Annotated in this window: 105 protein-coding genes, 1 tRNA gene and 2 pseudogenes (2 of these 108 cut by a window edge); 36 read left to right on the top strand and 72 right to left on the bottom strand. The window is 64.1% G+C overall.

The features are described from left to right. Nucleotides 1-1,174 carry the 5' portion of a glutamine-hydrolyzing GMP synthase gene (gene guaA, locus IVB40_RS20970; RefSeq protein WP_275992663.1) on the bottom strand. Its footprint begins 497 nt before the window's first position, so 1,174 of the gene's 1,671 nt are visible here — the first part of the coding sequence; the start codon lies at nt 1,172-1,174; its stop codon lies beyond the left edge, outside the window. Nucleotides 1,175-1,250: 76 nt separating this feature from the next. Here guaA and IVB40_RS20975 point away from each other — a divergent pair, with 76 nt between their 5' ends. The 3 genes from IVB40_RS20975 to IVB40_RS20985 all read left to right on the top strand — a co-directional run bounded on the left by IVB40_RS20975 (nt 1,251) and on the right by IVB40_RS20985 (nt 2,578). Then, on the top strand, nt 1,251-1,622 hold the full coding sequence (locus tag IVB40_RS20975; protein WP_247360520.1) for a nuclear transport factor 2 family protein: 372 nt from the start codon (nt 1,251-1,253) through the stop codon (nt 1,620-1,622). A 155-nt stretch (nt 1,623-1,777) separates the two neighbouring features. Further along, nucleotides 1,778-2,110 (top strand): DHCW motif cupin fold protein, encoded by a 333-nt coding sequence (locus IVB40_RS20980; RefSeq protein ID WP_027569587.1) that lies wholly within the window; start codon nt 1,778-1,780, stop codon nt 2,108-2,110. 258 nt (nt 2,111-2,368) lie between these two features. Continuing rightward, nucleotides 2,369-2,578: a cold-shock protein gene (locus IVB40_RS20985; protein WP_007592195.1), complete on the top strand. Its 210-nt coding sequence runs from the start codon at nt 2,369-2,371 to the stop codon at nt 2,576-2,578. A 125-nt stretch (nt 2,579-2,703) separates the two neighbouring features. Here IVB40_RS20985 and IVB40_RS20990 read toward each other — a convergent pair whose 3' ends face one another. Beyond that, nucleotides 2,704-4,002 (bottom strand): RsmB/NOP family class I SAM-dependent RNA methyltransferase, encoded by a 1,299-nt coding sequence (locus IVB40_RS20990; RefSeq protein ID WP_247816165.1) that lies wholly within the window; start codon nt 4,000-4,002, stop codon nt 2,704-2,706. A 34-nt stretch (nt 4,003-4,036) separates the two neighbouring features. Beyond that, entirely contained in the window at nt 4,037-4,459 is a 423-nt protein-coding gene (locus IVB40_RS20995; protein WP_027569585.1) for an MAPEG family protein, read from the bottom strand. Nucleotides 4,460-4,627: 168 nt separating this feature from the next. Between IVB40_RS20995 and IVB40_RS21000 the strand changes: the two genes are divergently transcribed. After that, nucleotides 4,628-5,287: an acriflavin resistance protein gene (locus tag IVB40_RS21000; RefSeq protein ID WP_247816166.1), complete on the top strand. Its 660-nt coding sequence runs from the start codon at nt 4,628-4,630 to the stop codon at nt 5,285-5,287. A gap of 54 nt (nt 5,288-5,341) precedes the next feature. Here the strand turns inward: IVB40_RS21000 and IVB40_RS21005 are convergent, their stop codons facing one another. The 3 genes from IVB40_RS21005 to guaB form a co-directional block, all read right to left on the bottom strand. After that, the gene (locus IVB40_RS21005; RefSeq protein ID WP_247360691.1) at nt 5,342-5,638 is read right to left on the bottom strand and encodes a hypothetical protein; all 297 of its coding nucleotides are present in this window, start codon (nt 5,636-5,638) and stop codon (nt 5,342-5,344) included. 151 nt (nt 5,639-5,789) lie between these two features. Next, nucleotides 5,790-6,812: an NADP-dependent oxidoreductase gene (locus tag IVB40_RS21010; protein ID WP_247360517.1), complete on the bottom strand. Its 1,023-nt coding sequence runs from the start codon at nt 6,810-6,812 to the stop codon at nt 5,790-5,792. A gap of 313 nt (nt 6,813-7,125) precedes the next feature. Continuing rightward, nucleotides 7,126-8,616 (bottom strand): IMP dehydrogenase, encoded by a 1,491-nt coding sequence (guaB, locus tag IVB40_RS21015; RefSeq protein ID WP_247816167.1) that lies wholly within the window; start codon nt 8,614-8,616, stop codon nt 7,126-7,128. A 392-nt stretch (nt 8,617-9,008) separates the two neighbouring features. Here guaB and IVB40_RS21020 point away from each other — a divergent pair, with 392 nt between their 5' ends. After that, nucleotides 9,009-10,499: an MFS transporter gene (locus tag IVB40_RS21020; protein ID WP_247816168.1), complete on the top strand. Its 1,491-nt coding sequence runs from the start codon at nt 9,009-9,011 to the stop codon at nt 10,497-10,499. A 107-nt stretch (nt 10,500-10,606) separates the two neighbouring features. On the opposite strand, the gene IVB40_RS21025 is transcribed toward IVB40_RS21020, so the two are convergent. Together IVB40_RS21025 and IVB40_RS21030 are read right to left on the bottom strand one after the other, a co-directional pair. Beyond that, a complete protein-coding gene (locus IVB40_RS21025; protein WP_247816169.1) occupies nt 10,607-11,293 on the bottom strand; it encodes an RlmE family RNA methyltransferase in 687 nt (228 codons plus the stop codon). Nucleotide 11,294: 1 nt separating this feature from the next. Beyond that, nucleotides 11,295-12,362 carry a Ppx/GppA phosphatase family protein gene (locus IVB40_RS21030; protein ID WP_247816170.1) on the bottom strand — a complete coding sequence of 356 codons (1,068 nt, stop codon included), beginning with the start codon at nt 12,360-12,362 and terminating at the stop codon, nt 11,295-11,297. A 211-nt stretch (nt 12,363-12,573) separates the two neighbouring features. On the opposite strand from IVB40_RS21030, the gene IVB40_RS21035 reads away from it, so the two are divergent. Next, on the top strand, nt 12,574-14,946 hold the full coding sequence (locus tag IVB40_RS21035) for a xanthine dehydrogenase family protein molybdopterin-binding subunit (RefSeq protein WP_247816171.1): 2,373 nt from the start codon (nt 12,574-12,576) through the stop codon (nt 14,944-14,946). Nucleotides 14,947-15,071: 125 nt separating this feature from the next. Here the strand turns inward: IVB40_RS21035 and IVB40_RS21040 are convergent, their stop codons facing one another. Beyond that, nucleotides 15,072-15,872, bottom strand: coding sequence for a hypothetical protein (locus IVB40_RS21040; RefSeq protein ID WP_247816172.1), 801 nt, complete (start codon nt 15,870-15,872; stop codon nt 15,072-15,074). Nucleotides 15,873-16,013: 141 nt separating this feature from the next. On the opposite strand from IVB40_RS21040, the gene IVB40_RS21045 reads away from it, so the two are divergent. The 3 genes from IVB40_RS21045 to IVB40_RS21055 all read left to right on the top strand — a co-directional run bounded on the left by IVB40_RS21045 (nt 16,014) and on the right by IVB40_RS21055 (nt 19,468). Further along, a complete protein-coding gene (locus tag IVB40_RS21045; RefSeq protein WP_247816173.1) occupies nt 16,014-16,511 on the top strand; it encodes a YaiI/YqxD family protein in 498 nt (165 codons plus the stop codon). 8 nt (nt 16,512-16,519) lie between these two features. Next, nucleotides 16,520-18,325, top strand: coding sequence for an ATP-binding cassette domain-containing protein (locus IVB40_RS21050; protein ID WP_027517420.1), 1,806 nt, complete (start codon nt 16,520-16,522; stop codon nt 18,323-18,325). Nucleotides 18,326-18,388: 63 nt separating this feature from the next. Next, entirely contained in the window at nt 18,389-19,468 is a 1,080-nt protein-coding gene (locus IVB40_RS21055; RefSeq protein ID WP_247816174.1) for a D-TA family PLP-dependent enzyme, read from the top strand. On the opposite strand, the gene IVB40_RS21060 is transcribed toward IVB40_RS21055, so the two are convergent. Further along, entirely contained in the window at nt 19,469-20,371 is a 903-nt protein-coding gene (locus tag IVB40_RS21060; RefSeq protein WP_247816175.1) for a LysR family transcriptional regulator, read from the bottom strand. Nucleotides 20,372-20,462: 91 nt separating this feature from the next. On the opposite strand from IVB40_RS21060, the gene IVB40_RS21065 reads away from it, so the two are divergent. Beyond that, nucleotides 20,463-21,680 carry an MFS transporter gene (locus IVB40_RS21065; protein ID WP_247816176.1) on the top strand — a complete coding sequence of 406 codons (1,218 nt, stop codon included), beginning with the start codon at nt 20,463-20,465 and terminating at the stop codon, nt 21,678-21,680. Nucleotides 21,681-21,689: 9 nt separating this feature from the next. On the opposite strand, the gene IVB40_RS21070 is transcribed toward IVB40_RS21065, so the two are convergent. The 8 genes and pseudogenes from IVB40_RS21070 to IVB40_RS21105 form a co-directional block, all read right to left on the bottom strand. Continuing rightward, nucleotides 21,690-22,916, bottom strand: a complete 1,227-nt coding sequence (locus IVB40_RS21070; protein ID WP_256468227.1) for a TIGR03862 family flavoprotein — start codon at nt 22,914-22,916, stop codon at nt 21,690-21,692. Further along, on the bottom strand, nt 22,913-23,830 hold the full coding sequence (locus tag IVB40_RS21075) for an SDR family NAD(P)-dependent oxidoreductase (protein ID WP_247816178.1): 918 nt from the start codon (nt 23,828-23,830) through the stop codon (nt 22,913-22,915). Before IVB40_RS21075 ends, IVB40_RS21070 begins: the two co-directional genes overlap by 4 nt. 282 nt (nt 23,831-24,112) lie before the next feature. Continuing rightward, nucleotides 24,113-24,592: a MaoC family dehydratase gene (locus tag IVB40_RS21080; RefSeq protein ID WP_247816179.1), complete on the bottom strand. Its 480-nt coding sequence runs from the start codon at nt 24,590-24,592 to the stop codon at nt 24,113-24,115. Further along, nucleotides 24,593-26,311 carry an AMP-binding protein gene (locus tag IVB40_RS21085; protein WP_247286536.1) on the bottom strand — a complete coding sequence of 573 codons (1,719 nt, stop codon included), beginning with the start codon at nt 26,309-26,311 and terminating at the stop codon, nt 24,593-24,595. Beyond that, a pseudogene (gene mmsB, locus IVB40_RS21090) lies at nt 26,311-27,210 on the bottom strand (3-hydroxyisobutyrate dehydrogenase); the annotation flags it as partial. The pseudogene mmsB and the gene IVB40_RS21085, both read right to left, overlap by 1 nt. Before the next feature lie 21 nt (nt 27,211-27,231). Further along, complete coding sequence (locus IVB40_RS21095; protein ID WP_247816180.1) at nt 27,232-28,299, bottom strand: enoyl-CoA hydratase/isomerase family protein; 1,068 nt, start codon at nt 28,297-28,299, stop codon at nt 27,232-27,234. Continuing rightward, nucleotides 28,296-29,441 carry an isobutyryl-CoA dehydrogenase gene (locus tag IVB40_RS21100; protein WP_247816181.1) on the bottom strand — a complete coding sequence of 382 codons (1,146 nt, stop codon included), beginning with the start codon at nt 29,439-29,441 and terminating at the stop codon, nt 28,296-28,298. Before IVB40_RS21100 ends, IVB40_RS21095 begins: the two co-directional genes overlap by 4 nt. A 119-nt stretch (nt 29,442-29,560) precedes the next feature. Next, nucleotides 29,561-31,057: a CoA-acylating methylmalonate-semialdehyde dehydrogenase gene (locus IVB40_RS21105; RefSeq protein ID WP_247816182.1), complete on the bottom strand. Its 1,497-nt coding sequence runs from the start codon at nt 31,055-31,057 to the stop codon at nt 29,561-29,563. A 101-nt stretch (nt 31,058-31,158) separates the two neighbouring features. Between IVB40_RS21105 and IVB40_RS21110 the strand changes: the two genes are divergently transcribed. Further along, nucleotides 31,159-32,067: a LysR family transcriptional regulator gene (locus tag IVB40_RS21110; protein ID WP_247816183.1), complete on the top strand. Its 909-nt coding sequence runs from the start codon at nt 31,159-31,161 to the stop codon at nt 32,065-32,067. A gap of 112 nt (nt 32,068-32,179) precedes the next feature. Here IVB40_RS21110 and IVB40_RS21115 read toward each other — a convergent pair whose 3' ends face one another. Further along, nucleotides 32,180-32,800 carry a TetR/AcrR family transcriptional regulator gene (locus IVB40_RS21115; RefSeq protein WP_247816184.1) on the bottom strand — a complete coding sequence of 207 codons (621 nt, stop codon included), beginning with the start codon at nt 32,798-32,800 and terminating at the stop codon, nt 32,180-32,182. 59 nt (nt 32,801-32,859) lie between these two features. Continuing rightward, on the bottom strand, nt 32,860-33,399 hold the full coding sequence (locus IVB40_RS21120) for a PaaI family thioesterase (protein WP_027569562.1): 540 nt from the start codon (nt 33,397-33,399) through the stop codon (nt 32,860-32,862). Nucleotides 33,400-33,546: 147 nt separating this feature from the next. On the opposite strand from IVB40_RS21120, the gene IVB40_RS21125 reads away from it, so the two are divergent. From IVB40_RS21125 to IVB40_RS21135, 3 genes are all read left to right on the top strand, one after another. Then, nucleotides 33,547-34,317 (top strand): enoyl-CoA hydratase, encoded by a 771-nt coding sequence (locus tag IVB40_RS21125; protein WP_247360497.1) that lies wholly within the window; start codon nt 33,547-33,549, stop codon nt 34,315-34,317. Between the two features lie 142 nt (nt 34,318-34,459). Continuing rightward, complete coding sequence (locus IVB40_RS21130; protein ID WP_247816185.1) at nt 34,460-35,656, top strand: acetyl-CoA C-acyltransferase; 1,197 nt, start codon at nt 34,460-34,462, stop codon at nt 35,654-35,656. Nucleotides 35,657-35,767: 111 nt separating this feature from the next. Further along, nucleotides 35,768-37,063 (top strand): MFS transporter, encoded by a 1,296-nt coding sequence (locus IVB40_RS21135; protein ID WP_027569559.1) that lies wholly within the window; start codon nt 35,768-35,770, stop codon nt 37,061-37,063. Here IVB40_RS21135 and IVB40_RS21140 read toward each other — a convergent pair. The 7 genes from IVB40_RS21140 to IVB40_RS21170 form a co-directional block, all read right to left on the bottom strand. Then, a complete protein-coding gene (locus IVB40_RS21140; RefSeq protein ID WP_247360495.1) occupies nt 37,060-37,257 on the bottom strand; it encodes a hypothetical protein in 198 nt (65 codons plus the stop codon). The genes IVB40_RS21135 and IVB40_RS21140 overlap by 4 nt on opposite strands. Nucleotides 37,258-37,283: 26 nt before the next feature. Beyond that, nucleotides 37,284-37,847, bottom strand: a complete 564-nt coding sequence (locus IVB40_RS21145) for a hypothetical protein (RefSeq protein WP_247816186.1) — start codon at nt 37,845-37,847, stop codon at nt 37,284-37,286. A gap of 282 nt (nt 37,848-38,129) precedes the next feature. Beyond that, nucleotides 38,130-39,839 carry a response regulator gene (locus IVB40_RS21150; RefSeq protein WP_247286552.1) on the bottom strand — a complete coding sequence of 570 codons (1,710 nt, stop codon included), beginning with the start codon at nt 39,837-39,839 and terminating at the stop codon, nt 38,130-38,132. Beyond that, nucleotides 39,836-41,350: an ATPase domain-containing protein gene (locus IVB40_RS21155; RefSeq protein WP_247360494.1), complete on the bottom strand. Its 1,515-nt coding sequence runs from the start codon at nt 41,348-41,350 to the stop codon at nt 39,836-39,838. The genes IVB40_RS21150 and IVB40_RS21155 overlap by 4 nt, the downstream gene beginning before the upstream one ends. Before the next feature lie 244 nt (nt 41,351-41,594). Beyond that, nucleotides 41,595-43,292: a GMC oxidoreductase gene (locus IVB40_RS21160; RefSeq protein ID WP_247816187.1), complete on the bottom strand. Its 1,698-nt coding sequence runs from the start codon at nt 43,290-43,292 to the stop codon at nt 41,595-41,597. Nucleotides 43,293-43,712: 420 nt separating this feature from the next. Next, nucleotides 43,713-45,272 carry a carboxyl transferase domain-containing protein gene (locus tag IVB40_RS21165; RefSeq protein WP_247433903.1) on the bottom strand — a complete coding sequence of 520 codons (1,560 nt, stop codon included), beginning with the start codon at nt 45,270-45,272 and terminating at the stop codon, nt 43,713-43,715. Then, entirely contained in the window at nt 45,202-46,176 is a 975-nt protein-coding gene (locus IVB40_RS21170; RefSeq protein ID WP_247286556.1) for a helix-turn-helix domain-containing protein, read from the bottom strand. The genes IVB40_RS21165 and IVB40_RS21170 overlap by 71 nt, the downstream gene beginning before the upstream one ends. 94 nt (nt 46,177-46,270) lie before the next feature. Here IVB40_RS21170 and IVB40_RS21175 point away from each other — a divergent pair, with 94 nt between their 5' ends. The 4 genes from IVB40_RS21175 (at nt 46,271) to glsA (ending at nt 51,792) form a co-directional block, all read left to right on the top strand. Continuing rightward, nucleotides 46,271-46,492 (top strand): acetyl-CoA carboxylase biotin carboxyl carrier protein subunit, encoded by a 222-nt coding sequence (locus IVB40_RS21175; RefSeq protein WP_247816188.1) that lies wholly within the window; start codon nt 46,271-46,273, stop codon nt 46,490-46,492. Nucleotides 46,493-46,644: 152 nt separating this feature from the next. Beyond that, nucleotides 46,645-47,811, top strand: a complete 1,167-nt coding sequence (locus IVB40_RS21180) for a TAXI family TRAP transporter solute-binding subunit (protein ID WP_247816189.1) — start codon at nt 46,645-46,647, stop codon at nt 47,809-47,811. Between the two features lie 35 nt (nt 47,812-47,846). After that, complete coding sequence (locus IVB40_RS21185) at nt 47,847-49,922, top strand: TRAP transporter permease (RefSeq protein WP_247816190.1); 2,076 nt, start codon at nt 47,847-47,849, stop codon at nt 49,920-49,922. Nucleotides 49,923-49,944: 22 nt separating this feature from the next. Beyond that, nucleotides 49,945-51,792 carry a glutaminase A gene (gene glsA, locus IVB40_RS21190; RefSeq protein ID WP_247816191.1) on the top strand — a complete coding sequence of 616 codons (1,848 nt, stop codon included), beginning with the start codon at nt 49,945-49,947 and terminating at the stop codon, nt 51,790-51,792. Between the two features lie 5 nt (nt 51,793-51,797). Here the strand turns inward: glsA and IVB40_RS21195 are convergent, their stop codons facing one another. After that, nucleotides 51,798-52,100, bottom strand: a complete 303-nt coding sequence (locus IVB40_RS21195; RefSeq protein WP_026233761.1) for a nucleoside triphosphate pyrophosphohydrolase family protein — start codon at nt 52,098-52,100, stop codon at nt 51,798-51,800. A 26-nt stretch (nt 52,101-52,126) separates the two neighbouring features. Beyond that, nucleotides 52,127-52,654: a carboxymuconolactone decarboxylase family protein gene (locus tag IVB40_RS21200; protein WP_247286564.1), complete on the bottom strand. Its 528-nt coding sequence runs from the start codon at nt 52,652-52,654 to the stop codon at nt 52,127-52,129. Between IVB40_RS21200 and IVB40_RS21205 the strand changes: the two genes are divergently transcribed. Further along, nucleotides 52,653-52,823 carry a hypothetical protein gene (locus tag IVB40_RS21205; protein ID WP_247286566.1) on the top strand — a complete coding sequence of 57 codons (171 nt, stop codon included), beginning with the start codon at nt 52,653-52,655 and terminating at the stop codon, nt 52,821-52,823. The genes IVB40_RS21200 and IVB40_RS21205 overlap by 2 nt on opposite strands. Nucleotides 52,824-53,203: 380 nt before the next feature. Here IVB40_RS21205 and IVB40_RS21210 read toward each other — a convergent pair whose 3' ends face one another. From IVB40_RS21210 to ugpC, 12 genes and pseudogenes are all read right to left on the bottom strand, one after another. Further along, complete coding sequence (locus IVB40_RS21210; RefSeq protein WP_247286567.1) at nt 53,204-53,563, bottom strand: OB-fold domain-containing protein; 360 nt, start codon at nt 53,561-53,563, stop codon at nt 53,204-53,206. Beyond that, complete coding sequence (locus tag IVB40_RS21215; RefSeq protein ID WP_247816192.1) at nt 53,560-54,696, bottom strand: thiolase family protein; 1,137 nt, start codon at nt 54,694-54,696, stop codon at nt 53,560-53,562. The genes IVB40_RS21210 and IVB40_RS21215 overlap by 4 nt, the downstream gene beginning before the upstream one ends. Next, nucleotides 54,693-55,914: pseudogene (locus IVB40_RS21220) on the bottom strand (CoA transferase). Before IVB40_RS21220 ends, IVB40_RS21215 begins: the two are co-directional and overlap by 4 nt. A gap of 121 nt (nt 55,915-56,035) precedes the next feature. Next, complete coding sequence (locus IVB40_RS21225) at nt 56,036-56,242, bottom strand: hypothetical protein (RefSeq protein ID WP_027517389.1); 207 nt, start codon at nt 56,240-56,242, stop codon at nt 56,036-56,038. 128 nt (nt 56,243-56,370) lie between these two features. Beyond that, on the bottom strand, nt 56,371-57,540 hold the full coding sequence (locus IVB40_RS21230) for an acetyl-CoA acetyltransferase (RefSeq protein ID WP_027569542.1): 1,170 nt from the start codon (nt 57,538-57,540) through the stop codon (nt 56,371-56,373). A 59-nt stretch (nt 57,541-57,599) separates the two neighbouring features. Continuing rightward, nucleotides 57,600-58,250, bottom strand: a complete 651-nt coding sequence (eda, locus tag IVB40_RS21235; RefSeq protein ID WP_027569541.1) for a bifunctional 4-hydroxy-2-oxoglutarate aldolase/2-dehydro-3-deoxy-phosphogluconate aldolase — start codon at nt 58,248-58,250, stop codon at nt 57,600-57,602. Between the two features lie 13 nt (nt 58,251-58,263). Continuing rightward, nucleotides 58,264-59,244 (bottom strand): sugar kinase, encoded by a 981-nt coding sequence (locus tag IVB40_RS21240; RefSeq protein WP_027569540.1) that lies wholly within the window; start codon nt 59,242-59,244, stop codon nt 58,264-58,266. 23 nt (nt 59,245-59,267) lie between these two features. Beyond that, a complete protein-coding gene (gene denD, locus IVB40_RS21245) occupies nt 59,268-60,254 on the bottom strand; it encodes a D-erythronate dehydrogenase (protein WP_247433875.1) in 987 nt (328 codons plus the stop codon). 76 nt (nt 60,255-60,330) lie between these two features. Then, a complete protein-coding gene (locus IVB40_RS21250; RefSeq protein ID WP_027569538.1) occupies nt 60,331-61,206 on the bottom strand; it encodes a carbohydrate ABC transporter permease in 876 nt (291 codons plus the stop codon). A gap of 2 nt (nt 61,207-61,208) precedes the next feature. Continuing rightward, nucleotides 61,209-62,156: a sugar ABC transporter permease gene (locus tag IVB40_RS21255; protein WP_247360480.1), complete on the bottom strand. Its 948-nt coding sequence runs from the start codon at nt 62,154-62,156 to the stop codon at nt 61,209-61,211. A 66-nt stretch (nt 62,157-62,222) separates the two neighbouring features. Further along, nucleotides 62,223-63,536 (bottom strand): ABC transporter substrate-binding protein, encoded by a 1,314-nt coding sequence (locus tag IVB40_RS21260; protein ID WP_027517383.1) that lies wholly within the window; start codon nt 63,534-63,536, stop codon nt 62,223-62,225. Nucleotides 63,537-63,614: 78 nt separating this feature from the next. Next, a complete protein-coding gene (gene ugpC / locus IVB40_RS21265) occupies nt 63,615-64,676 on the bottom strand; it encodes a sn-glycerol-3-phosphate ABC transporter ATP-binding protein UgpC (RefSeq protein ID WP_007592328.1) in 1,062 nt (353 codons plus the stop codon). Nucleotides 64,677-64,878: 202 nt separating this feature from the next. On the opposite strand from ugpC, the gene IVB40_RS21270 reads away from it, so the two are divergent. From IVB40_RS21270 to IVB40_RS21300, 7 genes are all read left to right on the top strand, one after another. Further along, nucleotides 64,879-65,979 (top strand): LacI family DNA-binding transcriptional regulator, encoded by a 1,101-nt coding sequence (locus IVB40_RS21270; RefSeq protein ID WP_247816193.1) that lies wholly within the window; start codon nt 64,879-64,881, stop codon nt 65,977-65,979. A gap of 122 nt (nt 65,980-66,101) precedes the next feature. Further along, complete coding sequence (locus tag IVB40_RS21275; RefSeq protein ID WP_247816194.1) at nt 66,102-67,931, top strand: IlvD/Edd family dehydratase; 1,830 nt, start codon at nt 66,102-66,104, stop codon at nt 67,929-67,931. 135 nt (nt 67,932-68,066) lie between these two features. Continuing rightward, nucleotides 68,067-68,798 carry an SDR family oxidoreductase gene (locus IVB40_RS21280; protein ID WP_027569534.1) on the top strand — a complete coding sequence of 244 codons (732 nt, stop codon included), beginning with the start codon at nt 68,067-68,069 and terminating at the stop codon, nt 68,796-68,798. A 27-nt stretch (nt 68,799-68,825) separates the two neighbouring features. Next, nucleotides 68,826-69,572, top strand: coding sequence for an SDR family NAD(P)-dependent oxidoreductase (locus IVB40_RS21285; protein ID WP_247286576.1), 747 nt, complete (start codon nt 68,826-68,828; stop codon nt 69,570-69,572). 7 nt (nt 69,573-69,579) lie between these two features. Further along, nucleotides 69,580-69,972, top strand: a complete 393-nt coding sequence (locus IVB40_RS21290) for a GFA family protein (protein WP_027569532.1) — start codon at nt 69,580-69,582, stop codon at nt 69,970-69,972. Between the two features lie 149 nt (nt 69,973-70,121). Beyond that, the gene (locus IVB40_RS21295; RefSeq protein ID WP_247819571.1) at nt 70,122-70,802 is read left to right on the top strand and encodes a site-2 protease family protein; all 681 of its coding nucleotides are present in this window, start codon (nt 70,122-70,124) and stop codon (nt 70,800-70,802) included. Between the two features lie 65 nt (nt 70,803-70,867). Continuing rightward, nucleotides 70,868-71,290: a hypothetical protein gene (locus IVB40_RS21300; RefSeq protein ID WP_027569530.1), complete on the top strand. Its 423-nt coding sequence runs from the start codon at nt 70,868-70,870 to the stop codon at nt 71,288-71,290. Here IVB40_RS21300 and IVB40_RS21305 read toward each other — a convergent pair. The 6 genes from IVB40_RS21305 to IVB40_RS21330 form a co-directional block, all read right to left on the bottom strand. Beyond that, on the bottom strand, nt 71,278-72,093 hold the full coding sequence (locus IVB40_RS21305) for a TonB family protein (RefSeq protein ID WP_247816195.1): 816 nt from the start codon (nt 72,091-72,093) through the stop codon (nt 71,278-71,280). The genes IVB40_RS21300 and IVB40_RS21305 overlap by 13 nt on opposite strands. A gap of 9 nt (nt 72,094-72,102) precedes the next feature. Then, nucleotides 72,103-72,558 carry a TonB system transport protein ExbD gene (gene exbD, locus IVB40_RS21310; RefSeq protein WP_018459254.1) on the bottom strand — a complete coding sequence of 152 codons (456 nt, stop codon included), beginning with the start codon at nt 72,556-72,558 and terminating at the stop codon, nt 72,103-72,105. Nucleotides 72,559-72,561: 3 nt separating this feature from the next. Continuing rightward, complete coding sequence (exbB, locus tag IVB40_RS21315) at nt 72,562-73,482, bottom strand: tonB-system energizer ExbB (protein WP_027569528.1); 921 nt, start codon at nt 73,480-73,482, stop codon at nt 72,562-72,564. After that, nucleotides 73,479-74,168, bottom strand: a complete 690-nt coding sequence (locus IVB40_RS21320; protein ID WP_247461478.1) for a Fe2+-dependent dioxygenase — start codon at nt 74,166-74,168, stop codon at nt 73,479-73,481. Before IVB40_RS21320 ends, exbB begins: the two co-directional genes overlap by 4 nt. A 2-nt stretch (nt 74,169-74,170) precedes the next feature. Further along, the gene (locus IVB40_RS21325) at nt 74,171-76,567 is read right to left on the bottom strand and encodes a TonB-dependent receptor (RefSeq protein WP_247819572.1); all 2,397 of its coding nucleotides are present in this window, start codon (nt 76,565-76,567) and stop codon (nt 74,171-74,173) included. Between the two features lie 216 nt (nt 76,568-76,783). Beyond that, nucleotides 76,784-77,023 carry a hypothetical protein gene (locus IVB40_RS21330; RefSeq protein ID WP_247286580.1) on the bottom strand — a complete coding sequence of 80 codons (240 nt, stop codon included), beginning with the start codon at nt 77,021-77,023 and terminating at the stop codon, nt 76,784-76,786. Between the two features lie 364 nt (nt 77,024-77,387). Between IVB40_RS21330 and IVB40_RS21335 the strand changes: the two genes are divergently transcribed. From IVB40_RS21335 to IVB40_RS21345, 3 genes are all read left to right on the top strand, one after another. Next, entirely contained in the window at nt 77,388-78,560 is a 1,173-nt protein-coding gene (locus IVB40_RS21335) for an efflux RND transporter periplasmic adaptor subunit (protein ID WP_027569524.1), read from the top strand. Next, nucleotides 78,557-81,703: a multidrug efflux RND transporter permease subunit gene (locus IVB40_RS21340; RefSeq protein ID WP_027569523.1), complete on the top strand. Its 3,147-nt coding sequence runs from the start codon at nt 78,557-78,559 to the stop codon at nt 81,701-81,703. The genes IVB40_RS21335 and IVB40_RS21340 overlap by 4 nt, the downstream gene beginning before the upstream one ends. 66 nt (nt 81,704-81,769) lie before the next feature. Beyond that, on the top strand, nt 81,770-82,342 hold the full coding sequence (locus IVB40_RS21345) for an invasion associated locus B family protein (RefSeq protein WP_247816196.1): 573 nt from the start codon (nt 81,770-81,772) through the stop codon (nt 82,340-82,342). Here the strand turns inward: IVB40_RS21345 and IVB40_RS21350 are convergent. Both IVB40_RS21350 and IVB40_RS21355 read right to left on the bottom strand, forming a co-directional pair. Then, nucleotides 82,335-82,679 (bottom strand): hypothetical protein, encoded by a 345-nt coding sequence (locus tag IVB40_RS21350; RefSeq protein WP_247816197.1) that lies wholly within the window; start codon nt 82,677-82,679, stop codon nt 82,335-82,337. The two genes, IVB40_RS21345 and IVB40_RS21350, sit on opposite strands and share 8 nt — an antisense overlap. A 157-nt stretch (nt 82,680-82,836) precedes the next feature. Then, nucleotides 82,837-83,199: a DUF1428 family protein gene (locus IVB40_RS21355; RefSeq protein ID WP_247816198.1), complete on the bottom strand. Its 363-nt coding sequence runs from the start codon at nt 83,197-83,199 to the stop codon at nt 82,837-82,839. 203 nt (nt 83,200-83,402) lie between these two features. Here IVB40_RS21355 and IVB40_RS21360 point away from each other — a divergent pair, with 203 nt between their 5' ends. Both IVB40_RS21360 and IVB40_RS21365 read left to right on the top strand, forming a co-directional pair. After that, a complete protein-coding gene (locus tag IVB40_RS21360) occupies nt 83,403-85,265 on the top strand; it encodes a caspase family protein (protein ID WP_247816199.1) in 1,863 nt (620 codons plus the stop codon). 35 nt (nt 85,266-85,300) lie between these two features. Further along, nucleotides 85,301-86,200 (top strand): caspase family protein, encoded by a 900-nt coding sequence (locus tag IVB40_RS21365; protein ID WP_247816200.1) that lies wholly within the window; start codon nt 85,301-85,303, stop codon nt 86,198-86,200. A 42-nt stretch (nt 86,201-86,242) separates the two neighbouring features. Here the strand turns inward: IVB40_RS21365 and IVB40_RS21370 are convergent. From IVB40_RS21370 to IVB40_RS21400, 7 genes are all read right to left on the bottom strand, one after another. Next, nucleotides 86,243-86,316: transfer RNA gene (locus IVB40_RS21370), tRNA-Gln, on the bottom strand. 170 nt (nt 86,317-86,486) lie between these two features. Continuing rightward, a complete protein-coding gene (locus IVB40_RS21375; protein ID WP_247816201.1) occupies nt 86,487-87,458 on the bottom strand; it encodes a tripartite tricarboxylate transporter substrate binding protein in 972 nt (323 codons plus the stop codon). 59 nt (nt 87,459-87,517) lie between these two features. Further along, nucleotides 87,518-88,648 carry an iron-containing alcohol dehydrogenase gene (locus IVB40_RS21380; RefSeq protein WP_247816202.1) on the bottom strand — a complete coding sequence of 377 codons (1,131 nt, stop codon included), beginning with the start codon at nt 88,646-88,648 and terminating at the stop codon, nt 87,518-87,520. A 14-nt stretch (nt 88,649-88,662) separates the two neighbouring features. Next, nucleotides 88,663-89,700 carry a 4-hydroxythreonine-4-phosphate dehydrogenase PdxA gene (gene pdxA, locus IVB40_RS21385; protein WP_247816203.1) on the bottom strand — a complete coding sequence of 346 codons (1,038 nt, stop codon included), beginning with the start codon at nt 89,698-89,700 and terminating at the stop codon, nt 88,663-88,665. After that, the gene (locus tag IVB40_RS21390) at nt 89,697-90,803 is read right to left on the bottom strand and encodes a four-carbon acid sugar kinase family protein (RefSeq protein WP_247816204.1); all 1,107 of its coding nucleotides are present in this window, start codon (nt 90,801-90,803) and stop codon (nt 89,697-89,699) included. The genes pdxA and IVB40_RS21390 overlap by 4 nt, the downstream gene beginning before the upstream one ends. Further along, a complete protein-coding gene (locus IVB40_RS21395; protein WP_247816205.1) occupies nt 90,800-92,245 on the bottom strand; it encodes an FAD-binding oxidoreductase in 1,446 nt (481 codons plus the stop codon). Before IVB40_RS21395 ends, IVB40_RS21390 begins: the two co-directional genes overlap by 4 nt. 24 nt (nt 92,246-92,269) lie before the next feature. Then, nucleotides 92,270-93,184 carry a dihydrodipicolinate synthase family protein gene (locus IVB40_RS21400; protein ID WP_247816206.1) on the bottom strand — a complete coding sequence of 305 codons (915 nt, stop codon included), beginning with the start codon at nt 93,182-93,184 and terminating at the stop codon, nt 92,270-92,272. A 120-nt stretch (nt 93,185-93,304) separates the two neighbouring features. Here IVB40_RS21400 and IVB40_RS21405 point away from each other — a divergent pair, with 120 nt between their 5' ends. Then, nucleotides 93,305-94,138: an IclR family transcriptional regulator C-terminal domain-containing protein gene (locus IVB40_RS21405; RefSeq protein ID WP_247816207.1), complete on the top strand. Its 834-nt coding sequence runs from the start codon at nt 93,305-93,307 to the stop codon at nt 94,136-94,138. 9 nt (nt 94,139-94,147) lie between these two features. On the opposite strand, the gene rnz is transcribed toward IVB40_RS21405, so the two are convergent. Next, nucleotides 94,148-95,050, bottom strand: coding sequence for a ribonuclease Z (rnz, locus tag IVB40_RS21410; RefSeq protein WP_247286592.1), 903 nt, complete (start codon nt 95,048-95,050; stop codon nt 94,148-94,150). Here rnz and IVB40_RS21415 point away from each other — a divergent pair. Beyond that, nucleotides 95,049-95,372 (top strand): hypothetical protein, encoded by a 324-nt coding sequence (locus tag IVB40_RS21415; protein WP_247816208.1) that lies wholly within the window; start codon nt 95,049-95,051, stop codon nt 95,370-95,372. The two genes, rnz and IVB40_RS21415, sit on opposite strands and share 2 nt — an antisense overlap. A 62-nt stretch (nt 95,373-95,434) precedes the next feature. Then, the gene (locus tag IVB40_RS21420) at nt 95,435-96,943 is read left to right on the top strand and encodes an amidase (protein WP_247816209.1); all 1,509 of its coding nucleotides are present in this window, start codon (nt 95,435-95,437) and stop codon (nt 96,941-96,943) included. 22 nt (nt 96,944-96,965) lie between these two features. Here IVB40_RS21420 and IVB40_RS21425 read toward each other — a convergent pair whose 3' ends face one another. After that, nucleotides 96,966-97,571, bottom strand: coding sequence for a TetR/AcrR family transcriptional regulator (locus tag IVB40_RS21425; protein WP_247360452.1), 606 nt, complete (start codon nt 97,569-97,571; stop codon nt 96,966-96,968). 201 nt (nt 97,572-97,772) lie between these two features. On the opposite strand from IVB40_RS21425, the gene IVB40_RS21430 reads away from it, so the two are divergent. Continuing rightward, complete coding sequence (locus tag IVB40_RS21430; RefSeq protein ID WP_247816210.1) at nt 97,773-99,014, top strand: efflux RND transporter periplasmic adaptor subunit; 1,242 nt, start codon at nt 97,773-97,775, stop codon at nt 99,012-99,014. 144 nt (nt 99,015-99,158) lie between these two features. After that, a complete protein-coding gene (locus IVB40_RS21435) occupies nt 99,159-102,347 on the top strand; it encodes a multidrug efflux RND transporter permease subunit (protein WP_247408197.1) in 3,189 nt (1,062 codons plus the stop codon). Here the strand turns inward: IVB40_RS21435 and IVB40_RS21440 are convergent. The 14 genes from IVB40_RS21440 to IVB40_RS21505 all read right to left on the bottom strand — a co-directional run. Beyond that, on the bottom strand, nt 102,344-103,072 hold the full coding sequence (locus IVB40_RS21440) for a sulfite exporter TauE/SafE family protein (RefSeq protein ID WP_247461456.1): 729 nt from the start codon (nt 103,070-103,072) through the stop codon (nt 102,344-102,346). The two genes, IVB40_RS21435 and IVB40_RS21440, sit on opposite strands and share 4 nt — an antisense overlap. A gap of 14 nt (nt 103,073-103,086) precedes the next feature. Continuing rightward, nucleotides 103,087-103,266: a hypothetical protein gene (locus IVB40_RS21445; protein ID WP_247461454.1), complete on the bottom strand. Its 180-nt coding sequence runs from the start codon at nt 103,264-103,266 to the stop codon at nt 103,087-103,089. Next, a complete protein-coding gene (locus tag IVB40_RS21450) occupies nt 103,259-103,516 on the bottom strand; it encodes a hypothetical protein (RefSeq protein WP_247816211.1) in 258 nt (85 codons plus the stop codon). The genes IVB40_RS21445 and IVB40_RS21450 overlap by 8 nt, the downstream gene beginning before the upstream one ends. A 230-nt stretch (nt 103,517-103,746) precedes the next feature. Continuing rightward, on the bottom strand, nt 103,747-104,865 hold the full coding sequence (locus tag IVB40_RS21455; protein ID WP_247816212.1) for a helix-turn-helix transcriptional regulator: 1,119 nt from the start codon (nt 104,863-104,865) through the stop codon (nt 103,747-103,749). Nucleotides 104,866-104,977: 112 nt separating this feature from the next. Further along, complete coding sequence (locus IVB40_RS21460) at nt 104,978-106,096, bottom strand: LuxR family transcriptional regulator (RefSeq protein ID WP_247816213.1); 1,119 nt, start codon at nt 106,094-106,096, stop codon at nt 104,978-104,980. A 170-nt stretch (nt 106,097-106,266) separates the two neighbouring features. Next, nucleotides 106,267-106,515 (bottom strand): hypothetical protein, encoded by a 249-nt coding sequence (locus IVB40_RS21465; RefSeq protein WP_027569497.1) that lies wholly within the window; start codon nt 106,513-106,515, stop codon nt 106,267-106,269. Between the two features lie 82 nt (nt 106,516-106,597). After that, nucleotides 106,598-107,569, bottom strand: coding sequence for an AraC family transcriptional regulator (locus tag IVB40_RS21470; protein ID WP_247286604.1), 972 nt, complete (start codon nt 107,567-107,569; stop codon nt 106,598-106,600). Nucleotides 107,570-107,798: 229 nt separating this feature from the next. Further along, complete coding sequence (locus IVB40_RS21475; RefSeq protein WP_247816214.1) at nt 107,799-108,956, bottom strand: LuxR C-terminal-related transcriptional regulator; 1,158 nt, start codon at nt 108,954-108,956, stop codon at nt 107,799-107,801. A 320-nt stretch (nt 108,957-109,276) separates the two neighbouring features. Then, nucleotides 109,277-109,789, bottom strand: coding sequence for a hypothetical protein (locus IVB40_RS21480; protein WP_247816215.1), 513 nt, complete (start codon nt 109,787-109,789; stop codon nt 109,277-109,279). A gap of 92 nt (nt 109,790-109,881) precedes the next feature. Then, on the bottom strand, nt 109,882-110,328 hold the full coding sequence (locus tag IVB40_RS21485; protein ID WP_247286609.1) for a MaoC family dehydratase: 447 nt from the start codon (nt 110,326-110,328) through the stop codon (nt 109,882-109,884). A gap of 403 nt (nt 110,329-110,731) precedes the next feature. After that, the gene (locus tag IVB40_RS21490) at nt 110,732-111,154 is read right to left on the bottom strand and encodes a hypothetical protein (protein ID WP_247286611.1); all 423 of its coding nucleotides are present in this window, start codon (nt 111,152-111,154) and stop codon (nt 110,732-110,734) included. A 12-nt stretch (nt 111,155-111,166) separates the two neighbouring features. After that, nucleotides 111,167-111,388 carry a hypothetical protein gene (locus IVB40_RS21495; RefSeq protein WP_007592399.1) on the bottom strand — a complete coding sequence of 74 codons (222 nt, stop codon included), beginning with the start codon at nt 111,386-111,388 and terminating at the stop codon, nt 111,167-111,169. A 197-nt stretch (nt 111,389-111,585) separates the two neighbouring features. Continuing rightward, nucleotides 111,586-112,404 carry a lytic murein transglycosylase gene (locus IVB40_RS21500; protein ID WP_247360439.1) on the bottom strand — a complete coding sequence of 273 codons (819 nt, stop codon included), beginning with the start codon at nt 112,402-112,404 and terminating at the stop codon, nt 111,586-111,588. Nucleotides 112,405-112,443: 39 nt separating this feature from the next. Beyond that, on the bottom strand, nt 112,444-113,848 hold the 3' portion of the coding sequence (locus tag IVB40_RS21505) for an NAD(P)/FAD-dependent oxidoreductase (RefSeq protein WP_247816216.1). Its footprint extends 449 nt past the window's final position; only the last 1,405 of its 1,854 coding nucleotides appear in the window; its start codon lies off the right edge, out of view; its stop codon occupies nt 112,444-112,446.

Below are 113,848 nucleotides of genomic sequence, written 5' to 3' on the forward strand. Positions count from 1 at the left end.
CATTGTGGTGCGACTTGATCGTCACCGAGGGGCCGCCGGTGAAGGAGACACTCTCGATCACGTCGGGATAGAGCGTGCCTTGGGCGAGGAAGTCGGCGCCGCCGATCTTCTTGGCCTCCGCCTCGAACACCTCGATGAAGAGGCGACCGATGGTCTTGCGCTTGGTCTCGGGATCAGTGACGCCTTCGAGCTCACCGAGAAATTGCTTCGAGGCATCCACGTGCACGAGCGGGATGTTGTAGTGGTGCCGGAACAGGTCGACCACGGTCTTGGCTTCATCGAGACGCAGCATGCCGTGATCGACGAACACGCAGGTGAGCTGCTCGCCGATCGCTTCGTGGATCAGCACGGCCGCGACCGCGGAATCGACTCCGCCGGAGAGGCCGCAGAGCACCCTGCCCTTGCCGACCTGGGCGCGAATTTTGGCGATCTCCTCCTCGCGGAAGGCGCGCATGGTCCAGTCGCCGGACAGGCCTGCGATCTTGCGAACGAAGTTGCGGATCAGTTTGGCGCCGTCGGGCGTGTGCACCACTTCGGGGTGGAACATCAGGCCGTAATATTTGCGCGTCTCGTCCTGGATGATCGCGAACGGCGCGTTCGGCGACGTGCCGGCCACCGAGAAGCCCGGCGGCATTTTTGTAATGCGGTCGCCATGGCTCATCCAGACCTGGTTCTTGCCGCCTGGCGACCAGACGTCCTCGAACAGCTTGCTCGGCGCCTTCACCTCGACATCGGCGCGGCCGAATTCGCGGTGATGGCCGCCCTCGACGGTGCCGCCGAGCTGCTCCGCCATGGCCATCTGGCCGTAGCAGATGCCCATCACCGGCACGCCGGAATCGAAGATCGCTTGCGGCGCGCGGGGCGAGCCCGCTTCATGCACCGACTCAGGCCCGCCGGAGAGAATCACCGCCTTCGGCTTCATCTCGTTGAAGGCTTGTTCGGCCTTGTTGAACGGGACGATCTCGCAATAGACGCCGTCCTCGCGCACGCGACGCGCAATGAGCTGCGTCACCTGGCTACCGAAGTCGACGATGAGAATCTTGTCATGCGCCGAGGCCACGGAGGGCGTCGACGCGGAGCGGTCGGTCTGTGCTGCTGTCATGGCAAGCAAATACGCGACGGGGACTTTTCCCGCAACCGCGCGCGCCGCGGGCCCACATTCTTCTTTGGGCATGGACAAATCAATATAGGTAAGCATTATTGACCTAATATGGCCCATCACTCACCAAGGGCCGAACAGGGAGAACTTCATGCCATACCATCATCAGCCGTCGAATCTCGCCGCACTCGGCCGCACCTGGGTCGAGGCCTGGAACGCGCGCGACCTCGAACGCGTGCTCACGCTCTATGACGAGGACGTCGTGATGACGTCGGACCGCATCCCAGCGATGGGGTTCGATGAAAGCGGCACCGTGCGCGGCAAGGATGCGTTGCGCGCCTATTGGGGCAAGGCGCTCGCGCTGTTGCCGAACCTGCATTTCTCGCTGATCGAATTGTTCGTCAGCCCTGATAGCGTGGTGGTGTTCTACGAGAACGAGCGGGGAAAGCGGATCTGCGAATATCTGCGGGTGAATGCGGCCGGAAAGATCGTGCAGGGATCGGCGAATCATCCGGTGCACTAGCCTGTCCCCGTCATTGCGAGCGGAGCGAAGCAATCCAGAATCTATCCGCGGAGATAGTCTGGATTGCTTCGTCGCAAGGGCTCCTCGCAATGACGGAGACTGTGGCGAGCACATACGCTAACAACACCGGCGCCGGCTCTGACACAGGATTCCAGATGAAGCTCCCCACCTCCCCCTTCACCGTCACCGACTGGAGCAAGGTCGAGCCGACCATCCATCCCGGCGAGACCGGGCAGGCGCAGTGGCGCACGCTCGACATCGGCGATCTCCGGGTGCGGATGGTCGAATATACGCCGGGCTATCTCGCCGACCATTGGTGCGACCGCGGCCACGTGCTGTACGTGCTGCAGGGCGAGCTCGACAGCGAGCTGCGCGACGGCCGCAAGTTCAAGCTCACGGCGGGGATGAGCTACCAGGTCTCGGATTTCGGCGACGCAGCGCACCGGTCCTCGACCGCGACGGGGGCGACGCTGTTTATCGTCGATTGAGCGCCCCGGGAGGGTTAATTTGCACCGCAAAATAGCAAAATTCGGGGACATCCCGAGCGGCGGGTGGTGCCTTGAAGTGGCCCCAAAATCTCGCTATATTGTGATCATCGATACTTGGCCGAACGACTGGGCCGCTTCGCTTCGTTGCTGACGGGCGCGCACGCTTCAGATGATTTCTCCAACATCGACTGATCAGGATTATGGGCGCAATAGTGCGTACCGGTCCGCGTGTTAACTTCTTAAGCAAAGGAAATTCCCATGGCTATGGGCACCGTGAAGTGGTTCAACAATCAAAAGGGTTTTGGTTTCATTCAGCCGGATGACGGCGACAAGGACGTGTTCGTGCACATCAGCGCCGTCGAGCGCGCTGGCCTCTCGACCCTCAACGAAGGTCAGAAGGTCTCGTTCGACATCGTCGCCGATCGTCGCAGCGGCAAGTCCTCGGCTGACAATCTCCGCGTCGGCTAACGCCAGCGCACCGTTCTGACCACGGACGTACCGGCAGAACGTAGAGCTAGAAAACCCCGCGACCGGGTTCCGGTTCGCGGGGTTTTTGTTTTGGGGCCCGCCGCACCGGCGGTGACGGGGGTGGGTTATGCCTTCTTCAGCACCGAGACGAAGAACCCGTCCGTGCCCGTCCGCCGCGGCGTCATCAGCCAGCCTTCCGGCGATTGCAGCGCGGCTTGCGCAAACTCCTCCGCCTTGTCCCAGAGCACGCTCGCGGTCTGCTCGGGCGGCACCACCGCGAACTCGGGATGGCGGGCGGTGAACGCCCTCACCTGCTCGCCGTTCTCCTCGGAAAGCACCGAGCAGGTGATGTAGGCGATGCGGCCACCGGCCTTGAGCAGCGGCACCGCGCGCTCGAGCACCTCGGTCTGGTCCCGCAGGCGAATCTCCAGCGCGCCCGGGCGCATGCGCCATTTGGCATCGGGGTTGCGGCGCCAGGTTCCGGTTCCGGTGCAGGGCGCGTCGATCACGACGAGGTCGGCGGTGGCGCTGATCTCGGCCAGCGGATCGACCTCGCCCTTGGGAGTGCGCACATCGGCATTGTGGACGCCGGCGCGCGACAGGCGTTCGTGGATAGGCGCAAGCTGCCGCTTGTCGCTGTCGGTCGCGATCAGCCGGCCCTTGCCCTGCATCATCGCGGCGAGCGCCAGCGTCTTCCCGCCGGCCCCCGCACAGAGATCGATCACCTGCTCGCCGGGTTTTGCCGCGGTCAAGGCAGACGCAAGCTGCGACCCCTCATCCTGCACTTCAATGGCGCCCTTGATGAAATCCTCTTCGGCCTGGATGCCGGGGTTGCGCGCATCGGCCGAGAGCTCGATGCGCAGGCCGGTTGCGGACCACTGCGTCGGTTTCGCATGAAGATGAGCAAGCGCCCCCAGCGCCTTGTCGCGATTGGATTTTAGCGTGTTGACGCGCAGGTCGAGCGGCGCCCGGCTCGCCATCGCGGCCGCCTCCGCGACGCGCTCGTCGCCGAACGCCTTTGCCAAATACGGATCCAGCCATTCCGGATAGTCGCCGGCGATCGCGGCCGGGGCACCTTCAAGGGACCGCGAGGCGAGCGCGGCCTGCTCGGCCTCGGTCAACGGCGCGGGGGCAAAGCGGCTGCCGTCGAACAGCGCGGCCATGGTGGCCGTATCCATGTTGCGCTCGAGGCGAAGCATGCCGATCAGCCGCGCACGCGCGGTATCCGAATCCATCAGGTAGGCGCTCGAGGCATAGCGGCGCAGCACGTCCCAGACGAGACCGGCAATGGCGGCGCGGTCGCCGGAGCCGGCGAAGCGGTGCGCGGTGCCCCACTCCTTCAGCGCCTTGGCCGCGGGCACGCGGTCTTTCTCGATGGTGTCGATCAGTTCGATGGCTGCGGACAGCCGGGCAGCGGGAGTCATTTGAATCTTTCAGATCAAATCCGACGGCTAACCGTCAGATCAACAAGAGCATCTTCAGTGCGAAGTAGATCCACATCGCGAGCAGCACGAGCACGCCGGCGAGCCAGATCGTGGAGCGGCGTCCGAGATTGTTGGAGGAGACGAAGATTCCGGCATGGACGAAGCGCGTCACCACGAACACCCAGGACATCAGCACGATGAAGAGATCGGCATGGCGCAACGGGAGCGCCAGCGCGATCAGGACATAGAACAGCACCGGCAGTTCGAACTGGTTGCGGTAGCAATTGGCGAATTGTGTGGCCCCCTTCGGCCAGTTGGGCTCGCCCAGCGCAATGTCACGACTCTTGGTCTCGCCGGAGACGAGCGCGCGCCGGCGTCCCATCGCCATGGCGATCAGGAGCGCGAAGGTGAGACCGACCTGCACGAAGACCGGCAGCAAAACCATTTGAACGGACATCGGAATTCCCGGGGTTGTCCCATCCGGCGGAAGCCACAGCTAGCTTCCATTAGCCGTCACCGCTGGCCCTGACAATCAACGAGTTGAACCGGCGTTCCCGATGAGGCGACCAACTGTCGACAGTTAAAGCGATTTCGCCCCTTGGGGCGCGCAAGGCGAGAGACCGCCATGAACACCCTCTTCAGCCAGATCGGCAGCCTGACCGGCGCTTTGACCGAGTCCGCCGATGGCCAGTTCGGCATCCTGATGTCGGCGCTGGCAGGCATCTCGACGGCGCTTGCGGTGGCGCTGGCGATGACGGTCTACTTCCGAATGAGCTATCGGACCTGGCGCGATGTCCTCAGGCACGGCCTCGCTGCGCTCGCCGCCCTCGCTCTGTTCGCCTTTGCCGCCTACGACATGCGCCATGCCGCGCTGGCCTATCTCGGCCTCAATCCGTCAAAACCCGCGGTCGAGTTCGAGATCCGCATGCCCAGGGAGACCTTGGCGGCGGCGTCCGACACCCAGATCGAGCTGCATACCGACCGAAACCAGACGCTGGCACTGGTCGAGGGCGTGCGGGAGCTCGGTGATGGCCGCTCCGTCCTGCGTGGCGCGGTGGCGCTCAACCACCGCACCGCGGACCGCGTGCTGGTCGTGAACCTGTCCGGCAAGGGCACCTTCGAATTCCGCCTCCGCCTGCCGGCCGAGCCGCATCGCTCCGAGCAGTCGGGCGCCCAATTCGGCCCTCAGTTCGGCCCTTGGCACCTCGCCGACCGCATCGCCTCGCCACTGGCGAGCCCGGTCGCGCCGCAGGACGCCTACATGATCCGCTATCGCGTGCTTTAACTTTGTTCGATCGCCGCAAGATGGGCGGCGAGGATTAGCGCTGCCCGTCGCTGCTCAAGCGACGCTTTTGAGATCCTGCTGGATCGCGGCAAGCAAGGACTGCAGCGCGTCGCTGTTCACTGGCTTAGCCCCGGTGTTGGCAGGCGCAGCATTGGCAGGCCGCGTGGCTTTGACCGGACGCTTGGGGAACGGCGGCATAGGCGTGGGTATCGCGGATTGCGCCAACGCGCCGGCGTCCTCGGTGTGAACGAACTTGCCATGGATGACGTCGTCGCGACGGCCCATGACAAACATCGTCGCCCAATAACCGGCGGCCACAAGAATTACGCAGAAAACAACAAGCTCTAACATCATCGCACCTGAAATATGCGCAATGATTCAATGCCTTCGCGGGCCCGTCAATGAACCAACGGTCACACCTGCGGCTTTTACGGGCGGGTGTGGCCGATCGGTCACTCTTTGTTAACCATACCCGGCCCCTGAGCGGGCCGAGAGCGGCCGGTCAAGCCGTGTCCGGCCCAACCCGCACCAGCTGCTTGCCGAAATTGGCCCCCTTGAGAAGCCCCATGAAGGCTTCGGGCGCGCTCTCCAGGCCCTCGGTGACGAACTCCTTGTACTTGACCTTACCCTCGCGGACCCAGCCGGACATGTCGCGCAGGAAGTCGCCATGGCGGGAGGCGAAGTCGGAGACGATGAAGCCGCGGAAGGTCAAGCGCTTGGTCAGCGTCGCGCGCATCATGCTGGCGGCCCATTTCGGCGGCTTCGCTTCAGTGTCGTTGTAATGGGCGATGAGGCCGCAGACCGGCACGCGCGCAAACGCATTGAGCAGCGGGAACACCGCCTCGAACACGGCGCCGCCGACATTCTCGAAATAGACGTCGATGCCCTTCGGGCAGGCGTCCTTCAGCTTCGCCGCCAGATCGGGATCGCGGTGATCGATGCAGGCATCGAAACCGAGCTCCTTCACGACGTAATCGCATTTGTCCTTGCCGCCGGCGATTCCAACCGCGCGTGCGCCCTTGATCTTCGCGATCTGTCCCACGGCCGAACCGACCGCACCGGAGGCACCGGCGACGACGACGGTCTCGCCTGCTTGCGGCTTGCCGATATCGAGCAGGCCCGTATAGGCCGTCATGCCGGGCATGCCGAGCACGCCGACGGCCGTCGAGATCGGCGCGAGCTTCGGGTCGATCTTGTTCAGCCCCTTGCCGTCGGAGATCGCGTGCGTCTGCCAGCCCGCGCGCGAGAGCACGATGTCGCCCTTGGCGAAGTTCGGATTGTTGGAGGCTGCGACCTCACAGACCGTACCGGCTTCCATCACACCACCGACGGGCACCGGCGTCGCGTAGGACGGACCGTCGCTCATGCGCCCGCGCATGTAGGGATCGAGCGAGAGCCAGATCGTGCGCAGCAGGACTTCGCCTGCGGCAGGCGCAGGAACCGCGAATTCCTCGATGCGGAAATCGGACGGCTTTGGCTCGCCGACAGGACGCGCGGCGAGAACGATGCGTTTGCCTTGGGACATGATGGCTTCCTCCAATTTTCTGTCATTGCGAGCGAAGCGAAGCAATCCAGTCTCGTCAACACAAAAGGGCTGGATTGCTTCGTCGCACCAGCGCAAAATTGATTCGCAATTTTGTCGCGGGCTCCTCGCAATGACGAGCTTTTGGCACGCGCACGCGACACACTCGCCGTCATCGTCCGCGAAGGCGGACGATCCAGTACTCCGAGACGGTTATGATTGAGCCGAAAGGCCGCGACGTACTGGATGCCCCGCCTTCGCGGGGCATGACACCGTCATTTGGGCAAGCGCGCGAATTCCAACGCGCAGCCGGAGACTAACCCCCGCCCGGATAGTTCGGCGCCTCGCGCGTGATGGTGACGTCGTGGACGTGGCTTTCGCGCAGGCCCGCGCCGGTGATGCGGACGAACTGGGCCTTGTCGTGCAGGTCCTTCATGTCCTTTGCACCAACATACCCCATCGCGGCGCGCAGGCCGCCGGCGAGTTGGTGCATGACGTTGCCGACCGGACCCTTGTAAGGCACCTGGCCCTCGATGCCTTCGGGCACGAGCTTGAGCGTGTCCTTGATGTCCTGCTGGAAGTAGCGGTCAGCCGAGCCGCGCGCCATCGCGCCCACCGAACCCATGCCGCGATAGGCCTTGTAGGAGCGGCCCTGCCACAAGAACACTTCGCCGGGCGTCTCGTCGGTGCCGGCGAGCAGCGAGCCGACCATCGCGATGTCGGCACCGGCAGCCAGCGCTTTGGCGAGGTCACCGGAGAACTTGATACCGCCGTCGGCGATGACGGGGATGTCGGACTTCTTCGCCGCCTCGACCGCATCCATGATCGCGGTGAGCTGGGGAACGCCGACGCCTGCAACGATGCGCGTGGTGCAGATCGAGCCCGGGCCGATACCGACCTTGATGCAGTCCGCGCCTGCATCGATCAGCGCCTGCGCACCCTCTGAGGTAGCGACGTTGCCGGCAACGACCTGCACCGAGTTGGAGAGACGCTTGATGCGGTTGACCGCATGGAGCACGTGACGGGAATGGCCGTGCGCGGTGTCGACCACGATGAGATCGACGCCGGCGTCGATCAGCCGCTCGGTGCGCTCGAAGCCGCTGTCACCGACCGTGGTGGCGGCAGCGACCCGGAGGCGGCCCTGCGCGTCCTTGCAGGCCAGCGGATGGGCGACCGCCTTCTCCATGTCCTTTACGGTGACCAGGCCGACGCAGCGATATTGCTCGTCGACCACGAGCAGCTTCTCGATGCGGTGCTGGTGCAGCATCCGCCGCGCCTCGTCCTGGCTGACATTCTCGCGCACCGTGACGAGACCTTCATGCGTCATCAGTTCGGAGATTTTTTGCTGGCGATCGGTGGCGAAGCGGACGTCGCGGTTGGTGAGGATGCCGACCAGCTTGCCCGGCGTGGACTTGCCCGCACCGGTGACGACGGGAATGCCGGAGATGCCGTGATCGCTCATCAGCTTGAGCGCGTCGTCCAGCGTGGCATCGGGGCTGATGGTGAGCGGATTCACCACCATGCCCGACTCGTAGCGCTTGACCTGCCGCACCTGGGCGGCCTGCCCTTCGGGATCGAAATTGCGGTGGATGACGCCGATGCCGCCGGCCTGCGCCATGGCGATCGCCATGCGGGCTTCGGTGACCGTGTCCATGGCGGAAGCCATGATCGGAATGTTGAGCGGAATGGCGCGGGTGACGCGGGAGCGGATGTCGACCTCGCCCGGCATGACGTCCGACAGGCCCGGCTTCAGCAGCACGTCGTCGAACGTCAGGGCTTCGCGAATGCCTTGTTGCACCGTGGCCATGTGCCAACTCCTTCCGCGGCCCTGCCGCAAATAGCTATGGATGAGCGCCGCCCTCGGCGTACCTTGCGGCAACGCCGGAGAATCGGAGCCCATCGGTGGGGTTGACGCGGGTCGATAGCACGGGCGGGCGACGAATCAAAGCAATTCGGACCGCCGGCCAGCCATGCACAGGCTTTTTAGGCAAATTCAGCCGGGATAACCGGCGGCAGCTCGTGCCGGCGGACGGCGTCCACGCCCCTCCTGTGCCGGCAGATCATCACCGACGCAGGACGCACCCCACCCTGGGGTCACGCAGGATTTAGGTGCCATGCGTCGATCCGCAATGGTCGCGGCCCAGTGGCGGTGATAAGCCGCAATTCTCGCCCTTTTCCAATTTCCATTACCAATCCGTCATGGTCGACAAGCAACGCATCATTCCGCTGATCGTGGCCACTGCTCTCTTCATGGAGAACATGGACTCGACGGTGATCGCCACGTCGCTGCCCGCGATCGCGGCCGACATCGGCACGAGCCCATTGACGCTCAAGCTCGCGATCACCTCCTATCTGCTGTCGCTTGCGGTGTTCATCCCGGCGAGCGGCTGGACCGCCGACCGGTTCGGCGCGCGCATGGTGTTTGCGATTGCCGTCGGCGTGTTCATGGTCGGCTCGGTCGGCTGCGCGCTCTCGACATCGGTCACCGACTTCGTGTTCGCCCGCATCCTGCAAGGCATGGGCGGGGCAATGATGACGCCGGTCGGGCGCCTCGTGCTGCTGCGGTCGGTCGACAAGAGCGCGCTGGTCAACGCCATGGCGTGGGTGACGGTCCCTGCCCTGATCGGACCTGTGATCGGGCCGCCGCTCGGCGGCTTCATCACCACCTATGCGTCGTGGCACTGGATCTTCCTGATCAACATCCCGATCGGGCTGCTCGGCATCTTCATGGCCTTGCGCTTCATCGATCCTATCAAAAGCGAGGAACGAGAGCCGTTCGACCTCTACGGCATGGTGCTCGCGGGCCTCGGGCTCGCCGGCATTGCGTTCGGGCTGTCGGTTGCCGGACTCAATCTGCTGCCGTGGAGCACGATTGCCGCCCTGGTCGCCGGAGGATCGATCTCGATGACGCTGTATGTCATTCACGCGCGACGAACCGGATCGCCGGTGCTGGACTTCACGCTGCTGAGGCTGCCGACACTGCGCGCGGCCATTTTCGGCGGCTTCATGTTCCGGCTCGGTATCGGCGCGCTGCCGTTTCTGTTGCCGCTGCTGATGCAGATCGGCTTCGGCCTCTCGCCGTTCAAGTCCGGCCTCGTCACGTTTGGCTCCTCGCTCGGCGCCATGGGCATGAAAGCGCTGGCCGCACGCATCATCCGCGCCTTCGGCTTCCGCAACCTGATGACGGTGAACGCGATCATCAGCGCAGTTTTCCTCGCCGCCTGTGCCCTCTTCACGGTGACGACGCCGCTGCTGATCATCATGATCATCCTCGTGGTTGGCGGCTTCTTCCGTTCGCTCGAGTTCACCGCGATCAACACGGTTGCCTATGCCGAGGTCGAGCACGCGCAGATGAGCCGCGCCACCACGCTCGTCAGTGTCAACCAGCAGCTCGCGGTCTCGGCCGGCGTCGCCGTCGGCGCCGCGTCGGTGGAGACGACGATGTGGCTCAGCCATGTCAGCGAGCTCAATGCCACCGTGTTCGCGCCCGCCTTCGTCGTCATCGCGCTGACCTCGGCGGCGTCGAGCTGGTTCTTCTGGCAGATGCCCGCCGATGCCGGCCACGAAGTCTCCGGCCGCAAGGCCGTGGAGATCGCGAGCCGTAAGGGTGCCGGCAAGGGCGCGGCCAAGGCGGCCGTCAAGGCGGCGACCGAGGATACGCAGGACGTGCGGGATCAGCGGCTGGGGTAGCCTCTCTTCTCGTCATTGCGAGCGCAGCGAAGCAATCCAGAATCCCTCCGCGGAGACAGTCTGGATTGCTTCGTCGCAAGAGCTCCTCGCAATGACGGAATTCGCGGCTACTGCGTCGCCCCGCCCCGAAATCCCGTCGCGAGAACGTAGCGCTCCGAGGAATCCGCACGGCTCGCGGCGGGCTTCACATGACGCACCATGGCGAAATCGCGCTTGAGCTGGGCGAGCAGCTCGGCGTCGGCGCCGCTCTGGAACGCCTTCGCCAGGAAGGTCCCACCCGGTTTCAGCACGTCGCAGGCGAACGCGGCGGCGGTCTCGATCAGGCCGACGATGCGAAGCTGGTCGGTCTTGCGGTGACCGGTAGTGTTGGCAGCCATGTCGGACATCACGATGTCGGCGCCGCCATCGAGCATCGCCTTGAGCTTGTCCGGCGCGTCATTGTCCATGAAGTCGAGCTGCGCGAACTCCACCCCGGCAATCTCGGGGATTTCCAGCAGGTCGATCGCGATGACCTTACCCTTGCCCTCGACCGAGCCGACGCGCTTGGCGGCGATCTGGCTCCAGCCGCCCGGCGCCGCACCGAGATCGACCACCGCCATGCCGTGCTTGAGCAGCCGGTATTTGTCGTCGATCTCGAGCAGCTTGAAAGCGGCGCGCGAGCGATAACCCAGCGCCTTCGCCTTCACCACATAGGGATCATTGAGCTGCCGCTCCAGCCAGAGCTTCGACGACAACTTGCGCTTGCCATGGGTCTTGACCTGGACGTGCAAGCGGCCGGTGGTGTCCTTGGCCATCTCACCAACTCCTGAGCGCGCCGTCTTCGCGCATCATTTCGACCAGCATGCCTTCGCGCAGGCCCCGGTCGGCGACGCGCAGACGTGGCAGCGGAAAGGCGCGGCGGATCGCGTCGAGGATGGCGCAGCCGGCCAGCACGAGATCGGCGCGCTCGACGCTGATGCAGCTGTTCGCCGCGCGCTCCTCGTAGCTCATGCCGAGCAGCTTGTTGATGGTCGCGGTGACGTCGGTGTCGTTCATCCAGACGCTGTCGATGCGGCGGCGGTCGTAGCGCGCGAGATTGAGATGGATGCCGGCGAGCGTCGTCACAGTGCCTGAGGTGCCGAGCAGATGCATGTCGGCGAGATCGCCGCCATGCTGTTCGGCGAACGGCGCGATGTGATGGGCCACCTCGCGCTTCATCGCGGCGTAGATCTCCGGCGTCACGTCGCGGCCCCCGAACTGCTCGGCAAGGGTGACCACACCGAATGGAATCGACATCCAGGCTTTGATGCGCGGCTCCGGATTTGCGGCGTCGCGCTCGATCCGCACCAGCTCGGTCGAGCCGCCGCCGATGTCGAACAGGATCGCGCCGCGGCCCCTGGGATCGACCAGCGGCGAGCAGCCGAGCACGGCGAGCGCCGCCTCGGTCTGGCGGTCGATCACCTCGAGCTCGATCCCGGTCTCGGCAGCGACGCGGCTGCGAAAGCCTTCGGCATTCGAGGCGGCGCGGCAGGCTTCGGTGGCGATCAGCCGCAACCGCCGCGCCTTGCGCAGGTTGATCTTGTCGCGGCAGATGCCGAGCGCCACGATGGCGCGCTCGATCGCGGCCTCGCTGATGCACCCGGTTGCGGAGACGCCCTCGCCCAGCCGGATGATGCGCGAGAAGGAATCGACCACGCGAAAGCCGTCGTGGGTCGGACAGGCGATCAGGAGCCTGCAATTGTTGGTGCCGAGGTCGAGCGCCGCGTAGACGCCGGTTCCCGGCGCTTGCGCGCCGACGGCCGGTTCAGGGGCGAACGCCGCCGCCATCGACCCCAGCTCACCGTGCGGCGCAAGGCCGTCGCGGAGCCGCGTGTGGTCATTCATACAAACTGTCTTTCCGCGGCCGGTTGGGCCGATCTGGAATTGCTTTTTCGCCTGAAACCTTAGCAGCGCGCCAATCCTGCGCAACAACGCATCACATGGGACCATGCCCATTCGTGCGTTGTCGTGAACGGGCCGGTGGGCTATTTTTGAAGAGTCCGGTCTCCCAGGCGCCCCCCAAACCGCGCATTTGCCGGCTTTTCAGGTCAATTCCATGCAAGAACACACCAAATCCTCCGCGCTCGAAAACGCTATTGCACTGCAAAAATATGGCGTCGGCCAGCCGGTCCGCCGCAAGGAGGACGACACGCTGGTGCGCGGCAAGGGCCGCTACACCGACGATTTCAACCTGCCCGGCCAAGCCCACGCCGCGATCGTCCGCTCGACCCATGCCCACGGCGTCATTCGCGGCATCAACATCGACGCCGCCAAGGCGATGCCGGGCGTGCTGGGGGTGTGGACCGGCAAAGACCTCGATGCGGCCGGCTACGGCCCCTTCACCTGCGGCCTGCCGCTGAAGAGCCGCGACGGCTCGCCCCTGCTCCAGACCAACCGCCAGCCGCTCGCAACCGACAAGGTCCGCTTCGTCGGCGATCCCGTCGCCTTCGTGGTGGCGGAGACGCTGGCCCAGGCGCGCGACGCGGCCGAGGCGGTCGAGCTCGATATCGAGCCGCTGCCGGCGGTGACCGACCCTGAAGACGCCGCAAAAGCCGGCGCGCCGCAACTCTACGACCACATCCCGAACAATGTCGCGCTCGACTACCACTATGGCGACATCGAGAAGGTCAACGCCGCCTTCGCCAGCGCCGCTCACGTGACCAAGGTCGACATCGAAAACACCCGTGTCGCCGTGGTCTCGATGGAGCCGCGCGTTGGCCTTGCCTCCTACGACAAGACGACCGAGCGCTACACCATCCAGATGCCGACGCAGGGCGTCGCCGGCAACCGCGCCAACCTCGCCAAGAACCTGAAGGTGCCGAACGAGAAGGTCCGCATCCTCACCGCCAATGTCGGCGGTTCCTTCGGCATGAAGAACGTCAACTATCCCGAGTACATGTGCATCCTGTACGCGGCCAAGGAATTGGGACGGCCGGTGAAATGGCTGGACGAACGCTCGACCAGCTTCTTGTCCGACAGCCACGGCCGTGCGCAGAAGATTCACGCCGAGCTCGCGCTGGACGCCGAGGGGCATTTCCTCGCCGCCAAGCTCTCGGGCTACGGCAATCTCGGTGCCTACATCACCGGCGTTGCGCCCAGTCCGCTCTCGCTCAACACCAGCAAGAACTTTTCCAGCGTCTATCGCACACCGCTGATGGCCGTCGACATCAAGACGGTGCTGACCAACACCACCCTGATGGGCGCCTATCGCGGCGCCGGCCGGCCCGAGGCGAACTATTACATGGAGCGGCTGATCGACCGCGCCGCCGACGAGATGGGCATCAACCGCCTGACGATGCGCAAGCGCAACTTTATCAAGCAGAGCCAGATGCCGTTCGCTGCGTCCTCCGGCGTCACCTATGACAGCGGCGACTTCCAGGCTGTCTTCAACAAGGCGCTCGAAATCTCCGACCACGAGAATTTTGCCAAGCGCAAGAAGGAGAGCAAGAAGTCCGGCAAGCTGCGCGGCATCGCCGTCGGCTCTTATCTGGAGGTGACCGCACCTCCCGGCGTCGAACTCGGCAAGATCGTGTTCGATCCCGATGGCTCCGTGCAGCTCATCACCGGCACGCTTGATTACGGTCAGGGCCACGCATCCGCATTCGCGCAGGTACTCTGCCAGCAGCTCGGCGTGCCCTTCGACAGCGTCAAGCTGGTGCAGGGCGATAGCGATATCGTCCACACCGGCAATGGCACCGGCGGCTCGCGCTCGATTACCGCGACCGGCATGGCGATCGTGGGCGCCGCCAAGCTTGTGATCGAGAAGGGCAAGCGCGCCGCCGCGCATATGCTGGAGGCATCCGAAGCCGACATCGAATTCGAAGGCGGCAGTTTCACCATCGCGGGCACCGACCGCAGCATCGACATCATGGAGCTCGCAAAACGCCTGCACGGCGGCAAGACGCCGGAGGGCGTGCCCGACAGCCTCGACGTCGATCACACCAGCGAACCGGTTCCGTCGGCCTTTCCGAACGGGTGCCATGTCGCCGAGATCGAGATCGACCCTGAGACCGGCGTCGTGCAGATCGTGCGCTACAGCGCGGTCAACGATTTCGGCACGGTGATCAATCCGCTGCTGGTCGCTGGCCAGCTCCATGGCGGCGTCGTCCAGGGCATCGGCCAGGCGCTGATGGAGCACGTCCGCTACGACGAGAGCGGCCAGCCGATCACGGGCTCGCTGATGGACTACGCACTGCCCCGCGCCGAGGACGTCCCGAATATGACGGTCGGCGACCACCCGGTGCCGGCCACGACCAATCCGCTCGGCAGCAAAGGCTGCGGCGAAGCCGGTTGCGCCGGCAGCTTGTCGACGGTCGTGAACGCGGTGATCGACGCGCTCTCCGACTACGGCATCAAGCACATCGACATGCCGCTGACGCCGGAGCGCGTGTGGCGTGCGATCCAGGACGCGAAGGGGAAAGCGGCGTAAAGCATTTTCTCTCCGCCGTCATGGCCGGGCTTGACCCGGCCATCCACGCCGTGAGGCATCAAGAACGTGGATGCCCGGGACAAGCCCGGGCGTGACGGTGTTGTAGCGATGTGCCTTTTTCGCGCCTACGCCGCCGCCTGCTCGCGCGGCTGGTAGATCGCGGTGTGCTGGCAGTGCGCCAGCGGCGTCGTGCCGTTGGCGACCACCAGCGCGTCGAGCTCGACGAAGCGGTGGCCCTTCTTCTCGTAGTTCGCGGTGACTTTGGCCCGCGCGGTGATCTCGTCACCGGCGCGTGCGGCTGACAGCAATTGCATGCGGCTGCCGACATGGATCCACGGGCCGAGGATCGTGTTGTCCACCAGCACGCGGTTCATGACGCGCTGGATCAGGCCGGGGTGACCGAGCTCCTCGCGCGCGAAGATCGGATCGGCCTCGCGGATGTCGGCGAGATAGTCGGCCGCATCCTGCCCGGCCCAGCGGCGCGGCGTCGTGCCGAGCCATTTGCCGGTCTCGAAGGTTGCCGGGTTGACCGGTTTGCGCTCGGCAACCGCGGAGACCTCAACGTAGTCGCTCAACGACACCGCAGTCGCAGTCGCCGCCAGCGACGCCGTGCCGGCGGCACAGAGCTCGGTGCGGCTGAACACCTCGATGGTGAGCAGGCCGTTGTGCTCGGTCGCATCGACATCGGCGGTCTCGCCGTCATAGACCGGCTTGATGAAACGCGCCTCGATCAGTCCGCGCGACAGGAAATCGCGGCCCCAGCGCGCCACCGGCACATGCATCATGTAGGCGAAGACGTCGACGCCGGGGACCAGCCCGCCGGAAAAGCCGAAGCGGCGCGCCACATTGTCGTCATGCATCTTGTTCTCGGACTGCTTGGCCGTGTTGTAGGCCTCGACACGATAGGTTTCGAGCCGGTTCGGCATGGCTTGGCTTTCCCCAAATTCTTGTTGTTTCAGGCCGATCGTAGGCCCTGAGGAACCGGGGTCAATCCCCTCGCCTTTGCGGCCCGAATGGGGTACCACGCGGCTGCTGCGGAACCGCTTCGCAAGCCCCATCTACGGACAATGACGAACCCTCAAAACACCACCCGCATCTATGTCGACGCCGACGCCTGTCCGGTGAAGGACGAGATCTATCGCGTCGCCGGCAGACACGGCCTGCCCGTGAGCGTGGTCGCGGGCAATTTCATCCGCGTGCCCCAGGATCCATTGATCGAGCGGATCGCTGCTGGTGCCGGCATGGACGCAGCCGATGACTGGATCGCGGAACGCGCCGGGCCCGGCGATATCGTCATTACCTCGGATATTCCGCTCGCGAGTCGCTGCGTGAAGGCCGGCGCCGATGTGATTGCATCCAACGGCAAGGCGTTCACCGAGGAATCGATCGGGATGACGCTCGCGGTCCGTAACCTGATGACCGATTTGCGCTCGGCCGGCGAAGTCACCGGCGGTCCGAAATCCTATTCGCCGCGCGACCGCTCGACATTTCTGTCGACGCTCGACCAGACCATCCGCCGCATTCAGCGCCGCCGCGCCGACCAGGCCGCAACAAGACAGGACTGAGACACCGCATGGCGCCACCGTTGATTCAACTGCGCGATATCAAGCTGACCTTTGGCGGCACGCCGCTCCTGGCGGGCGTCGAACTGTCGGTTTCGACAGGCGAGCGCGTCTGCCTGATCGGCCGCAACGGTTCCGGCAAATCTACGCTGCTCAAGATCGCCGCCGGCCTGGTCGAACCGGATGGCGGCAGCCGTTTCGTGCAGCCCGGCGCCACCATCCGCTACCTGCCGCAGGAGCCGGACTTTTCCGGTTTCTCCACCACGCTCGCCTATGTCGAGGCCGGCCTCAATGCCGGCGACGACCACTATCAGGCGCGCTATCTGGTCGAGCAGCTCGGTCTCAGCGGCGAAGAAGATCCGGCGCATGTCTCCGGCGGCGAAGCCCGCCGTGCCGCGCTGGCACGCGTGCTGGCGCCCTCGCCCGATATCCTGCTGCTGGACGAGCCGACCAACCATCTGGATCTTCCGACCATCGAATGGCTGGAGAGCGAACTGGAGAGCCGCCGCTGCGCGCTGGTGATCATCAGCCACGATCGGCGCTTCCTGGGCAATCTCTCGCGCAGCACCGCCTGGCTCGATCGCGGCCAGATACGGCAGATCGACCGCGGCTTCAGTGCCTTCGAGGCCTGGCGCGACGAGGTGCTCGCGGAGGAAGAGCGCGACCAGCACAAGCTCGACCGCAAGATCGTCAACGAGGAGCACTGGCTGCGTTACGGCGTCTCGGGCCGCCGCAAACGCAACGTCAAGCGGCTCGGCAATCTCCACGCACTGCGCGACCAGCGCCGAACCCATCGCGGCGCGACGGGCAACGCCAACCTCGCGGCTGCCGAAGCCGACAAGTCCGGCAAGCTCGTCATCGAGGCCAAGAACATCAGCCGGTCCTATGGCGAGCGAAAGATCGTCGACGGCTTCTCGATCCGGGTCCAGCGCGGCGACCGCATCGGCATCGTCGGCCCCAACGGCGCCGGCAAGACCACGCTCATCGAGATGCTGACCGGCGGCAGCGCGCCGGACAGCGGCAGCATACGGCTCGGCGCCAACATCGAGATGGCGACGCTCGATCAGCATCGTGAAAGTCTCGATCCGAAGACGACGCTGGCCGAGGCGCTGACCGGCGGCCGCGGCGACCATGTCATGGTCGGCGGCAAGCCGAAGCACGTCGTCAGCTACATGAAAGACTTCCTGTTCGCCCAGGAACAGATGCGCACGCCGCTGGAGGTGCTGTCGGGCGGCGAGCGCGGCCGGCTGATGCTGGCACGCGCGCTGGCGAAGCCTTCAAACCTCCTGGTGCTGGACGAGCCGACCAACGACCTCGACCTGGAGACCCTCGACGTCCTCGAGGAAATGCTCAGCGACTACGAGGGCACCGTGATCCTGATCAGCCACGATCGCGATTTTCTCGACCGCGTGGTGACGTCCGTGATCGTGCCCGAGGGTAACGGACGCTGGCTCGAATATGCCGGCGGTTATACCGACATGCTGGCCCAGCGCGGCGCCGACGTGAAGCGCGCGACAGCGAAGGCCGTCGAAGAGACGAGAGAGCAGCGATCCGTCGCGCCTTCCGGCGTCGCGAGACGACGGTTGACCTTCAACGAGCAACACGCGCTGGAGACGCTGCCCAAGACCATTGCCAAGCTGCAGGCCGAAATTGCCAAGCAGCAGCGCTTCCTTGACGACCCCGATCTCTTCCGCAAGGATCGCAAGCGCTTTGACCAGGCCTCCGACGCTCTGACGAAGGCGCAAAAGGAATTGGCCGAGGCCGAGGACAAATGGCTGGAGCTCGAAGTGCGGCGCGAAGAGATTGAACAGGCCTAGCGTGCATTCCGCAAAAGTGGCACCGCTTTTGCAAACGGAATGCGCGCCAACTCAGAGACTTCCATGACAACGACCCTTGCCGCCAAAATCGCCCGCGAATACGGCACGCCCTGCGCCGTCATCGACATGGACAAGGTCGAGCGCAACATCGCGCGCATCCAGAAGGCCTGCGATGGCGCGGGGATCGCCAACCGTCCCCACATCAAGACGCACAAGAACCCGACGATCGCCAAGATGCAGATCGCTGTTGGTGCCAAGGGCATCACCTGTCAAAAGCTCGGTGAAGCCGAAATCATGGCCAATGCCGGCATCGATGACATCCTGATCAGCTACAATCTGCTCGGCGAGGAGAAGATGGCGCGGTTAGGGGCGCTGCAGGCGAAGGCCAACATGACGGTCGCCGCCGACAATTCGACCGTCGTTGCCGGCCTGCCCAAGGCCGCTGCGGCCTCAGGCCGACCGCTGTCGGTCGTGGTCGAATGCGACACGGGCCGCAAGCGCGCCGGCGTCGAGACGCCAGCCGAGGCCATTGCGCTGGCACAGGAGATTGCCGCATCCAAGGGCCTGCAATTCGCCGGCTTCATGATGTATCCGACCGAGACTGGCTGGGCGGACGCGCAAAAATTCTACGACGAAGCACTGGCTGGCGTGCGCGCGCACGGGCTGGATGCAAAAATCGTTTCGACCGGCGGGACGCCGAACCTGAAGAATCTCGGCAAGCTCAAGGGCGGCACCGAGCACCGCTTCGGCACCTACATCTACAACGACCGCATGCAGGTCGCCGCCGGCTCCGCCACCTGGGACGACTGCGCGCTTCACATCTATTCGACGGTGGTGAGCCGTGCCGCGCCCGAGCGCGGCATTCTCGATGCCGGCTCCAAGACGCTGACCACGGATACCGGCGGCCTCGACGGCCACGGCCTGATCCTTGAGCACCCCGAAGCCAAGATCGCGCGCTTCGCCGAGGAGCACGGCTTCCTCGACCTCTCCCGCAGCAACACCCGGCCCAATGTCGGCGACGTCGTCCGCATCGTGCCCAATCATGTCTGCGTCGTCGTCAACATGATGGACGAAGTCGTGATGGTGCGCGGCGATGAGATCATCGGCACGCTGCCGATCGCAGCGCGGGGGAAGCTGCGGTAGCTATCCCCCGATCAGCGCCTGGAGTTCCCGGACCAGGCCATCGCGGAAGAGCTTGATCGGCCGCTCCAGCCGACCGGCCGGGGCGCGATGCACCACCCATGCGCGCACGGCGGGTTTGAAGTCGCGCGCAGCGACCGGCTTGAGCCTGTCGCGAAATGCGCTGCGTTTCAGGGCGATCGGGGTGACGAGCCCGACGCCGAGGCCGCGCGACACCAGCGACAGGCGAAGCTCACTGTCCAGCGCCTCAACGGCGATGTTGAACGGCAGATGCGAGGCATCGAATTTTCGCTTCAGCGTATCGCGAAATCCACAGCCATCCTGGTTGATTACCCACGACAGTTGGGACAGCCGTTCCAGGTCGACGGTGCGCGGGATCTTCATGTCGCGTGCGACGACGAAGACGACGGGCTGCGCGCCGAGATCGTCGGCCGCCAGATCGGCGGGCGGCACTGCACCGTCGGGGAGACAAATCGCGGCTGCATCGAGCTCGTTGCGGCAGACACGCTCGAGCTGGTTCGGCGACCAACCGGAGACCACCCGCACGGCCAGCGCGGGAAATTCGGCGCGCACCGCATCGAGTGGTGCGGTCAGGCCTGCCTCCGAGAGAAACGGCGTCAGACCGAGCCTGAACTCGCCGCGGACCATTCCGTCGTTGGCCACGCCCGACTTGAGGTCGTCCAGCATCCTGAGCAGACGCCTGCCCTGCTCGTAGGCCTCATGGCCCGCCGCCGTCGGCTTCAGGGGCTTCGAGAGCCGGTCCAGAAGCTGCGCCCCCAACATCTCCTCGAGATTCTGGATACGTCGGGTCACGCCAGGCTGGGTGAGATTGAGACGCGCCGACGCTGCGACAATCGATCCGGTCTCGACCACGGCGACGAAAGCAACAAGGTCATGGGTGTTCATAACAAACTCGCATATTCTTTATAGTCTTATTTGAATTGTAGCATATTGATGCCCCCGCTTAAAGGGTCCCGCGCCACAGCTGCGAGGTCCCATGACTGTCTCCGAAACCACCAGGCCTGCGCCCCGAAACCAGCTCGCCGAGCGGCCGCTGATCTGGCTCGGCGCGATCACCGCCGGTGTCGTCGTCACCAATTTGTTCGCGCCGCAGATCCTGCTCGGCTTGATCGGCCGGTCAATGTCGATGCCCGCGTGGCAGGCGGGGCTGATCAGCACGCTGACCTTGCTGGGCTACGCACTCGGCCTGCTGCTGCTCGTACCTCTGGTCGATCTGGTCGAGAACCGGCTTGTCATCCTCCGCACCCTCGGCTGCGCGATCCTCGCCGCTCTCGCGACGGCGCTCGCGCCGACGCCCTCGCTGCTGCTGCTCGCCACCTTCATCCTCGGCGCCTGCTGCGCGGCGATCCAGATGATGGTTCCGCTGGTCGCATCCATGGTGGCACCGGATCGCCGCGGTCAGGCCATCGGCGAGGTGATGGGCGGATTGATGATCGGCATTCTGCTGTCACGACCTGCGGCGAGCCTGATTGCAGATCTCTGGAACTGGCGTGCCTACTATGTCGTCTCGGCCGCTTTGATGGCTCTGCTTGCCAGCGCACTCGCCCGTTATCTTCCAACCCTTCGACCGACGGCACGCGCGCGCTACACCGATTTGCTGCTGTCCTTTCCAAGACTGCTGCGCGAAGAGCCGGTGCTGCGCGTCCGGGCCTGGACCGCGTCGCTTGTCATGGCCTCCTTCACGGCGTTCTGGTCGGCGGTCGCGCTGCGGCTGCCGGAGGCCCCGTTCGATCTCGATGCCAAGGGAGTTGCCGCTTTTGCACTGATCGGCGTAGCGGGCGCCGCGGCGACACCGATGGCCGGCCGCTGGGGCGACAAGGGCCGCGCGCGGCCGATGTTCTTTGCCGCCCATCTGCTCATCATCGGCTCGCTCGCGCTCTGCGCCTGGGCGGGCATGCTGGACTCCCAGATCACCAGTCTGCTGGTACTGAGCCTCGGCACGATCCTGCTCGACGTCGGCATCACCACCGACCAGACGCTGGGCCGCCGCGCGATCAACCTGTTGCGCCCCGAAGCACGCGGTCGCATGAACGGCCTGTTCGTCGCGCTGTTCTTTATCGGCGGTGGCGTCGGCGCGGCGGCGGCATCGCTGGCCTGGAGTTTTGGCGGCTGGACCATGGTCTGCGCGGTGGCGGCAAGCTTCGGCGTGCTCGGCCTCCTCACGGATCTCGCAACCCGGACCGGGACGTCATGATGTGGATGGTCAGGACGACAATTGGGCGAGCCGTCGCAACACGCCCCGCCCTGCCGCCTTCCCCGTCGCGAACGAAGCCTGGAGCAAATAGCCCCCCGTCGGCGCCTCCCAGTCCAGCATCTCACCGGCCGCGAACACGCCCGGCAGCTTGCGGATCATGAAGTCGGCGTCGAGCTCGTCGAGGGAAATCCCGCCGGCGCTGGAGATCGCGCGCGCGATCGGCGCGACGCCTATGAGCTTGATCGGCACGGCGTTGATGAGCTCCGCCAATCGCTCAGCCGACATTGCCGACAACGACTGGCCAGCACCGATGGCGGCTTCCTGCAACAGCCCGACCGCGACCGGCGACAGCTGCGCAGCCTTGCGCAGAAAGTTGGAGAACGATTGCTTGCCGCGCGAGGCGAACAGGCGCTTGACGAGTTCGCCATGATCGACATCCGGCCGCAAGGTGACGTGCAGGACCGCTTCGCCGCTCGCCGCGATCGCCTCGCGCAGTTCGGCCGACAACGCATAGATCGCCCCGCCCTCGATTCCGCCCCTTGTGATCATGGCCTCGCCGCGCGCCCGGTGTGGGCCGAAGGACAGCGTAATGCCCTTGAGCGGCTGGCCTTCGAAGCGCGTGCGGAAGATTTCGGACCATGCGACTGTGAAGCCGGAGTTCGCCGGCCGCAGCGGCGAGATCGCAACGCCTTTGTCGGCCAGGATCGTCGTCCAGCCGCCATCGGAGCCCAGTCGCCGCCAGCTGGCGCCGCCGAGTGCCAGCACCGTGGCGTCCGCGGCGATGGTGGTGTCGCCGCCGGGTGTGTCAAAGACCAGTCGTCCGTCCCCGTCCCAGCCCATCCAGCGCTGGCGAAACGCAAAGCGCACGCCGGCGGCATCGAGCTGTCGCAGCCAGGCCCGCAGCAAGGGCGATGCCTTGAACGCTTTCGGAAACACACGCCCGCTGGTGCCGACAAAAGTCGGCTCGCCCAGCGCCTCGCTCCAGGCGCGCAGCGCGTCAGGCGGAAACGTTTCGATCGCTGCTTGCAGTTTCGGCGCCGCCTCCCGGTAGCGCGCCATGAACTGCGGCAGCGGTTCGCTATGGGTGAGATTGAGCCCGCCGCGGCCGGCCATCAGAAATTTGCGGCCCGCGGACGGCATCCCGTCATGGATCGTGACGCGAGCACCGCCCTGCGCGAGCACCTCGGCCGCCATCAACCCGGCAGGGCCGGCGCCAATGACGGCGACGGCTGTCAGAGTTTCACCCCGGCGCGCGCAGCGGCCTGCGCTACGTATTTCTGCGTCTGCTCGAAAGCCCCCTGCAGCGCCTTCGCCTTCGACATGTCGCTGATCTCGGCGAAATGCGCCGCGACCGCGTCCGGCGTCCACTCGGACTCCGGCAGGTTGATGCCTTCGCTCTCGACGATCTTGATCACCGCGAACGAGCCGGCGCCAGCGCCCATGATGGTGCGCGTCGGCGCATCCTCGCTCAGCATGTACTCGACCGCGGGCGTGATCGCGTTCGGCTTCATCAATTGCAACGCCTGCGGCGGCAGCAGCTCTTCCGTCATGCGGGTTGCCGCCGTCGGCGAAATGATGTTGACCCGGATGTCGGCCTTGCGGCCCTCTTCGGCCAGCACGTTCATCAGGCCGACCATGGCGGATTTGGCCGCACCGTAATTGGCCTGGCCGAAATTACCGTAGAGGCCGGAGGACGACGTCGTCAGCACGATGCGACCATAATTGCGATCGCGCATGCCGGCCCAGGCCGCCTTGCAGCAATAGAAGGTACCGACGAGGTGCACATCGAGCACCTTCTGGAAATCGGCCGCTTCCATCTTGCCGAACGACTTGTCGCGCAAAATGCCGGCATTGGCACACAAGAGGTCCACGCTGCCCCACTCCTTGGTGGCGCGTTCAACCATCGCCGTGACCTGCTCGAAATTGGAGACGTCGGCGCCGTCGGCCATGGCGATGCCGCCCGCTTTACGGATCTCCTCGACCACGGCTTCCGCCGGCGACAGCGAACCGCCGCTGCCATCGCGCGCGCCGCCGAAATCGTTGACCACGACTTTGGCGCCGCGGCTCGCCAATCCCAGCGCATGCGCGCGCCCCAGACCATTGCCCGCGCCGGTGACGATGGCGACGCGTCCGTCGAACCTGATTGCCATGAGTGCAGTTCCTGCTTCTTCTTCCTTCTCCCCTTGTGGGAGAAGGTGGCATAGGCGGCCAACGGCCGCCGTTCCCAGTTAAAACGCCAACGCGTAGCGTTGGCTACGGCGCCGGATAAGGGGTCTCTCGCAACGGATGTGCTCGCGGAGAGAAACCCCTCACCCGCCTCGCATTCCGCGAGGCACCCTCTCCCAAAAGGGGAGAGGGTTCGAGCCCACCGATTTGGACAGCTTTTGAGCAGCGATGGGTTGCCGGGTCAAGCCCGGCAACAATTGTTAGCGTCAGGCGAAATAGATCAACCCCAACCAATCAGCGACCAGTGCGGGCTTGTCCTCGCCTTCGATTTCCACGGTGACGTTGGTGCGCGACTGCAATTCATTCGGCTTGCGCAGCTTGGCTTCCGCCAGCACGAAACGGCCGCGAACGCGTTTTCCCGAACGCACCGGCGAGATGAAACGCAACTTGTCGAAACCGTAATTGACCCCTATCGTCGTACCCGCGATGACGGGCATCACCTCGTAGGACATGATCGACAGCAGCGACATCGTGAGGAAGCCGTGCGCGATGGTGGTGCCGAACGTCGTCTCCTTCTTCGCACGCTCCGGGTCGACGTGAATGAACTGGTGATCCTCGATCACGTCGGCATAGGTGTCGATGCGGGGCTGATCGACCAGGTGCCACGACGACACACCGATCTCCTTGCCGACCATGGCTTGATAGGCCTGAAGCGTAATCGGCGGCTTCTTCCAGACTTCGTTCACTTAGGTCTCACTCCGTGTTTTCGGCAGCTCCGGAAAATCCTCTTCGCGGAATTCCCGGCCGCGCAGGGGATCGTTGCGGTCGTCGTCGCGCTCGAGACGTCTGAGCTGAACGCGGCGGATCTTTCCCGAGATCGTCTTCGGCAGCTCCGTGACGATTTCGAGGCGGCGGATGCGCTTGAACGGCGCAAGGCGCGTGTGCAGATGCCTGAAGATGGAGAGCGCGGTTTCCGGCGACCGTTCCGCGCCGGCTGTCAGCAGCACAAAGGCCTTGGGGATCGCGAGCCGGATCGGATCCGGGCTTGGTACCACGGCGGCTTCCGCGACGAGCTCGTGCTCGAGCAACACGCTCTCCAACTCGAACGGGCTGATGCGGTAGTCGGAAGATTTGAACACGTCGTCGGAGCGGCCGACGAAAGTGAGATAGCCATCGTCGTCCTCGAACACGACGTCACCGCTGCGATAGAGCTCGCCTTCGGCGCCGGACAGCTCACCGTTGTCGCCCTGATAGCCCTGCATCAGGCCGGCGGGGCGGTTTTCGCCGAGCACCAGAGCCACCTCGCCCTCCTTGGCCGGATGACCGTCGGCGTCGCTGACCTGCACGCGATAGCCCGGCAGCGGTCGGCCCATCGAGCCGACCTTGATCTTTTGCCCCGGCGAGTTGCCGGCGAGCGCCGTCGTTTCAGTCTGGCCGTACCCGTCGCGGATGGTGAGACCCCAGGCGGCCTGCACCTGATCGATCACTTCCGGATTGAGCGGCTCGCCGGCACCGCAGACCTCGCGCAAGGCCACCTTGAACGACGCCAAGTTCTCCTGGATGAACAGCCGCCAGACCGTCGGCGGCGCGCACAGCGTTGTGACACCGCAGCGGCCGATGGTGGCAAGCAGGCCCTTGGCGTCGAAGCGTGGCTGGTTGACCACAAAGACGGTCGCGCCTGCGTTCCACGGCGCGAAGAAACAGCTCCAGGCGTGCTTGGCCCAGCCGGGCGAAGAGATATTGAGATGGACGTCGCCGGGCTTTAGTCCGATCCAGTACATGGTCGAGAGATGGCCGACGGGGTAACTGCGCTGGCTGTGCCGCACCAGTTTTGGCTTTGCGGTCGTGCCCGAGGTGAAATAGAGCAGCATCGGGTCGTCGGCGTTGGTCGGGCCGTCGGCTGCAAAGCTCTCCGACGCTTCTGCCGCGTCATCATAGGAAAGCCAGCCATCGGAGGCCTCGCCCATGACAATGCGGACGATATTGTCGGCACCAAGACTTGCGAACTTCGCAACCTGGTCCTGCGCTGCCACCACCGCCTTCGCCTTGCCGCGATCGAGCCGGTCGCGGAGCTCGTCGGCGGTGAGCAGCGTCGTCGCGGGAATCACGACGACGCCGAGCTTGATCGCGGCCAGCATCGTCTCCCACAGCGGAACCACATTGCCGAGCAGCAGCAGGAGATGATCGCCGCGCTTGAGGCCCTGCGCGCGGAGGAAGTTCGCGACCTGGTTGGAGCGGCGCGACAGCGCCCCGAACGAGAGCTTGGTCTGCCGGTCCTGCGCGGCATCGACGATCCAGAGCGCAGGACGATCCTTGCTATCCGCATTCGCCGCCAGCTCGGCGTCGAACCAGTCGAGCGCCCAGTTGAAGGGAACAGGATGGGGCCAGCGGAAGCCCTTGACCGCTGTCTCGTAGTCGGTGCGGTTGTGAAGCAGAAACGCGCGCGCTTCCTGAAATGTCGTCATCAAGCTTTCCCGGCCAGCCCCCTAACGTGCTTGATAATTCCGGAAAAATCCACCCCGCCCTGGCCGGCTGCGTCGAATGACTGATAGATCTCCTGCGCATGTTTGCCGAGCGGCGTTGCCGCGCCCGCGGCCTTGGCGGCGTCCTGCGCCAGCGTCAAATCCTTCACCATCAGCGCCGAGGCAAAGCCCGGCTTGTAATCGTTGTTGGCGGGCGAGGTCGGCACCGGCCCGGGCACCGGGCAATAGGTCGTCAGCGACCAGCACTGGCCCGACGAGGTCGAGGCGACGTCGAACAGCGCCTGATGCGAGAGCCCGAGCTTCTCAGCCAGCGCGAACGCCTCGCTCACCGCGATCATGGAAATGCCGAGGATCATGTTGTTGCAGATTTTTGCGGCTTGGCCCGCGCCGGCACCACCGCAATGCACGATCTTCTTGCCCATGTTCTCCAGCACGGGCTTTGCCGCTGCAAACGCCTTGTCCTCGCCGCCACACATGAAGGTGAGCGTCGCACCCTTGGCACCCCCGGTGCCGCCGGAGACCGGCGCATCGACCGAAAGCACGCCGTGCTTGGCCGCGAGCGCATGCGCATGCCGCGCGCTCTCGACGTCGATGGTGGAGGAGTCGATGATCAGCGCGCCCTTGGTCATGACAGGAACGACCTCGCCCCACACGCCGAGCACATGCTTGCCGGCCGGCAGCATGGTGACAACGACATCGGCGTCTTTCACCGCGCCCGCGGCGCTCTCGGCGATGCCGGCACCGTCGGCCTTGGCCTGGTTGCGGGAGGCCTCGGCGAGGTCGAAAGCGACGACCTTGTGGCCGGCCTTGACCAGATTGGCGGCCATGGGGCCGCCCATGTTGCCGAGACCGATGAATGCGATCGTGGCCATCTTGGTTTCCTCCGCTGAACGTTTCGTTGATTAGTTGAACTTCAATTCGTCGGCGCCGATCTCGGCGAGATAGTGCGCAAGCATGTCCGGCGTGACGTCCTCGATCCGCGACGGCGACCAGGTCGGATTGCGGTCCTTGTCGATCACGGCGGCGCGCACGCCTTCGCGAAAGTCGTCGCTGCGGAAGACTTCCAGCGCAGCCCGATATTCGCGCACCAGGCATTCTTCCAGGCTCGACGCGGTGCGCGCGAGCCGCAGCAGCTTGAGCGTCACCACCATGCCGCGCGGCGATTTTTCGTTGAGCGTCTTCAATGTCGCCAGCGCGAACTCGGAACCGTCGCGCTTGAGCGCGGCAAAAATGTCTTCCATGCGGTCGAAGCCGAACAGTGCGTCGATCGCCGGCTCCTTCGCGGCGACCGGCCCAGCGGTCTCCCCGGTCGCGAAGCCGTTGATGAGCTTACTGACATCGGCCGCTGTGACGCCTTGGCGAACCTTGGTCAGCGCTTCCCGCAATTCCGGCCACTTGGCTGCCGGTACCACTGCATCGGCAAACCTGGCGTGGATCGCATCGGGGCCGTTCATGGTCTGGCCGGTCAGGCCGAAATAAATGCCGATCTCGCCCGGCGAGCGTGACAACAGCCAGGTGCCGCCGACGTCAGGGAAGAAGCCAAGCCCGACCTCGGGCATCGCGAGCCTGGTGCGATCGGTCACGATTCGATGGCTCGCATGTGCCGAAAGCCCGACGCCGCCGCCCATCACGATGCCGTCCATGAAGGCGACATAGGGTTTTGGGAATTTCTTGATCCGCGCGTTGAGGATGTACTCTTCCCGCCACAGGATCTTGCCGAGATCGCCGTCGATCTTCGAACTCTCCCAGAGCGCACGGATGTCGCCGCCGGCACACAGGCCGCGCTCGCCGGCACCTTCCAGCACGATCACGGCAACGGCTGGATCGGTCTGAAAACGGTCGAGCGCCCTGTCGATGTCGCGAAACATCTCCAGCGTGACGGCGTTGATCGCCTTCGGGCGGTTGAGCCTGATAATGCCGGCCGAGCCCTCGACCCGTGCGACCAGATCGCCCTCCTCCACTCCACTCATCGCGCGCCCTCGATCAATTTGCGCGCCACGATCAGCCGCATGATTTCATTGGTGCCTTCGAGAATCTGGTGCACGCGCAAATCTCGCACAATCTTCTCGATGCCGTATTCGCTGAGATAGCCGTAGCCGCCATGAAGCTGGAGCGCCTGGTTGGCGACCTCGAAGCCGGCATCGGTGCCAAAGCGTTTGGCCATCGCGCAGAGCATCGTGGCGTCGGGATCCTTGCGGTCCAGCGCCGCCGCTGCGCGCCACAGGAACGTACGCGCGGCCTCGAGCTCGATCGCCATGTCGGCGAGACGGAACTGCAATGCCTGGAATTCGTCGAGGCGTTTTCCAAAAGCCTTGCGCTCTTTCATGTAGGAACGCGCCTTGTCGAGCGCGGTCTGCGCGCCGCCGAGCGAGCACGCCGTGATGTTGAGACGCCCGCCGTCGAGGCCCGCCATTGCGATCTTGAAACCGACGCCCTCCTCGCTCAGCCGGTTGGCGACCGGCACGCGGGCGTTCTCGAAGATCACGGCGCGGGTCGGCTGCGCGTTCCAGCCCATCTTGCGCTCGTTGGCGCCGAACGAGACGCCCGGCGTCTTGCCGTCGATCACGAGAGTCGAGATGCCGCCGGGACCGTCGCCACCGGTGCGGACCATCGCGACCAGCAGATCGGTCCCGCCGGCGCCGGAGATGAACTGCTTCTGGCCATTGAGCACGTAATGGTCGCCGTCGTGCACGGCGCGGGTGCGGAGCGCTGCCGCGTCCGAGCCGGCGCCGGGCTCGGTGAGACAGTAGCTCGCGATCAGCTCCATGGTGCAGAGCTTGGGCAGCCATGTGTGGCGCTGGATGTCGCTGCCGTAGGCATCGATCATCCAGGACGCCATGTTGTGGATGGAGATGAAGGCCGAGGTGGTCGGACAGCCCGTTGCCAGCGCCTCGAAGATCAGCGCGGCATCGAACCGCGACATCGCGGAACCGCCGACATCGTCGCGGATATAGATGCCGCCCATGCCGAGTGTGGCGGCCTCGCGCATCACCTCGACGGGAAAGTGCTTCTCCTCGTCCCAGCGCAGCGCGTGCGGCGCGATCTTTTCCGCCGCAAACGCCAACGCCATCTCGCGAACCGCGATCTGATCCTCGTTCAGAGCGAACTGCATGTTGGGCTGCTCACTGTTCTCGGCATTGCGAGGAGCGAAGCGACGAAGCAATCCAGTGGGTCCGAGGAGAAAGTCTGGATTGCTTCGCTACGCTCGCAATGACGGGCTGGGCTACAGCCTTACTTCATCAGCGGGATCGAGAACTCCGCGCCTTCCTTGACGCCGGACGGCCAGCGCGAGGTCACCGTCTTGGTCTTGGTGTAGAAGCGCACCGAATCCGGGCCGTGCTGGTTGAGATCGCCGAAGCCCGACTTCTTCCAGCCGCCGAAGGTGTAATAGGCGATCGGCACCGGGATCGGCACGTTGATGCCGACCATGCCGACATTGACCTTGGCCGCGAAGTCGCGCGCGGCATCGCCGTCGCGGGTGAAGATCGCAACGCCGTTGCCGTAATCATGCTCCGACGGCAGCGCCAGCGCTTCCTTGTAATCGTGCGCGCGCACGACCGAGAGCACGGGACCAAAAATCTCTTCCTTGTAGATCCGCATGTCCTTCGTGACGTTGTCGAACAGCGAACCGCCGAGATAGAAGCCGTTCTCGTAGCCCTGCATCTTGAAGCCGCGGCCGTCGACGGCAAGCGTCGCGCCTTCCTTGATGCCGATGTCGATATAGCCCTTGACCTTCTCGACCGCCTCGCGCGTCACCAGCGGACCGTAATCGGCGGACGGATCGATCGAGGTGCCGATCTTGAGCGACTCGACGCGCGGGATCAGCTTTTCCATCAAGCGGTCGGCAGTGGACTTGCCGACGGGGACCGCGACGGACACCGCCATGCAGCGTTCGCCGGCCGAACCGTAGCCGGCGCCGATCAGGGCGTCGACCGCCTGGTCCATGTCGGCGTCGGGCATGATGATGGCGTGGTTCTTGGCGCCGCCAAAACACTGGCAGCGCTTGCCGGTTTGGGCTGCGCGCTCGTAGATGTATTGCGCGATCGGAGTGGAGCCGACGAAGCCGACGGCCTTGATATCGGGATCGTCGAGGATGGCGTCGACCGCTTCCTTGTCGCCGTTGACGACGTTGAGGATGCCGGCCGGCAGGCCCGCCTCGATCATCAGCTCCGCGAGCATCATCGGCACGCCGGGATCGCGCTCCGACGGCTTCAGGATGAAGGCGTTGCCGCAGGCAATCGCAGGCGCGAACTTCCACATCGGGATCATCGCCGGGAAATTGAACGGCGTGATGCCGGCGACGACGCCGAGCGCCTGGCGCATGGAGTAGATGTCGATGCCGGGACCGGCGCCTTCGGTGTATTCGCCCTTCATCAGATGCGGGATGCCGCAGGCAAATTCCGCGACTTCGAGGCCGCGCTGGATGTCGCCCTTGGCGTCAGGAACGGTCTTGCCATGCTCGCGGGCGAGCAACTCGGCGAGCTTGTCGTAGTCGCGCTGCACCAGCTCGACGAACTTCATCATGACGCGGGCGCGGCGCTGCGGGTTGGTCGCGGCCCATTCCGGCTGCGCGGAGCGGGCGTTCTCGACGGCGGCGCGGACCTCGGCCTTGGACGCCAGCGCCACCTTGGCCTGGACGTCACCCGTCATCGGCTCGAAAACGTCGGCGGTGCGGCCCGAGGTGCCCTTGACCTCCTTGCCACCAATGAAATGTCCGACTGAACGCATGGAATGGTCTCCTTAAGGCGAGCTTGAACGCTTTGACAAATCCTATCGACCTGCATTTTATAGGATTCAAGTCTGAGATAATGCACCATAGATGTGCGAAAATGCTGGATCAAGGCGCTATCGACTGGGACGACTTCCGCTTCGTGCTGGCCATCGTGCGGGGCGGCTCGGTTTCGGCTGCGGGAAAACAGCTCGGCGTCGACCATGCTACCGTCATCCGCCGCGTCGACCGGCTGGAGAAGCACCTCTCGGCCAAGCTGTTTGACCGGCGCAAGACCGGCTACCTGCTGACAGAGGCCGGCCAGCGCGTCGCCGACAGCGCGGAAGCCATGGAATCGACCATCGTCGCCAACCAGGAGCAGGTCGGTGGCTCCGTGGCGCGGCTGACCGGCACGGTGCGGATCGGCGCGCCAGACGGATTTGGCACCGCCTTCCTGGCGCCCCGGCTCGCTCAGTTCGCCGACCGGTATCCCGATCTCGATTTGCAACTGGTGGCCACCGCGCGGCTGTTCAGCCTCTCCAAGCGCGAGGCCGATATCGCGATCAGCCTGACCATGCCGAAGGAAGGCCGCATCGTCGGCCGCAAACTGCTCGACTACCGCCTCGGACTCTATGCCGCGCCCGCCTATCTCGACCGCTTCCCGAAAATCACCTCGCGCGAGGTGCTGCCGCAGCATCGCTTCGTCGGCTATATCGAGGAGCTCTTGTTCACGCCCGAGCTCGACTATCTGCCGCAGGTGTCGCCGAAGGTCTCCGCACGCTTGCGCAGCGCCAATCTGATCGCACAACTCAATGCCACGCTCGCCGGCTTCGGTATCGCCGTCCTGCCGCACTTCATGGCGGCCGACTATCCGCAGCTGCTTGCGGTGCTGGCGGAAGAGGTCTCGATCACCCGCACCTTCTGGATGCTGATGCACGCCGACAGCAAGGACCTCGCACGCATCCGCGCGGTGGCCGATTATATTTCCGAGATTGTGGAGCGCGAGCGGGCGCTGTTTGCGGGAAGGTAAGGACGGTCTCGTAGGGTGGGCAAAGCCGCCCTAGCGCCGTGCCCACCATGTCTCCACACTCGCGGTTGGATGGTGGGCACGCTTCGCTTTTGCCCCCCTACGGCACCTCGGCCTAACTCTGCTTCGGCTTCTTCGCCGCCGTTACCTTCAGCTCACGCCGCGCGCCATCGAGCGCACTGTCCTTGCCCGTCTTCAACACCTCGTCCGACAGCTCGCTCGAGCCGGCAATGCGCGCGAGCAGCATGGTGCCGGCCATGGTCGCCAGCGTCGCGATCGCCTGCTTGCGCGCGGCCTTGCGCGGCAGATTCGGGATGAAGTCCGTGATCATCTCGATCATCTCGTCGAGCTTGCCCGCAAAGGCCTTTCGTGTCTTCGGGCTCTCCCGGGCGATCTCGGCGCCGAGCGCGGGAATCGAGCAACCGTGACCGGGGTTGTCGCGATGCACCGTCGAGAGATAGGTCTCCACGATCTGGGGGAGCTGCTTCTCCGGCGCGACCTGATCAGATTGCTTGCGCCAGTGCTCCATCGAGCGATCCATGGCATAGTCGAACGCCTCGATCACGAGCGCCTCGCGGGAATCGAAATGGGCGTAGAAGCCGCCATGGGTCAGGCCCGCCTCCTTCATGAGGTCGGCGACGCCGATGCCGTGGGCGCCCTTTTCGCGCAGCCGCACGGAGGCCTTCTTCACGATGCGGTCGTGGGTTTCCTGCTTGTGTTCCCGGGAATAGCGCATGCGGATCTCATTGAATGTCGGAAGTCATCTAATAACACGGATATCGGCCGGACGGCGCATTAATTCCCGGTAAAATTGTTGCCGATCATGGAAAAGGTCGCCGTTGCGTGCACCGCAAGCGCCCCCTGACCGTCTCGGACGAAACCCTCGGTGTAGCTGGTCTGGCGTCCCAGCTTGATCACCTTGCCCTCGGCGGCGATCAGCCCGGACCGGACCGAGAGCGGACGCAGGAAGGTCATTTTCAGATCGAGGGTGACGGAGCCCTGCCCGGGCTCCAGCCTGGTCGAGATCGCACACCCCATCGCGGTGTCGAGCAGCGCGGCGGCTGTAGCCCCGTGCAGGAGGCCTATGGTGTTTTCGAGATCCTCGCGCGGCTCGAGTTCCATGACGATCCGGCCCGGCTCGACCACGGCCATGACGAAGCCGATCAGCTTGGCAAAGGGGGGCGGCGGTAACCGTCCGTCGCGGATACCCAGCATCGCATCCATGCCTGACAGGCCCATCGCCACTTTCGCGACCGGCGCAGGCACCTGCCACTCCACCACCCGCTCGCGCCGGCCCGCAGGCGAAAACAGGTCGAGTTGATCGTTGCTGGTCATCGCGGCCTCTTGGTATGATTTCCATCATACTATTCTGCGGACTTCGCGCTGGCAACTCCGTCCCGCCCGCTTGACAAGCAAGGCGTTTCGGCCCGGAAGTGATCCCGACAGGCGTATTCGCGCGTCCACGAACTCAGAGATCCCCTCATGGAAATGCTCAACCACCACTGCGGCGTGACGCGCGATGCGCGCGGCGTCGTTCATGTCGCGATCTGCAATGCCGGCTCGCTGAACATTTTGGGCTCGCCCGTCACCGATGCGGTTCGCGAAGGCTTGCAGCAGCTCTCGTCCGACCGCAGCATCCGGGTTGTGGTGCTGCGCGGCCAGAGCGAGAAGAGCATGATCGGTGGCGCCGACATCAAGGAGATGGCCAGGCTCGACCAGAAGTCCGCCGAAGCCTTCATCAGCCGCCTGCGCGACCTCTGCGAGGCCGTGCGCGCCTTCCCGGCTCCCATGATCGCGCGCATGCCCGGCTGGTGCCTCGGCGGCGGGCTCGAAGTCGCTGCCGCCTGCGACTTCCGGATTGCAGCCCATGATGCGCATTTCGGCATGCCGGAGGTGCGCGTCGGCATTCCCTCAGTGATCCATGCCGCGCTGCTGCCGCGTCTGATCGGCTGGGCCCGCGCGCGCTGGCTGGTGATGACCGCTGAGAACATCGACGCGTCGACGGCGCTGGCCTGGGGGCTGGTCGACAAGGTCGCGCCGGAAGGCGGGCTCGATGCCGAGGTCGAGCACCTTGTGCAGGCGCTGCTCGAATGCGGCCCCGAGGCGCTGCGCTCGCAGAAAGCACTGCTGCGGCAATGGGAGGAACTGCCGCTGACGGAGTCGGTGAATTTGAGCGTGAAGGTGTTCGGCGAGTCGTTCCTGACGGACGAGCCGACGCGGCTGATGGGCGCGTTTGTGAATCGGAAGCGGTAGGCGCTCTCAACCTTTTCCGTTCGCACGACCAAATCTCATGCGAACCACAAGATTTTCTCATGCCGGACGCAGTTGCATTTTTTGCGCCGCATCATATGATGGTCATAATCTTATATGTCCGACATCGTAGGGAGTCTCCCCCATGGCCGAGGCCGCCGATCCCGTCGTCATCGTCTCCGCCGTCCGTAGCCCGCTCGGGCGCTTCATGGGCGAACTGTCGCCGCTTCCCGCACACAAGCTCGGTTCGCACGTGATCGGCGCGGCACTCGAGCGTGCCAAGCTTGCGCCGGAGAAGGTCGACGAGGTCTTCATGGGCTGCGTCCTTCCCGCGGGCCAGGGCCAGGCACCGGCGCGCCAGGCTGCGCGTGCGGCCGGCCTGGCCGACGCCACAGGGGCGACCACTGTGAACAAAGTCTGCGGCTCCGGCATGAAAGCGACCATGCTGGCGCACGACATCATTCGCGCCGGCTCGGCCGAGATCGTCGTCTCCGGCGGCATGGAGAGCATGAGCAACGCGCCGTATCTGCTCGCCAAGGCGCGTGGCGGCTATCGCGCCGGCCACGACCGCATCATCGACCACATGATGATGGACGGCCTTGAAGACGCCTACGAGACCGGCCGCTCCATGGGCGATTTCGGCGAGGCCACCGCCGAAGCCTATCAGTTCACCCGCAAGGACCAGGACGCCTATGCGATGGAAACGTTGAGCCGCGCGCGCAAGGCGGTCGAGGGCGGCGCGTTCAAGGCCGAGATCGCGCCGATCACGCTGAGCGAGAGGGCAGGCCCCCGCATCGTTGCCAATGACGAGCATCCGCTCAAGGTCGATCCCGCAAAGATCCCCGGGCTGAAGCCGGCGTTCCGCGCCAACGGCACCATCACGCCGGCGGCCTCCTCCGCCAACGCCGACGGCGCCGCTGCGCTGGTGCTGACGAAGCGCTCACTCGCCGATCGCAACGGCCTGCCGGCTCTCGCCGTGATCAAGGGCCACGCCACCCACAGCCAGGAGCCGCAATGGTTCACCACGGCCCCGATCCCGGCGATCCGCAAGCTCTTGGACAAAGTCGGCTGGAGCGCCGACGACGTCGACCTGTTCGAGATCAACGAAGCCTTCGCCGTGGTGGCGATGGCGGCGCAGCGCGATCTCGGCATTCCCCGCGAGAAGCTCAACATCAACGGCGGCGCGTGCGCGCTCGGCCATCCCATCGGTGCCACCGGCGCACGGCTGATCGTGACGCTGCTGCATGCGCTCGAGGCGCGAAACCTCAAGCGCGGTGTCGCGGCGCTCTGCATCGGCGGCGGCGAAGCCACAGCGATCGCGGTGGAACGCTTGACGCACTGAGGTGAAAGTCCGGAAATGAGGGAACTCCGTCATTTCAGACAGACGCGTCTCGTGTCATTCTGCAAACTTGCGCAGGTGTTTCAAATCCTGCCTACTCAAGATTGAGGCCCAATGATCTCGAACTGGCTCGCGGCAACACTCGGCCGCCGCAATATCCACTATGGCTGGGTGATGGTCGGCGTGACCTTCCTCACCGCGCTGATCAGCGCCGGCACGGTCGGCGCGCCCGGCGTGTTCATCGTTCCGCTTCAGAAGGAATTCGGCTGGAGCACGGCGGAGATCTCCTCCGCGCTGTCAATCCGCTTCATCCTGTTCGGGCTGATGGCGCCGTTTGCGGCAGCCCTGCTCAACCGCTACGGCCTGCGCAACGTCACGCTGACCGCGCAGCTCATCGTGGTCTCGGCGCTGGTGCTCTCGCTCGGCATGACAGAGGTCTGGCAGCTCGTCGCGCTGTGGGGCGTCGTGATCGGGATCGGCACCGGCATGACTGCGCTGGTGCTGGGCGCCACCATCGCGACGCGCTGGTTCGCAGCGCGGCGCGGCCTCGTCGTCGGCATCATGACCGCGAGCGTCGCCACCGGCCAGCTCGTGTTCCTGCCGCTGCTGGCAAGCCTCACCGAACGTTTCGGCTGGCGGCTTGCGCTCGGCTTCGTCTGCATCGCGCTTGGTGTTTCCGCCCTCGCGGTCCTGCTCGCGATGCGCGACCGTCCGAGCGATTTGGGCCTGCGCCCGTTCGGCGACGAAGGCACCACACCCCTGCCCGCCCCGCCCGTCAGCCATGGCTCGATCACCGGCGTGGCACTCGGCACGCTGCGCGACGCCTCCAAGAGCAGCGCGTTCTGGGTCCTGTTTGCGACGTTCTTCGTCTGCGGCGCATCCACCAATGGCCTCGTGCAGGTGCATCTGATTCCGATGTGCCTCGATTTCGGCATCCCGCAGGTGCAGGCCGCGGGCTTGCTGGCAGCCATGGGCATCTTCGACTTCTTCGGCACCATCATGTCTGGCTGGCTGTCGGACCGCTACGACAACCGCTATTTGCTGTTCTGGTATTACGGCCTGCGCGGGCTCTCGCTGATCTTCCTCCCCTTCAGCGATTTCTCGTTCTATGGGCTCTCGATTTTCGCGATGTTCTACGGGCTCGACTGGATCGCAACCGTGCCGCCCACGGTGCGCCTCACCGCGCAGAAATTCGGACCCGAGCGCGCCAATCTGGTGTTCGGCTGGATCTTTGCCGGCCACCAGCTCGGCGCGGGCACCGCCGCCTTCGGCGCCGGTTTCTCGCGGACGGTCTATCAGAGCTACCTGCCCGCCTTCTTCATCGCCGGCGCGCTCTGCGTGTTCGCCGCGCTGATCGTGCTGACGTTGTCGCGACAACCGAAGCCAAAGCCGCAAGCCGCGATGGCTTAGTATCTGATGGTGCCGGTGACGCCGTAGAGTGCGGCGTCACCGATCCGCCCGACACGAGGCGGGTCGTTCGGGTTCGGGATGCCGCTCGATTGCGGAAGACGTACCTGAAATAAAACGCGACCAGCCGTCGCAGATCGAAAAATCAGCAAGGCGAACCTGCCGTAGCCGTCGACAGACGCCTTGCGGATGTTCATGCGTCGCAATTATGTCGGCTGGCCTCTCAGGCGACGGAACCACCGCGCGGGTTGACGATCGTATAGCCACGCAATGAACGCGCATGCATTCGCGTCGCGTGTCCGCCCGAGTTGGCGTCGTACGCCATCCAGGTGTCCCCTTCCAGGTGCTGCTCGAGGACGAACACATGTCCACGTCGCGCTGCGACCATTCCCGGTGCGGGTGATGTCCGCGGGAAGCGCAGCCAATTGGCCGCAAGATTCAATTCCGGCACGATACGGCCGAACACGCGCAGAGCCGCGCCGCAGCCGCAGAAGGATGAAGGACACCCTGCCGGACGACTGCCTACGATGCGGGTGCCGGAGATGCTCGTCGTCGGGGCGCCGCCCGCGTCGGTCGCTGTCAATTGCGTCGCGCGATAGGCTTGTAGCGAGGACCTGGGATTCAGTGGGGACCGGGAAGTCCGCTCACGGCGCGTTTGCGCATACGAGAAGTCGCAGGGCATCGTGACGTTGCATTCAGGTACTTGATGAATGCGATAAGTCCGTGCTTCGGAAGCGACGGAGCTGAGGGCAACCAAGAGACACGCAGAAAGAACCGCCTTGAACATTGCAGGGCTCCAAATTGAAGATCCCTGCCCCGGCAATGAGAAACCAATAACAGTTTGGCTGAAATGGGCTAAAAAGCGGCCGAAAGTGGCTTCATTTGCGGGCCGATTTCTGCAGTCCTCATAGCCCAGACGTAGCGGCAGAGATGGACTACTCGCAGAGAACGAATGCGTGTCGTCGCAACTGAGCACGCCGCCCAGCGACGGGCGTCGACCGGCCGAGCGCGCAAACGCCCAGGGCGCCCCTCGAGCCATAAACCCGGGCAGTAATTGTTGCGCGCGTGGTCAGCCCCGAGTCGTCGCCAAACCCGCTCCTGTGGCTATCGCAAAGTCCGATTTTGCAGCACTGAGCGCTGCGGCGAGCTCGTCGATGTGGTAGGGCTTCGACAGGATCCGGATCCCGGCCATTTCGGCGTCGTGAACCGCGGCTTCGGCGTATCCGCTCGTCAGCAGGACCGGGATGTCGCTTCGCCTCCTCTTTATCTCGGACGCGAGTTCGACACCGTTCATGCCGCCCGGCATCATGATATCGGAAAACACCAGATCGACGGAGCGGCCGTCCGCTAGGGCACCGAGGGCCGCCGCAGCACTGGCTGCGCGCGTGACCTGGTAACCGAGTTGCGCAAGCATTTCGCTGACCAGCGCGGCGACCTCGTCGTCGTCTTCGACGAGGAGAACCCGGCCATGATTAGCCTTCTTGGGACGCGCCCTGTTCAGGTCGATGAGATGCCGTTCACCCGAAGGAATATTCCTGGATCGCGGCAAATAGAGCTCGATGCTGGTGCCCTCGTCGACGATCGATTTTATTCGAACCATCCCGCGTGACTGCGTCGCAAATCCGTGCACCTGCGCAAGCCCCAGGCCCGAGCCTTTCCCGACATCCTTGGTCGTGAAGAACGGTTCGAAGACCCGCGCCAGGATCTCGGGGCTCATCCCGACACCCCTGTCGACCACGGACAGGCGGACGTAATCGCCCGAAATTTCATCCTCGTCGAAGCCGGCCAGGTTCTCGCCACGAACAACGATCGTGCCGCCGTTCGGCATCGCATCGCGGGCGTTGACCGCCAGGTTGAGAATGACCAGTTCGAGCTCTCCCGGATCGACCTCCACCGGCCAAAGACCATCCGGAAAATCGAACTCGACGTGAACGTCGCCTCTCAGGCTCCGATCGAGCAGTTCGCGCATGCCGCCGATCTGCGATGCGATGTCGACGGCCTCGGGCCGGAGCTTCTGCCGCCGTGAAAAAGCCAGAAGCTGCCGGGTCAGGCCGGCACCGCGCTGCGCCGCCTGAACCATTCCCTGCAACAGACGACGCCGCCGATCAGGATCTGTCTGCCGATCGAGCATGTCCAATCCACCGGAGATCACCATCAGCAGATTATTGAAGTCGTGAGCTACTCCGCCGGTCAATTGTCCGATGGCTTCGATCTTCTGGGCTTGACGAAGGGTCTCCTCGACCCGGGCGCGCTCTTCCATTTCGGCCCGCAGATGCTTGTTGGCCTCCTCGAGAGCACGGGTGCGCTCGACCACGAGCTTCTCGAGCTCCTGGGCCGTCCGCTCGCGCGCCTGCAGCAAGGTTCGAATTTCATATTGCCGCCGGCGGGCCCGCATTGCGGATTGAATTGCGCTCGTCAGCGTGATCGGCTGAACCGGACGTTCAAGCAGCGAAACGTTGCGGAGTGTCTCGACGATGCTGCGGCGCCAGGCAACCACCGCCGGCTGCTCCCGGTGGCTGGTGAGAATGACAAAGGGCAGGTCAGACCAGGGCGGCTGCCGCTCGATCCAATGTGCCAGCGGCTGGGTATCCTTCCCGAACAAGCCCTCCTCGGCGAGAAGGACCGCGCCCACTCCCGCCGACATCTCGCTGACCAGTTCAGGCAGACCACGACAATTGATTGCGACGAGATTCGAATTGCGGAAAAGCTCGACCGATGCCGCCCCATCACGGCCGATCGGAGCAAACACGAGAACGCAATGATCGCGGTCCGCGCTCATTCCGCCGGCCCCTCCGGCATCTCCGTGCCCGTATAACGCGGATTTCCGGAGAAAATGCCGCTGAACTCGCTCAGCGGAGGACCTAGCGTGATGCCAGCGCGGCCAAGACGAAACTCGCGGATTGAGTTTTCATGATTGCCGCTGCGCTTCTTCACGACGGAGAGGGCACGCCGCACCGTTCCGCCGACCTCAAAATAGCGCAGCATGAGCACCGCATCACTCAAATAGCTGATATCGAGAGCCGTTTCCATCGGACCGACCAGCCCATGTTGAGCGAGGATCAGGACGGTCAGCACGCCTTTCTGCCCGAGATAGCTCAGGAGCTCATGCATCTGAAGGATGAGGAATCGCTCATCCGGCATCGCGTTGAGGTAACCGTTCAGACTGTCGATGATGACAATCCGGGCGTTATCCTTTTCGACGCTCTTTCGTACATTCGCGGCGAATTCCCCGGGGGACATCTCGGCGGGATCGATCTGTTGAAAGCGGATGAGTCCCGATTGCAGGTGCGTTTCAAGGGGCAGGCCAAGCGTCCGAGCCCGGGCTTCCACCGTGCCGCGACCTTCATCGAAGGCAAAGAACACCGCATGCTCACCACGGGCTGCCGCCGCGATCGCATAGGTCAGCGCGAGAGACGACTTGCCGACACCGGCGGCGCCCAAAAGAAGCGCACTGGTGCCGCGCTCGAGCCCTCCTCCCAGGAGCTGGTCGAGTTGCGCATTGCCGCTCGGCGTCAACTCACCGATGAACGATGCGTGATGTTCCCCCGCGACCAGCCGGGGGAATATCCGCACACCTCCTGCTTCAATGGTGAAATCGTGGAAGCCGCCGCGAAATCGAATGCCGCGCATCTTGATGACGCGCATCCGCCGGCGCTCTGCTCCATAATCAATGGCGAGCTGTTCGAGCATCACCACGCCATGCGCGATCGAATGGAGTTGTAAATCGTCCTGGGAGGACGAGAGGTCGTCGAGGAGGATGACCGTGCAATTGCGGTTGGTGAAGAAGTGCTTCAAGGCCAGGACCTGGCGCCGGTACCGCAGCGGGTTCTGCGCGAGGAGGCGCAGCTCGGACAGGCTGTCCAGCACCACGCGCGCGGGATTGATCCGTTCGACTTCCTTGAATATTAGGCCCGTCGTTTCGCTCAGCTCCATTTCAGCGGGATGGAAGACGGTGAGCTCCCGCTCGGGATCCAGCGTCGTCTCCGGCGGAACCAGTTCGAAGATGTCGACACCTTGCAGCGACCAGCCGTGCCGCTGCGCAACCAGCGTCAGCTCACGTTTGGTTTCCGACAAGGAGATATAGAGCACGCGTTCACCGCAGCGGACGCCCTCGAGAAGGAATTGAAGCGCCATCGTGGTCTTGCCCGAGCCGGGCCGACCCTCGTAGAGGTACATGCGATTGGGATCGAGCCCGCCACAGAGGATGTCGTCCAGACCGTCGCTGCCGGTCGAAATCCTGGGCAAGTCTTCGGGGTCGCTGGTTTGCGCCCCGCTCGAAGAATCGATCATTGAACCCCCTTAAGGTCTGTCGCCAAAAAGACGCGCTCAGGCCCGACACGGACCGCGCAGCCTAGCGCCCCGGTTCCAAGCCGAAAGGCGAGATTTGGCAAAGAAACGCCCGAGGCCGGTTCCCGGTTCCGCAAGCGGGCGCATGGGCCTCAGCCTGTCCCAGCGGAACAGTTTTGGCTGCATCATTTCAGCGTGCAAGGGCTCATTGACATGCTTCCCGGCGGACGGTGCAAACCGCCCCGGCTCACTGCATGATCGCGGCCGCGATCTTCTCCGCCGACATCAGGACCGGAAAATTGGTGTTGGCACACGGCACCACCGGGAAGATCGAGGCGTCGACGACGCGCAGGCCCTGCACGCCTTTGACGCGGCCCTCTGGATCGACGACCGCCATCGGATCGTCGGCCCGGCCCATGCGGCACGAGCAGGAGGCGTGCCACACGCCGATGGTCGCCTTGCGCACGAAGGCTTCCAGCGCCTCGTCGTCGTTGATGACGTCGTCGAAGGTGAAGCCCTCGACCACGAAATTGTCGATCATGTAGTGGCGCAGCGCCGCCGGCCCGTCCATCAGGGCCGCGGCGATTTTTGTCAGTATCCGGTTCCTAGTGTTGACCACGCCGATCTTGCGTACGCGGTCGGTATAGGAGGCCGGGAATGGCTTGTCCGTCACGGCCCTGACGACGTCGCTCATCTGCACGGCCGCCATCTTGCGGAAACCGCTCATCAGGCGATCGAGGTCGCGCCGGTCGGACAACAGGTTGAACTCGACGATCGGCTCGGCTGCCGGGTCGCGCGAGGCAAGCTTGACCTGTCCTGTCTCGGAATAGGTCTTGTTGACGAACGTCAGCAGCGATCCGATCTGCTCACCGACGGCGTGCCAGGCTGATTTGCTGAGCAGGACGACGAACATGTCGCCTTTCGGCACGCCTTCGAGCCCGGACGAATAACGCAGGCCAAGCTGCATGTGGCGCCTGGTGTGCTCGTTCATCCGCGCTCCGCGGCGGACAAAGGACGACAGCGAGATCGAGGGATGATCCATCAGGCGCTGGCCGACGCCTTGCAACCCCATCAGCACGGGAATACCCATATCCTTGAGGTGACCGACCGGGCCGATGCCGGCGCGCAACAGATGCGCCGGCGAATGGATGGCGCCGCTGGAGAGAATGATCTCGCGGCCGCGGAATTCCTGCTCCCGTCCGTCGACCACGGCCTTCACACCGACGCATCGCGTGCCTTCGAACAGCAGCTCTCTGACCTGCGTGTTGGTGGAGATCGTCAGATTGGCGCGCTTGCGCGTATCACGATCGAGATAGCCCATGGCGGCCGAGACGCGTTGCTCGGCCTGGTTGGAGTGCGTCACCGGGAAAAACCCGTCGACGAACTCGCCATTCTGGTCCGGCAGGAACTGATGTCCGGCCTGCTGGAAGGCTTGCGCGAACGCCTGCGAATGCCGCGTCCAGTGCTCCCTGGGAATTCGGCGGACCGGAATGCGGCCGTCCTTGCCGTGGTAGGGACCGTCGAAATCGAGGTCGCGCTCGACCTTCTTGAAGAAGGGCAGCACATCGTTCCAGCTCCACCCCGCAGCGCCGCGCGCGTCCCATTCGTCGTAGTCGGTCGGCGCGCCGCGGTTGGCCATCTGGCCGTTGATCGAGGAGCCGCCGCCAAGCACGCGAGCCTGCTCGTATTTGCGTAAGGGCGGACGTCCTTCGTTCGGATTGTTATGGCTGACGATCTGGGTCGTGACCTTGAGCTCGGTCCAGTGGAAGCGCGGGTCGAAATAGGCCGTACCCGGATAGCTGTCCCTGATCTCGGCCGGCTCGTCGCCGGGCGGTGTGTCCTGTCCAGCCTCGCAGAGCAGGACCTTGTTGGCGCTCCTCGCGGAGAGCCGGTGGGCCAGCACGGACCCCGCCGAGCCGCCGCCCACGATAATGAAGTCGTACACGATTGGCGCTTCCTCTTGTTCTTGCCCGGGAAGCGTAGCGCGTAATTGTTTTGAGGTCACGTCATCACTGCCGCGGCAAAGCGGAGCACAGACAGCGGCAACATCGAAGGCGCCCTATCGGCAGGCACCCATCGTCGGGTCAGCAGTTGACGAGCTACCGAACCTGGGAAGCTTTACGGCTTCCTCACGAAGCCCGCGCGCAACCGCTCGGCAAACCAGACTACAAAAATTGAAGCAAACGACAGACAGAAAAATATGGCCGTCCAAAGCAGCGCGTTACCCGCATTTGTCATGACGTCTCTCCCTCGTTTCAAACGAGACGCTTGCAGACAATCGGACGCGTGGCGTTGCGATAGATCAATTTTGCTCAACTGGCATTGGGCAGAGGTCGGCATCAGCGGCTCGCAGTGACGGCTGAAACTACGGCCTGATCGAAAAATTCCCCGGCGGCCCCGGCTTTCGCAATGGCTCCGCCAGCCGCGCAAACTCGCACAGCAGCGACCGCGTCTTCCTGGGATCGATGATCTCCTCCACCCAGAATTTTTCGGCGGAGCGGAACGGCGAGCGCAGCTTGTTGAGGCGGTCCTCGATCTCTTTCAGTTTCTCCGCCTTGTCCTCAGCCGCGTCGATGTCCGCACGGTAGGCGGCTTCGATGCCGCCTTCGAGCGGGAGCGAGCCCCAATAGGCCGACGGCCAGGCGTAGCGGATCGAGAAGCGGTCGGCGGGCTGATGCACCACGCCGGCGACGCCGAAGGCATTGCGCAGGATCACCGTGCACCAGGGCACCGTGGTCTGGTTGACCGCGGCCATGGCGCGAACGCCATGGCGGATGGTGCCCGCCTTCTCCGCATCGAGCCCGATCATGAAGCCGGGGCAGTCCATGAGATAGACGATCGGCAAATGGAAGGTCTCTGCGAAGTCGACCCAGCGCACCACTTTCTGGCAGGCGTCCGCCGTCCAGGAGCCGCCATAGTGAAAGCTGTCGCTGGCAAGCACCATCACCGCCCTGCCCTCGAGCCGCGCGAGGCCGACGATGATCGGCTTGCCGAAATTCTTGGCGACCTCGAAGAACGAGCCCTTGTCCACGACCTGTTCGACGATCGGCCGTATCTTGTAGACCTGCTTGCGGTTGCGTGGCACCGCGCTCATCAGCGCCTCTTCGGTGCGCTCCGGATTGTCGGTGCAGGGCAAGGTCGGCGGCAGCCCGTCAACCGACGACGGCAGATAGGACAGGAATCGCCGCGCGCAGGCAAAGGCCTCCTCCTCGGTGTCGACGGCATGATCGACCGCGCCGGCGCGGGTCTGGATGTCGGCGCCGCCGAGCTCTTCCTTCGAGAGATCCTGCCCCAGCGCCTTCACCACCGGCGGGCCTGCGACGAACATCGCGGACTTCCGGGTCATGATGGAATAGTGGCTGGCGGCAAGACGCGCGGCACCGAGCCCTGCGACCGAGCCGAGGCCGAGCGCGACCACGGGCACGCGCGACAAGTTTTCGGTGGTGAAGCGATACCAGCGTGTGCCGCCGATACCACCCGGCAGGTTCGCCGCGCCCTTGGTCTCGATGGTCTTGACCGAGCCGCCGCCGCCCGAGCCTTCGATGATGCGGACGATGGGCAGGCGGAGATCATGCGCCATCTCCTCCGCCATCAGCGGTTTTGCGGAGATGGACGCGTCCGCCGAGCCGCCGCGCACGGTGAAATCGTCGCCGACCACGACGACGGTGCGGCCTTCGACGCGGGCACGGCCGAACACGCAGTTCGCCGGCGTCAATTTCTGCAACTCGCCGCTGGAATCGTACTCGCCGACGCCGGAGACGGCACCGATTTCGTGAAAGCTGCCTTTGTCGGTCAGTCTGTCGATACGTTCCCGAACAGTCAGTCGGCCCTGGTCATGCTGACGCTTGACCTTGTCAACGCCGCCCATCTCCCGCGCGAAGGCTTCGCGCCGGGCGAGCTCGTCGAGTTCCGACTTCCAGTTCATTCACTCCCTCCGAATTGATCGGCTTGTTATTGTTGTGCACGGCCATGGCGACCGGTTTGCGCGGGATGCGGGCGTTGAATACGTCGCCCTCCGCGCCGTCCATCAGGCTGCCGAGCGAGCGGCCGAGCGCGACCATCAACGGGGCGACTTCGGCATGCAGACGCTGCTCGTCATACATCGACGACAGAAGACCGATCGTGATCACCACAAACGTCTGATACTGCGGCGACCAGATCGGCACCGCGAGCCCGTTGATGTGCGGGCTCCACAAGCCGCAGGCCACGACATAGCCGCGCTCATGCAGCGACTGCCGATTGGCCTCGATGCGGGGCCGCAGGATTTTCGCAGCCTCGGGAGCTTCCCGCTCCATGTCTGCGATGAAGGCATCGCCGACCTCGGGCGCCAATGCCGCGGTGTAGGCTGCGCCCGCAGCAGTGGAGGCCATCGAGATGCGGCTGCCGGTGCCCTCGTGCAGGCCGAGTGCCGAGGCCGAGCGCGCAAACTGGAGATAGACCAGATGGAAGCGATCGGGCACCACGAAACCAACCGTGCCGGGCAGTTGCTCGGCGACTTCCTGGAGCCGCTGGCGAATCATGCTGCGCAGCTGCGCGCCCTTCATCATCGAGGCGCTCATCGCCACCGCGCTCGGCCCGATGCGATATTTCTGATCGCGCGGCAGATAGACCAGCTGACCCATTCGCGTCAGCGTGTGCGTGAGCCGCGACACGGTCGAGCGCGGCAGGCCGCAGCGGTTTGAAATTTCGAGATTGCCGAGCCTGCTATCGTGGCCCTCGAAGCATCGTAACACGTCGAACGCGCGCGACACCACTTGGATGACATCACCCTCACCGGCATCGCCGGCGAGCGCACCTTGTCTACTCAACCGCTCTGAACGTCGTCCCATGATCCCTACCGCTTGTTCCGCTGTGCGGAATTAAATTCCGCTTGCAGAAGAAACTACCTCAGGCATTTTGCGACCACAAGAAGAAGGCGATGGCATGCCAGAGATTAAGATCGTCACGGAGATGGCGGGTCGCATCTGCTCAACTCCCGTGCAAGTTGGAGGAACCGTTGCGGATGGTGATGAGATTGTGCTGGTCGAAGCGATGAAGATGGAGATACCTGTGCTTTCTCCTGCGAGCGGCGAGATCACATCTATCCTGGTGAAGATCGACGACGTCGTTGCCGAGGGACAGGCGATCGCGATCATCGCGAGCTGACTGTATTATCAATCTGTCAGCCTCATTGCTGCGTTCGCGGTACGGCGTTGCCATCGCCTGATCGCGATGACATGATCCGTTTCAAACAAAACTTGTTTCAAACAAAGAAAGAAAATCGTCGCGGCAAAACGCGAGGATCATTGGAGGGAAACATGCTTCGTGGGCTGATCATGCTCGCGCCTGCCTTGGTGGCGGGCCTTTCTTTTGCGTCTACACGCTATGCAGCCGCCGAAGACATCAAGCTACCGGCGACATTGACGTTCACCGCCTATGACACCGGCACCGCCGGCTTCAACATCGCGGTCGGCGTCGGCAAGATGATGAAGGACAAATACTCGACCGATGTGCGCGTGCTCCCCGCAGGCAACGACGTCGCGCGTCTGGCGCCGCTGCGCGCCAAGCGTGCGGTCTCCGCGGCGATGGGATCGGGGACCTATTTCGCACAGGAAGGCGTGTTCGAGTTCGGCTCCAGGGAGTGGGGCCCGCAACCGCTCCAGATCCTGCTCTCATCCGTCGACTGCAATTGCGGCACGCTCGGCGTCGCTGCGGATACAGGCGTGAAGGAGCTGAAGGATCTCAAGGGCAAGCGCGTCGGATTCGTCGTCGGCTCGCCGGCGCTGAACCAGAACTCGCTCGCGGTGCTCGCCTTCGCCGGCCTGACGCAGAAGGACGTCAGAGTCGTCGAGTTCGCAAGCTACGGCGCGATGTGGAAGGGCCTGATCAACAACGACACCGACGCGGCCTTCGGCACCACCATCACTGGCCCCGCCAAGGAAGCCGAGACCTCGCCGCGGGGCCTGATCTGGCCGCCGCTGCCCGCCAAGGACAAGGAAGGCTGGGCGCGGATGCAGAAGGTCGGCTCGTTCTTCTTTCCGCAGACCGCGACCTGCGGCGCCGGCATCTCGCCGGACAAACCGATCGAGCTCGGCAACTACCCCTACCCGATTTTCGTCGCCTACGCCTCGCAAGCCCCCGACCAGGTCTATGCGATCACCAAAGCCATGATCGTGAACTACGATTCCTACAAGGACGCCGCGCCCGGCGCCGGCGGGCTTGCGGCCGATCGCCAGACCAAGAACTGGGTGGTGCCGGTGCATCCCGGCGCGGTGAAGGCGCTGAAGGAAGCCGGGCGATGGAGCGACGCGCAGGACGTGCACAACAACAGACTGATCAAGCGCCAGGAGGTGCTTGGCGCAGCGTGGACCGACTACGGAAAGTCCAACCCGCCTGCGGATGACAAGGCGTTCCTCGACGGCTGGATGAAGGCGCGTGCCACAGCCCTTGCGAAGGCCGACATGCCGAACGGGTTCGAGGATTAGTTCTCAGCGTTTATTGCCCACGCGCGGGGTCGATCATGTCGTCTGCTTCAGTCTCCACCGCCGCGCAGGACGAGGCCAAGCGGATCGTGTTCGACGATCCGCATGGCGCCGCCGGCAACATGCAGGAAGCGGAGGTCACGCGCGTCCGAAGCTTGCCCGGCGCGTGGCGCTGGATGCTCGTCGTCGCGACCGCCGCGACCGTCCTGCTCTGCATCAACCAGCAATTCTCGCTGCGCTTCTTCGTCGGCTACACCCAGCTCAACACGGAGTACTTCTATCTCCTGATCGCGCTGATGCTACCGTTCACGTTCCTGATCTTCCCGGGAACCGCACGCGCGCCGCTCGACCGCATTCCCTGGTATGATCTTCTCTGCTTCGTCGTGACTTTTGCCGCAGCGCTTGTGTTGATGTCGAACGTGCGCAAGGCCGCGGAGGCCGGCTGGGAATTCGGCGGCGCGCCGAACAGCGTGACAGCCGCGGGTCTCGTGATGTGGGTGATGCTGATGGAGGCGCTGCGCCGGACCGGCGGCTGGAGCCTGCTACTGAGCGTGCTCCCCTTCACCGTCTATCCGCTGTTCGCAGAATCCAGCTGGCTCGGGCCGTTCCGCGGCACGCAGTCGACGCTGGAGCAAGCGACCGCCTATCACGTGCTGTCGGGCGAAAGCCTGCTCGGCATTCCCATCCAGGCGTTTGCCGACACCGTGATCGGCTTTCTGGTGTTTGGCACCGCGCTGATGATGACCGGCGCCGGAAAGTTCTTCATCAATCTCGCCTTCGCGCTGTGCGGCACCTTCCGCGGCGGCGCGGCAAAGGTCTGCATCTTCGCTAGCGGCCTGCTCGGCATGATGTCGGGCTCGATCATCTCCAACGTGCTCACCGCCGGCACCATGACCATTCCGGTGATGAAGAAGAGCGGCTTTCGCGCATCTTATGCCGGCGCGATCGAGGCTTGTGCCTCGACCGGCGCGGTGCTGGCTCCGCCGGTGATGGGTGCAACCGCCTTCGTGATCGCGCAATTCCTCAATGTCAGCTACGCCGATGTCGCGATCGCCGCCATCATTCCGGCCGCGCTCTATTACATCGGCCTGTTCATGCAGGTCGATTCCTATGCCGCACGACACGGGCTGAAGGGCATTCCGCGCGCGGAGCTGCCGCGGGTCATGGATACGATCCGGGACGGCTGGTACTACGTCTTCGTGATCGCGCTGCTGATCGTGATGCTGCTCTACTTCAAGCGCGAGAGCCATGCGCCATTCTACGCTACCGCCCTGCTTCTGGTCCTCAACCAGCTGTTCTCGAAGGACACGCGCTGGACTGTGGCGACCATCGGCAAATTCCTCGAGGTCAACGGCCGCACCTTCGTCGAGCTCGTCGGCATCCTCGCCGGCTGCGGCCTGCTGATCGGCGCCTTCTCAATGACAGGCGTGGTGTCGAGCCTCGCCAACGACCTGCTGCGCATTGCCGGTGACAATCCGTTCCTGCTGCTCGGCATGTGCGCCCTCACCAGCCTGATCCTCGGCCTCGGGTTGACCACGACGGCCTGTTACATCTTCCTCGCCATCCTGGTCGCACCGGCGCTGGAGAAGCTCGGGCTAAACAAGATGGCCGTGCACATGTTCATCTTCTACTGGGGCATGTTGTCGTCGATCACCCCGCCAGTTGCGATCGCCTCGTTCGCGGCGGCAGGTATTGCCGGCTCGCCGGCGATGAAGACGGGCTGGGAATCGATGTGGGTCGGCAGCATCATCTATTTCATCCCGTTCTTCTTCGTGCTCAATCCCGCGCTGGTGCTGCAGGGGCCGAGCCCCTATTTGGCCGGCCTCGGTTTGATGGCGCTTGCGGCGTTCGGCACGCTGTTCATCTGCGGGGGCATCCAAGGCTACCAGCCCTTCGTCGGCGATCTCCGCGGCGCCGGTGCGCTGGAATGGCCGATCCGCGTGCTGCTGGTGATCGGCGGGTTCGTGGTGGCCACCCCCGGCGGCGGCATCATGCCGCTATCGCAAATGCAGGTGACGCTGCTCGGCCTCGCCATCCTCGTCCCCACGGTTTTGCTCGCCTTGCTGCTGGTCCGGCGGCAGACCATGGTGCCGGACGGGTTGCGCGTGCCCTGATTGCGTTGCACAAAGAGAGGCGATGAAACCGCTTTCGCCACTCGCCACCGCCTGGACCCGCTCGAAGCCGCCATTGCTGCGGTTTCTGGACAATTGCCTCAACGAATTCTCGGCGGAGACCTCGGGCGCGGTCGCCGACTACATTCCCGAGCTCGGCAAGGCCGATCCTGCTTGTTTCGGCATCAGCCTCGCGACCCTGGACGGTCATGTCTACGAGGTCGGCGACTCCAGGGTACCCTTCACCATCCAGTCGATGTCAAAGCCGTTCGTGTTCGCACTGGCGCTGGACCTGCTCGGCGCAAGCAGGGTCGAGAGCGCGATCGGCGTCGAGCCCTCCGGCGATCCTTTCAACTCGATCCGGCTCAACTCGGACAACCATCCGTTCAACCCGATGGTCAATGCCGGCGCGATCGCCTGCACCGGGCTGATCCACGACAGCAAGGGTCGGGACGCTTTCGAGCACATTCGCCTCGCGCTCGGTCGTTTTGCCGGCCGCGACCTCGCCGTCGACGAGGCCGTCTACGCTTCCGAAAGCCAGACCGGCGACCGCAATCGCGCCATCGGCTATCTCCTCAAGACCAATGCGGTGATCTCGGACGATGTCGCCGCCGTGCTCGACGTCTATTTCCGGCAATGCGCGGTACTGGTCACCGCGCGCGACATCGCGGTGATGGCGGCAACGCTCGCCAACCGCGGCGTCAACCCGGTTACCGGCGAGCAGGTGCTGACGCCTTACGCGATCTCGCGCACGCTCTCGGTGATGACGTCGTCGGGCATGTACGACTATGCCGGCGAATGGATCTACCGGATCGGCATCCCCGCCAAGAGTGGCGTCGGCGGCGGAATTCTCGCCGCCCTCCCCGCTCGCCTCGGGCTCGGCAGCTATTCGCCAAGACTCGACAAGCACGGCAACAGCGTGCGCGGCATCAAGGTGTGCGAGGCGCTGTCCTCGCATTACGATTTGCACATGCTCAACCGGAGCGACGACGCGCGCAACGCCGTCATCGCCGATTACGACATCGGCAAGAGTCCGTCGCGGCGCGTGCGCCGCCCGCAGGAGCGCGATATTCTCGCAGCCCACGAGCAGGAGGTGCGGATCATCGAGCTGGTCGGCACGCTGTCGCTGTCGGCGGTCGACTATGTCTCGCGCCGGCTTGCGGGGCGGCCGCGGCCGCAATTCGTGATCTGCGATCTCCACCGCGTCACCTCCACCACACGCGCCGGAGCGCGGTTGGTGGCCGAGGCGTTCGAGGAACTCGCGGTGCTGAATGTGACCGTCGTGCTGTCAGGCGTCAGGCGTGCCTCCAAGGAATGGGACAGCCTGCGGGAATGGACCGCCGAGCTCAAGAACGTCCGCGACTTCTATTTGCTCGACACCGCGATCGAATGGGCCGAAGACCAGATCATCTATCGGTACGGAGGCTCGATCGATTTCCACGAGACCACCGAACTTGCCGAGCAGCCGCTGCTGGCCGGCATGAGCGAGGAAGAGCTGACCGACCTCGCCTCGATCTGCACGATCCGGACCTATCAGTCTGGCGCGAAAATCCTCACCACGGGCGCCGCAGCCGATTCCCTTTTCTTCCTGCGCAGCGGCGCGGTGCATGTCACCCTGCCCGACGGAGTACGGCTCGCAACACTCACCGCCGGCATGGCGTTCGGCGAGATGGCGCTGATCGAGACCACTCGCTCCGCCGACGTGTTCGCGGATATGGCGGCGACCGCGTTCGAGGCGCCTCTGAAAGCGTTCGAACGCTTCCGCAAGCAGCACCCGCACGCCAGCGAACGCATCATGCGCAATCTTGCGCAGCTTCTCGCCGACCGCCTGATCGTCGCCAACGCCAGGGTGGATATCCTGACGTCGACCTGAGCGGCCTAGCGGCTCGCCGCCTCGCTGATCCGCCGCTTGATCTTTGCGGCACTGGTCTTGAGCAGCTCGGATGGCTGCTGGCCGGTCGCCACGCACAGGCATGCCCAGTAATAGATGACATCACCCAGCTCTTCGACGAGGCCCGCCTGGTCGAGCCAGTCATCGCGGAGCAGCTTCTTGATGTGGTCGGCGACTTCGCCGGATTCGCCGGCGAGGCCGAGCCCGAGATAGGACAGCCGTTCGTTGGACGGACGCTCATCGACTTTCGCAATCGTTGCAGCCCAGGCGGCATATTCATCGATCGTCATGAGCGTCCCTCACAGCAATTGCTCGATCAGCCTACCACTTCGGTGACCGGCTGAAGGTCGATCTCAAAGGTCTCCAGAAACTTTGACGTCATGATGTAGAATCCGACCGAGAGCTGCAGCTCGACGAGCGCGGCTGGCGTCAACTTCGCCGCGATCGCCTTGAAGATCGCATCCGTCGGCTTGTTCAGCTTCACGATCTCGTCGGTGAACGCGAGCGCGGCGCGTTGCGTCTCGTCGAAACAGCTCGCGGTCAGCCAGTTCTCGAGCGCCTCATTCTGCTCGTCGGTGACGCCGACATTCTTGCCGATACGCTTGTGCGCGACGATCTCATACGGCGCCTCGCACAGGATGCCAGTGCGAGTGATCGCGAGCTCGCGCACGATCGGATCGAGTTCGCCCTTGTGGCGGATGGCACCGCCGAGGCGGCAGTATTGCTCAAAGTAGCTCGGCGAATGCGACATCATGCGGAAGATGTTGGCATTGCGATTCTTGTCGAGGATTTCGCGGGTGCGGTCGGATGCTTGGGATGGGTCGCTGTAGTTGATACGGGCCATGATTTTCCTGAAGTTTTTCCCTAAGCCTTTGATGCTTTTTGTCGTTAGCGGCGAAAGTTCCACGAAACTGTATTCTTGCGCGTCCGCAGGAGCAACAACATCGAGTCAAAATGCCGCCGCATTGCTGAACGACCTTGGTACAGTCGATATTCGCCGCGTGGGGACTTGATCGCGGCGGATACTCGCAAGGGGTGTTCCGAGTAAAAACAATTGGCCGTTGGGCGCTAACCGCGCATCGATGAGTCACGCCCAAGTCTAGGGAGAATACGGCATGAAGGAAGCCACCAAGGGGGCGGCCTCGGAAGCGTTCGCGCATATGCTGGCGGTGATGGCGATGCTCGTCATCGCCAGCATCCTGTTCTACGGGCGCTAGTTAAGAGTTGGGTGAGTGCTTTCGTCATTCCGGGGTGGCCCTCGCACAGGCCAGGCCCAGAATTCCCGTTCCAGGCTCGGTCTCTCAGGACCGCCCCCGAATGACGGATCCCACCGCTTGCGTTGCTGCAGTAGCCCAGATGGAGCGCAGCGCAATCAGGGCTACATCCAATTTCACTATCCGTCTTTGGCGAAGAACGGCACCAGCTTGCCGGCGAACCGTTTGAAGCTCGCGCTGACCTCATCGCCGATGGCGAGATCATTCTCACCATGTGCCATCATGCGAAAACCCTCGGCGCAATCGACCAGCAGGATGTTGTAAGGCACGTGCGCGCGCGTCTCGGGCGTGGCGGCGCGGCAGACCAGCGACGTCGCGTAGACCCTGCCCTTGCCGCTGGCGCGCTGCTCGCGCGAATCGGACGCGCCGCAGGCCGCGCAGAAGGCGCGACGAAAATACTGCACATGGCCGCATGCGGTGCAGGTCTGATAAATGACGGCCTGTTCGCCCTTGGTCCAGTCGGCTAGACGCTCGCTCATCGCACCCGCTCCAGGAACATGCTGACGTGAGACGACAGCACGCCGCCGTCGCCGTGCAGCAGCGCGATCGAGGCGTCGCGCACCTGACGATTCGCCGCTCGCCCCGTCATCTGCAGATGCGTTTCGACAAGATGCGCCATGGCGCCACCGACGCCGCAATGACCGTAGCTGAGCAGGCCACCATGGGTGTTCAGCGGCATCGCGCCGTCGCGGCTGAAATGGCCGGCGCGCACGCGTGCGGCTGCCTCGCCCCGGCCAGCAAGGCCAAGGTCTTCCAGCAGCATCGCGAGCGTGATCGTAAAGCTGTCGTAGATCGCCGCGTAGCGCACGTGGGAAATCGCGAGGCCGGTCGCCTCCCTGGCGCGGGCGACGGAGATCTCGGCGCCGAGTTCGCTCAGGGCGGGCGCTGCAGTGACGTGCTGATGGGTATGAGCCTGGGCACAGCCGCGAATGCGCACGCCGGCCTCTCCGGTCCGCTCGCGGCTGATGACGAAGGCGGCGCCGCCGTCGGACACCGGGCAGCAATCGAGCAGCTTCAGCGGCATCGCCACCGGCTTCGAGGCCATGACGTCGCCAACAGTGATGGAATCGCGGAATTGCGCACCGGGATGGGTGCAGGCGTGGGCGCGCATCAGCACGGCGAATTCGGCGAGGTCTTCTTCCGTCACGCCGTATTCGTGCATGTATCTGTTGGCGACCAGACCGTAGTAGGCGGGAATGGTCGGGCCGAGCGGCACCTCGTAGTCGGGATGACCGACCTGCGCCAACGCCTGGATCGAGGCATCGCGGCTCTGCCCGGTGAGACGGTTCTCACCGGCGACCACGAGCACGTTGCGGGCGACTGCAGCCTCGACGAGGTGATGCGCCAGCATGGTCATCGCGAGGCCGGTCGCGCCCCCGACCTGGACGGCGTGGGCGTAACTGGGACGGATGCCGAAATGCTCGGCAAAGACGGTCGCCAGCATGATGTGCGGCGAGACGGTGGAGTAGCCACAGAGGATGCCGTCGATGTCGGCGCGCTCGAGCCCGGCGTCGTCGAGCGCGGCCTGCGCGGCATTGCTCATCAGGTCGAGCGAGGACGAGCCTTCGTGCTTGCCGAAAGGCGTGAGGCCGACGCCGGTGATGAAGCTCACGGACGCACCTGTGCATCGTCATTACGGGGCGGCGAACGGGTGACGCCATCGCGGACCATGGCGTCGATCTCATCCGCGGAGTAGCCGACCTCACGGAGGATTTCCGCGCCGTGCTCGTTCAGCTGCGGCGCGAGCCGCACCGGTTCGGCTTCGGTCTCCGACCAGGTCGCCGTCACCCTCATACTCCGGATCGGCCCTTCAGTTGGATGGTTCACCACTGGGAAAAAGCCGGTCGCCTCCAGATGCTCATCGTGCAGCATCGAGGCGAGGTCGTGCATCGGCATCACAGGCACGTCGGCCTTGGTGAGCAGGTCGATCCATTCCGTTGTGGAACGCGTCTCGAAGATGCGCGCGAGCTCGGCATAGACCAGGTCGATATTGGCGGCGCGGCCGGCGAATGTCGCGAACATCGCGTCGGCCCGCAGATCGTCGCGTCCCGTCGCCTTGAAGAAGTTCTCCCACTGCTTGTCGTTGTAGACGATGACGCTGAGATAGCCGTCCGACGTCTTGTAGGGCCGGCGGTCGCGCGAGAGATGGCGGGCGTAACCGCCTTTGTCCAGCGGGGGCTCGTAGGTGAGCCCGCCCATGTGGTCGCCCATGACGAAGCCGGCCATGGTCTCGAACATCAATATCGACGCGCTGACCGCGTCCGGTGAGGTCGCGGTGCACGAGGCTGGCGCAGATCGCGCCGACGGCGGTGAGGCCGACGATACGATCGACCAGTGCGTTCGGCACATAGCGCGGCACGCCGTCACCGGTCTGCGCCATCAGAGCCGGCAGCGCGGTGGCGCCCTGGATCAGATCGTCATAGGCGGGTTTTGCAGCATACGGCCCGGCCTGGCCGAAGCCGAACACGCCGGCATAGACCAGACGCGGATTGATCTTGGCAACAACGTCATAGCCCAGTTGAAGCCGCGCCATCGCCTGCGGGCGGACGTTGTAGACGAGAACGTCGGCATCTTTCAGCAAGCGCAGCACGGCCTCGCGGCCGGCGGGCTTCTTCAGGTCGAGGCAGATCGAGCGCTTGCTGCGGTTGGTGTTGAGGAACACCGGGCCCATGCCGGCGTGCCGCATCGGACCGATCAGGCGGGTGACGTCGCCGTCCAGAGATTCCACCTTGATGACGTCTGCGCCGTAGTCGCCGAGCATCTGGGTCGCATAGGGACCCATCAGCACGGTGGTCATGTCGACGACCTTGATGCCCTTCAGCGGTCCCATCGTTCGCTCCCGATTGCGCGGGCTCAGATGAGCCCTGCGATTTCGGTCCAGCTAACGGCAGCGGCGTCGCGTGCGCAAGGGCGGCCGGCGTATGGCCGCATGCGCCGGCGACGAAGGGCCGCTATTTCTTCTGACGGGATTCGCGAATCTTGAGGAGACGGTCGAGCTCCTCATTCTGCTGGTTGATGCGGTCCGCGATCCGCGACTCGTTCTGCTCACCCGATGCGGCCGCGGCCTGCTCGATGAGCTGGCGGATATTGTCCTCGAGAATCGCGATGCGATCGTTGAGTGCGTCCATCGACAGCGAATCTTCGTAGTCATTGCTCATAATGCATGTCCCGCGAATCAATCAGTGCCGTAGGGTGGGCAAAGCGAAGCGTGCCCACCATGATCTAGCGCAAACAAGATGGTGGGCACGGCGCTTGCGCGCCTTTGCGCACCCTACGAGATCGGGGCTTACTTCAACGGCTCCAGCACGGAGACGTAGTTGGCAACCGCCGCACCGCCCATGTTGAAGATGCCGCCGAGCTTTGCATTCTTGAGCTGCATGCCCTCCGGCGCTTGCCCGGCGAGCTGCATCGCGGTCATCACGTGCATGGAGACGCCGGTGGCGCCGATCGGATGGCCCTTGGCCTTCAGGCCGCCGGACGGATTGACCGGCAGCTTGCCGTCCTTGAGCGTCCAGCCTTCCTTGATGGCACGGGCGCCCTGCCCCCTCGGCGTCAGGCCCATCGCTTCGTACTCGATCAGTTCGGCGACGGTGAAGCAGTCATGGGTCTCGACGAAGGAGAGATCGGAAAGTGTAACGCCCGCCTTCTCCAGCGCGCGCTGCCAGGCGACCGTGCAGCCCTCGAACTGGAGGATGTCGCGCTTGGACATTGGCAGGAAATCCTGGGCGTGCGCGGTGGCGCGGAAGCCGATCGACTTGCTCATGCCCTTGGCGGTTTCCGCGTCGGCCAGCACCAGGGCAGCGGCACCGTCTGAGACCAGCGAGCAGTCGGTGCGCTTCAGGGGGCCGGCAACGTAGGGGTTCTTCTCGCTCTCGGCGCGGCAGAACTCGAAGCCAAAGTCCTTGCGCATCTGGGCGAAGGGATTGGCGACGCCGTTCTTGTGGTTCTTGGCCGCGATCAGCGCCAGTGCATCGGACTGGTCGCCGTATTTCTGGAAATAGGAGCTGGCGATCTTGCCGAACACGCCGGCGAAGCCGCCGACGGTGTCGCCGTCCTCAGGCAGATAGGACGCCTTAAGCAGGTTCTTGCCGATCTCCGGCCCCGGCGTGCGCGTCATCTGTTCGACCCCGACGACGAGGACAATCCTGGCCGCGCCGGCCGCGATCGCGCGCACGCCCTGATGGACGGCGGCGGAGCCGGTGGCGCAGGCGTTCTCGACCCGGGTCGCCGGCTTGAAGCGCAGCTTCGGGTCGGCCTGGAGCACCAGCGAGGCGGTAAAATCCTGGGGCGAGAAGCCGGCGTTGAAATGGCCGAGCACGATCTCGTCGACATCGCCAGCCGAAATGCCGGCATCCGCCAGCGCCTCATTGGCGACCTTCACCACGAGGCTTTCCACGGTCTCGGTGTCGAACTTGCCGAACGGCGTATGCGCCCATCCGACGATGCTGGCGGTCATGGTCTTTCTCCCTGGCGGTCTCTTGCTGACCTAAGTCTTAGCCCAGGGATGGCAAGACTTCACGCGGGTTTAAGGGCCTGGAGGGTGCGCTGGCAGATGGCAGTTATGCCGGCCCAGTTCCCGGCCCTGATCTCCGCCGTCGGGCACAGCCAGGAACCGCCGACCGCGACCACATTGGGCTCCGCGAGCCAGGTCGCCGCATTGGCCTCGCCGACCCCCCCGGTCGGGCAGAACCGCACGTTCGGGAACGGCCCACCCAGCGAACGCAGCCCCTTGATGCCGCCGGCCTGCTCGGCCGGGAAAAATTTTGCAATGTCGAAGCCGTAGGATAGCGCCATCATCAGTTCGGACGCCGTGGCGATACCCGGCGCAAACGGCAAGGAGCTATGGGTGGCGGCCTTCAACAGGTCCGGGGTCAAGCCCGGGCTGATGCCGAAGGCGACGCCGAGCTTCTCGACACGGGTGAAGTCGGCCGGATTGAGAATCGTGCCGATGCCGATCACCGCCTCGGGCACCTCGGCCATCATCGCCCTCGCAGCCTCGATCGCAACAGGGGTACGCATGGTCACCTCCAGCGTACGGACGCCGCCGGCCACCAGCGCACGCGCCAGCGGCACAGCATCCTGGATACGCTCGATGGTGAGGACGGGAATGACGGTCGCGGCCTTGAACAGCGCGGCGAGGTGGTTCTGCTGGGCAGTCGTGGTCATCTTGGCTTTCGTTTCACTTGGTCGCTTGACGCGTCGTCGCCGGCCGGTGCCGTTTCTTCGGCGGCATGGCATAACCCGGAATGATGGCGCCGGAATAGCAGATCACGAGGCTGGCGAGGCGGTGCCCGGCCTGGGCGGCCTCGACCGGGTTGGAACCGGCGAGCCGCGCCGCGATATAGGCCGCCGCAAAGCTGTCGCCGGCCGCGGTGGTGTCGACCACGGGTTTGGTCATGGGCTCGGCGCGGACCTCGTAGGGGCCCCCGGGAAAGCGCAGCAGGCTGACCGGCTCGGCGAGCCGGAACACCAACTCGGGGGTCGGGATGCGCGCCATCAACTGCTCGTGGCTTTCGCCGGGATAGAGAGCGAGCAGATCCTCGGTCGAGGTCAGCACGATGTCGGCAGCCGCGAAGGCGGCTGAAAACACCTCGCGCGCGACGTCGCGATCCGGCCATCCCCGCGCGCGGAAATTGGTGTCGAACACGAAGCGGGTGCCGAGCAGGCGCGCGCGCTTGATCGCCGCGAAGAGGCGCTCGCGCCCGGCCGCGTCGTAGATCGAGAGCGTGATCGCAGAGAGATAGACGATGTCGTAGCTCATCAGGGAGTTGAGGAGATCGTCCGTCTCCGGCAGATTCATCAGCTGGCGCGCCGCCGCACTGTCGCGCCAGTGGAAGAACTGGCGCTCGCCCTTCGCGTCCAGCTGGATCATGTAGAGGCCGGGCAGCTTGCCGGGCAGCCGCGCGACGCGCCTCGTGCCGACGCCCTCCGCAGTCCAGGCTGCGATCATCTCATCGCTCAGGGCATCGTCGCCAAGCGCGGTGAGATAGTCGACCTTGACCTCGAGCCGCGCGAGGTACACGGCCGTGTTGAGAGTGTCGCCGCCGAATCCACGCGAGTAGAGGCCCCCGCCCTGCCCGCTGGAATGTCCGGCGGATTGTCCACCCTGGGCCTGCCGGAGCTCGACCATGCATTCGCCGATGCAAGCAACGCTCGCCATCACTTTACCCGCTCAGTCAGAGATCAGGCGACGAAATTGCCGCTGAGCTCGTCTTCGATGTGAATGCGGATGATGTCGTCGAAAGTCTTTTCGGCGGTGGTGAAGCCGAGCTCGAGCGACCGCTTTGCATTGAAGTTGCGCGGCCAGCCGCCGACGATGCCGACGATGAAGGGATCGGGCTCCCGCTTGATGCGGGCGGCGACCTTGTCGCCGGCGACGCGTTTCAGCGCAGCGATCTGCTCGCCAACCGTCGCCGACAGGCCCGGCATGGTCAAATTGCGGCGCGGCCCCACCGCGGCGAGGTCCATGGTGCCCGCATGCAGCAGGAAGCCGACGGCGGAGCGCGGCGTGGCATGCCAATGGCGGACGTCCTCGGACACCGGAAGGACCGCTTCCTTGCCGGCCAGCGGCTCCCGCAGGATGTTGGAGAAGAAGCCCGATGCCGCCTTGTTGGGCAGGCCGGGCCGAATGCAGATGGTCGGCAGGCGGATGCCGATGCCATCGAGGAAGCCGCGGCGGGAATAGTCGGCCAGCAGCAATTCGCCGATCGCCTTCTGCGTACCGTAGCTCAGAAGCGGCGTGTGGAAGAACTCGTCGCCGATCGCATCGGGGAACGGCGCGCCGAACACCGCAATCGAGGACGTGAAGACCACGCGCGGCTTGTAGCCGCCCCCTGCGACCCTGACGGCATCGAGCAGCATCCGCGTGCCGTCGAGATTGATGCGGTAGCCCTTGTCGAAGTCGAGCTCGGCTTCGCCCGAGACGATCGCGGCGAGATGAAAGATCACGTCCGGACGGCCGGCGATCAGCTTTTCGGCCGCACCCGGGACGGCAAAATCGCTCGACACGGTCTCGACGGCAAAACCGGCCTTTTCCGGCGTCTTCGGCTCGACCACGTCATGCATGGTCAGCTTGGTGATGTCGCTCTTGCCAAGCCGGCCGTCGCGCAACAACCGTTCGCACAATTTGCGGCCGACCATGCCGGCGGCGCCGAGAACCAGGATGTGCAAGAGCCTACTCCTTTTTATTGGCCGGAACGCGCCCTTGGCGATTCGTCCTGGCACGCTCTCGAGGCAGGCCCCGCGATCATTCCTTCACGGCGCCGGTCATCGCCGACACATAATACTCCACGAAGAAGGAATAAAGGATAACTACGGGAACCGAGCCGGTCAGAGCCGCCGCCATCAGCGCACCCCAATGGTAGACGTCGCCATTGACGAGCTCGGTGATCGCGCCGACGGGGATCGTCTTGTTCTCGGACGAGGAGATGAAGGTCAGCGCGTAGATGAACTCGTTCCAGGATAGCGTGAAGGCGAAGATGCCCGCCGAGATCACGCCCGGCAGCGAAAGCGGCAGCGTGATCTTCATCAGAATCTGCAACCTCGTCGCCCCGTCGATCAGCGCACACTCCTCCAGCTCATAGGGGATGGTGCGGAAATAGCCCATCAGCAGCCAGGTGCAGAACGGGATCAGGAAGGTCGGATAGGTCAGGATCAGCGCCAGATTGCCGTCGAACAGGCCGAGCTGAAATACAATCGCCGCCAGCGGAATGAACAGGATCGAGGGCGGCACGAGATAGCCGAGGAAGATCGCAAGGCCGACATAGCGCGAGCCCCTGTAGCGAAGGCGTTCGATCGCATAGGCGGCGCAGACGCTGGCGAACAGCGAAATGAAGGTCGAGGACACCGAGACGATCACGGTGTTCCACATCCAGAGCGGATAGTCGGTGTCGAAGAACAGCTTCTTGATGTGCTCCAGCGTCGGATGCACGATCCAGAACGGATTGTACTTTTCGTAGTCGTACATTTCCGCGTCCGGCTTGAACGTCGCGACCGCCATCCAGTAGAACGGGAACAGCAGGAAGAAGATGATCAGGCCGAGCGGAAGGTAGACCCGAAAAAACTTCCGCGGGAAGCTCTCGAGGTAGTCCATTCCGACGCTTTGGTCGTCTGCCGTGGTCATGGTCAGTCCCTCCCGCCCTGCTGCCAGCGGGAACGCTGAAGCCCAAAGAAGCTGAGCAGGATCGCCGCAACCAGGAACGGAATCATCGCGTTCGAGATCGCCGCGCCCTCGCCCAGATTGCCCCCGGTGATGGCACGCTGGAACGACAGCGTCGCCATCAGATGGGTGGAGTTGATCGGCCCACCCCGCGTGATGGTGTAGATGAGCTGGAAGTCGGTGAAAGTCATCAGCACCGAGAACGTCATCACGACCGCGATGATCGGCGACAGCATCGGCAGCGTGATGTGGCGGAAGCGCTGCAGATTGGTGGCGCCGTCGAGATTGGCGGCCTCATAGAGCGAGGGCGAGATGGTCTGTAATCCCGCCAGCAGCGTGATCGCCACGAAGGGCACGCCGCGCCAGATATTGGCGGCGACGACCGACCAGCGCGCATTCCAGGGATCGCCGAGGAAGTCGATATAGCGCGTGATCAGGCCGGCCTTGATCAACACCCAGGAGATGATCGAGAACTGGCTGTCATAGATCCACCAGAACGCGATCGCAGAGAGCACCGTCGGCACGACGAAGGGCAACAGGACGATGGCGCGGACCATCGACTTCATCGGCAGCCGTTCGTTGAGCAGCAGCGCCAAATAGAGGCCGATGGCGAATTTCACCGCGCTGGCGGCGACCGTGTAGAAGATGGTGTTGAACACCGAAAGCCAGAACACCGAGTCCTTCGCCAGCGAGACGAAATTCTGGAAGCCGATGTAGCGCCCGGCGCCACCGATCTTGGTGTCGGTCATGCCGAGCCAGAAGCCCAGCGCCAGCGGGTAAGCCAGAAACAGGATGAGGATGGCGATCGCCGGCACCATGAACATCGCGCCGAGGAAATTCCGGCTCTCGAATGCTCTGGTCCACAAGCTGCTGCGCTTGACCTGCGCGGCAACGGACTCGGCCATAACTGCCATGTCGGATTCCCCTCGACGAAAAGTCGCGGCGTCCGGCGAACCGGACGCCGCGTAGATTGGAGCTGATCAGACCTGGTAGTAGCGCTTGGCGCGCTCGGCTGCGCGTGCGGCTGCCGCCTTCGGCGTCACGGAGCCTGACGCGGCCTCCGCGAACATGTCGACGACGACGAAGTCGCCCATCACGGCGGCCGAGGCATAGCCGAGATCGCCGGCATAGCCGTTGTCGCGGCAGCGCTTCAGGCAGTCGCGATACGGCGTGATCTTCGGATCGGAGGTCCACACAGGGTTGTCGTTGTAGGCCGGCAGCGGCGGCGACACGTAACCGTTGGAGGAGACCTCCCAGGCGTCGTAGTTCGCCTTGTCCATCATGAACTTGATGTATTCCTTGACGGCCTTCGGATACTTCGAGTGCTTGTAACCGTAATAGACGAGCACGTTCTGCTGCTCGGTCGACACGCCGACCGGCCCGATCGGCATCGGCGCGTGGTTCATGTCCTTGGCGATTTCCTGCTGCTTCGGATCGGTCGAGTTCTTTCCGACGGTCCAGATCGAAATGCCGTTCAGCGTCAGGCTGAGCTCGCCGTTGAGGAACGCCTTGTTGTTGTTCGAGTCATTCCACGACAGCACGCCGGGGATGAAGGTCTCGTAGAGCTGCTTGACGTATTCAAGCGCGGCGATCGTCTCCGGCGAGTCGATCACGACCTCGTTCTTGTCGTTGACGACCTTGCCGCCGAAGGCCCACAGCGCCCACTGACACCAGCCGTTGGCGTCGCCCGTGGCGTGGCCGAGCGCGAAGCCGGCCGGCGTGTTGTTCTTCTTCAGCGCCTGGCAGAGCTTGAGGAAGCCGGCAGTGTCCTTGGGGAATTCATCGAAGCCGGCGGCCTTCACGTGGCTGACGCGGTAGTTCAGGCAGCCGCCGGTCGCGCCCTGCGGAATAGCGATCCAGCTGTTGCCCTTCTTGCCGTAGCGCTCGGCAACCGGGTACCAGCCACCATACTGCGCGCCGAGATAGTCGGCGACGTCAGTCATGTCGATCAGCTTTTCCGGGAATTTGTGGGGATCATCGAGCGTTCCGATGATCAGGTCAGGACCGGCGCCGACATTGGCGGCGACCGCGGCTTTGGGACGGATGTCCTCCCAGCTCTCGGCCTCGAGCTTGATCTTGACTCCGGTCTTCTCGGAGAACGCCTTGGTCTGCTCGGCGAATTTGTCGAACTCGGCCTGAATGAACTGCTTCCAGCGCAAGACGCGGATGGAGGCGTTTGGCTCGGGCGTGTTGGTCCACTCCGCCGCGCGCACCGGGACGATACCCGGGCCGGCCAGCAGCGCCGCGCCGCCCAGACCGACTTTAAGCACACTTCGCCTGTCGAAATCGCTCATCGTTCTCTCCCTAAATTTTATATTTGTATTGGGTCGTCTTGTATTGGGCAGTTCTGCTTGGGCAGTTCTTTGGCGTCGCTACACGCGTTTGCCCGTCGCCTCGTCGAACAGATGAATCACGGAGGGATCGGGCTTCAGCTTGACCTTGTCACCCGGATTGAACTGGTGACGTTCGCGGAAGACCGCGACGACCTGCTCACCGCCGAGCTTCGCAAACACCTGCGTTTCCGAACCGGTCGGCTCGACCACGACGATCTCGGCATCGGCGCCGTCGTCAGCGATGGTGAAATGCTCGGGACGCACGCCGTAAACGACGGGACGCCCGTCGGACGCCGCCGGCGCGTTCCTGAGCGGCAGCTTGACGCCATTCGGCCCCTCGAAGGTCGCAACGCCGTTGACGCGCACATGACCTTTCAGGAAGTTCATGGACGGTGAGCCGATAAAGCCGGCGACGAACTGGTTCTCGGGCTTGTCGTAGAGCTCGAGCGGCGTACCCATCTGCTCGACGATGCCATCGTGCATAACGACGATCTTGTCGGCCATGGTCATGGCCTCGATCTGATCGTGGGTGACGTAGACCGTCGTGGTCTTCAGCCGCTGGTGCAGCTCCTTGATCTCGGTGCGCATCGCGACGCGCAGCTTGGCGTCGAGGTTCGACAAGGGCTCGTCGAACAGGAACACCTGCGGATCGCGCACGATAGCGCGGCCCATGGCGACGCGCTGGCGCTGGCCGCCGGAGAGCTGGCGGGGATAGCGTTCGAGCAGCGGCGACAGCGCAAGTATCTCGGCGGCGCGCTTGACGCGTTTGTTGATCTCTTCGGTGCTCTCGCCCCGCAGCTTCATCGAGAAGCCCATGTTCTCGCCGACCGTCATATGCGGATAGAGCGCGTAGTTCTGGAACACCATCGCAATGTCCCGCTCCTTGGGCTGGACATTGTTGACGACGCGGTCGCCGATCGAAATCGTGCCTGAGGTGATGTTCTCGAGACCGGCGAGCATGCGCAGAAGCGTCGACTTGCCGCAGCCGGAGGGACCAACCAGGACGACGAACTGGCCGTCCTCGATCGGAATCGAAACGCCGTGCAGGACTTCAAAATTGCCGAACGATTTCCGCACGTCGCGGATTTGCACAGACGACATCTAGCTCCCTCCTCGAAAGTCCACGACGCATCTCGCGCCGCGACCGTCTTGTTTTTTCAGACTTCACCGAACGAAGCCCAACCTTAGCGGGCGCCATTGTCGGCAGTTTGTGCGGTTTTGGCAATTTGTCTTTGGTTAGTCTGTGCTGGTAGCGCTGTCAACGTTCCTTTGTTTGCGACAGTGAGTGTGTTAAGAGCAGCAAATGGGTCGAAACCGCACCAAGTCAGGCAAAATCCGGCTGGCGGAAGTCGCCGAGCTTGCCGGCGTAAGCCCGATCACGGCGTCCCGCTTCTTCCGCAATCCCGAGGCGCTGTCGGTCGCCAAGCGGACCCGGGTCGAGAGCGCGGCCAGAGAGCTCGGCTATGTGCCGAACCTGGCGGCACGCGCGTTGGCCTCGCAGCGCACCGAGGTGATCGGTGTCTTGATTCCGTCACTAACCAATAATGTGTTCTCCGACGTGTTGCGCGGCATCTACGACGCCTCCGAAAACAGCCGTTACTCGATCCAGCTTTCCAACACACGCTACAGTATTCTCCAGGAGGAGAAGCTGCTGCGCCTGTTTCTTGCGCAGAAGCCGGCCGGGCTGATCGTCACCGGCATCGACCAGACCACGGAATCGCGCGCGATGCTCGATGCCGCCGACTGCCCGATCGTGCAAATCATGGAGATCGGACCCAATCCGGTCGACATGATGATCGGCTTTTCGCACTATCACGCAGCCCGTGCGGCGGTTGCGCATCTGTTCGCGCAAGGTCACCGCAAGATCGGCTTCGTCGGCGCGCGGATGGATCCGCGGGTGCAGCGGCGGCTCGACGGATATGTCTCGGCCATGAAGGACGCCGGACTGTTCGAGCAACGCCTCGTCGTCACGACGGCGACTCCGACCTCGGTAACGCTCGGAGGCGCCCTGTTCACCGATCTCCTGGCGCGGGAGCCCGGCATGGACGCGGTGTTCTGCGCCAATGACGACCTCGCGCTGGGTGTGCTGTTCGAATGCAGGCGCCGCGAGATCGCCATCCCCGAACAGATCGCGATCGTGGGCTTCAACGATCTCGAATTCATGGCCTCCGCCGTCCCAACTCTCACGAGCGTGCGCACCAACCGCTACGAGATGGGCAACACGGCCGCCAGCATGCTGATCGACGCGATCGACGGACGGCGCCCGGAGCATCCGGTGCTCGATCTCGGCTTCAAGGTGATCGAGCGGCAAAGCTCGTTGGCCCGGCGGTCGGACAACCGGCCAGCCGCTTCTAGCACGGGCGCTGCGAACAAAATGGTAGCGTTACCAAGCGGCCATGACTAGTATCGGATTTGTGAGGAAACGACCCGCCAGCGGGCAGGCAAATCGTCGCTCGCGCCGTTGGGCATCGCACAAGTCGATACCATAAAACGGACGCCGGTGCGTTTGCATTGCAGGAGAAACCAATGACAAAAAAACCAACCAATGGGCATGCCCCCGCCGGCAACGGCGCTCGCCGCCACCTCCGCTCGCAGGAATGGTTCAACAATCCGCATAATCCGGGCATGACCGCGCTCTATATGGAGCGCTATCTGAACTACGGTCTCACCCGCGCCGAGCTCCAGTCCGGCAAGCCGATCATCGGCATCGCACAGACCGGCAACGACCTCTCCCCCTGCAACCGCCACCATATCGAGCTTGCCCATCGCGTCCGCGAAGGCATCCGCGAGGCCGGCGGCATTGCGATGGAATTCCCGACCCATCCGATCCAGGAGACTGGCAAGCGCCCGACCGCGGCGCTCGACCGCAACCTCGCTTATCTCGGCCTCGTCGAGATCCTCTACGGCTACCCGCTCGACGGCGTGGTGCTGACCACCGGCTGTGACAAGACTACGCCGGCCTGCATGATGGCGGCGGCGACCGTCAACCTGCCCGCGATCGTGCTGTCGGGCGGGCCGATGCTGAACGGCTGGCACAATGGCGAGCGCACAGGCTCCGGCACCATCGTCTGGAAATCGCGCGAGCGGCTCGCCGCCGGCGAGATCGACTATGAAGAGTTCATGGAGATCGTGGCGTCATCGGCGCCCTCGGTCGGCCATTGCAACACCATGGGCACCGCCTCCACCATGAACGGGCTCGCGGAAGCGCTCGGCTTCTCCCTGCCGGGCTGTGCGGCGATCCCCGCTCCCTATCGCGAGCGCGGCCAGATCGCCTACGAGACGGGAAAGCGTATCGTCGACATGGTCTGGGAAGACCTCAAGCCTTCGGACATCCTGACCCGCGAGGCGTTCGAGAACTGCATCGTGATCAACTCCGCAATCGGTGGCTCGACCAACGCGCCGATCCACATCAACGCGCTGGCGCGCCACATCGGCGTCGAGCTCTCGATCGACGACTGGCAGAAGGTCGGCCACGACGTGCCGCTGCTGGTCAACATGCAGCCGGCCGGCTTCTATCTCGGCGAGGAATTCCACCGCGCCGGCGGCGTGCCGGCCGTGGTGCGCGAGCTGATGAAGCACAAGCGCATCCACGAGGACGCGGTCACGGTGAACGGCCGCGGCATCGGCGAGAACTGCGCCAATGCGCCAAAGCCCGACAACGACGTGATCTGGGCTTACGACAAGCCGCTGGTGAAGGACGCCGGCTTCCTGGTGCTGAAGGGCAATCTGTTCGATTCCGCGATCATGAAGACCAGCGTGATCTCCAAGGAGTTTCGCGACCGCTATCTCAGCAACCCCAAGGACCTCAACGCTTTCGAAGGCCGCGCCGTCGTGTTTGAGGGGCCTGAGGACTATCACGAGCGGATCGACGATCCCTCGCTCGAGATCGACGAGCGCTGCGTGCTGTTCATCCGCGGCACCGGCCCGATCGGCTATCCCGGCGGCGCCGAGGTCGTGAACATGCAGCCGCCTGCGGCGCTGATCAAACGCGGCATCATGTCCCTGCCCTGCATCGGCGACGGGCGCCAGTCGGGCACCTCGGGCTCGCCTTCGATCCTCAATGCTTCGCCGGAAGCCGCCGCCAATGGCGGGCTCGCGATCCTCAGAAACGGCGACAAGGTGCGCGTCGATCTGAACAAGGGCAGCGCCAACATTCTCATCTCCGACGACGAGGTGAAGAAGCGCCACGCCGAGCTGACGGCCAATGGCGGCTTCAAGCATCCGCCGAACCAGACGCCGTGGCAGGAGCTTTATCGCAACACCGTTGGACAGCAGTCGACCGGTGCCTGCATGGAGCTCGCCACGCGCTACCAGAACGTCGCCGGCACATTTGGCGTGGCGCGGGATAATCACTAGCAGCCACATCGTCATTGCGAGGAGCGAAGCGACGAAGCAATCCAGACTGTCTCCGCGGTGAGATTCTGGATTGCTTCGCTTCGCTCGCAATGACGATGCAACAGACAAAATTCGATAAGTGAGGAGAACAAGACCATGGCAGACCGCCTCAAGGGAAAGCGCGCCGTCATCACGGCTGCAGCGGCAGGCATCGGACGCGCATGCGCCGTCGCATTCGCGCGTGAAGGCGCGACCGTCATCGCCACCGACATCAACGAGAGCGGCATCGCGAGCCTGGCCAAGGAAGGTATCGCCGAGACCGCGAAGCTCGACGTTCGCAACACCGCCGACGTCAACGCCTTCGCCAAGCGCGTCGGCAAGGTCGACATCCTGCTCAACGCAGCGGGCTTCGTGCATCACGGCACCATTCTCGAGTGCTCGGAAGAGGATTTTGATTTCTCGTTCGACCTCAACGTCAAGTCGATGCACCGGACCATCAGGGCCTTCCTGCCGGACATGCTCGCGGGCGGCGGCGGCAGTATCGTCAACATCTCCTCCTGCGCGGCGCTGCGGCCGCCGGCCAACCGCTACGTCTACAGCTCCTCGAAGGCCGCGGTGTCGCTGCTGACGCGCGCGGTCGCGCTCGACTTCATCACCAAGGGCATCCGCTGCAACAGCATCTGCCCTGGCACCGTCGAGACGCCTTCGATGCTCGACCGCGCCGCGGCGCAAGGGCCGCAGGGCAAGGAGATGTTCGTCTCCCGCCAGAAGATGGGCCGACTCGGCACCGCCGACGAGATCGCGTCCATGGCGGTCTATCTCGGCAGTGATGAGAGCGCCTTCACCACCGGCGTCGACCTCGTCGTCGACGGCGGCTACATGCTCTGACGCCAAGGCATCCAGAAGGCATCCAGCATGAACAAGATCGATCTCAACGACCGTGTCGCGATCGTCACCGGCGGCGCGCAAGGCTTCGGCCGCGCCATCGTTCAGCGCTTCGTCGCCTCCGGCGCCAAAGTCGCGATCTGGGATTTTGATGCAGCCCTCGCCGAGAGGACGGCAAAGGAAATCGGCGACAATGCCCGCGTCTTCAAGGTCGACGTCACCGATGCCGCGGCCGTCGAGCAGGCCCGCGACGCCACGCTTGCCGCCTTCGGCAAGATCGACATCCTCGTCAACAACGCCGGCATTGCCGGGGTCAACAAGCCGGTCTGGGAGACCGATCTCGAGGAATGGCGGAAAGTTCTGCGCATCAACCTCGACGGCCCCTTCATCGTCTGCAAGGCGATCGTGCCCGCGATGCTCAAGCAGAAATACGGGCGCATCGTCAACATCGCCTCGATCGCCGGCAAGGAAGGCAACCCGAACGCCTCGCACTATTCGGCGTCCAAGGCCGGCTTGATCGCGCTGACCAAGTCGCTCGGCAAGGAATTGGCAGCACATGACATCCTCGTCAATGCGGTGACGCCCGCGGCTGCGAAGACCGCGATCTTCGACCAGATGACGCAGCAGCATATCGACTTCATGCTGTCGAAGATTCCGAAAGCGCGCTTCGTACAGGTGGAAGAGTTGGCCGCGATGGTGAGCTGGCTCGCATCCGAGGACTGCGGGTTTTCGACCGGCGCCGTGTTCGACATCTCCGGCGGGCGCGCAACTTACTGAGGGCGTCATGGTCAGAGAAGGCGGATGCCTGTGCGGCGCGGTGCGATTCAAGGCGGAAGGCGAGCCGCTCAACGTTCGCATCTGCCATTGCCGCATATGCCAAAAGGCAATGGGCTCGCCCTACTTCGTCCGCGCGCAGTTCGACCAGCGCGCACTGACCGTCGAGGGCGACACCGCCCGCTATGCGTCGTCCGAGAACATCGACCGCGTGTTCTGCAAACGCTGCGGCACGCGGCTGTTCTCCTGGCGGCGCAACGGCACGCTGGCGGGCGTCGCACTGACGACGTTCGACGATCGCAACGCCTTCGCGCCGACCGAGCACATCTGGGTCTCCGAGAAGCTCGCCTGGCTGAAGCTCGACGACGGGCTGACGCAATATCCGGGGACGATTCCTGCATGAATTGCACGACTGCACGGCGGGTTCGGGGCGCCGATCATTTGCAGCGTGGCATTTCGGAACCGCCCACCCTATGTTGAGGTGAAGCGTTGCTGCACCACCGGTTGGCTGGGTCGGCTGCTAGACCGCAAGCAAACCGGGACGGACGAGCCGTGAACATTTCTCTCTATGATCTCTCCGTGTGGGTCCTGCCGGTGCTGCTCGCCATCACCTTCCACGAGGCCGCGCACGCCTTCGTCGCGTATCGTCTTGGCGACAACACGGCCTCACAACTCGGCCGCGTCAGCTTCAACCCGTTTCGCCACATTGATCCATTCGGCACCGTGGTGCTGCCGGCGATGCTGCTGTTTGCGCATTCGCCGTTCCTGTTCGGCTATGCCAAGCCGGTGCCGGTCAATTATCGCAATCTCGCCAACCCGAAGCTCGACATGGTCTGGGTGGCGCTGGCTGGTCCCGTCATCAACATCGTGCTGGCGCTCATGGCCGGCATCGCCATTCACGCCCTGCCCTTCGTACCGGCTAGCTCGGCGCAGTGGATTCTCGATAACCTCGGGAATTCGGTCCGACTAAACGCGGCGTTGGCCGTCTTCAACATGATGCCGATCCCGCCGCTCGACGGCGGGCGCGTCGCGGTGGGGCTGTTGCCCCGCGCGCTCGCCCTGCCGCTGGCGCGGCTCGAGCGGTTCGGGATGCTGATCCTGATCGGCTTGCTGATCCTGCTACCGTTGGCGGGCTCCCAGTTCGGTCTAAATCTTGATGTTATTTCAGCAATACTGCGAACGTTGACCGGTTATGTGATTCAGGGTGTTCTCATTCTGACCGGCAATGCGTAGTTGAACAGCGACACACCCGAACACAAGCCGAAGGGCTCGAGGCCGACTTGGTCAAAGCTGCCGATATGCTGATCGCGCGACGCGCCGATACCCGCGCTCGCGCCGATTTCGCCACCTGGAAGATGATGGCCAAGCTCAACGGGTCGTCCGCGCTGCCTCCGGGGGCGCAGGAGTTCCTGGTGAGCTACAAGAATCTGCAGGCGCAGATGAATGAGGGCGAGGCTACCGAGGCCACCATCGGCGCCATCTACAAGGCCTACTATGCCGAGATGGGCGGCGCGGGAACCCCGCCTGACGTCCGCCCACGGGCGGCCGAGCCGGCGGCGGACAATGTTACCGCGTTCCGCCGCCCAGACCCGAAACCGAAAAAGGCCAGTTTCTTCGGAGCAGCGACCGCGGGCGCAAGCCAGAAACGGCCGCTCCCGGTGGCGCTGATCTTCGCCTGCCTGGTCGTGGTCTATGTCGGGATCCGGCTCTACTGGCGCTGAGCCGTCTTCTTCTTTTTCTTTGCGTCCGGCGGCGTGAAGATGATGTCGACGGTGCGCTCGAACCGGTCGTCGGTCAGGCTGGCGGGCGGTTGCGGGATGGGATCGGACTTGCGGACAATCGAGATCGCAGCCGCATCGTAAGCTGCATCCCCGGACGACTCGACAACGTCGACTGAAAGCACGTTGCCCCGTCGGTTGATCGCGAAGCTGACCTTGACCTTCTGATTGTTGGGCTCCTTGCCCTCGGGGTTGACCTTGTGGGCCGCGAGATGCGCGCTGATCTTGCGATTCCAGTCCGCCGTGAGCTTCAGAATGTCCTTGCCGATGCCCAGCACAGGCGCCAGCGCCTTCTCGGCCTCGCGCGCGTCCTCATCGAGCGTCTGCCGCGCCGTCGCAACGGACTTCGGCGAAGCTTCCGCAGCGGGCGTTTCGACCGCTGCAATCTTCGGATCCTCGTCCTGCGGCTTCTTCGAGATGTTCTCCGTGACGACCCGATCGGGATCGTCGACCTGTTGCGACTGATCCTTTGGAAGCTCGGTTTCCTTGGTCTCGGCCTTTTGCTCGGGAAGCGCCTGCTGCTCCTGCATTGCTTCGCTATCCGGCCCCGGGGGAAGGTCGGTGTCCGGCGCCTTCGGCGAAGCCATCTCGACCGCGAACTCCGCGCCGACTGCGCCGAGGCCGTCGTCGCCGTCATCGGCCCGAAAGTGCGCCAGTGCGAGCGCGGCACCGCCCAGATGGAGCGCAAGCGCCGCCACCGCTGCAAAAATCCAAAGCGTCCGGGCTGGTCTGGACTCGTCCGACATCGCGGGCCTCTAAGGCTGAGCGGCGCCTGCCGCGGGCGCCCCCGGAGCGCCTTCCAGCGCAACCAATTTCACCCGTGAATAGCCGCCTGAGCGCAACAGCTCCATGACGCCCATCAACTCGCCATACGGCACCGAGCGATCGGCGCGCAGGAAGACGTACTTGTCCTTGCTCATGTCGGACAGACCATCGAGCGTGCCGATCAACTCGGCGCGGTGCACCGGGTTCTCTCCGATGGCAAGGGTCAAATCGGGCTTGATGCTGAGATAGGTCGGCTTGTCCGGCTTCTTCTGCGGCGTAGCGCTCGACGTCGGCAGATCGATCGGCAGATCGACGGTCGAGAGCGGCGCTGCGACCATGAAGATGATCAGCAGCACCAGGATGACGTCGATGAACGGCGTGACGTTGATTTCATGCGTTTCGCCGAAATCGTCGTCGTCATCATTGTCTGCGAGCGAAACGCCCATGGTTCACTCCGCCGCGCGCGAATGCACGCTGCCGTGGCTGCGGTCGAGATCGCGCGAGAGCAACCGCCCCGCCGCGCCCGAGGCACGGCTGACGAGCTCGAGATAGCTCTTCGTCACGCGCGAGAAGTAGTTGTAAATGATGACGGCGGGAATGGCGGCGACCAGGCCGATCGCGGTGGCGAGCAGCGCCTCGGCGATACCGGGCGCGACGACGGCGAGGTTCGTGGTCTGCGACTTCGAGATGCCGATGAAGCTGTTCATGATGCCCCACACCGTGCCGAACAGGCCGACGAAGGGCGAGGTCGAGCCGATGGTCGCGAGCACGCCCATGCCGACGCGGATGCGCCGCGCCTCCGCGCGCATGATCTCGGAGAAGCTCGAAGCCGCCCGCTCCTTGATGCCGGTGTCACTGGACAGGCCGGCCGACATCCGCGCCTCCCGCAGCGCCGCCGCCAGGAAGGACGGCAGGATCCCCGCCTTCGAGCCGAGCGCCATCTGCGCTTCCGCGAGCGAGCGCGCCTCCGCGATCTTCTTCAGCGCCGAGCGAAGCTTGGTCGAGGCGATCGACAATTCGATCGACTTGGCGATCAGCACCGTCCAGGTCACGAGCGACGCAAAGGCGAGCCCGATCATCACCGCCTTCACGATGATATCCGCCGACTGGAACATCACCCAGGGCGACAATTCCTTCATGGCGGGCGCGATGCCGGCTGCCGTATCGGACTTTGCAGCCGCGGACACGACAGCTTGGGGCGCCGCAGGCGGAGCAACAACCGGGGCCGGGCTGACCGCGGACGGCTGAGCCGTCGACTGGACCGGTGCCGCGGGCGCGGCCTGTGTCTGGGCAGAAACAGGGGATGCAAGCCAGGCGGCCGCCAGCACCAGAGCTGCGGCAAGGCTTGCTTGGAAGGACATGATCTTCATACTTCGGCCCAGTAGCGAATGAGATTGTGATAGATACCCGTCAATTTGACCGTTTCGGGATCGTCACGCCCGAGCCGTTCCACCAGCGCCTGTATCGCGGTGTCGAGGTCAAAGATCATGCTCCGGGCTTGATCGTCCCGTATCATGCTCTGAAGCCAGAAGAAAGACGCAACCCGCGTTCCCCTCGTCACCGGGGTGACCAGATGGAGGCTGGTCGAGGGATAGAGCACGCAGTCCCCGGCCTGCAACTTGACTTCGTGCGAACCGTAACTGTCCTCGATCACAAGTTCGCCACCGTCGTACTCCTCCGGCTCGGCCAGGAACAGCGTCACCGACAGATCCGTGCGGATCCGAAGGCCGGTCAGCCGGTCGCCGCGGATGGCATTGTCGACGTGCAGGCCGAAATGGTGGCCGCTGCTGGCCGCATAGCGGTTGAACAGCGGCGGGAAGATCTGGAGCGGGATCGCCGCGGCGATGAAGCGCGGGTTCGAAGTCAGCGCCGAAACGATGCGGTTGCCGAGCTTGCGCGCGACCTCGCTGTCCGGCGGCAATTGCTCGTTGCGCTTGACCATCGCCGACTGCGAGCCCGCGGTGGAGCGCCCGTCTTCCCATTCGCTGGCCTCCATGATGCGGCGGAAATCCGCCACATCATCCTTGCTCAGAACGCCAGGAAGGCAGGTCAACATGATCAGAACTTCGCCGTCGTGATGAGGTAGAACGCCCGCCCCGGCGCGACCGCGACGAAGGGAACCGCGCTGCGATAGAGCGTATCGTAGTAGAGCTTGTTGGTGAGATTCTGGGCGTAGAACTTCATTGTCCAGTTCTTGTCGATCTTCTTCTCGACGAACGCGTCGAAGCGCCAGTAGCTCGGCAGCTCGTTGCCGGTATTGGCCGCGAACGTGCCGCCATACACCTTCGAACGGTACACCGCCTGACCGCCCAGCTCCCAGCCGTCGTCGAATTTGTACTTGGTCAGCATGCTGAACGATTGATGAGCCACGTTGGCAAGCTGCAGGCCGAGATTTGAGGCGACACCGCTCTGCGTGACCTTCGATTGCATCAACACCAGGCCGCCGAAGATGCTCCAGCGATCGGTGATCTTGCCTTCGGCCTCGATATCGATGCCCTGGATCCTGTAGGCAGCGCCCGAAGTCAGCAGGCCGCTGACGGTTTCGCGCGCATTGTCCTTCGTGGTCTGGAACAACGCGGCGCTGACCAGCAAATGGCGATCAGCCAGCTCCCATTTGGTGCCGAGTTCGGCTGCCTTGTTGCGCTCCGGCCCGAGCAAGATAGCCGTGTTGGCAGGAATGCCGCCGTAGTCGGTGGCGGTCGCGTCAAGCTCCGATCCGAACGGATTGGCCGAGGTCGCATAGGCCGCATAGAGGCTGCCGATCGACATCGGCTTGTAGACCAGGCCGACGTTGTAATTGACGAGATCGGCATTCTGTTTGAGATGATCCGCGTTGGTCGACGAACTCTGGCTGTAACCGTCGTAGCGCACGCCACCATTGACGATGATCGTGTCCTGCCAGTTCGCGGTGTCCATGACGTAGACGCTGCTGGTGTTGACGCCATAGCGCGTCGGATTTCCAACCAGCGACGGCGTGTTGCTGAAGGGAATGTAGGTGTACTGCGGCGAGTAGAGGTTGACCCCCGGGACCGCCCCGCTGCTGGTCGAGCCGCCGCCGAACAGTTCGGACGAGAGGCCGGTGTAACGGTCGATCGAGATGTTCTCGTTGGCATATTCCACGCCGAACACCGCGGTGTGCTTGACCCCGCCGGTGTTGAGCTTGAACGTGGCCTCGTTCTGGTTGGCCCACACGTCGACGTTCTGGTAGCGGCTCTGCGCACTGGCCGTCGTGGTCCAGAGCAGCGGATTGGGGCTAGTCGTGATCGGGTTCTGCGGCAGCGTGCCGATATAATTCAGCAGCGAGTGCTCGCCGCGCACCTTGCTGCTCAGCGTGATGGCCTCGTTGACCTTGTACTCGATCGTGCCGGTGCCGAAATCCTGCCGCGCGGTCTGGAAGTCGCGGTTGAGGAAGCCGTACCAGTTACCACGCGGAATGCCCGCCGACGTCACCGGGACGTTGCCCTGCTTGTAGTAGGGCACGCCGAAATCAGGATAGCCGCTGAGGTCGGTGTGGACGTAGTTCGTCGTGATCTTGATGTCGTTGGTCGGGGTATACTTGGTCGCGATGAACGAACCCCAGCGATTGTCGGTGACGTAATCACGGCCGGCGACGTTGGCGTCCTGGAACAGGCCGCCGGCCCGCACCGAGAACGTCGGATCGATGACCTGGTTGACGTCGAGCGTGACCCGCTTGGTCCGGTCGGTGCCGAACTCGGTGTCCATTCGCTTGAAATTGACGTCGCCAGCCTGCTTGGTGACGATGTTGATGGCACCGCCGGCGGTGCCGCGGCCTGCGTAGGACGAGGCCGGCCCGCGCAGAATCTCGATCTGCTCGGTGAAGAAGTTCTCGCGGATCGAGACCGCGGGATCGCGGATACCGTCGATGAAGACGTCGTTGCGCGCATCGAAGCCGCGGATGAAGAAGCGATCCCCGAACGCGTTGCCGCCTTCCCCAGATCCCAGCGTCACGCCGGCGGTCGAGCGCCCGATCTCCTTCAGCGTCGTGGCGTTCTTGTCCTCGAGCACTTCCTTGCTGAGCACGGTAATGGTCTTCGGCGTGTTCAGCATTGGCTCGGGAAACTTGCCGGAGGCCTGGACGTGGTCGACCTTGTAGGGTGCCGCCGGATCGGAATAGGGATTGCGATCGGCTTCGCCGGCCGGAACGGTGGGAGCGGTCTGCTGCGCCGCCTGCTGCCGCTGCGCGGCGCGGCGAAGCGCATTGCGCGCGCGGACCTGGTCCGCCGTCGGCTTCGAAGCCACCGGGCGCGGACGCGCGACCGGCGCATCGACCGTTACCGGCGGCAGGTTCGACTGCTGCGCCTCCGCGCCGCTCGACACCGATGCTGCCGCGATCAGGCCCGCGACAGCCGAGACCTTCTTGCCGGAAACGCCCGTGAACTTTTCATCGAATGCTGCGACCGAACGCAACGACTTCGGTGCGACCACCTGCCCCATTACCAACACGCCCCATATTCCTGTTCGCCCATTCACTTCGATGAGCGATTGGAGTGTTGGTATCGGCCGCAAAATAGCGGGTCAATGCGAGCAAGCCGCGAGAACCCTTGAATAAGTCCAGATCAAAACGATTCTAAACTGCAGTTTGAAATCGTTCTAAATCAAGATTGGATTTGTTCTAAAGCGAGCGCGAGATCGGCGATCGCGCGCGCATCGTCAATCACTGCTCGGCGGCTTCATCAGCGAGAACAATTCATCGACGGTCTTCTGCGCCACCGCGCGCACGCGATCGCTGTTGTCCATGCCGGCAATGTTGACGCCCCCGACCACGGCTCTGATCTCGTCGCGGAAGTCGGTGAGAAAGTGCAAGGGATCACGCTGCTCGTTGGCGACGCGTGCGATAAGTCCCGTGATCAGGATTTGACACGCGATCAGCTTGCCGTTCAGTTCGTCCATCCTGCGCTCCCATTGCAACGCGCCGATATGGCCGATGCCGAATTTCCTGACAACCGAAACGGCCTCTGCGCGACTTAGAACCGTTCTTGGGAGCCGCCCCGCGTAGCGCATCCCTATCCCGCGCACACCGCTTCCGAGCATTGCACAAGATTTGCTCGCAGATCGTTCGTGGCGGGAGAATGCAGCACTGCACACCGTAGTGACACGGAGCTGCCTAGACAGTGCAAAGCTTTCCAATTGTTTAGGATTCTCAGCCGATAGTGCTGTTTACACTGGAACTTGGCGTGTATTATACAAGCGCGCTGGAACCCTATGATTGCCTCACAATTCGTAGCTTAAGGCACAAGAGCCGACACGAGACGATATGAAAAAGTCCCGGCCGATCCTCTGGATTCTGATCATCGCGGCCGTGGCCTCCGCGGGTTACTATGGTTGGCAGAAATTCGGCTCGCCCGACGCTGGAAAAACCCAGACCGCACAGAAGGGGCCGCAGCGCCCGCCCGCCGTCCCCGTGAGCGTTTCGCCGGTCCAGAAGGTGGACTTTCCGGTTTACCTGACCGGTCTCGGCACGGTTGCGGGCTTCAACACCGTCCAAGTCCGGACCCGGGTGGATGGGCAGATCGACAAGATTGCCTTCACCGAAGGCCAGATCGTCAAGGAGGGCGAGCTCCTCGCCTCGATCGATCCCCGCCCCTATCAGGCCACGCTCGACCAAGCCAAGGCCAAGAAGGCGCAGGACGAGGCAAATCTGGCCAACGCCAATCTCGAGCTCCAGCGCGCCATGAAACTCGGCGAATTCGCCACCGCACAGCGGGTCGACACCCAGCGCTCCACGGTCGCCCAGCTCACCGCGCAGATCGCCGCCGACGAAGCTTCGATCTCCAACGCGCAGACCCAGCTCGACTACACCCAGGTCAAGGCGCCGATCACCGGCGTCGCGGGCCTGCGCCAGGTCGACGTCGGCAACATCGTCAATTCCTCGACGCAGACCGGCATCGTCACGATCTCGCAGGTCGAGCCGATCTCGGTGATCTTCACCGCACCAGAAGACCAGCTGCCCTATATCAGCGAGGGCCAGAAGGCCGGCGCGCTCAGGGTGATCGCCTTCACCACCGACGGCAAGAAGACTCTGGCCGAGGGCAAGCTCGCCGTCATCAACAACCAGGTCGACACCAGCAGCGGCACGATCCGGCTCAAGGCGGTGTTCGACAACAAGGACCACGCGCTGTGGCCCGGGCAGTCGGTGTCGACGCGCCTGCTGGTGCGCACTCTGAAGGATGCGACCGTTGTCCCGGATGACGCGGTCCAGCACTCCACCAACGGCCTCTACGCCTATACCGTCAATCAGGACAACAAGGCCGAGGTGCACAAGATCAAGGTCAGCTACGCGATTGACGGACGTTCGGTCGTCGACGAAGGGCTGACGCCCGGGCAGCAGGTGATCACCGGGGGCCAATTCAAGGTCCAGCCCGGAAGCCTCGTCTCCACGGCCGTGGCGAGTACGGATCCGGCGCAGAACAAGGTTCGACAGGAATGAACGCGGGCGGGATTTCGGCACCTTTCATCCGTTATCCCATCGGCACCTCGCTGCTGATGGCCGGCATTCTCTTCGTCGGTCTCGTCGCCTATCCCCTGCTGCCTGTCGCGCCCCTGCCGCAGGTGGACTTCCCGACCATCCAGATCACCGCCAATCTGCCGGGCGGCAGCCCCGAGACCATGGCCTCGTCGGTGGCCCAGCCGCTCGAACGGCAATTCGCCCAGATCCCGGGCATCGCCCAGATGACCTCGACGAGCTATCTGGGCACCGCGTCGATCACCATCCAGTTCGACCTCAACCGCAGCATCGACGGCGCCGCCAACGACGTGCAGGGCGCCATCAACGCCGCGAGCGGTCAGCTGCCGAAGAACCTGCCCTCCCCACCAACCTACCGCAAGGTCAACCCGGCCGACGCCCCGATCCTGCTGTTGTCGGCAACCTCCGAGACAATGCCGCTGACCAGCGTCAGCGACGCGGTCGATGCCCAGCTCGCCCAGCAGATCAGCCAGCTCTCGGGCGTCGCGCAGGTCTTCATCGGCGGCCAGCAGAAGCCCTCGATCCGCATTCAGATCGACCCGGCGAAGCTCGTCGCCAAGGGCCTGTCGATGGAGGACGTGCGCAGCCAGATCGCGATCACCACGGTCGACAGCCCGAAGGGCAACATCGACGGCCCGAAGCGCGCCTACACGATCTACGCCAACGACCAGCTCACCCAGGCCAAGGACTGGAACGACGTCATCATCGCCTATCGCAACGGCGGTCCCTTGCGAATCCGCGACATCGGCCAGGCGGTCAGCGGCCCCGAGGACGCCAAGCAGGCGGCCTGGGCCAACGGCAAGCGCGGCGTGTTCCTGGTGGTGTTCAAGCAACCCGGCGCCAACGTCATCGAGACCGTCGACCGGATCAAGGCGACGTTGCCTCGCCTCGTCGCAGCGATCCCGCCCGCGATCAAGATCGAGGTCATCAGCGACCGCACCACGACAATCCGCGCCGCGGTCGAAGACGTCCAGTTCACGCTGCTGCTGACCATTGCGCTGGTCGTCATGGTCATCTTCATCTTCCTGCGCAGCTTCTGGGCAACGGTCATTCCCACCATCACGGTGCCACTGGCGCTGCTGGGCGCGTGCGCGCTGATGTGGGTGTTCGGCTACTCGCTCGACAATCTGTCGCTGATGGCGCTCACCATCGCGGTCGGATTCGTCGTCGACGACGCCATCGTGATGCTGGAGAACATCACGCGCTACATCGAGGAAGGCGAATCGCCGATGGCGGCGGCCTTCAAGGGCTCGAAGGAAATCGGCTTCACCATCGTCTCGATCAGCATCTCGCTGGTCGCGGTGCTGATTCCGCTGCTGCTGATGGGCGGCATCATCGGGCGCCTGTTCCGCGAATTCGCCGTCGTGCTGGCGATGACGATCTTCGTCTCGATGTTCGTGTCGCTGACCCTGACGCCGATGATGGCCTCGCGCTTCCTGCGCGCCCATGGCGAGGTCACCCACGGCAAGTTCTACCAGTGGAGCGAGCGCGGCTTCGACCGGATGTTGCGCGGTTACGAATGGATGCTCGACCATGCCCTGGCCTGGCGCCGCACCACGCTCACGATCTTCTTCGCGACCCTTGCCCTGTCCGTCTATCTGTTCGTGCTGATCCCGAAAGGGTTCTTCCCGCAACAGGACGTCGGCCTGATCACTGCGACCTCGGAAGCCTCCCAGGACATCTCGTTCGCGGAGATGCAGCGCCGCCAGGTCGAGCTCGGCAAGATCGTGATGGACGATCCCGACATCGCATCCATCGCGATGAACATCGGCGGCAGCGGCCGCGCCGGCAACAACGGCAACATGTTCATCACGCTGAAGCCGCGCAACGAGCGCGAAGCCTCCGCGCAGCAGATCATCGCGCGGCTGCGTCCCAAGCTCGAGAAGGTGTCCGGCGCCCGCCTCTACATGCAGGCGGCCCAGGACGTCCGGCTCGGCGGCCGGCCGACGCGCACCCAGTTCGAGTTCACCCTGCAGGACGCCGATCTCGCCGAGCTCAACGACTGGGCACCGAAGATCCTCGCCAAGATGCAGACCTTGCCGCAACTGCGCGACGTTGCGACCGACCAGCAGACCCAGGGCACCACGGTTCAGCTCAAGATCAACCGCGATACTGCAGCGCGTTACGGAATCCAGCCGCAGCTGATCGACGACACGCTGTACGACGCCTTCGGACAGCGCCAGGTCACGCAGTATTTCACCCAGCTCAACACCTACAAGGTGATCCTCGAGATCCTGCCGGAGATGCAGGGCAGCCTCGAGAGCCTGAACAAGCTCTACCTGAAATCTCCGCTGACCGGCGATCAGGTGCCGCTGTCGACCTTCGCGACCTGGAGCACCGATCCGGTCCGCCCGCTCTCGATCAGCCACCAGGGCCAGTTCCCCGCGATCACGATCAGCTTCAACCTCGCCCAGGGCGTCGCGCTCGGCCAGGCCACCGAGGCTGTGCAGAAGGCGATGGCCGATCTCGGCGCGCCGCCGACGCTGAATTCCAGCTTCCAGGGCACGGCACAAGCGTTCCAGCAATCGCTCGGCACCGTGCCGCTCCTCATCCTCGCCGCGCTGGTCGTGGTCTATCTGATCCTCGGCATCCTCTACGAGAGCTACATCCATCCGATCACGATTCTGTCGACCCTGCCCTCGGCCGGCGTCGGCGCCCTCGCGATCCTGATGGCGGCCGGCTTCGAGTTCAGCCTCATTGCTTTGATCGGAGTCATTCTGCTGATCGGCATCGTGAAGAAGAACGGCATCATGATGGTGGACTTCGCCATCGCCGCGGAACGCGACGAGCACAAGACGCCGGCGGAATCGATCCGGCAAGCGGCGCTGTTGCGCTTCCGTCCGATCATGATGACGACGATGGCTGCCCTGCTCGGCGGCGTGCCGCTGATGCTCGGCCACGGCACCGGCGCCGAGATTCGCCAGCCGCTCGGCTACGCCATGGTGGGCGGCCTGATCGTCAGCCAGGCGCTGACGCTGTTCACCACGCCGGTCGTCTATCTCTATCTCGACGAGCTCAACAACTGGTTCTCGGGCTGGGGCCGTAAGGGTGACGGCGAAGGCGACGAGACGGTCGAGCACGGCACCGTTAAGGAAGCTGCCGAGTAGCAGCTTGCACCGCACGCCTCACGACGTTACAGCGAGGCCCTCGGTTCACGTCAACGCGGTCTTGCCATGCCCATGCAATCCAGACTTGTCGCCCTTGCCGCCGCTGTCCTGGTGTCGGCGGGTGGCGCGCATGCCCAGCAAGGCGCCAAGAAGAGCCCGGCTCCCTCTGCCCCGGCAGCACAGCCCGCACCGGCTCCGGCGCAGCCGCAGGCTGACGGCGCTGCGGCGCAGCAGCCCGGTTGGGTCGTGCGCTGCACCAGCGTCAGCCGCGACGCGCCGCTCGAATGCGCGATGGAGCAGAACGCGGTGCTCACCAAAACCGGCCAGACCATCGTCCTGATCAACATCCGCATCGCGCCGGACACCCGCACACCGGTGGCGCTGCTGCAATTGCCGCTCGGCCTCAACCTCCCCATCGGCGCCAAGCTCCAGGTCGACGACGGCAAGACGGTCGATCTCCAGATCCAGACCTGCGAGAACCGCGGCTGCTACGCCTCGACGCCGATCGCACCGGACCTGTTGGCCACTTTAAGGTCAGGCAAGCAGTTGAAGGTCTCCTTCCAGAACATGGCCAAGGAAACGATCGCGATCCCGATGCCGCTCGGCGATTTCGCGGCGGCCTACGATAAAATCAAATAGCCGTATCGTCGTCACTGCCGCGCCATCTGCGCCTTGCCGACGGCATCGCCGTCGAGCTTCTGGTCGTTGTGCATGTCTCGCTGACGTGCGAGCGCCGTCCGGTGAATTGGAACGGCGCATCGTAGTGCGACACGGGGCTGCCGCGATCGCGGCCGATGTCGAGGCCGGACCACGAGATCAGCATGTGGAATCCGAGCTGGGTCTGCAGCGCTCCCGCCGGCTCGCCCTCGATCAGCCGCGTGTAGCCGGTGACGCCGGTACGCGAGCCCTTGGCCGGCGGCTCCTTGCGCACGAGACGTTCGACATGCACGCCGAGCCGCCGCGCGCCCGACGGCACCTAGCGCTCCGAGCGGACGACCTGGTGACTGCCGCCGATGCTGAGGTCATGCACGAGATCGCCGTCCTTGACGTAAAGGCTGTAGGTGGCAAGTGAAACGGCTAGCCACGATGCTGCTGCATGGGCAAGCACTGATGTGTGGGGCTGGTCAGCGCCCTCACTTCACGGGGTCGCTCGCCCTCAGCAGCGTCGTGAAGCCGCCATAGATCATGCGCTTGCCGTCGAACGGCATGCCCTCCAACTTCAGCCGCGGGTCCGCCATCACTTTCTTGTTGACGGCGTCGCGAGTCTCCCGGTCGCGATAGACGATCCATGAGAACACCACGATCTCGTCCTCCTTCGCCATCACCGCGCGCGGAAACGAGGTCAGTTCGCCATAGGGCACGTCATCGCCAATGCATTCGACATAATCGAGCGCACCGTGCTCCATCCAGATCGCGCAGGCCGTTGCCGCCAGCGCCTTGTAGGCCTCGATGTTGTCCTTCGGCACGGCCAGCACGAAACCATCGACATACGGCATCACGGATCTCCTTGGGTTGTGTGTCCGGAGGACGATCCAGCGCGCGGCGGCCCGACTCGTCGTGGCACCCACAAGGTGAGGCAAACTGTCGCGAGCAATTCGTGCGCTACTTCACATTCGCCCGTCGCGGCTCCGTGACATCATCCCTGACGTTTGCATCCGCACAGTCGCTATTTCAGGTTGTATTTAAGGAGGCCGCTTTCATGAGCACCCGCCTGTCGTTGCTTTGCGTCCATGGCGTCGGTCACGCGGAGATCGATGCCGGGTTTCAGAAGTCCTGGTCCGAAGTCATCACGCGTGCCGTCGGGCAGGTCGACCAGGGAGTCCAGCTCGAGATTGATTTCGTTCGCTACGACGATCTGTTCGAGAAGGCCCCGCTCAATTCCCTCACCTACGCCGCGGCTGCGGCCAAGCTGCTGGCGAGCGCGGTCGTTCACGGCATCGGCGACCTCCTGACTGGCGCACGTGGCATCGGCGACATCCCTGCCGTCATCAAATGGACCGCAGGCATGATCGCCCAGTGGTCAACCGACGAACAGCTCCGCAAGGACCTCCGCCGGCTCATTCTCGACAAGATCGACGGCAAGACCTACGACATGGTCCTGGCGCACAGCCTCGGCTCGCTGATCTGCTACGACACCTTCCTGCACGACGGCGACGCGATCAAGGACGCGATCTTCGTCAGCTTCGGCTCGCAAATCGGCAACCCGGCGGTGCGCGACGTCTTTGCCGGCCGCATTCAGCCCCTAACCTGCCGAAAATGGTACCACCTCTATAACCCCGGCGATCACGTGCTGACCTATCCGCTCGACATTCGTGCGGATAATTATCAGCAGGTCATCGTGTCCTTCGACGTTCCCAACGACGCGCTCAATCACGATGCGACATGGTACCTGTCGCACACCAGCACAGTTGCGACGGTCTGGCATGAGGGCGCTCCGGCGCCTGCCTCGCGCGCGATCGTGAGCGCTGCGCGCGAGATGGCGAGCCTTGCTGTCAAACCCGGCCGCCGCGCGCTGCTGATCGGCATCAACGACTATCCGGAACCGGCCAGCAGGCTCGAAGGCTGCGTCAACGATGTGTTCCTGATGAGCTCGGTGCTCCAGGAGAGCGGTTTCGAGCCGGAAGATATTCGCATCGTTCTCAACGATCGCGCGACGACGCAAGGGATCATGGACCGGTTGCATTGGTTGCTCGACGGCGTTCGTGGCGGTGACGAGCGCATGCTGTTCTATTCGGGGCACGGCGCCCAAATTCCCCGCTACAACATCCAGGGCGAGCCTGATCACGTCGACGAATGTCTCGTTCCCTATGATTTCGACTGGTCCCCGGCCCACGCCATTCTGGACCGCCAGTTCGCCGAGCTGTATTCGCAACTGCCCTATGACAGCTATTTCGTGGCGATGTTCGATTGCTGCCACTCGGGCGGGATGACGCGCGATGGCGGTCCTCGTGTCCGAGGTTTGAGCCCGCCGGACGACATCCGCCACCGTGCGCTGAAATGGGATGCCGCCGAGCGAATGTGGGTGCCGCGCGACTTCACGCCGCTGAACAGGAGCTTGAAGGACAGAAAGAATGGAGCCGACTTCCTCGGGCAGAACGGGGCAACACAACGGCTGGGGCGCGCGATGATGCTGCGAACCAAGCCGGACAAGGATTACGACAAGACGCGCAAGGAGCTCGACCATCTCGGGCCGTACATGCCGATCCTGCTCGAGGCCTGTCAGGAGCAGCAGCTCTCCTATGAATACCGGGATGGCGTGACGTCTTATGGCATCTACACCTACTCCATGGCCAGCACTCTGCGCGAGCTGAGGGCCAAGGGCGAAAATCCCTCGTTCAAGACGCTCAACGAGCTGGTCACGGAGAAACTGAGGCGGATGCGATACAGCCAGACGCCGAATCTGGTCGGCGCCAAGGTTCGCTGTGCGGCTCCTGTGCCGTGGGGCAAATCGCAAGGCGCGGCGTCCGCCAGGCCTGCTGCGAAAACACCGTCCAGGCGGCCGCGTAAGACGGGGCGCAAGCAGGCGCCGGCGACAAAGAAGGCGACGAGAAAGAAGAGATAGCAAAGCACTCGCGATCAGGCTTTGGAGAAGTAATCATGGCAACAGGCATGTCCCTGCACATCGGATTGAACGCGGTCGATCCGCAGCATTACGAAGGCTGGAGCGGCCCTCTCAACGCCTGCGAAGCCGACGCCAACGACATGGCGGATCTCGCCCACACAAGCGGCTTCGCGCCGACCAGGCTCGTCACCCGCAAGGCGACACGCGCGGCCGTCCTGGGCGGCATCGCGCACGCGGCCAAGTCCCTCAAATCCGGCGACATGTTCTTCCTGACCTATTCGGGCCACGGCGGTCAGTTGCCAGACCTCAACGGCGACGAGCCTGACGGCAAGGACGAGACTTGGTGCCTCTACGACGGCGAGTTGGTCGATGACGAGCTGTATTCCTCATGGGGCGCATTTGCAGCCGGCGTGCGCATTCTGCTGCTCTCGGATAGCTGTCATAGCGGCAGCGTGAGCAAAGCCCTGCACTATCAGGCTAGGGCACGCACCGTCCCCGGCACCATCTATCGTGCGATGCCGGACGAGATGGCGCTGCGCATCTATCAGGCCAACAGGAAGACCTATGATCCGATCCTGAAGCGGCGCGATCTTTCCGAGGCCTTCTCCAACGTCAAGGCGTCGGTGCTGCTGATCTCCGGCTGCCAGGACAACCAGCTCTCGCAGGACGGCACATTCAACGGCCTGTTCACGGGAACGCTGAAGGCGGTCTGGAACGGCGGGACATTCAAGGGATCTTACCGGCGCTTCCACACCGCCATCGGCGCCAAGATGCCGCCGGATCAGTCACCCAAACTGTCGCTGGTGGGCGCCAGCAATCCGGCCTTCATGGCCGCCCGCCCCTTCACCCTGGCCAAGACGAAGAAGGCCGTAGCGAAGAAAAAGAAATCAGCAGCGAAAAAAGGAAAGAATCCGGCGCGCAGAAATTCGAGGTAACGCCGACACGGCGCAGCGGGCGAAACAGAAAGGCGCCGGAATTGGCTGGGGAACTAGGATTCGAACCTAGACAAACAGAGTCAGAGTCTGTTGTGCTACCGTTACACCATTCCCCAACGGAATAGCCGAACAAATTCAATGGCTTATTGAATAGCCCGGCTGGGGCCGGAAGCGCATTCAGCGCAAATCACGGCTCAGGCGTGGCAGCGTTCTACCCGCTCGGCCGTGGGCTGGCAAGCGCTGCAGTGGATGGGCTGCGTGCCTCCCCCGGAGATCCCGCGGTCAGCTACTCCAGCTTGATGTTCGCGGCTTCGATCACCTTCTTCCAGCGCGCCGTTTCCGCGGCGATGTAGGCCGCGAACGGTTCGGAATCCACCGCAGCCGCGGTTGCGCCGAGCTCGGCCATCTTCTGCACCGTCTCCGGCTGCTGCATGAAGGCGCGGATCTCGGCCGAGAGCTTTTCGACGATCGGCTTCGGCGTCGCGGCGGGAACGAAGAAGCCATGCCAGGCGACGGCCTCGAAGCCGGGCAGGAATTCGGCGACCGCGGGCGTTTCCGGATCGAAGGCGGCGCGCTTGGGCGTTGCGGTCGCAAGCATCGCGAGCTGGCCGGTCTTCACCTGCGGCAGCAGCAGCGGCACGTTGTCGAAGGCCAGATCGATCTGGCCACTGAGCAGATCCGTCAGCATCTGGCTCGAGCCCTTGTAGGGCACATGCACCATCTGGGTGCCGGTCATCTGCTGAAACAACTCGCCGGCAAGATGCTGCGACGTGCCGACGCCGGCCGAGCCGAACGAGACCTTGTCCGGGTTCGCCTTGAGATAGGCGATCAACTCCGGCACGGTGCGCGCCTTGATCTTGTCGGGGTTGACGACGAGAACGTTGGGCACCACGCTGATCTGGGCAATCGGCGCCAGATCCTTGTCAGGTTGGTAACTGAGCTTCGGTCCGTAGAGAGTGGGGTTGATGGCGAGCGCGGACGTGCTGGCAAGCCCGAGCGTGATGCCGTCAGGCGCCGACTTCGCCAGCCGCGTCACGCCGAGGATCGAACCGGCGCCGCCGACATTCTCGACCACGAACGGCTTGCCGAACTTCAGTTGCAGATGGTTCGAGACCATACGGGCGAAAATGTCCGCGGTGCCGCCGGCGGCGAAGGGAACGATCACCGTCACCTGCTTGGACGGATAGCCGTCCTGGGCCTTCGCCGGCGACGTCGCCAGCAGCACGACCGAGGCAAGAACAAGCCATATCGATCTCATCGAAGTTTCCTCTGCATTTCCTGTTGTTGATTGGCCGCCGCGCGCGTGCGCGGAGAGGGCTAGAACGCGACCTCGTACATGCTCAGGATCGCATCCCGGCCGAGGTCGCGCGGATTGTTGTCGAGCAGGCGCCGAATTGCGTGCGCCTCGCCAGCCATCACGCCGAGATCGTCCCGGGGCACACCGAGTGCGGACAGCCGCATCTCGATTCCGAGATTCCTGCAGAACCCATAAGTCGCCTCGAATGCAACCTTCGCATCGCCCTGCGCCGGCAGTCCGAGTGCCGCCAGCACCGCCACCGTCTTCGCCTCGGCTGCCGGCATGTTGAACGCCAGCGTATGCGGGAAGATCACTGCGCAGGCGAGCCCGTGCGCCACATGATGGCGTGTGCCGAGCGGATAGGCCACCGCATGGCCGGCGGTCGTGTTCACCGGTCCGAGGCAATAGCCGCCGTACAGCGAGGCCAGCGCCAGACCGGCGCGCGCCTCGCGATCGCCGCCGTCGGCGACCGCGCGCTTGAGATATTGGCCGACCAGCCGGGCGCCTTCGAGCGCGTAGAGGTCGATCGCCGGATGCGCCTTGCGGCTGGTATAGGCCTCGACGCAATGCGCCAGAGCATCGACCCCGGTGGCGGCAGTGACCTCCTTCGGCACTGTCATCGTCAGGTCCGGATCGACGATGGCGATATCCGCCAGCATGAAGCGGCTCTGCACCGCCTGCTTGTTCTTGCTGACGGGATCGGTGACGAGCGCGCGGGTGCCGGCCTCGCTGCCGGTGCCTGACGTCGTCGGAATCTGCATCAGCGCCACGCTGCGGCCGGCCACCTTCTCGGGACCGACGATATCGGCAAAGGCCACTTCGGAGGTACACAGCACCGCGACCAGCTTGGCGAGATCCATCGCACTGCCGCCACCGAAGCCGATGACGAGATCGGGTTTGAGGTCGCGCGCCATCGCCACGGCCTTGTCAAGATTGGGCAGGTCCGGCTCGGGCTTGACCTCGCCGAACACCTTCACTGCACCCGGCAGCGCCAGCGTGTCGACACGGCGCGCATTGAAGGGGTCGGAAATCACGAGCGGTCGTTTGGCGCCGATGCGCTCGGCGAAGCGCGCCGCTGCGGCGATCGTGCCGCAGCCGAACTCTAGGACGGTCGGACGAAGGATTTCGATGGGTGTGAAAGCGTTGGTCATCCTCGCGCTCGATCTCATGATTTGGATGCGGAGGCGCCAGCGGCCAGCCGTTCGGCATAGTCGATGGCCTCGATCAGGCTGTGCTCGTTGGCGATGCCCTTGCCGGCGATATCAAAGGCAGTGCCGTGATCGACGGAGGTGCGGATGATCGGCAGGCCCAGCGTGATGTTGACGCCGGAGAGCTCCTGCCAGCGCCCGGTCGCAGGATCGATCTGGAAGCCGAGCAGTTTGACGGGGATGTGCCCCTGGTCGTGATACATCGCCACCACGGCATCGTACTGGCCGGCCCGCAGCTTGACGAAGACAGTGTCGCCGGGCACGGGACCGACGACATCGAGGCCGTCGGCGACCGCTTTCGCAATCGTCGGCGCGGACACGTCGATGTCCTGCCGGCCGAACAGGCCGCCCTCGCCGGCGTGCGGATTGAGCGCGGCGATGGCGATCTTCGGCTTGGCGATGCCGAGCCTGAGCAGCGCATCGTTGGTGAGGTCGATGACCATGCGCAGGCGCTCCGGCGTCAGACGCTTCGGCACGTCCTCGAGCGCCACGTGGGTCGAGACATGGCTGACGCGCATGTTGCCATGGGCTAGCAGCATCACCGAGCCGCGCACACCGGTGAGATGCGCCAGCATCTCGGTATGACCGGGGAAATGATAACCAGCCTTGTTGAGCGCTTCCTTGTTGAGCGGTGCCGTGACGATGGCCGCGGTCCGTCCCGCCTGCGTCAGGCGGACGCCCTGCTCGATCGCCTTGTAGGCAAAACGGCCGCCATCGGCCGAGAGCACGCCGGGCTTGATCGGGTCGCCTTCGACGTCGGCCTGCAGGAAGCACAAGTTTGGCCACTCGCGATCGTCGGGCGTAACCTCCGGGATCGCAATGCCCACACCGAGCGCGGCTTTCGCCCCATTGAGCGCCGCGCCGCTGCCGATGATCAACAGACGCAGATCGCCCGTCGCGATCCGGTCCTTCAGGCCGACGCAGGCCTTGACGATGATCTCCGGTCCGATTCCGGCCGGATCGCCCATAGTGATGGCAAGATGGCGAGAGGTCATGTCGGACTCTCCATGTTGAGCAAATGATTGGTCCGGAGCAGATCGCGCCACAGCTCGCTGGGGCCGAACGCGCCGGATTTCGAGATCACATCGACGCCGGCCCAGCGGCCGCCCTGCAAGATCGAGCGCGGCAATCCCGGCACGATACGTCCTGTCACCTGCAGCGCATGCGCGCCGAGGGCAACGCATGCGGCCTTCAAAGTCTCTCCGCCGGCAACGATCAGCGTGCCCGGCCGCTCAAGCGTCGCAATCACCGCCGTCATCTCGCGCGCGATCCGTCGCGCCGCATCGGCACGGGTCAGACCGTCGGCGAGGGAGAACCTGACGAGCGCAACGCCGTCGGCCGCCAGTTTGCGCTGGACGCGCGGCGCGCCCTCGGCTTCCGCAAGCGTGATGGTTGCCTCACCGCATGCTGCAAGTTGGGAAGCGGTGGCAACCTGGTCGGAGCCGAACAGCCCCAGCACCGGCAGCTTCACCTGGTCCGGCGCGTCGGCGCGATGACTGCGGGCGAGCGCACCGGCCAGTCCGCCGCTTCCGCACCAGAGCACGTGCCCCGGCATGCGCCGTCCCATCTCGACCACCCGATCGAGCTCGATATCGCTCTCGGCGTCGAAGACCTGAACGCCGCCCCGCGAGAGCGTATCGGCCCCGCCCTGCCGTGCCTCGATGCCCTCCACCTGCAACTGGGTCAGGAGATTCTCTCCGACACGATGCCAGTCGCCGTGCACCGTACGCGCAAATTGCTGTCCGCCCACGGTGCGGCGCCCCTGATAGTCGAAGGCCGGTGCGACAACGCACGACGCCCAATGGCCGCTGCGCAGGCAGGCCCCGAGCTCAGCGGCCCATGAGCCACGCAGCAGGCTGTCGACCTTCTTGTAGGCGATCGTCCCACCCTGAAGCCGCGGCGCCAGCCGTCCGACGATCTCGGTGCTCTCCGCCTTCGACCGCTCGCGGCTGCTGCTGTCGATCGCGAGGCTTCCGGATACCTGCGACGCAGACACTTCCGGCCAGGTGACGTTGAACGGTCCGCACAGCCCGACAAACTCCGCGGCGGTGTCGAGCGCACCGGTGAGATCATCGGCAAGCAGGCGAACGCTCGTCATCCTCGCGCGCCTCCGACATTGAAGATCTTGCCCGGGTTCATCAGGCCCTTGGGATCGAGCAATTGCTTGATATCCCGCATCAGCTCGATATCGAGGGGATTGGCGACGCGGGCGAGCCGGCTGCGATTGGTGGTCCCGATGCCATGTTCGGCACTGATCGCCCCGCCCTGCGCCGCGGTCTCGTCATCAACGATCTCGTTGATTTGCGCGACAAGCGCGGCCGTGGCGTCCGGATCCCGGCAATGCGCGCGGTCGATCAGGGCGATCACATGGATGTTGCCGTCGCCGATATGGCCGTGCATCACGACGCGCGCATGCGGCACGGCGGCGTTGATCCGGGCCTCGACATTGGTGACGAAGGCGGCCTGACGCTCCAGCGGCACCACGCTGTCGTGCGACACGACATAGCCGCTGCGCTTGTTGCCTTCGGACACGCTGTGCCTGACGGCCCAGATTGCCTTCGCCTGCGCCAGGTTGGACGCCAGGATGGCGTCCTCGGCGAGCCCCGCCTCCATCGCATCCACCAGCACCGTGCCGAGCGGCTCATCGAGGTCGACGCCCGCGAGCGTGTCGGTCAGCTCGACGATCAGATACCACGGCGTCGTCAGCTCGAACGGGATCGTGACATGCGGCACGGTCTCCGATATCGCTTCGACCTGTGATCGCGACATGATCTCGAGACTGCCGAGCCGGTCGCCGACGGCACCGCGCAGGCGCTGCATGATCTCCAGCGCCTGCTCGACGCCCTGCAATTTGAGCAGCGCCAGCGCCGAGCTGCGCGGCGGCGAAAACAATTTCAACACGGCAGCGGTGACAATGCCGAGCGTCCCCTCTGCACCGATGAAGAGCTGCTTGAGCGCGTAACCTGTGTTGTCCTTGCGAAGCGCACGCAGGCCGTTGAAGATTCTCCCGTCGGGCAGCACGACCTCCAGCCCGAGCACGAGATCGCGCGTCGGCCCGTAGCGTAGCACAGCCGTGCCGCCCGCATTGGTCGAGATATTGCCGCCGATCTGGCAGGAGCCCTCGGCACCCAGGCTCAGGGGGAAATAGCGATCGACGTTCCGGGCTGCATTCTGCACCTCGGCGAGAATGCATCCGGCCTCGACCGTGATGGTGTTGGCAAGCGGGCTGACGTCGCGCACGGCCCGCATCCGGCCGAGCCGGATCACGACATTGCCCGCACGATCATCCGGGGTCGCGGCGCCGCACATCCCGGTGTTGCCACCTTGCGGTACGATCGCGAGCTGCCTTGCCGCACAGTACTCGACGACGGAGGCGACCTCCGCGGTCGAGCCGGGCTTCACCACGGCGGCGGCGCGACCGTGATAACGCCCGCGCCAGTCCACGACGTACGGTTCCTGGTCGGGCCCGGACGCGATGACGTGCTTGTCGCCGACGATGGCAGCAAGCCCGGTCAACGCATCACGGAAAGGATCGGACATCGGATGGCCTCGTCGCGTGCCGCGCTAGGCAGCGATTGCCGTCGCGTTCGCGAGCAGCTCTTTGCCCTGCTCCGGCGGCAAGGATTCCAGCGGCGGCCGCAGGCGCTGCCATCCGGCGTGGCCGGTGCGCTCGGCCACCAGCGCCTTCAGGGAAGCCATCTGCGGGAAACGCGACACCAATTCGCGCGCTTTCACGATGCGCGCCTGCGCAGCCTTGAGTGCCGCGTCGTCGTCGCTGTCGCGGAAATGCTTGTAGACATAGGCAAGATCGCGCGCGACGAGATTGGAAGTCGCGGTGATGCAACCGGCGCCACCCTTGCGCAGCAGCGGCAACAGCAGCGGATCGGCCCCGACCAGGACCGAAAAGCCCGGGAAGCGCTCGACCATCGCGGTCATGTTGGCGAAGTCGCCGGAGGAATCCTTGATGCCGGTGAAGGTGGACGGATAAGCCGCGCGCAGCCGCTCGATCAGGGCATGCGAGATCGGCTGCGCCGACATCTGCGGGATGTGATAGAGCACGACGTTGAGCCTGGCATCGCCGATGCGCTGCACGACTTCGCTGTAGGAGGCGAAGATGCCGTCGTCGGTGACGCCCTTGTAGTAGAACGGCGGCAACATCACGACGGTATCGACGCCGACCGAGAGCGCGTGGCGCGTCAGCGCAATGGTCTCACTGAGCGCGGCAACGCCCGTGCCGGGCAGCAGCCGCTGCGGTGTGATACCGGCGGCGACAACGGCCTCGAGCAGTGCGATGCGCTCGGCCGCCGAAAAAGAGTTCGCCTCGCCTGTCGTGCCCAGTAACGCGATGCCGTCGCAGCCTTCGTCCAGAAGATGGCGGCAATGCGCGACGAAGCGCGCATGATCGGGGGCGAACTCGGCGTCGAGCGGCGTCAGCGCGGCGGAGAACACCCCATGAGGGTGCAGCGATGATGTCGACAAACTTCCTCCGATCGTCAATCGATGTTGTTCGGAATGCGAACATTTGTTATTAGCTTGGCCTGTCGTAAAATCAGCTTGCCGCCACGTCAAGGGCGACATGTCATGGCGAGACATTACAGCATGGCCAAGATCGAAAAGAAGGCCACGAAGCGCGCACCGGCAACGATCCCGAAGAATCCCAAGAATTATGTCGCTTCCGTCGGCAAGGCCTTCGCTGTGCTCAAAGGCTTCACCAGCGAGGCCTTCGAGTTGACCCTGAGTGAGATTGCCGCACGCGCCGATCTCGATCGCGGGACGGCGTTCCGGCTGATCCAGACCCTGGTCGAGCTCGGCTATGTCCAGGCGGTTCCGCAAAGCCGCCGGTTCCGCCTCGGGGTTGCCTGTCTCGACCTTGGCTACACCGTGCTGTCGCACGGATCGTTGCGGCCGATCGTCGAGCCGCTACTGCGCGATCTCGTGCCTGATGTCGGCGATGCGGCCTCGCTCGGGATCCTCGACGGCGGCGACGTGATCTATCTCGCGCGCATCGGCGCGGGCCTCGACCGCCACAAGATGGATCGCCGGCCGGGCACGCGCATTCCCGCCTACAGCGCCGCGCTCGGTCATGCCATGCTGGCGCATCTGGCGCGGGACGAGCAGATCGAGCGACTGGAAGCGCGCCCTCGCGTCAAATTGTCGGAGCGAACGTTGACCGATCTCGATGCCCTGCTCGCCCGGCTCGATCAGGTGAAGAAGAAGGGCCATGCCGTCTCCGACGGCGAGAACGCCTATGGGCTGCGCACGCTGGCAACGCCGATCTTCGATGCCCGGGGTCTCGTGATCGGGGGATTGAGCGTCACTGTCGATGCGATGCGCATGGACATGCAGACCTTCCGCGACCAGGCGCTGCCAAGGCTGATGCAGGCGACGCGCGAGGTGCAGGACCTCGCGATCAAGTCGGGATTGACGAACTGAGGGCGGCGTTCAAATCACGATGTGATCGAAGTCGGCGGCGACCCGCGTGTTTGGAAAAATCCCTATCGCCTCGGCCAGAATTTCTTCGTCCCGATAACGCCCCGACATGTGATTCAGCACGAGTTGCCCGACGTTGTTCGCTGCGGCAAATGAAGCCGCCTCGCGGGCGGTGAGGTGGCCATAGTCCCGTGCGGTCGCAGCGTCGCGATCGAGGAAGGTCGCCTCGACCACCAGCAGATCGGCGTCGACGACATGTTTGGATAGCCCGTCGGTAGTTTCGGTGTCGCCGATTACCACGAGCTTCCTGCCGCCGCTCGGCGGCCCCAGAACGTCTTCCGGATTGATCGTACGGCCGGCGATCACGACCGGTCGTCCCGCCGCCAGTTCTCCGCGCATCGGCCCATCGGGAACACCGAGCTCAGCGAGTCGCTCCCGCTCCAGATGGCGACGTGCGGGGCTCCGGAAGGAAAAACCAAAGCTGTCGGTGTCCCGGTGGCGGACCGGAAAGCAGTCGATGGTGAAGTCACCGGCGTCGATAACTTGTCCTTCAATCAGCGGCGCGAACTCCACAGGGATCGGCGCCCTGCCTGTGCCCCACAGGCCGGCAAGCATGCGGATGACGATGTCGAGTGTCCCCTGCCCTCCATGGACGGTCATCACGTCCGATTGCTGGCGCAACCCCAGCGTCGAGAAGAGACCGGGGATGCCGAGCACGTGATCGAGATGGGCATGCGTCAGCAGAATGCGGTCAAGCCGCCGAAACCCCGCACCGCCGCGCAGCAACTGGCGCTGCGTACCCTCGCCGCAATCGATGAGGACCCGCTTGCCCGCAGCCTCCACGAGGAGAGCCGGATGGTTGCGCTCCGTCGACGGAACGCTTGCCGAGGTCCCAAGGAATGTCAGGGCGAACATGCTCGTCAGTATCCAGACTTCACCGCCCCCAATGCCACGCGAGCAGCAGCGCGTACAGAGCCCATCGATCCGCAGCAAGCGCCGGTCCCCGCAGGACGCTCGAAAAAAAACGCGAAAACAACCCCATGCACAGTACAAATCATTGAAGAATTTCGCACCGCGTGGCGGGTATCCTGCCCGCAAAGACGGTTTGACTCGTCGGGCAAAACAGGCGCAGAATTGCATGATCCCAGATTTTGAATCCGCAAGTCGCGCCGACGCCGTGAGCGGTTCGGATGGCATGGCCGACCGCACCTTTCCCCGCCGCATGTTCGATACATGAATCGACTCGCGGCTTGCAGCCGAACGACCTCGACACGGCGAGGCGAGACAATGGAGATCGTGATGCAACGGGGACTGCCGCAGATGCCCACTGACTGGGACTACGGTTCGATCAGCACACTGCTGAGCGCCCTGCACGCGCGCAAGGTTTCTGCGTCGGAGTTGATCGAGCATACGATCGCGCGCATCGAGGCGCTGGACGGGCGGATCAATGCCGTCGTCGTTCGCGATTTCGATCGCGCAAGAGACGCCGCACGCGCCGCCGATGCCGCGCTTGGCCGCGGCGAGCAGCAGCCATTGCTCGGCATCCCCGTGACGTTGAAAGAACCGTTCAACGTCGCCGGCCTGCCGACGACATGGGGCTTTCCGCATTTCAGGGATTTCCAGCCGGCGGAGGACGCCCTTGTCGTCTCGCGCTTGAAGGCAGCGGGCGCTGTCATCATCGGCAAGACCAACATCCCGATCGGTCTGCGGGATTTTCAGAGCTACAATGAGATCTACGGGACGACGAGCAATCCATGGGATCTCGGCCGGTCGCCCGGCGGCTCCTCAGGCGGATCGGGTGCGGCGCTGGCTGCGGGATTCGGACCGCTCTCGATCGGCTCGGACATCGGCGGCTCGATCCGGGTGCCCGCGCATTTCTGCGGTGTGTTCGGACACAAGCCGAGCCTCGGCTTGGTCCCGCTGCGCGGATACAGCCTGCCGCCGGCGCCGCCCGTGCCTGGCCAGGGCGATCTGGCCGTCGTCGGGCCGATGACGCGCACCGCCTCGGATCTTGCGCTCGCCCTCGACGTGATCGCCGGCCCCGACGAGACGCGCGACAGGATCGGCTATCGTCTTGCGTTGCCGGCCCCCCGACACGACCAGCTCAGGGATTTCAGGATCCTCGTGATCGATACGCATCCGTTGATGCCGACAGGCGACGCCGTGCGTTCCGCCATCGGGCGATTGGCCGAACGGCTCGAACGATCAGGCGCGCGGGTTGCGCGCTCGAGCGCATCGCTGCCCGATCTCGCCGAGTCCGCGCGGCTTTACATGAAGCTGCTCAACGCCGCGCGCAGCCCGCGCCTGACACCGGCCGCCCTCGCGGAGGCGCAAGGCGTTGCCGCGGCACTCTCGCCCGAGGACCGCAGCCTGCAGGCCGAGCGCGCGCGGGGCTGGGCGATGGTCCATCGTGAATGGCTGGCGACCGATGCGGCGCGTTTGCGGCTGCAACAACGGTGGCAGGAGCTGTTCCGAGATTTCGACGCAGTGATTTACCCCGCCGCCGCCGTGCCGGCGTTTCCACAGGACCAGTCCGAGCCGTTCGACGCGCGGCAACTGGATATCGATGGACAGCTCTATCCCTATGCCGATGCGTGCTTCATCTGGGCAGACCCCGCTTCGACCTGCGGATTGCCTGCAACGGCCGTTCCGATCGAGCACACGTCATCGGGCCTGCCGATCGGCGTCCAGATCATCGGGCCTTATCTCGAGGATCGCACCACGATTGCGCTCGCCGGATTGATCGAACGCGCGTTCGGCGGCTTCGTCCCGCCGCCGTCGTTGGCTGCCACGCAATCGGTGAGATGATAGAGGAAGGCGGCAACGGTCGTCAGGTTCTTTCAGTCGACTGCGCCTCGACCGCCTGCACGGCGACGCTCGCGACCTGCTGCAGCGCTTCGCGATCGGAGCCTGACGACGCCATCACGCCCATGCCGACCGAGACGGCCGAGACATAGCGCGCAAGTGCTGCGGGATCCGAGCCCGGCTTGAGATCGCCTTCGGTCTTGGCGCGGATGAAACGGTCGCGAAGCTGGTCCTCGTTTTCGGCGCGGCGGGCGGCGAGTTCAAAAGGGACGCTCTCTGATCCGGTGCCGCACGCAATGCCGCCCTGCACGAGCAGGCAGCCCGGCGGGTTGGCCGGATCAGTTTGCTTGTCGGCGATGCCCATCAGCATCCGCTCGGCGACGTCGCGGGCGGTAGGTGCCGCCACCACCTCGTCCATCCAGACGTTGCGCAGTTTGGTATAGCGGTCGAGTGCGGCCTTCAGCAGCCCTTCCTTGTTGCCGAAACAGGCATAGAGGCTGGGCGGATTTATCCCCATGGCCTCGGTCAACTGAGCGATCGTGGCACCCTCGTAGCCATGGCGCCAAAACACTTCCATCGCCTGGTCCAACGCCGTTTCGGCGTCGAATTCGCGGGGGCGTCCCATGCCCATCTGCCTGTTCTCCTCGAAATCGGCGTCGTCCCTGAGCCTAACGCCCGATCCTATCTCTTTGTTCTCGCTTTATTTTCTCTTCCACTTGCCAACTCTTGCGGTAAGGGGCTACAATTTTCTTAGCGGACGGTACATAATTATCTTGCGCTGCGGTATCCAGCTCCACATCTGTAGTGAACACTACATATCTGGAGCGCGCAAATGCCCCCCTCCCAAAATACCTCTCGCCCTGGCCGTGTCCGCCGCCTTCTCGGCGGCGTCGCCATCATGGGCGCTCTCGTCGTAGCCGGCTCGATCGCGACCGGCCATTACTTTCGTGCCGCGCAGGCGACCGCGACCGCCGCGGCCGAGCAAGCCGTCCCCGTCACTGTCGCGCTGATCGAACCAAAGCAGACGGTGCTGTGGGACGATTTCTCCGGCCGGCTCGAGGCCATCCAACGCGTCGAGCTTCGCGCGCGCGTGGCCGGTGCGATCCTGTCGACCAACTTCACCGAAGGTGCGCTGGTGAAGGCAGGCGACGTCCTGTTCAAGATCGACCCGGCGCCCTACGCGGCCGAGGTCGACAAGGCCGCGGCCCAACTCGAAGCTGCGAAAGCGCGCGTCGTGTTCACGCAGAATGAGCTCGAGCGCGGCGCGCAACTGGTAGGCAACGCGGTGGTCACGCGGCGCGACTACGATCAGCGCGACAACGCCAACCGCGAGGCCATCGCCAACGTGAAGGCGGCCGAGGCGACGCTCCAGACCGCAAAACTCAATCTCGATTACACCGAGGTACGTGCGCCCGTGGACGGCCGCGTCGGCAAGATCGAAATCACCGTCGGCAATCTCGTCGCCGCCGGCACCGCCTCTCCGGTGCTGACCTCGCTGGTCTCGGTCAATCCGATCTATGCGTCATTCGATGCGGATGAAGAGCTGGTGGTGCGGGCGTTGAACTCGATTTCCGAGGACTCCGGCAAGCGCGGCAATCTCGACCAGATCCCGGTCGCGATGGCGACCTCCGGCGGTCTCTCGGCGAAGGGGCACATCCAGCTCATCGACAACCAGGTCAACGGCCAAAGCGGCACCATCCGTGTCCGCGCGGTGTTCGACAACGAGGACGGGCGTCTCATCCCCGGTCAGTTCGCCCGCGTGCGCATGGGCCAACCCAAGCAGCAATCGCTGGTCATGATCGACGAGCGCGCGATCGGCACCGATCAGGACAAGAAGTTCGTAATGGCGGTCGGCGACGATAGCCGCGCGGTCTACCGGTCGATCACGCTCGGCGGCTCGGTGGACGGGTTGCGTATCGTGACGGCCGGGCTGAAGACCGGCGACCGCATCATCGTCAACGGCCTCCAGCGCGTGCGCCCGGGTGCCCTGCTCAAGACGGAGATCGCGGCAATGGGCGCGCGCGGGCCGCAGCAGGCATCCAACCACAGCAATCAGGACGTCGTGCAGCGTTAGCGTCTCCGCCATGCCGGAGCGCGCGGGCAGCGCGAACCGGAATGTCGAAATCGTTGAACTACCTAGACATCTGGATTCCGGGTTCGCGGCTTTGTCCGCGCCCCGGAATGACGGGAGAGTCATCTCTCGCGCAGGGGCAAGGCCATGAATCTCTCGAAATTCTTCATCGATCGTCCGATTTTCGCCGGCGTGCTGTCAGTCCTGATCTTTCTCGCGGGCCTGATCTCGCTGTTCGCAATGCCGATCTCGGAATATCCCGACGTCGTGCCGCCCTCGGTGGTGGTGCGCGCGACCTATCCCGGCGCCAATCCGAAGGTGATCGCGGAAACGGTGGCGACGCCGATCGAGGAGCAGATCAACGGCGTCGAGAACATGCTCTACATGTCGAGCCAGGCGACCACCGACGGCGCGATGACGCTGACGGTGACGTTCCGGCTCGGCACCGATCCTGACAAGGCGACGCAGCTGGTGCAGAACCGCGTGCAGCAGGCCGAGCCGCGCCTGCCCGCCGTGGTGCGGCAGCTCGGCATCATCACCAAGAAGTCCTCGCCCGACCTCACCATGGTCGTGCATCTGCTGTCGCCGAACAATCGCTACGACATGACGTATTTGCGCAACTACGCCGTGCTCAACGTCAAGGACCGGCTGGCGCGGATCGACGGCGTCGGCGACGTTCAACTCTATGGCGCCGGCGACTATTCGATGCGGGTGTGGGTCGATCCGCAGAAGGCAGCCGAGCACGGCCTCACCGCAAGCGACATCGTCAAGTCGATCCAGGCGCAGAACGTCGAGGCCGCCGCCGGCGTGGTCGGCTCCTCGCCGAACGTCAAGGGCATCGACCTGCAACTGTCCGTCAACGCCGAGGGACGGCTTGCGAACGAGGAGCAGTTCGGCGACATCGTAGTCAAGACCGGCACACGTGGCGAGGTGGTGCGGCTGCGCGACGTCGCACGTATCGAGCTCGGCGCCTCGCAATACGGCCTGCGTTCGCTGCTCGACAACAAGCAGGCGGTTGCGATCCCGATCTTCCAGGCGCCCGGCTCCAACGCGCTCGAGATTTCCGACCACGTTCGCGCCACCATGGCCGAGATCAAGAAGAACATGCCGGAAGGCGTGTCCTACCAGATCGTCTACGACCCGACCCAATTCGTCCGCTCGTCGATCGAGGCCGTGATCCACACGCTGCTGGAGGCGATCGCGCTGGTGGTGCTGGTGGTGATCCTGTTCCTCCAGACCTGGCGCGCCTCGATCATTCCGCTGCTGGCGGTGCCCGTGTCGATCGTCGGCACCTTCGCGGTGATGCACGTCTTCGGCTTCTCCATCAACGCGCTCAGCCTGTTCGGCCTGGTGCTTGCGATCGGCATCGTGGTCGACGACGCCATCGTCGTGGTCGAGAACGTCGAGCGCAACATCGAGGGCGGGCTATCGCCGCGCGATGCGACCTACCAGGCGATGCGCGAGGTGTCGGGGCCGATCATCGCGATCGCCATGGTTCTGATCGCCGTGTTCGTGCCGCTCGCCTTCATCTCCGGCCTCACCGGGCAATTCTACAAGCAGTTCGCGCTGACGATCGCAATTTCGACCGTGATCTCGGCCGTCAACTCGCTGACGCTGTCGCCGGCGTTGTCGGCCCTGCTGCTCAAGGGACACAACGAGCCGAAAGACCGGCTGACCATCATCATGGAAAAGGGCCTCGGCTGGTTCTTCCGCGGCTTCAACAAGGTGTTCACACGCTCGTCGGAGAATTACAGCGGCACCGTCACCAAGGTGATCTCGGGCAAGGCGGCCGTCATGGGCCTCTATGTGCTCCTGGTCGGCCTCACCGCCTTCCTGTTCCAGCAGGTCCCGAGCGGCTTCGTGCCGGGTCAGGACAAGCAGTATCTGGTCGGGTTCTCACGACTGCCTGATGGCGCAACGCTGGACCGCACCGAAGACGTCATCCGCAAGATGAGCGACATCGCGCTGACCCAGCCCGGTGTCGAGAGCTCGGTTGCATTCCCGGGCCTGTCGATCTCGGGCTTCACCAACTCCTCCAACGCCGGCATCGTGTTCTCAACGCTGAAGCCGTTCGACGAGCGCAAGGGCCCCGCGCTGAGCGGCAATGCAATCGCGGCCGACCTCAACAAGAAATACGCGGGGATTCAGGAGGCCTTCATCGCCATGTTCCCGCCGCCGCCGGTCAACGGTCTCGGCACCATCGGCGGCTTCAAGCTGCAGATCGAGGATCGCGCCGGCCTCGGCTATGAGGCGCTGAACCAGGCGACGAATGCGTTCATGGCGGCGATGCAGAAGGCACCGGAGATCGCGGGCGTGTTCTCGAGCTTCCAGGTCAACGTGCCCCAGCTCTTTGCCGACATCGACCGCACCAAGGCGCTCCAGCTCGGCGTCCCCGTGACGGAGGTGTTCAACACGCTCCAGATCTATCTCGGTTCCTACTACGTCAACGACTTCAACAAGTTTGGTCGCACCTATTCCGTTTACGTGCAGGCCGACGCGCCGTTCCGCGCGCGTGCCGACGACATCAGGCAGTTGAAGGTGCGCTCGTCCTCCGGCGACATGGTGCCGCTGTCGGCGTTGCTCACGATCCGCCAGAGCGCGGGCCCCGAGCGCGCGATCCGCTACAACGGCTTCCTGTCCTCCGACATCAACGCGGCGGCTGCGCCCGGCTTTTCCTCCGGCCAGGCACAGGAGGTAGCGACGCGGATTGCGGCGGAGACATTGCCGCCCGGCTTCGCCTTCGAATGGACCGACCTGACCTATCAGGAGTTCATCGCCGGCAATTCCGGCCTCTGGGTGTTCCCGCTGGCGATCCTGCTGGTGTTCCTGGTGCTGGCCGCACTCTATGAAAGCCTGACCTTGCCGCTCTCGATCCTCATGATCGTGCCGATGGGCCTGTTGGCTGCGATGTTCGGCGTCTGGATCTCCAAGGGCGACAACAACGTCTTCACCCAGATCGGCTTGATCGTGCTGGTGGGACTCTCGGCCAAGAACGCGATCCTGATCGTCGAATTCGCGCGCGAGCTCGAGTTCGCAGGCCGCACGCCGATCCGGGCGGCGATCGAGGCGAGCCGGCTGCGGTTGCGCCCGATCCTGATGACGTCGATGGCATTCATCATGGGCGTCTTGCCGCTGGTGTTGTCCACCGGCGCAGGCTCGGAGATGCGGCGCGCCATGGGCGTCGCCGTGTTCTCCGGCATGATCGGCGTCACCGTGTTCGGCCTGTTCCTGACGCCGGTGTTTTATGTGCTGCTGCGGACCGTCACCGGCATGAAGCCGCTGACGCATCACGGCAGCGATACCAGCGCAGCGCCGGTGCAACCCGTCGGGCACTAGATCAGGGAAATCCCCGACAGCAACAACAGAACGAGCACGGTCTTGCGAAAGACCGTCTCGTTGACCCTGTGGAAGGCGATCACGCCGAGCGCGGAGCCTGCGAACAGCGCCGGCAGGCTGACCGCGAGATCGACGAAGACTTTTGACGACAGATCCTGATGTCCGACCAGCAGCGCGATCGCGAACAGCTGCATCGCGGCGATGAACGGCTGCACCAGGCCGCGCTGCTCGCTCTTGGGCATGCCGCGCATGTCGCACCAGATCGTCGGGATCGCGCCGGGCATCGCGGTCAGCCCGCCGACCAGCCCTCCCCCGAACCCGATCAAGGCAACCCAATGCCGCCCGACCGCCTCGCCGGCCGTCACCAACGTCGGCCGCAGCAACATGTAGGCCGCATAGAGTGCAACGATGATGCCGAAGCCGCGCCGGAGCAGATGCGTATCGGTGCTCTGGAGCAGCGATACCGCAATGGGAACGCCGATCAAGCCACCGACGATCAGCAGCAGGCTGCCTTCCCAGCGGATATTGCGTCGAAGCGCCCACAGATTGGTGGCCTGCACGCCGATGCTGCACGCCATCATCAACGGCACGGCTTCGAGCGGCTGAAACATTCGGAGCAGGATGGCGCCCGCAACCGCCGAGAAGGCAAATCCCGAGAGCCCGGAGACGAAGGCACCGGCGAACACGGCAACGCTGAGCAGCATCAGAGTCGTGACATCAGGCACAATCCGCCCTCCGGTCAATCGTAGGTAATTTGCGAGACAGGGACCTCGGCGCTCTCCGTGCAAGCGGCCGGCTCGAGTGGGGCCGACGGATGCATCGCGTAAGCGTGAGATCGCTCCACCATCGCGAGGCCGACCAGTTGGAGCGTGACGAGCGCCGCGGTCAGCGCGATCGCGACGACGTTGACGTTACGCACGTTCGAATTTGGAGTGTCCGGCGGCGCGCTCGCACCCATCAGATCCGTGGGCATTTTCTGCAATATCCTCTTCGTTGCTGACCGGAATGATTTCATTCAAACGCAATGTTTCGTGCGGCTGCTCCAGCAGATGGCGATAGCGTTGCAACACGCGCTGCGCGTCGATTTCCCGCTGCGCGCGGAGTACCGCGCCTATGCGGGCGACGATATCGCGGAACCTGCCTGTCAGAACTGGTGACGCCGTTCGCATGACAATCTCCTCTCAACCTGCTCGAGAGGTTGACGGGATCCACTTCCGTCTGCAGTGAATTGCTTCACACAAATGCCCGATACGTCGAACAACAGACCGTGTGATGTTCAGTAGAATAGAGCGCGGAAAATCGCGTCATTCGATCGAACGACGCGCGATAACTTTCTAATGATGTTTCTGATTGAACCTATTGCGAGCTGCAGCGACTCGCCTGCGTTTTTGAACGCGTCTCAGTGCACGAGCGGATTGGAGAATCCAGCTGCCAGCTTGACGAGATCGGCTTGACGAGAAACGCCGGTCTTGGCGAACACCCGATGCAAATGCGTCTTCACCGTCGTCTCCGCGATGCCGAGCGCAACCGCGGTCTCCGGCACGCCGCCGACATCGACGATCGACTGCAAGACCCTCAGTTCCGCAGGGGTGAGTTCGAAGGTGCGATCAATGAGACCGGCACACGAGCGGCCGTCGAGTTCCGCTTTCCAGATGAACAAGGCTCCTACGGCCGAACTGCGCTCGGCCGTCCCCTCGCGCAGCAATGATGGCAGCGCGATGATTTGCGCGACGTAGTAGGAACCGTCACGCGACGTCAGCGGAATTTTCCGACCCGAAGATGCCGCCAAAGCGACTTCGCTTGTGTCGCGGAAAATATCGCGCAACGCCGAACTTACGGTGGAGGAGCTTGCCACCAACCGGCCCGAGACAGACCGCAGGACATCATCGACGGCCAGGATTGTCTCCGCGGCCGAATTGCTGTGGACGATATGACAGGTCGAATCGAGCAGGATGACACCCGCATTCAACTGGTCCACGACGTCGGCGAGCGCGACCGCGCGCTGCTGCTTCCGTTCGATCGCCCGGTTGATCAGCAACGCCCGGCTCGCATGCGGAACCAGGAACTGCATCCGCGCCCGTTGCTCGGCGTCGAGCATCCCCCTGCCCGGAATCACCGTCATCAGCATCGGACAGGGCGACTTCGACTGCTCCAGCACCACATTGGCGACGTCGACGCAGCCCTGGGGGCGCAGCCATTCCTGGTAGAAGCGGCCGCGGCGATATTCGTCGAAATCCACGAGATCGGGAATGTTGCGCACCTCGCCATAGCGCGGAAGCCGAGCAAGTGGGTCGTACCAGGAGTAGGTCTCCGCATAGAGCTGAATGTAGTGCGGATCGACCCCGCAGTAATAATGCGTCGCGCCTGATTTGCTGACCGGGTCCTTCGAAATCAGACCACAGGCCTGGCTGCCGATGAAGGCATTGAGCTTGACAACGACCTCGCTCCACAACTCCGGGTGGAGACCCGCGTCATAGATAGTCTCGATCAACTCGGACGGCTTTGGAGGTCGGGGCATCGGAAGAGCCAATGGTGACACATGGAGATGGCGACATGTTCTTCATGCCTGGCGGCTTCCGTGAGTCTTGCGCGGGAGCGAAAGGTTCAATCGTGATGGCAGAATCAACGGTCTAGTTGACGAGCGGATTGGAGAATCCTGCAGCAAGCTTGACAAGATCAGCCTGACGCGAAACGCCCGTCTTGGCGAACACGCGATGCAGATGCGTCTTCGCCGTCGTTTCCGCGATACCGAGCGCGACCGCCGTCTCCGGGACGCCGCCTACCTCGACGATCGACAGGAACACGCGCAGCTCGGCCGGTGTAAGGTCGAATGTCCGCGCGATCAATTCGCCGTAGGACTGTCCGCCGGGCGATACCTTGCGCAGCAGCAGCGCACCGACGGCATCGACCACCCGCTCGCTGCGGTCCCGTAGGACGGACGACAGCGGCAGGATGTGCGCGACGTAGCGCTCGCCCGAAGGCGAAAGCAGCGAAAACGCATACCCCTTTGTGGCAGGCAGGGTAATTTCATTGCGGGTCGCGAACGCTTCCCGCAGCGTCTGATTGGCCTCCGCACTGCTGGTCACCAATTGCCCCGCAACGGACCGAACCAGATCGTCGGCCGCAAGCAAATCGTGCCCCGCAGAATTCGCGTGCACCACCCGGCAGAAACCATCGAGCAGGAAGATGCCACAGGCAAGATTGTCCAGGACCTCCGCCAACGCCGTCGCCAGCGACAGTTGCGACGTCATGGCGCGGTTGATCAGCAACGCGCGGCTGGCGTGCGGGACGACCAGCGAGAGGCGGTGCTTCATCACGGGATCCACCATCCGGCGGCCCGACAGCACCGTCATCATCACCGGGCAGTTCGGATTCGAATTCTCGAGCACGACGTTGGCCGCATCGCTGCAACCCTGCGGCCGCATCCATTCCTGGTAAAAGCGTCCTCGCCGATATTCATCGAAATTGACGAGATCGGGGATGCTGACGATCTGGCCATGCGGCGGCAGGACCGTCAGCGGATCGAACTTCGAATGCGTCTCGGAATAGAGCCGGATGTAGTGCGGGTCCGCCCCGCAATAATAGTGCGTCACGCCGAATTTGCTGATCGAGTCCTTGGAAAACAGCCCGCAGGCCTGGCCGCCGACGAAGTCGCGGATGCCGGTGACGACGTTATTCCACAGCGAGGGATCGAGCCCGGCATCGTAGATGGCCTCGACCAATTCGGGCAGTTTCCGTGGTCCGTGCATGGCTATAAATGGCCTGGGTGATCGACATCACCAAGCATACCACAACCTCAGCACGCGGCATCCTCCGATCGGATGAGGCGCCGGCCGGGCGGATGGAGCCCGGGCCGGAACGAACGGATATCCGTTTCGGGCGCTACTGATGCCGAGTCGCGATACTCGCACCGGGACGCTCACGCCTCGTCCCAGCCGACCTTCTCCACATTCTCCGACCAGACCGCGGCGCGATAGATCTCGCGCCCGTCGGTGTCTCTAACCCGGATGCAGGCATCGCGGCCGCGCAAATCGTCGCGCCAGACGAACAGGTGGCTTGCCATCTCGTTGGCCACCACGAATGTCGCTTCGGGGCATTCGAACACCATGCCACCCGGATCGATCTTCACGATATTGCCGAGCATAAGATCAAAGAAAAAACGGCGCATGCAACACAACACTCCAACTGCGGGCGGCGCACGCCCGTGCCGTCTCCAATCGGCATTTGACCTGACATTCAATCGTGCGCGGTCACGACATCTCGCGGCTCCTGACGTCACTGGGCGTGGCGCCATAAGTCCGCCGGAAGCAGCGGTTGAAATAGGAGAGATCGCCGAAACCGACATCGTAGGCGATCGAGCTGACCGTCCGCTCGGCGTATCCGGGTTCGCGCAACATGCGATGCGCACGCTTGACGCGTTGTTCGATCAGGAAGGACGAGAACGTCTTGCCATCGGCCTCGAACAGACGCTGGAGATAACGCGGCGTCACGCCGAGCTCCTGGGCGACCGTGGCAACGGAGAGATCCTGCCGCCAGCAATTGTTGGCGATGGAGACTTTGGCCTTCTGCAGCCGCGCCGCCTTGACGCCGCGCCGCCCGGCCAGCTCCCGCGGCTCGTTGGTGGCACCGAGGACGATTGCCAGAAGATCGTGCAGATGCCCGACCCCGAGCTTGCGCAAATTGGGCATCGCGAATGCCTTCTCCCGCACCAGCGTCACCGCGTAATCGACCAGCAACCGAAGTCCCGTCGAGCTCTCCGGCATCACGCGCATCACGGCGTCATCGACATCCACGATCATCGGCGCCAGCACGCGTCTCGGCACACGGAGCGAGAAGCAGCTACCCAGTGACAATCGCTCGAACGTCGTGACGTCCTCCGCGCTGGTCAGAACGGCCTCTCCCGCACGAAGGCTCAGATCGTGTCCCCGCTCGGATATCCCAAGCACGCCAGATCGATTCACGATCAGGGCCAGACTGTCGTCGCCGTCGGCAACCAGGTGCTTGGTGCGAATGACCCGCGCTCCGCACAATCCTCCCATCAGCAATTGGGCTTCCGGCAAGACGTGGGAGGTGAAGCTCGCCGCGAACGGCTTTCCTTCCCTCACCTCGACCTCCGCCTTCAACACCCCGCGACAGTAGAAATCGCGAAGCAGCGGGATACGCTCGTTTTCGGGAATTTCGTTCGTTGAAACATTGATAACGGAAAAATCAAATTGGCTCACTGCAATCCTCCAACCGACGAGCAGGTCCGGCCGTGCGCTGTCGTTTCCTCACACTCGCGTTTGACGCCGTCGTGGCATCTCTTCGCGGCGCTTGCTGCTCTTCACTTTTCTGGATCGCGATATACGAAAGTATCAAATGACTCGCGTCCTGCATTCGGAGGACACGGGAGCTAGGCTCATCACAATGGATTGAGATTGCCGCACATAACGGCGAACCATGTGAAATGGATCACACGGCCTCGCCACTGCCGTTCGTTCGACGCGCGAATGGAACGGCAAAACCGGTGGCGATCTTGACCAGGTCGGCCTGCCTGCCGGCGCCGGTCTTCTCGAACAGGCGGCCGAGATGCGTCTTCACCGTCGTTTCGGCGATGCCGAGCTTTGCAGCGATGTCGGGAACGCCGCCAATCTCGATAATGGCCATCAATACGCGCAGTTCGGACGGGGTCAGCCTGAAGGCCGCAGCGATCGCATCGGCTGCGAGCCATGTCGCTGCCGAGGCCTTCTGCACGAAGAGCACCGTGGCTGCAGCATCTCGCGATGGAATGCGATCGCGCTTCACGGGAAAAGCGTGGAGCAGATAGTGCTCCCCATCAACCGACGTCGCAAGCTCGATCTGGCGGCGGGCAGCGGAACGAGTTTCGCTGCCTGAATCGATTTCGCACAGAGCGCGGAATATTTTGTCGGTCTGGGTGTTTCGGGCCACGATCCGGTCGCCGACCATCGCGAGCAGGCTGGCATCGGCGAACAGGCCGCGGCATGCTGCGTTGGCATGCACGACCCGGCCATCTGCGTCGAGCAGGCAGATCGCCGTGCTCAGCCCATCCAAGACATCGGCAAGGTCGTCCACGGTATGCGAGCGTGCCCTGATCTGCCGGCCCATGATCCTGGAGCGCTGGAGGTGCGGAGCAAGCAGCCGCATGCGCTCTCGCATCGGCTCGTCAACGAGTCCGCGCGACCGGTGGCGCAACACCTGCAGGATCGTGGTGCGCGTCTCCGACTTCTCGAGGGCAACGGTGGCAAGGTCTATCGCTCCTTGCGGTTCCACCCACTCGCGATAGAAGCTTGTTGCCAGGAAATCCGTCTGAGACATGATGTCGGCGACGCCAATCGTCTGTTCCGCCGCGAACGTGAGATGACGATCGAGCAGAGGGTCGAGCTCCACATATCGGTCGCGATAAAGCTGGCGGAAGCGGGGTTCGCTGCCAAAATGCTCATGGATCTCGATCGAGAGCCTGGCTCTGTCCCTGGACAGGATGGTCACGGCACATCCGCCGACGAAATGCGAAACCTGTTCTAGCACCCCGTTGCGCAGCGCGGGATCGACCGCCGCGTCGTAGATCTCGCCGACGAGGGACGAGAATCGATTTGCGTGGAGGATCGTCATCGGCCGGACGACGCAATCCGCGTATGGCTCGCACGCGCGAGAGAGATCGCGATCCGGACACTGGCGCAGGAGACGGGCCAGTCAATCGCCCCATTCCAAGCCGAGAAAACGTTGCAACGAAATGCTGGAATATCGAACATCGTCCTTGCGTAACGTCAACCGCAGGATGCGGCTTGGACGTTTTCGCCAAAGACTAGGATTAAAGCGAACAGCGCGCGGACTGTGTGCGATGAGTCACGCGTGCGATGCGTCAGGCGCCGTTCGCGCTGCAGAACCCTGTCGCCACCGATCCCGCCGGCCTCGCATCCGGCTCCGGCAATCTACTTGCGATTCTCCTCGCAAAACTTCAGCGCTGCCAGCGCTTCACCGGCACGCGGCACCTGCATCTCGATGCTGTCGTCGTCATCGTCCTCGAAATCGAGCGAGAGACGCTTGGCCCTGGACAGCCGGTCCATCATGGACTGATCGTATTCGAAGATACCGCGAACGGTGGTCTTGTCCATGACCTCCCACTTGGCCTTCTTCATGATATCGGCGTCATCGGTGCCGACATCGGCTCGGAGGATCTCGCCAACCTTGTCCCACTCCCAGCCGTCATAGATCATCACGATCACGATAGCCTTCTCGGAATAGGTGATGACGATGACGTAGTCCCGGTTCTCGTCTTCCTTGTCCTTGTAGCCGCGGCTCGCATTGCAATGTGCGTCTTGCGTACGCTTTTCGATGGTCCAGTCGCCGACTTTGGCTTGTTGCGCCTGCACCGGTCTTGCGGTCAAAGCGACGGCGCTCAAGGCGCCGGCCAGCAACCCGGCGGCGAGAAGAGATCGTTTCATGTCAGCCTCCAGCGTGTTCCCCGGACCGAGATGACCACCTCTGCCGGTGACCCGCAAGGGCTTCGGGGGGTGCGTAGGGCGCCGGCCCTGCCCTACTCCTGCCGCGGCACGATCGCGATCGGGGTGAAGGTGTAAACCTCCTCGCCGTTCTGGTTGAACATCGTCCATTTCACCAATGCGATGCCCTGGGGCTTCGACTTCGACGGCGTCAGGCTCATGACCTCCCCGACCAGATGCAGACGGTCATCGGGCCGTACCGGGATGGTCCAGCGCAGCCCATCGACGCCAGCGCCGATCAGCGGATGCGGGCCGAAGGGGCGGGTCTGGATCGCGAGGCTCATGGCAATCGCGGCGGTGTGCCATCCCGAGGCAGCGAGACCCCCGAACAGGGTCTGCTTGGCGGCTTCGTGGTCGAGATGCATCGGCTGCGGATCGAACTCGGCCGCGAACCGCTTGATGTCGGCCGCGGTGACGTGAACTTCGGGGGATTTGAACTGCATTCCAATGGTGAGATCGTCGAACCACTCGACTTGCGCCATGATTTCGCCTCGCCATGTGATGCGCCGCCTCGCGGCTAATGGGATTGAGCAAGAGCGGGATGTAGCGGCTCCGCAGCGCACAAACCAGCCCGGGGTTCCCCAAGAAACCCGTTTCCAGATGCGACGAAACACGCCTGAAACAGATGGTCGGTTATCTGGTTGTCAAAATCATACAGGGACGGCCACCATGCAATTCTTCCTCGACCTGATCTGGGATTATTCCTGCTGTCAGCACCTCGTCGCCCTGCCGCCGCAGGAGGGTGAGCTATGATCGAGCTGATCTCGGCCTTGCTCGCGCTTTGCAGCGTCGGCGTTTTTGCAGCGCACGCGGTGGATGCCTATCGCACCACACATTACTGATAGCCTTGCACTGATAGCCTTGCTCTAGGCTGATAGCCTTGCCCTAGAACGGCCGCCGGTAGAAGTGCTCCGAATGTGTTGCCGGCGGAAACCTGTTGGCGAGCGCGAGAGCTCCCCTCTCGTCGGTTTCGAGCGCGATCTTCTGTGCGAGCATGACGTCGCCGGGGACGAGAAAGCCTGACGGGACGAAGCACCACCCCATCGTCGCATTTCCGGCCGCATCGATCTCATGGACATTGGCGGCGGTGCCATAATGGATGCGATAGGTCTTGCCGGTATCGCAGCCGACGACATCGAAATGCCGGTACTGCTCAAATTGGACGCGCTGCGCCGGCGACAGCCATTCGGCCAGGAGCCGGCGGCCGCGGGCATCCGGCGTGTTCTCGCCGAAGAAGCGCCGATAGAGTTCGCGTAGCGCATGCAGACGCGCACGCGCCGGCGCGCGGAGCCAGACCGCCGCGATCATGAGCAGCTCAGATCAACCGCCGACTAGGCGGGGATAGAACAGCGTTTCCTGCGCGGTCGGGTCGAACGATCGGATCCGGGTGACCTCGCCAGGTCCGGTTCGCAGCGCGGCGGTGAAGCCCGCTCCGGTCAGCTCCCGAAAGCGCCGTTCGGCCCGCGCCAGCGCTTCGGCATTGCCAGGATCAAACTCGTGGCGCGTGTCGCCAGTCTGGTCCATCACGATCTGGGTTGCCATGTTGAGTCTCCTCATGCCCAGCCCTGTTCGATCAAAGCAAACCTCGTGCCGTCGGTTCCTGATGGCAACAACTTTCTCTTGTCGGCGCATCACGCCTTGCTGAGCAGGAGCGTGTTCAAGCGAAGTGGATGCCGGTTCGCACAAAGAAAACGCGCCAAGAACAAGAAGCTAGAACCCCCTTCGAAACGGGGCTCCGGTCAGCGCGAGGCGGCCGTTCCTCCGCCCTCGTCGATCTGCCGTCCCATCAGGGCGATCGCCTTCTGATAAACGCCGGCGGCATTCCAGGCTTCGATGGCGACGAAATTCGGTTCACCCGGCTGGTAACCGGCTCCTGCACGCCAGCCATGGGCCTTGAGGAAATTCGCCGTCGAGTTCAGCGCATTGGCGGCAACCTCGAGATTGCCGGTGCCATAGGCCAGGATGTTCTTGGGCATGAACTGGGTCTGGCCGACTTCGCCGTGCATCGAGCCGCGGGTTGCCCCCGACAGCGTGCCGCGATCGATCAGCTTCAGCGCCGCATAGAGCTGCTCGGTGAAGAATTCGGGACGGCGGCAGTCATAGGCGAGCGTCGCGATCGAGGAGAGCATGTTCTGGTTGCCGCGCTGGCTGCCGAATCCGGTTTCCATGCCCCAGATCGCGATCAACGGGCCCGGCGGAACGCCATAGCGCTGCTGGATCGAGGCGAACAAGGCAGCCTGCGACTGCTTGAGCTGGCGGCCCTTGGCCACAATCGTTGTGGCGCCGCGCTTGGCGAGGAACTGGTCGAGCGTTAGCGAGAAGCTGCGCTGGCCACGGTCGGCCGCGATGGTGGCACTGGCGTAATTGGTCTGCACCAGGGCCGCGAGCGCGGTCTGGCCAACGCCCTTGCCCTGCGCCTCCGCGCTGAACTCGCGCTTCCAGGCCTCGAAGCCGGCCGACGAGCTGCCGCATTGCGCGGCGTGGGCGGCGGGCGCCAGGCAGCTGAGCAGCGTCATCGCCCCAAAAACCGCCGCAGCTACAGTTCTGCCCCTAATCATGTCCGATGTCCTCTCTCTGGCGCGATCCGATGCCCGAGCTTACCCGGACGAAGGCGCCGACTCCATGGCATGATCATACGACAGTTCCAGTCCAACCAAATTGCCCTCCTTGCGCCACTTGTCGAGCAGCCGCAGGAATGCCACCGGCCCGCGCCAATACTGGCTGTTTCTCGCCGCGATCGGATCGAACACGCCTTCATTGTTGTAGTAGCCGGGCGTGCATTCGGCGAGATAGGTCTGGCGGCCGAGCGCGGCTTTGACCACCTCCTCGACCCAGGCGTTTTCGGCCGCCAGCGTCGGCTCGAGGGTTCGCGCCTTGCGCTTGCGCGCTTCGGCGATCACGTAGGCGATGTGCTGCGACTGCTCGTCGATGATGTGCGGGAAGTTGGCGCTCTGGCCGGCCTGCACCATGACGATCAGGAAGCAGTTCGGGAAGCCGCGGCTGTAGAAGCCATGCATCGTCTTGACGCCGTCGCGCCAGCGCTCGGACAGGCTGACGCCGTCACGGCCGTAGACCTCAAAGCCCATGCGACGGGCGTAATCGGTACCGACTTCGAAACCGCTGGCATAGATCAGGCAGTCAAGTTCGTAGGCGTGGCCGTCGACCACGACGGCATTCTCGGTGATGCGATCGACGCCCTGTCCCCTGGTGTCGACGAGATGCACGTTGGGGCGATTAAAGGTGTCGAGATATTCGTCGTGGAAACACGGCCGTTTGCAGAAGGCCTTGTACCAGGGCTTCAACGCCGAAGCCGTCGCCTCGTCCTTGACGATCGCATCGACGCGCGCTCGGATCTCCTCCATCTTGCGATAATCGGCCTGCTCGATGACCTTGAGCGCCTCCTCGATCGAGGTCACCGGCTGGGATTGGCGGCGCGGTGCCAGCAGTATCTCGCCGAGCAGGCCGGTCCAGCCGTCCTGCACCAGATCCTGTTCGAATGGTTCGCCCGAGATCACGGCGGTGAAATTGTCCATGCGTTCGCGCTGCCAGCCGGGCCTGAGCCGCTGCGCCCAGCTCTGATCCGTCGGGCGGTCGTCCCGCACGCCGATCGCCGACGGCGTACGTTGGAAAACGTAGAGCTCCTTGGCCGAGCGGCCGAGATGCGGCACGCATTGCACGGCGGTGGCGCCGGTGCCGATGATGCCGACGCGTTTGTCGCCAAGACCACTAAGATCACCTTCGGCCGTGCCCCCGGTGTAGGCGTAATCCCAGCGGCTGGTGTGGAAGCTGTGTCCCTTGAAGCTTTCGATACCGGGAATGCCGGGCAGCTTCGGACGGCTCAGCGGGCCTCCAGCAAGGATGACGAAGCGCGCGCGGATGCAATCACCGCGATCGGTCTCGACCAGCCAAATTGCCTCCTGCTCTTGCCATTCCATGCGCGTGATGACGGTCTGAAACAGCGCGCGCTCATAGAGATCGAAGTGACGGCCGATGCGGCGCGAA

The organism is Bradyrhizobium sp. 40, assembly GCF_023100925.1.
Taxonomy (GTDB): domain Bacteria; phylum Pseudomonadota; class Alphaproteobacteria; order Rhizobiales; family Xanthobacteraceae; genus Bradyrhizobium.

Bases quoted from the DNA above. Each gene is read 5' to 3' on its own strand.
- IVB40_RS20975 (WP_247360520.1), top strand. From the start codon at position 1,251: ATGCCATACCATCATCAGCCGTCGAATCTCGCCGCACTCGGCCGCACC.
- IVB40_RS20980 (WP_027569587.1), top strand. From the start codon at position 1,778: ATGAAGCTCCCCACCTCCCCCTTCACCGTCACCGACTGGAGCAAGGTC.
- IVB40_RS20985 (WP_007592195.1), top strand. From the start codon at position 2,369: ATGGCTATGGGCACCGTGAAGTGGTTCAACAATCAAAAGGGTTTTGGT.
- IVB40_RS20990 (WP_247816165.1), bottom strand. From the start codon at position 4,002: ATGACTCCCGCTGCCCGGCTGTCCGCAGCCATCGAACTGATCGACACC.
- IVB40_RS20995 (WP_027569585.1), bottom strand. From the start codon at position 4,459: ATGTCCGTTCAAATGGTTTTGCTGCCGGTCTTCGTGCAGGTCGGTCTC.
- IVB40_RS21000 (WP_247816166.1), top strand. From the start codon at position 4,628: ATGAACACCCTCTTCAGCCAGATCGGCAGCCTGACCGGCGCTTTGACC.
- IVB40_RS21005 (WP_247360691.1), bottom strand. From the start codon at position 5,638: ATGTTAGAGCTTGTTGTTTTCTGCGTAATTCTTGTGGCCGCCGGTTAT.
- IVB40_RS21010 (WP_247360517.1), bottom strand. From the start codon at position 6,812: ATGTCCCAAGGCAAACGCATCGTTCTCGCCGCGCGTCCTGTCGGCGAG.
- guaB (WP_247816167.1), bottom strand. From the start codon at position 8,616: ATGGCCACGGTGCAACAAGGCATTCGCGAAGCCCTGACGTTCGACGAC.
- IVB40_RS21020 (WP_247816168.1), top strand. From the start codon at position 9,009: ATGGTCGACAAGCAACGCATCATTCCGCTGATCGTGGCCACTGCTCTC.
- IVB40_RS21025 (WP_247816169.1), bottom strand. From the start codon at position 11,293: ATGGCCAAGGACACCACCGGCCGCTTGCACGTCCAGGTCAAGACCCAT.
- IVB40_RS21030 (WP_247816170.1), bottom strand. From the start codon at position 12,362: ATGAATGACCACACGCGGCTCCGCGACGGCCTTGCGCCGCACGGTGAG.
- IVB40_RS21035 (WP_247816171.1), top strand. From the start codon at position 12,574: ATGCAAGAACACACCAAATCCTCCGCGCTCGAAAACGCTATTGCACTG.
- IVB40_RS21040 (WP_247816172.1), bottom strand. From the start codon at position 15,872: ATGCCGAACCGGCTCGAAACCTATCGTGTCGAGGCCTACAACACGGCC.
- IVB40_RS21045 (WP_247816173.1), top strand. From the start codon at position 16,014: ATGACGAACCCTCAAAACACCACCCGCATCTATGTCGACGCCGACGCC.
- IVB40_RS21050 (WP_027517420.1), top strand. From the start codon at position 16,520: ATGGCGCCACCGTTGATTCAACTGCGCGATATCAAGCTGACCTTTGGC.
- IVB40_RS21055 (WP_247816174.1), top strand. From the start codon at position 18,389: ATGACAACGACCCTTGCCGCCAAAATCGCCCGCGAATACGGCACGCCC.
- IVB40_RS21060 (WP_247816175.1), bottom strand. From the start codon at position 20,371: ATGAACACCCATGACCTTGTTGCTTTCGTCGCCGTGGTCGAGACCGGA.
- IVB40_RS21065 (WP_247816176.1), top strand. From the start codon at position 20,463: ATGACTGTCTCCGAAACCACCAGGCCTGCGCCCCGAAACCAGCTCGCC.
- IVB40_RS21075 (WP_247816178.1), bottom strand. From the start codon at position 23,830: ATGGCAATCAGGTTCGACGGACGCGTCGCCATCGTCACCGGCGCGGGC.
- IVB40_RS21085 (WP_247286536.1), bottom strand. From the start codon at position 26,311: ATGACGACATTTCAGGAAGCGCGCGCGTTTCTGCTTCACAACCGCACC.
- IVB40_RS21095 (WP_247816180.1), bottom strand. From the start codon at position 28,299: ATGAGTGGAGTGGAGGAGGGCGATCTGGTCGCACGGGTCGAGGGCTCG.
- IVB40_RS21100 (WP_247816181.1), bottom strand. From the start codon at position 29,441: ATGCAGTTCGCTCTGAACGAGGATCAGATCGCGGTTCGCGAGATGGCG.
- IVB40_RS21105 (WP_247816182.1), bottom strand. From the start codon at position 31,057: ATGCGTTCAGTCGGACATTTCATTGGTGGCAAGGAGGTCAAGGGCACC.
- IVB40_RS21110 (WP_247816183.1), top strand. From the start codon at position 31,159: ATGCTGGATCAAGGCGCTATCGACTGGGACGACTTCCGCTTCGTGCTG.
- IVB40_RS21115 (WP_247816184.1), bottom strand. From the start codon at position 32,800: ATGCGCTATTCCCGGGAACACAAGCAGGAAACCCACGACCGCATCGTG.
- IVB40_RS21120 (WP_027569562.1), bottom strand. From the start codon at position 33,399: ATGACCAGCAACGATCAACTCGACCTGTTTTCGCCTGCGGGCCGGCGC.
- IVB40_RS21125 (WP_247360497.1), top strand. From the start codon at position 33,547: ATGGAAATGCTCAACCACCACTGCGGCGTGACGCGCGATGCGCGCGGC.
- IVB40_RS21130 (WP_247816185.1), top strand. From the start codon at position 34,460: ATGGCCGAGGCCGCCGATCCCGTCGTCATCGTCTCCGCCGTCCGTAGC.
- IVB40_RS21135 (WP_027569559.1), top strand. From the start codon at position 35,768: ATGATCTCGAACTGGCTCGCGGCAACACTCGGCCGCCGCAATATCCAC.
- IVB40_RS21140 (WP_247360495.1), bottom strand. From the start codon at position 37,257: ATGAACATCCGCAAGGCGTCTGTCGACGGCTACGGCAGGTTCGCCTTG.
- IVB40_RS21145 (WP_247816186.1), bottom strand. From the start codon at position 37,847: ATGTTCAAGGCGGTTCTTTCTGCGTGTCTCTTGGTTGCCCTCAGCTCC.
- IVB40_RS21150 (WP_247286552.1), bottom strand. From the start codon at position 39,839: ATGAGCGCGGACCGCGATCATTGCGTTCTCGTGTTTGCTCCGATCGGC.
- IVB40_RS21155 (WP_247360494.1), bottom strand. From the start codon at position 41,350: ATGATCGATTCTTCGAGCGGGGCGCAAACCAGCGACCCCGAAGACTTG.
- IVB40_RS21165 (WP_247433903.1), bottom strand. From the start codon at position 45,272: ATGAACTGGAAGTCGGAACTCGACGAGCTCGCCCGGCGCGAAGCCTTC.
- IVB40_RS21170 (WP_247286556.1), bottom strand. From the start codon at position 46,176: ATGGGACGACGTTCAGAGCGGTTGAGTAGACAAGGTGCGCTCGCCGGC.
- IVB40_RS21175 (WP_247816188.1), top strand. From the start codon at position 46,271: ATGCCAGAGATTAAGATCGTCACGGAGATGGCGGGTCGCATCTGCTCA.
- IVB40_RS21180 (WP_247816189.1), top strand. From the start codon at position 46,645: ATGCTTCGTGGGCTGATCATGCTCGCGCCTGCCTTGGTGGCGGGCCTT.
- IVB40_RS21185 (WP_247816190.1), top strand. From the start codon at position 47,847: ATGTCGTCTGCTTCAGTCTCCACCGCCGCGCAGGACGAGGCCAAGCGG.
- glsA (WP_247816191.1), top strand. From the start codon at position 49,945: ATGAAACCGCTTTCGCCACTCGCCACCGCCTGGACCCGCTCGAAGCCG.
- IVB40_RS21195 (WP_026233761.1), bottom strand. From the start codon at position 52,100: ATGACGATCGATGAATATGCCGCCTGGGCTGCAACGATTGCGAAAGTC.
- IVB40_RS21205 (WP_247286566.1), top strand. From the start codon at position 52,653: ATGATTTTCCTGAAGTTTTTCCCTAAGCCTTTGATGCTTTTTGTCGTT.
- IVB40_RS21200 (WP_247286564.1), bottom strand. From the start codon at position 52,654: ATGGCCCGTATCAACTACAGCGACCCATCCCAAGCATCCGACCGCACC.
- IVB40_RS21210 (WP_247286567.1), bottom strand. From the start codon at position 53,563: ATGAGCGAGCGTCTAGCCGACTGGACCAAGGGCGAACAGGCCGTCATT.
- IVB40_RS21225 (WP_027517389.1), bottom strand. From the start codon at position 56,242: ATGAGCAATGACTACGAAGATTCGCTGTCGATGGACGCACTCAACGAT.
- IVB40_RS21230 (WP_027569542.1), bottom strand. From the start codon at position 57,540: ATGACCGCCAGCATCGTCGGATGGGCGCATACGCCGTTCGGCAAGTTC.
- eda (WP_027569541.1), bottom strand. From the start codon at position 58,250: ATGACCACGACTGCCCAGCAGAACCACCTCGCCGCGCTGTTCAAGGCC.
- IVB40_RS21240 (WP_027569540.1), bottom strand. From the start codon at position 59,244: ATGGCGAGCGTTGCTTGCATCGGCGAATGCATGGTCGAGCTCCGGCAG.
- IVB40_RS21250 (WP_027569538.1), bottom strand. From the start codon at position 61,206: ATGACCACGGCAGACGACCAAAGCGTCGGAATGGACTACCTCGAGAGC.
- IVB40_RS21255 (WP_247360480.1), bottom strand. From the start codon at position 62,156: ATGGCAGTTATGGCCGAGTCCGTTGCCGCGCAGGTCAAGCGCAGCAGC.
- IVB40_RS21260 (WP_027517383.1), bottom strand. From the start codon at position 63,536: ATGAGCGATTTCGACAGGCGAAGTGTGCTTAAAGTCGGTCTGGGCGGC.
- ugpC (WP_007592328.1), bottom strand. From the start codon at position 64,676: ATGTCGTCTGTGCAAATCCGCGACGTGCGGAAATCGTTCGGCAATTTT.
- IVB40_RS21270 (WP_247816193.1), top strand. From the start codon at position 64,879: ATGGGTCGAAACCGCACCAAGTCAGGCAAAATCCGGCTGGCGGAAGTC.
- IVB40_RS21275 (WP_247816194.1), top strand. From the start codon at position 66,102: ATGACAAAAAAACCAACCAATGGGCATGCCCCCGCCGGCAACGGCGCT.
- IVB40_RS21280 (WP_027569534.1), top strand. From the start codon at position 68,067: ATGGCAGACCGCCTCAAGGGAAAGCGCGCCGTCATCACGGCTGCAGCG.
- IVB40_RS21285 (WP_247286576.1), top strand. From the start codon at position 68,826: ATGAACAAGATCGATCTCAACGACCGTGTCGCGATCGTCACCGGCGGC.
- IVB40_RS21290 (WP_027569532.1), top strand. From the start codon at position 69,580: ATGGTCAGAGAAGGCGGATGCCTGTGCGGCGCGGTGCGATTCAAGGCG.
- IVB40_RS21300 (WP_027569530.1), top strand. From the start codon at position 70,868: ATGCTGATCGCGCGACGCGCCGATACCCGCGCTCGCGCCGATTTCGCC.
- IVB40_RS21305 (WP_247816195.1), bottom strand. From the start codon at position 72,093: ATGTCGGACGAGTCCAGACCAGCCCGGACGCTTTGGATTTTTGCAGCG.
- exbD (WP_018459254.1), bottom strand. From the start codon at position 72,558: ATGGGCGTTTCGCTCGCAGACAATGATGACGACGACGATTTCGGCGAA.
- exbB (WP_027569528.1), bottom strand. From the start codon at position 73,482: ATGAAGATCATGTCCTTCCAAGCAAGCCTTGCCGCAGCTCTGGTGCTG.
- IVB40_RS21320 (WP_247461478.1), bottom strand. From the start codon at position 74,168: ATGTTGACCTGCCTTCCTGGCGTTCTGAGCAAGGATGATGTGGCGGAT.
- IVB40_RS21325 (WP_247819572.1), bottom strand. From the start codon at position 76,567: ATGGGGCAGGTGGTCGCACCGAAGTCGTTGCGTTCGGTCGCAGCATTC.
- IVB40_RS21330 (WP_247286580.1), bottom strand. From the start codon at position 77,023: ATGGACGAACTGAACGGCAAGCTGATCGCGTGTCAAATCCTGATCACG.
- IVB40_RS21335 (WP_027569524.1), top strand. From the start codon at position 77,388: ATGAAAAAGTCCCGGCCGATCCTCTGGATTCTGATCATCGCGGCCGTG.
- IVB40_RS21340 (WP_027569523.1), top strand. From the start codon at position 78,557: ATGAACGCGGGCGGGATTTCGGCACCTTTCATCCGTTATCCCATCGGC.
- IVB40_RS21345 (WP_247816196.1), top strand. From the start codon at position 81,770: ATGCCCATGCAATCCAGACTTGTCGCCCTTGCCGCCGCTGTCCTGGTG.
- IVB40_RS21355 (WP_247816198.1), bottom strand. From the start codon at position 83,199: ATGCCGTATGTCGATGGTTTCGTGCTGGCCGTGCCGAAGGACAACATC.
- IVB40_RS21360 (WP_247816199.1), top strand. From the start codon at position 83,403: ATGAGCACCCGCCTGTCGTTGCTTTGCGTCCATGGCGTCGGTCACGCG.
- IVB40_RS21365 (WP_247816200.1), top strand. From the start codon at position 85,301: ATGGCAACAGGCATGTCCCTGCACATCGGATTGAACGCGGTCGATCCG.
- IVB40_RS21375 (WP_247816201.1), bottom strand. From the start codon at position 87,458: ATGAGATCGATATGGCTTGTTCTTGCCTCGGTCGTGCTGCTGGCGACG.
- IVB40_RS21380 (WP_247816202.1), bottom strand. From the start codon at position 88,648: ATGACCAACGCTTTCACACCCATCGAAATCCTTCGTCCGACCGTCCTA.
- pdxA (WP_247816203.1), bottom strand. From the start codon at position 89,700: ATGACCTCTCGCCATCTTGCCATCACTATGGGCGATCCGGCCGGAATC.
- IVB40_RS21390 (WP_247816204.1), bottom strand. From the start codon at position 90,803: ATGACGAGCGTTCGCCTGCTTGCCGATGATCTCACCGGTGCGCTCGAC.
- IVB40_RS21395 (WP_247816205.1), bottom strand. From the start codon at position 92,245: ATGTCCGATCCTTTCCGTGATGCGTTGACCGGGCTTGCTGCCATCGTC.
- IVB40_RS21405 (WP_247816207.1), top strand. From the start codon at position 93,305: ATGGCCAAGATCGAAAAGAAGGCCACGAAGCGCGCACCGGCAACGATC.
- IVB40_RS21415 (WP_247816208.1), top strand. From the start codon at position 95,049: ATGCTCGTCAGTATCCAGACTTCACCGCCCCCAATGCCACGCGAGCAG.
- rnz (WP_247286592.1), bottom strand. From the start codon at position 95,050: ATGTTCGCCCTGACATTCCTTGGGACCTCGGCAAGCGTTCCGTCGACG.
- IVB40_RS21420 (WP_247816209.1), top strand. From the start codon at position 95,435: ATGCAACGGGGACTGCCGCAGATGCCCACTGACTGGGACTACGGTTCG.
- IVB40_RS21425 (WP_247360452.1), bottom strand. From the start codon at position 97,571: ATGGGCATGGGACGCCCCCGCGAATTCGACGCCGAAACGGCGTTGGAC.
- IVB40_RS21430 (WP_247816210.1), top strand. From the start codon at position 97,773: ATGCCCCCCTCCCAAAATACCTCTCGCCCTGGCCGTGTCCGCCGCCTT.
- IVB40_RS21435 (WP_247408197.1), top strand. From the start codon at position 99,159: ATGAATCTCTCGAAATTCTTCATCGATCGTCCGATTTTCGCCGGCGTG.
- IVB40_RS21450 (WP_247816211.1), bottom strand. From the start codon at position 103,516: ATGCGAACGGCGTCACCAGTTCTGACAGGCAGGTTCCGCGATATCGTC.
- IVB40_RS21455 (WP_247816212.1), bottom strand. From the start codon at position 104,865: ATGCCCCGACCTCCAAAGCCGTCCGAGTTGATCGAGACTATCTATGAC.
- IVB40_RS21460 (WP_247816213.1), bottom strand. From the start codon at position 106,096: ATGCACGGACCACGGAAACTGCCCGAATTGGTCGAGGCCATCTACGAT.
- IVB40_RS21465 (WP_027569497.1), bottom strand. From the start codon at position 106,515: ATGCGCCGTTTTTTCTTTGATCTTATGCTCGGCAATATCGTGAAGATC.
- IVB40_RS21475 (WP_247816214.1), bottom strand. From the start codon at position 108,956: ATGACGATCCTCCACGCAAATCGATTCTCGTCCCTCGTCGGCGAGATC.
- IVB40_RS21480 (WP_247816215.1), bottom strand. From the start codon at position 109,789: ATGAAACGATCTCTTCTCGCCGCCGGGTTGCTGGCCGGCGCCTTGAGC.
- IVB40_RS21485 (WP_247286609.1), bottom strand. From the start codon at position 110,328: ATGGCGCAAGTCGAGTGGTTCGACGATCTCACCATTGGAATGCAGTTC.
- IVB40_RS21490 (WP_247286611.1), bottom strand. From the start codon at position 111,154: ATGATCGCGGCGGTCTGGCTCCGCGCGCCGGCGCGTGCGCGTCTGCAT.
- IVB40_RS21495 (WP_007592399.1), bottom strand. From the start codon at position 111,388: ATGGCAACCCAGATCGTGATGGACCAGACTGGCGACACGCGCCACGAG.
- IVB40_RS21500 (WP_247360439.1), bottom strand. From the start codon at position 112,404: ATGATTAGGGGCAGAACTGTAGCTGCGGCGGTTTTTGGGGCGATGACG.